At 71.3% G+C, this 115,343-nt stretch carries 96 protein-coding genes and 8 pseudogenes (2 of these 104 cut by a window edge); 67 read left to right on the top strand and 37 right to left on the bottom strand.

Translation table 11 applies throughout. The annotated features are described in order from the left end of the window. The 3 genes from OG247_RS37865 to OG247_RS37855 all read left to right on the top strand — a co-directional run. A protein-coding gene (locus OG247_RS37865) for an ABC transporter substrate-binding protein (protein ID WP_327256487.1) crosses the window boundary here: on the top strand, window position 1 shows a 1-nt sliver of it. Its footprint begins 1,109 nt before the window's first position; only 1 of the gene's 1,110 nt is visible here; the start codon falls outside the window, past its left edge; only part of the stop codon is in view: it crosses the left edge, with 1 base visible at window position 1. Window positions 2-144: 143 nt separating this feature from the next. Then, entirely contained in the window at window positions 145-774 is a 630-nt protein-coding gene (locus OG247_RS37860; RefSeq protein ID WP_327256486.1) for a TetR/AcrR family transcriptional regulator, read from the top strand. A gap of 45 nt (window positions 775-819) precedes the next feature. Continuing rightward, the gene (locus OG247_RS37855) at window positions 820-1,263 is read left to right on the top strand and encodes a PaaI family thioesterase (protein ID WP_327256485.1); all 444 of its coding nucleotides are present in this window, start codon (window positions 820-822) and stop codon (window positions 1,261-1,263) included. A gap of 61 nt (window positions 1,264-1,324) precedes the next feature. Here the strand turns inward: OG247_RS37855 and OG247_RS37850 are convergent, their stop codons facing one another. Further along, window positions 1,325-2,101: a MerR family transcriptional regulator gene (locus OG247_RS37850; protein ID WP_327256484.1), complete on the bottom strand. Its 777-nt coding sequence runs from the start codon at window positions 2,099-2,101 to the stop codon at window positions 1,325-1,327. A 266-nt stretch (window positions 2,102-2,367) separates the two neighbouring features. Between OG247_RS37850 and OG247_RS37845 the strand changes: the two genes are divergently transcribed. From OG247_RS37845 to OG247_RS37800, 10 genes are all read left to right on the top strand, one after another. Further along, window positions 2,368-3,597 (top strand): serine hydrolase domain-containing protein, encoded by a 1,230-nt coding sequence (locus tag OG247_RS37845; protein ID WP_327256483.1) that lies wholly within the window; start codon window positions 2,368-2,370, stop codon window positions 3,595-3,597. Window positions 3,598-3,958: 361 nt separating this feature from the next. Then, the gene (locus OG247_RS37840; RefSeq protein ID WP_327256482.1) at window positions 3,959-4,906 is read left to right on the top strand and encodes a S8 family serine peptidase; all 948 of its coding nucleotides are present in this window, start codon (window positions 3,959-3,961) and stop codon (window positions 4,904-4,906) included. Further along, entirely contained in the window at window positions 4,887-5,519 is a 633-nt protein-coding gene (locus OG247_RS37835) for a GAF domain-containing protein (protein ID WP_327256481.1), read from the top strand. The genes OG247_RS37840 and OG247_RS37835 overlap by 20 nt, the downstream gene beginning before the upstream one ends. Before the next feature lie 4 nt (window positions 5,520-5,523). Next, window positions 5,524-6,627, top strand: coding sequence for a radical SAM/SPASM domain-containing protein (locus OG247_RS37830; protein WP_327256480.1), 1,104 nt, complete (start codon window positions 5,524-5,526; stop codon window positions 6,625-6,627). Then, on the top strand, window positions 6,602-7,636 hold the full coding sequence (locus OG247_RS37825; protein WP_327256479.1) for a radical SAM protein: 1,035 nt from the start codon (window positions 6,602-6,604) through the stop codon (window positions 7,634-7,636). The genes OG247_RS37830 and OG247_RS37825 overlap by 26 nt, the downstream gene beginning before the upstream one ends. Before the next feature lie 2 nt (window positions 7,637-7,638). Continuing rightward, window positions 7,639-8,337: an iron-containing redox enzyme family protein gene (locus OG247_RS37820; protein WP_327256478.1), complete on the top strand. Its 699-nt coding sequence runs from the start codon at window positions 7,639-7,641 to the stop codon at window positions 8,335-8,337. After that, complete coding sequence (locus OG247_RS37815; protein ID WP_327256477.1) at window positions 8,334-9,914, top strand: MFS transporter; 1,581 nt, start codon at window positions 8,334-8,336, stop codon at window positions 9,912-9,914. Before OG247_RS37820 ends, OG247_RS37815 begins: the two co-directional genes overlap by 4 nt. A gap of 127 nt (window positions 9,915-10,041) precedes the next feature. Further along, on the top strand, window positions 10,042-13,161 hold the full coding sequence (locus tag OG247_RS37810; RefSeq protein ID WP_327256476.1) for an AAA family ATPase: 3,120 nt from the start codon (window positions 10,042-10,044) through the stop codon (window positions 13,159-13,161). Between the two features lie 64 nt (window positions 13,162-13,225). After that, complete coding sequence (locus OG247_RS37805) at window positions 13,226-14,899, top strand: B12-binding domain-containing radical SAM protein (RefSeq protein ID WP_327256475.1); 1,674 nt, start codon at window positions 13,226-13,228, stop codon at window positions 14,897-14,899. A gap of 82 nt (window positions 14,900-14,981) precedes the next feature. After that, the gene (locus tag OG247_RS37800) at window positions 14,982-15,668 is read left to right on the top strand and encodes a 2OG-Fe(II) oxygenase family protein (protein ID WP_327256474.1); all 687 of its coding nucleotides are present in this window, start codon (window positions 14,982-14,984) and stop codon (window positions 15,666-15,668) included. A gap of 63 nt (window positions 15,669-15,731) precedes the next feature. Here OG247_RS37800 and OG247_RS37795 read toward each other — a convergent pair whose 3' ends face one another. Further along, window positions 15,732-16,208: a helix-turn-helix domain-containing protein gene (locus OG247_RS37795; RefSeq protein ID WP_327256473.1), complete on the bottom strand. Its 477-nt coding sequence runs from the start codon at window positions 16,206-16,208 to the stop codon at window positions 15,732-15,734. 206 nt (window positions 16,209-16,414) lie between these two features. Between OG247_RS37795 and OG247_RS37790 the strand changes: the two genes are divergently transcribed. Next, window positions 16,415-18,829 (top strand): LuxR C-terminal-related transcriptional regulator, encoded by a 2,415-nt coding sequence (locus OG247_RS37790; protein WP_327256472.1) that lies wholly within the window; start codon window positions 16,415-16,417, stop codon window positions 18,827-18,829. Here the strand turns inward: OG247_RS37790 and OG247_RS37785 are convergent. After that, window positions 18,826-20,067 (bottom strand): MAB_1171c family putative transporter, encoded by a 1,242-nt coding sequence (locus OG247_RS37785; protein ID WP_327256471.1) that lies wholly within the window; start codon window positions 20,065-20,067, stop codon window positions 18,826-18,828. The two genes, OG247_RS37790 and OG247_RS37785, sit on opposite strands and share 4 nt — an antisense overlap. Next, window positions 20,060-20,590: a ParH-like protein gene (locus OG247_RS37780; protein ID WP_327256470.1), complete on the bottom strand. Its 531-nt coding sequence runs from the start codon at window positions 20,588-20,590 to the stop codon at window positions 20,060-20,062. Before OG247_RS37780 ends, OG247_RS37785 begins: the two co-directional genes overlap by 8 nt. Before the next feature lie 564 nt (window positions 20,591-21,154). Between OG247_RS37780 and OG247_RS37775 the strand changes: the two genes are divergently transcribed. The 7 genes from OG247_RS37775 to OG247_RS37745 all read left to right on the top strand — a co-directional run bounded on the left by OG247_RS37775 (window position 21,155) and on the right by OG247_RS37745 (window position 30,369). Beyond that, the gene (locus OG247_RS37775) at window positions 21,155-21,961 is read left to right on the top strand and encodes a CoA transferase subunit A (protein WP_327256469.1); all 807 of its coding nucleotides are present in this window, start codon (window positions 21,155-21,157) and stop codon (window positions 21,959-21,961) included. A 1-nt stretch (window position 21,962) separates the two neighbouring features. Then, window positions 21,963-22,616, top strand: a complete 654-nt coding sequence (locus OG247_RS37770) for a CoA transferase subunit B (RefSeq protein ID WP_327256468.1) — start codon at window positions 21,963-21,965, stop codon at window positions 22,614-22,616. A 213-nt stretch (window positions 22,617-22,829) separates the two neighbouring features. After that, window positions 22,830-24,353, top strand: coding sequence for an extracellular catalytic domain type 1 short-chain-length polyhydroxyalkanoate depolymerase (locus OG247_RS37765; RefSeq protein WP_327256467.1), 1,524 nt, complete (start codon window positions 22,830-22,832; stop codon window positions 24,351-24,353). Window positions 24,354-24,525: 172 nt separating this feature from the next. Next, on the top strand, window positions 24,526-25,980 hold the full coding sequence (locus OG247_RS37760) for a 3-hydroxybutyrate oligomer hydrolase family protein (protein ID WP_442813513.1): 1,455 nt from the start codon (window positions 24,526-24,528) through the stop codon (window positions 25,978-25,980). A 96-nt stretch (window positions 25,981-26,076) separates the two neighbouring features. Then, on the top strand, window positions 26,077-26,862 hold the full coding sequence (locus tag OG247_RS37755; RefSeq protein ID WP_327256466.1) for a 3-hydroxybutyrate dehydrogenase: 786 nt from the start codon (window positions 26,077-26,079) through the stop codon (window positions 26,860-26,862). Between the two features lie 64 nt (window positions 26,863-26,926). After that, window positions 26,927-28,303: an MFS transporter gene (locus OG247_RS37750; protein WP_327256465.1), complete on the top strand. Its 1,377-nt coding sequence runs from the start codon at window positions 26,927-26,929 to the stop codon at window positions 28,301-28,303. Between the two features lie 122 nt (window positions 28,304-28,425). Next, window positions 28,426-30,369 (top strand): helix-turn-helix domain-containing protein, encoded by a 1,944-nt coding sequence (locus OG247_RS37745; protein WP_327256464.1) that lies wholly within the window; start codon window positions 28,426-28,428, stop codon window positions 30,367-30,369. A gap of 152 nt (window positions 30,370-30,521) precedes the next feature. On the opposite strand, the pseudogene OG247_RS44980 reads toward OG247_RS37745, so the two are convergent. Beyond that, window positions 30,522-30,704: pseudogene (locus OG247_RS44980) on the bottom strand (hypothetical protein); the annotation flags it as partial. 85 nt (window positions 30,705-30,789) lie between these two features. Here OG247_RS44980 and OG247_RS37740 point away from each other — a divergent pair. Further along, window positions 30,790-32,463 carry a BCCT family transporter gene (locus OG247_RS37740; protein WP_327256463.1) on the top strand — a complete coding sequence of 558 codons (1,674 nt, stop codon included), beginning with the start codon at window positions 30,790-30,792 and terminating at the stop codon, window positions 32,461-32,463. Between the two features lie 208 nt (window positions 32,464-32,671). Here the strand turns inward: OG247_RS37740 and OG247_RS37735 are convergent, their stop codons facing one another. Beyond that, entirely contained in the window at window positions 32,672-33,490 is an 819-nt protein-coding gene (locus OG247_RS37735) for a hypothetical protein (RefSeq protein WP_327256462.1), read from the bottom strand. Between the two features lie 300 nt (window positions 33,491-33,790). Between OG247_RS37735 and OG247_RS37730 the strand changes: the two genes are divergently transcribed. After that, window positions 33,791-35,257: an APC family permease gene (locus OG247_RS37730; protein ID WP_327256461.1), complete on the top strand. Its 1,467-nt coding sequence runs from the start codon at window positions 33,791-33,793 to the stop codon at window positions 35,255-35,257. Here OG247_RS37730 and OG247_RS37725 read toward each other — a convergent pair. From OG247_RS37725 to OG247_RS37715, 3 genes and pseudogenes are all read right to left on the bottom strand, one after another. After that, the gene (locus tag OG247_RS37725) at window positions 35,247-36,110 is read right to left on the bottom strand and encodes an alpha/beta fold hydrolase (RefSeq protein ID WP_327257771.1); all 864 of its coding nucleotides are present in this window, start codon (window positions 36,108-36,110) and stop codon (window positions 35,247-35,249) included. The genes OG247_RS37730 and OG247_RS37725 overlap by 11 nt on opposite strands. Window positions 36,111-36,146: 36 nt before the next feature. Further along, window positions 36,147-36,334 (bottom strand): annotated as a pseudogene (locus OG247_RS44975) (magnesium transporter CorA); the annotation flags it as partial. A gap of 203 nt (window positions 36,335-36,537) precedes the next feature. Then, window positions 36,538-36,834, bottom strand: a complete 297-nt coding sequence (locus tag OG247_RS37715; protein ID WP_327256460.1) for a hypothetical protein — start codon at window positions 36,832-36,834, stop codon at window positions 36,538-36,540. 573 nt (window positions 36,835-37,407) lie between these two features. On the opposite strand from OG247_RS37715, the pseudogene OG247_RS37710 reads away from it, so the two are divergent. After that, window positions 37,408-37,932, top strand: a pseudogene (locus tag OG247_RS37710) (SDR family NAD(P)-dependent oxidoreductase); the annotation flags it as partial. Between the two features lie 289 nt (window positions 37,933-38,221). Here OG247_RS37710 and merB read toward each other — a convergent pair. The 3 genes from merB to OG247_RS37695 all read right to left on the bottom strand — a co-directional run bounded on the left by merB (window position 38,222) and on the right by OG247_RS37695 (window position 40,133). After that, window positions 38,222-38,536: an organomercurial lyase gene (merB, locus tag OG247_RS37705; protein ID WP_327256459.1), complete on the bottom strand. Its 315-nt coding sequence runs from the start codon at window positions 38,534-38,536 to the stop codon at window positions 38,222-38,224. A 29-nt stretch (window positions 38,537-38,565) separates the two neighbouring features. Then, window positions 38,566-38,955, bottom strand: coding sequence for a hypothetical protein (locus tag OG247_RS37700; protein ID WP_327256458.1), 390 nt, complete (start codon window positions 38,953-38,955; stop codon window positions 38,566-38,568). Between the two features lie 206 nt (window positions 38,956-39,161). Further along, window positions 39,162-40,133: an arsenic resistance protein gene (locus OG247_RS37695; RefSeq protein WP_442813686.1), complete on the bottom strand. Its 972-nt coding sequence runs from the start codon at window positions 40,131-40,133 to the stop codon at window positions 39,162-39,164. Window positions 40,134-40,319: 186 nt separating this feature from the next. Between OG247_RS37695 and OG247_RS37690 the strand changes: the two genes are divergently transcribed. From OG247_RS37690 to lysA, 4 genes are all read left to right on the top strand, one after another. Then, on the top strand, window positions 40,320-40,655 hold the full coding sequence (locus tag OG247_RS37690; protein ID WP_327256456.1) for an ArsR/SmtB family transcription factor: 336 nt from the start codon (window positions 40,320-40,322) through the stop codon (window positions 40,653-40,655). A gap of 10 nt (window positions 40,656-40,665) precedes the next feature. Beyond that, entirely contained in the window at window positions 40,666-41,367 is a 702-nt protein-coding gene (locus OG247_RS37685) for a cation transporter (protein ID WP_327257770.1), read from the top strand. Between the two features lie 215 nt (window positions 41,368-41,582). After that, window positions 41,583-41,945 (top strand): SAV_915 family protein, encoded by a 363-nt coding sequence (locus OG247_RS37680; protein ID WP_327256455.1) that lies wholly within the window; start codon window positions 41,583-41,585, stop codon window positions 41,943-41,945. Window positions 41,946-41,958: 13 nt separating this feature from the next. Further along, window positions 41,959-43,293, top strand: coding sequence for a diaminopimelate decarboxylase (gene lysA / locus OG247_RS37675; protein ID WP_327256454.1), 1,335 nt, complete (start codon window positions 41,959-41,961; stop codon window positions 43,291-43,293). Between the two features lie 6 nt (window positions 43,294-43,299). Here the strand turns inward: lysA and OG247_RS37670 are convergent, their stop codons facing one another. From OG247_RS37670 to OG247_RS37655, 4 genes are all read right to left on the bottom strand, one after another. Then, on the bottom strand, window positions 43,300-43,473 hold the full coding sequence (locus OG247_RS37670) for a hypothetical protein (protein WP_327256453.1): 174 nt from the start codon (window positions 43,471-43,473) through the stop codon (window positions 43,300-43,302). Between the two features lie 84 nt (window positions 43,474-43,557). Then, a complete protein-coding gene (locus tag OG247_RS37665) occupies window positions 43,558-45,495 on the bottom strand; it encodes an amino acid transporter (protein ID WP_327256452.1) in 1,938 nt (645 codons plus the stop codon). Window positions 45,496-45,683: 188 nt separating this feature from the next. Further along, a complete protein-coding gene (gene kdpB / locus OG247_RS37660) occupies window positions 45,684-47,837 on the bottom strand; it encodes a potassium-transporting ATPase subunit KdpB (RefSeq protein WP_442813511.1) in 2,154 nt (717 codons plus the stop codon). Between the two features lie 268 nt (window positions 47,838-48,105). After that, window positions 48,106-49,989 (bottom strand): APC family permease, encoded by a 1,884-nt coding sequence (locus OG247_RS37655; protein WP_327256450.1) that lies wholly within the window; start codon window positions 49,987-49,989, stop codon window positions 48,106-48,108. Between the two features lie 277 nt (window positions 49,990-50,266). Here OG247_RS37655 and OG247_RS37650 point away from each other — a divergent pair, with 277 nt between their 5' ends. The 10 genes from OG247_RS37650 to OG247_RS37605 all read left to right on the top strand — a co-directional run bounded on the left by OG247_RS37650 (window position 50,267) and on the right by OG247_RS37605 (window position 61,692). Continuing rightward, the gene (locus tag OG247_RS37650; protein ID WP_327256449.1) at window positions 50,267-51,019 is read left to right on the top strand and encodes a DUF4118 domain-containing protein; all 753 of its coding nucleotides are present in this window, start codon (window positions 50,267-50,269) and stop codon (window positions 51,017-51,019) included. 87 nt (window positions 51,020-51,106) lie between these two features. Then, complete coding sequence (locus OG247_RS37645; protein WP_266875663.1) at window positions 51,107-51,262, top strand: hypothetical protein; 156 nt, start codon at window positions 51,107-51,109, stop codon at window positions 51,260-51,262. Continuing rightward, window positions 51,259-51,348, top strand: coding sequence for a K(+)-transporting ATPase subunit F (kdpF, locus tag OG247_RS37640; protein ID WP_327256448.1), 90 nt, complete (start codon window positions 51,259-51,261; stop codon window positions 51,346-51,348). The genes OG247_RS37645 and kdpF (OG247_RS37640) overlap by 4 nt, the downstream gene beginning before the upstream one ends. 6 nt (window positions 51,349-51,354) lie before the next feature. Further along, window positions 51,355-53,019: a potassium-transporting ATPase subunit KdpA gene (kdpA, locus tag OG247_RS37635; RefSeq protein ID WP_327256447.1), complete on the top strand. Its 1,665-nt coding sequence runs from the start codon at window positions 51,355-51,357 to the stop codon at window positions 53,017-53,019. Beyond that, window positions 53,016-55,121 (top strand): potassium-transporting ATPase subunit KdpB, encoded by a 2,106-nt coding sequence (gene kdpB / locus OG247_RS37630; protein WP_327256446.1) that lies wholly within the window; start codon window positions 53,016-53,018, stop codon window positions 55,119-55,121. The genes kdpA and kdpB (OG247_RS37630) overlap by 4 nt, the downstream gene beginning before the upstream one ends. A gap of 22 nt (window positions 55,122-55,143) precedes the next feature. Beyond that, entirely contained in the window at window positions 55,144-55,860 is a 717-nt protein-coding gene (locus OG247_RS37625) for a potassium-transporting ATPase subunit C (RefSeq protein WP_327256445.1), read from the top strand. Between the two features lie 124 nt (window positions 55,861-55,984). Next, on the top strand, window positions 55,985-56,674 hold the full coding sequence (locus OG247_RS37620) for a response regulator (protein ID WP_327256444.1): 690 nt from the start codon (window positions 55,985-55,987) through the stop codon (window positions 56,672-56,674). A gap of 43 nt (window positions 56,675-56,717) precedes the next feature. Continuing rightward, window positions 56,718-59,261 (top strand): sensor histidine kinase KdpD, encoded by a 2,544-nt coding sequence (locus OG247_RS37615; protein WP_327256443.1) that lies wholly within the window; start codon window positions 56,718-56,720, stop codon window positions 59,259-59,261. Window positions 59,262-60,083: 822 nt separating this feature from the next. After that, window positions 60,084-60,908 carry an SDR family NAD(P)-dependent oxidoreductase gene (locus OG247_RS37610; protein ID WP_327256442.1) on the top strand — a complete coding sequence of 275 codons (825 nt, stop codon included), beginning with the start codon at window positions 60,084-60,086 and terminating at the stop codon, window positions 60,906-60,908. Window positions 60,909-61,068: 160 nt separating this feature from the next. Beyond that, the gene (locus OG247_RS37605; RefSeq protein WP_327256441.1) at window positions 61,069-61,692 is read left to right on the top strand and encodes a GNAT family N-acetyltransferase; all 624 of its coding nucleotides are present in this window, start codon (window positions 61,069-61,071) and stop codon (window positions 61,690-61,692) included. 183 nt (window positions 61,693-61,875) lie between these two features. Here the strand turns inward: OG247_RS37605 and OG247_RS37600 are convergent, their stop codons facing one another. Continuing rightward, entirely contained in the window at window positions 61,876-62,562 is a 687-nt protein-coding gene (locus OG247_RS37600) for a response regulator transcription factor (RefSeq protein WP_327256440.1), read from the bottom strand. A 539-nt stretch (window positions 62,563-63,101) separates the two neighbouring features. Here OG247_RS37600 and OG247_RS37595 point away from each other — a divergent pair. After that, on the top strand, window positions 63,102-63,887 hold the full coding sequence (locus OG247_RS37595; RefSeq protein WP_327256439.1) for a GNAT family N-acetyltransferase: 786 nt from the start codon (window positions 63,102-63,104) through the stop codon (window positions 63,885-63,887). Between the two features lie 21 nt (window positions 63,888-63,908). Here OG247_RS37595 and OG247_RS37590 read toward each other — a convergent pair whose 3' ends face one another. Then, the gene (locus OG247_RS37590) at window positions 63,909-65,471 is read right to left on the bottom strand and encodes a Na+/H+ antiporter (RefSeq protein WP_327256438.1); all 1,563 of its coding nucleotides are present in this window, start codon (window positions 65,469-65,471) and stop codon (window positions 63,909-63,911) included. Window positions 65,472-65,681: 210 nt separating this feature from the next. Between OG247_RS37590 and kdpF (OG247_RS37585) the strand changes: the two genes are divergently transcribed. The 6 genes and pseudogenes from kdpF (OG247_RS37585) to OG247_RS37560 all read left to right on the top strand — a co-directional run bounded on the left by kdpF (OG247_RS37585) (window position 65,682) and on the right by OG247_RS37560 (window position 70,286). Further along, entirely contained in the window at window positions 65,682-65,771 is a 90-nt protein-coding gene (kdpF, locus tag OG247_RS37585; RefSeq protein WP_327256437.1) for a K(+)-transporting ATPase subunit F, read from the top strand. A 2-nt stretch (window positions 65,772-65,773) separates the two neighbouring features. After that, window positions 65,774-67,663 carry an ATP-binding protein gene (locus OG247_RS37580; RefSeq protein ID WP_327256436.1) on the top strand — a complete coding sequence of 630 codons (1,890 nt, stop codon included), beginning with the start codon at window positions 65,774-65,776 and terminating at the stop codon, window positions 67,661-67,663. 4 nt (window positions 67,664-67,667) lie between these two features. Next, window positions 67,668-67,955: pseudogene (locus tag OG247_RS37575) on the top strand (NAD-binding protein); the annotation flags it as partial. A gap of 76 nt (window positions 67,956-68,031) precedes the next feature. Beyond that, window positions 68,032-68,982 carry a hypothetical protein gene (locus tag OG247_RS37570; RefSeq protein WP_327256435.1) on the top strand — a complete coding sequence of 317 codons (951 nt, stop codon included), beginning with the start codon at window positions 68,032-68,034 and terminating at the stop codon, window positions 68,980-68,982. 55 nt (window positions 68,983-69,037) lie between these two features. Further along, a complete protein-coding gene (locus OG247_RS37565) occupies window positions 69,038-69,562 on the top strand; it encodes a hypothetical protein (RefSeq protein ID WP_327256434.1) in 525 nt (174 codons plus the stop codon). Window positions 69,563-69,728: 166 nt separating this feature from the next. Next, window positions 69,729-70,286, top strand: coding sequence for a hypothetical protein (locus OG247_RS37560; RefSeq protein WP_327256433.1), 558 nt, complete (start codon window positions 69,729-69,731; stop codon window positions 70,284-70,286). On the opposite strand, the gene OG247_RS37555 is transcribed toward OG247_RS37560, so the two are convergent. Then, the gene (locus OG247_RS37555; RefSeq protein ID WP_327257769.1) at window positions 70,264-71,358 is read right to left on the bottom strand and encodes a DUF4118 domain-containing protein; all 1,095 of its coding nucleotides are present in this window, start codon (window positions 71,356-71,358) and stop codon (window positions 70,264-70,266) included. The genes OG247_RS37560 and OG247_RS37555 overlap by 23 nt on opposite strands. 64 nt (window positions 71,359-71,422) lie before the next feature. Beyond that, a pseudogene (locus OG247_RS44970) lies at window positions 71,423-71,739 on the bottom strand (histidine kinase); the annotation flags it as partial. A 147-nt stretch (window positions 71,740-71,886) separates the two neighbouring features. Between OG247_RS44970 and OG247_RS37540 the strand changes: the two are divergent. The 4 genes and pseudogenes from OG247_RS37540 to OG247_RS37525 form a co-directional block, all read left to right on the top strand. Continuing rightward, a pseudogene (locus OG247_RS37540) lies at window positions 71,887-72,366 on the top strand (MerR family transcriptional regulator); the annotation flags it as partial. 242 nt (window positions 72,367-72,608) lie between these two features. After that, on the top strand, window positions 72,609-72,950 hold the full coding sequence (locus OG247_RS37535; protein WP_327257833.1) for a MerR family transcriptional regulator: 342 nt from the start codon (window positions 72,609-72,611) through the stop codon (window positions 72,948-72,950). 222 nt (window positions 72,951-73,172) lie between these two features. Next, window positions 73,173-74,729 carry a zinc-dependent metalloprotease family protein gene (locus OG247_RS37530; RefSeq protein WP_327256432.1) on the top strand — a complete coding sequence of 519 codons (1,557 nt, stop codon included), beginning with the start codon at window positions 73,173-73,175 and terminating at the stop codon, window positions 74,727-74,729. A gap of 629 nt (window positions 74,730-75,358) precedes the next feature. Further along, window positions 75,359-75,571 carry a hypothetical protein gene (locus tag OG247_RS37525; protein ID WP_327256431.1) on the top strand — a complete coding sequence of 71 codons (213 nt, stop codon included), beginning with the start codon at window positions 75,359-75,361 and terminating at the stop codon, window positions 75,569-75,571. A gap of 46 nt (window positions 75,572-75,617) precedes the next feature. On the opposite strand, the gene OG247_RS37520 is transcribed toward OG247_RS37525, so the two are convergent. Then, window positions 75,618-77,693, bottom strand: coding sequence for a SpoIIE family protein phosphatase (locus tag OG247_RS37520; protein ID WP_327256430.1), 2,076 nt, complete (start codon window positions 77,691-77,693; stop codon window positions 75,618-75,620). A gap of 506 nt (window positions 77,694-78,199) precedes the next feature. On the opposite strand from OG247_RS37520, the gene OG247_RS37515 reads away from it, so the two are divergent. The 3 genes and pseudogenes from OG247_RS37515 to OG247_RS44965 all read left to right on the top strand — a co-directional run. Continuing rightward, a complete protein-coding gene (locus OG247_RS37515) occupies window positions 78,200-78,784 on the top strand; it encodes a DUF5994 family protein (protein WP_327256429.1) in 585 nt (194 codons plus the stop codon). 153 nt (window positions 78,785-78,937) lie between these two features. After that, a complete protein-coding gene (locus OG247_RS37510; protein ID WP_327256428.1) occupies window positions 78,938-79,210 on the top strand; it encodes a hypothetical protein in 273 nt (90 codons plus the stop codon). Window positions 79,211-79,386: 176 nt separating this feature from the next. After that, a pseudogene (locus OG247_RS44965) lies at window positions 79,387-79,542 on the top strand (class II glutamine amidotransferase); the annotation flags it as partial. 171 nt (window positions 79,543-79,713) lie between these two features. Here OG247_RS44965 and OG247_RS37500 read toward each other — a convergent pair. After that, window positions 79,714-81,336, bottom strand: a complete 1,623-nt coding sequence (locus OG247_RS37500) for an MFS transporter (protein WP_327256427.1) — start codon at window positions 81,334-81,336, stop codon at window positions 79,714-79,716. On the opposite strand from OG247_RS37500, the pseudogene OG247_RS44960 reads away from it, so the two are divergent. Next, window positions 81,233-82,902 (top strand): annotated as a pseudogene (locus OG247_RS44960) (DUF2252 domain-containing protein). The gene OG247_RS37500 and the pseudogene OG247_RS44960 sit on opposite strands and share 104 nt — an antisense overlap. Before the next feature lie 47 nt (window positions 82,903-82,949). On the opposite strand, the gene OG247_RS37485 reads toward OG247_RS44960, so the two are convergent. From OG247_RS37485 to uppS, 3 genes are all read right to left on the bottom strand, one after another. Continuing rightward, window positions 82,950-84,353 (bottom strand): MFS transporter, encoded by a 1,404-nt coding sequence (locus tag OG247_RS37485; RefSeq protein WP_327256426.1) that lies wholly within the window; start codon window positions 84,351-84,353, stop codon window positions 82,950-82,952. Window positions 84,354-84,705: 352 nt separating this feature from the next. Beyond that, on the bottom strand, window positions 84,706-86,169 hold the full coding sequence (locus tag OG247_RS37480) for an oxygenase MpaB family protein (RefSeq protein WP_327256425.1): 1,464 nt from the start codon (window positions 86,167-86,169) through the stop codon (window positions 84,706-84,708). Beyond that, window positions 86,166-86,885 carry a polyprenyl diphosphate synthase gene (uppS, locus tag OG247_RS37475; RefSeq protein WP_327256424.1) on the bottom strand — a complete coding sequence of 240 codons (720 nt, stop codon included), beginning with the start codon at window positions 86,883-86,885 and terminating at the stop codon, window positions 86,166-86,168. Before uppS ends, OG247_RS37480 begins: the two co-directional genes overlap by 4 nt. A 606-nt stretch (window positions 86,886-87,491) precedes the next feature. On the opposite strand from uppS, the gene OG247_RS37470 reads away from it, so the two are divergent. Continuing rightward, window positions 87,492-88,769 carry an Nramp family divalent metal transporter gene (locus OG247_RS37470; RefSeq protein WP_327256423.1) on the top strand — a complete coding sequence of 426 codons (1,278 nt, stop codon included), beginning with the start codon at window positions 87,492-87,494 and terminating at the stop codon, window positions 88,767-88,769. A 3-nt stretch (window positions 88,770-88,772) separates the two neighbouring features. Here the strand turns inward: OG247_RS37470 and OG247_RS37465 are convergent, their stop codons facing one another. Beyond that, the gene (locus OG247_RS37465; RefSeq protein WP_327256422.1) at window positions 88,773-88,985 is read right to left on the bottom strand and encodes a hypothetical protein; all 213 of its coding nucleotides are present in this window, start codon (window positions 88,983-88,985) and stop codon (window positions 88,773-88,775) included. A 153-nt stretch (window positions 88,986-89,138) separates the two neighbouring features. Here OG247_RS37465 and OG247_RS37460 point away from each other — a divergent pair, with 153 nt between their 5' ends. Further along, window positions 89,139-89,981, top strand: a complete 843-nt coding sequence (locus OG247_RS37460) for an alpha/beta hydrolase family protein (RefSeq protein WP_327256421.1) — start codon at window positions 89,139-89,141, stop codon at window positions 89,979-89,981. A gap of 117 nt (window positions 89,982-90,098) precedes the next feature. After that, entirely contained in the window at window positions 90,099-91,499 is a 1,401-nt protein-coding gene (locus tag OG247_RS37455; RefSeq protein WP_327256420.1) for a carboxylesterase/lipase family protein, read from the top strand. A 13-nt stretch (window positions 91,500-91,512) separates the two neighbouring features. On the opposite strand, the gene OG247_RS37450 is transcribed toward OG247_RS37455, so the two are convergent. Then, a complete protein-coding gene (locus OG247_RS37450; protein ID WP_327256419.1) occupies window positions 91,513-92,661 on the bottom strand; it encodes a PucR family transcriptional regulator in 1,149 nt (382 codons plus the stop codon). An 85-nt stretch (window positions 92,662-92,746) separates the two neighbouring features. Continuing rightward, window positions 92,747-94,228, bottom strand: coding sequence for a long-chain-fatty-acid--CoA ligase (locus tag OG247_RS37445; RefSeq protein ID WP_327256418.1), 1,482 nt, complete (start codon window positions 94,226-94,228; stop codon window positions 92,747-92,749). Window positions 94,229-94,380: 152 nt separating this feature from the next. Between OG247_RS37445 and OG247_RS37440 the strand changes: the two genes are divergently transcribed. Continuing rightward, complete coding sequence (locus OG247_RS37440; RefSeq protein ID WP_327256417.1) at window positions 94,381-95,562, top strand: PucR family transcriptional regulator; 1,182 nt, start codon at window positions 94,381-94,383, stop codon at window positions 95,560-95,562. Window positions 95,563-95,757: 195 nt separating this feature from the next. Further along, a complete protein-coding gene (locus OG247_RS37435) occupies window positions 95,758-95,940 on the top strand; it encodes a hypothetical protein (protein WP_327256416.1) in 183 nt (60 codons plus the stop codon). A gap of 81 nt (window positions 95,941-96,021) precedes the next feature. Here OG247_RS37435 and OG247_RS37430 read toward each other — a convergent pair whose 3' ends face one another. The 6 genes from OG247_RS37430 to OG247_RS37405 form a co-directional block, all read right to left on the bottom strand. Further along, entirely contained in the window at window positions 96,022-96,360 is a 339-nt protein-coding gene (locus OG247_RS37430; RefSeq protein WP_327256415.1) for a hypothetical protein, read from the bottom strand. Between the two features lie 194 nt (window positions 96,361-96,554). Continuing rightward, window positions 96,555-97,985, bottom strand: coding sequence for a dihydrolipoyl dehydrogenase family protein (locus tag OG247_RS37425; RefSeq protein ID WP_327256414.1), 1,431 nt, complete (start codon window positions 97,983-97,985; stop codon window positions 96,555-96,557). Window positions 97,986-98,024: 39 nt separating this feature from the next. After that, a complete protein-coding gene (locus OG247_RS37420; protein ID WP_327256413.1) occupies window positions 98,025-98,432 on the bottom strand; it encodes a thioredoxin family protein in 408 nt (135 codons plus the stop codon). Window positions 98,433-98,795: 363 nt separating this feature from the next. Then, a complete protein-coding gene (locus OG247_RS37415; protein WP_327256412.1) occupies window positions 98,796-100,235 on the bottom strand; it encodes an aldehyde dehydrogenase family protein in 1,440 nt (479 codons plus the stop codon). Window positions 100,236-100,389: 154 nt separating this feature from the next. Continuing rightward, window positions 100,390-101,589 (bottom strand): thiolase family protein, encoded by a 1,200-nt coding sequence (locus OG247_RS37410; protein WP_327256411.1) that lies wholly within the window; start codon window positions 101,587-101,589, stop codon window positions 100,390-100,392. A gap of 270 nt (window positions 101,590-101,859) precedes the next feature. Beyond that, complete coding sequence (locus OG247_RS37405; RefSeq protein WP_327256410.1) at window positions 101,860-102,897, bottom strand: LacI family DNA-binding transcriptional regulator; 1,038 nt, start codon at window positions 102,895-102,897, stop codon at window positions 101,860-101,862. A gap of 295 nt (window positions 102,898-103,192) precedes the next feature. Here OG247_RS37405 and OG247_RS37400 point away from each other — a divergent pair, with 295 nt between their 5' ends. Continuing rightward, window positions 103,193-104,437, top strand: a complete 1,245-nt coding sequence (locus OG247_RS37400) for an MFS transporter (RefSeq protein ID WP_327256409.1) — start codon at window positions 103,193-103,195, stop codon at window positions 104,435-104,437. 107 nt (window positions 104,438-104,544) lie between these two features. Further along, the gene (locus tag OG247_RS37395) at window positions 104,545-105,240 is read left to right on the top strand and encodes an alpha/beta fold hydrolase (protein ID WP_327256408.1); all 696 of its coding nucleotides are present in this window, start codon (window positions 104,545-104,547) and stop codon (window positions 105,238-105,240) included. Window positions 105,241-105,362: 122 nt separating this feature from the next. Here the strand turns inward: OG247_RS37395 and OG247_RS37390 are convergent, their stop codons facing one another. Beyond that, window positions 105,363-105,770 (bottom strand): RidA family protein, encoded by a 408-nt coding sequence (locus OG247_RS37390; protein WP_327256407.1) that lies wholly within the window; start codon window positions 105,768-105,770, stop codon window positions 105,363-105,365. A 75-nt stretch (window positions 105,771-105,845) separates the two neighbouring features. Between OG247_RS37390 and OG247_RS37385 the strand changes: the two genes are divergently transcribed. Together OG247_RS37385 and OG247_RS37380 are read left to right on the top strand one after the other, a co-directional pair. After that, the gene (locus OG247_RS37385; RefSeq protein WP_327256406.1) at window positions 105,846-106,478 is read left to right on the top strand and encodes a TetR/AcrR family transcriptional regulator; all 633 of its coding nucleotides are present in this window, start codon (window positions 105,846-105,848) and stop codon (window positions 106,476-106,478) included. 30 nt (window positions 106,479-106,508) lie between these two features. After that, a complete protein-coding gene (locus OG247_RS37380) occupies window positions 106,509-106,970 on the top strand; it encodes a type II toxin-antitoxin system PemK/MazF family toxin (RefSeq protein ID WP_327256405.1) in 462 nt (153 codons plus the stop codon). A gap of 50 nt (window positions 106,971-107,020) precedes the next feature. Here the strand turns inward: OG247_RS37380 and OG247_RS37375 are convergent, their stop codons facing one another. Then, window positions 107,021-108,901, bottom strand: a complete 1,881-nt coding sequence (locus OG247_RS37375) for a hypothetical protein (RefSeq protein WP_327256404.1) — start codon at window positions 108,899-108,901, stop codon at window positions 107,021-107,023. A gap of 187 nt (window positions 108,902-109,088) precedes the next feature. Here OG247_RS37375 and OG247_RS37370 point away from each other — a divergent pair, with 187 nt between their 5' ends. The 3 genes from OG247_RS37370 to OG247_RS37360 all read left to right on the top strand — a co-directional run bounded on the left by OG247_RS37370 (window position 109,089) and on the right by OG247_RS37360 (window position 111,738). Further along, the gene (locus tag OG247_RS37370) at window positions 109,089-109,838 is read left to right on the top strand and encodes an RICIN domain-containing protein (RefSeq protein WP_327256403.1); all 750 of its coding nucleotides are present in this window, start codon (window positions 109,089-109,091) and stop codon (window positions 109,836-109,838) included. 83 nt (window positions 109,839-109,921) lie between these two features. Then, window positions 109,922-110,743, top strand: a complete 822-nt coding sequence (locus OG247_RS37365) for a class I SAM-dependent methyltransferase (RefSeq protein ID WP_327256402.1) — start codon at window positions 109,922-109,924, stop codon at window positions 110,741-110,743. A 167-nt stretch (window positions 110,744-110,910) separates the two neighbouring features. Continuing rightward, the gene (locus OG247_RS37360) at window positions 110,911-111,738 is read left to right on the top strand and encodes a dienelactone hydrolase family protein (protein WP_327256401.1); all 828 of its coding nucleotides are present in this window, start codon (window positions 110,911-110,913) and stop codon (window positions 111,736-111,738) included. 49 nt (window positions 111,739-111,787) lie between these two features. Here the strand turns inward: OG247_RS37360 and OG247_RS37355 are convergent, their stop codons facing one another. Beyond that, window positions 111,788-112,639, bottom strand: coding sequence for a TIGR02452 family protein (locus OG247_RS37355; protein ID WP_327256400.1), 852 nt, complete (start codon window positions 112,637-112,639; stop codon window positions 111,788-111,790). A gap of 71 nt (window positions 112,640-112,710) precedes the next feature. On the opposite strand from OG247_RS37355, the gene egtA reads away from it, so the two are divergent. Beyond that, window positions 112,711-114,102, top strand: a complete 1,392-nt coding sequence (egtA, locus tag OG247_RS37350) for an ergothioneine biosynthesis glutamate--cysteine ligase EgtA (protein WP_442813510.1) — start codon at window positions 112,711-112,713, stop codon at window positions 114,100-114,102. Next, a protein-coding gene (gene egtB, locus OG247_RS37345) for an ergothioneine biosynthesis protein EgtB (RefSeq protein WP_327256398.1) crosses the window boundary here: on the top strand, window positions 114,099-115,343 show its 5' portion. Its footprint extends 84 nt past the window's final position; 1,245 of the gene's 1,329 nt are visible here — the first part of the coding sequence; its start codon is at window positions 114,099-114,101; its stop codon lies off the right edge, out of view. The genes egtA and egtB overlap by 4 nt, the downstream gene beginning before the upstream one ends.

Raw genomic sequence — 115,343 nt, 5'->3', positions numbered from 1 at the left:
GGCCGGCAGCCCGCCCTGGACACACCCGCTTCCGCTCACGGCCCCGGTGGCCGGCGCCTCCTCACCTCACCGTGAGGGACCCTCCTGGCGCCTCTTGCATGTTCTATGCCATACCCCATAGGTTACCGACAGGTAGCCCATTCGGTGGGCCGCATCGTCGTCGCGAAGGTGGTGGAGCGGGTGAGTCCGCGCAGGAGTGACAGCCGCGACCGGATGGTCCTCAGCACGGTTGCCCTTCTGCCCGAGTACGGTGCGAGCGGGACCAGCATCGACCGAGTCCTCGCCCACAGCGGAGCCCCTCGCGGCTCGGTGTATCACCACTTCCCCGGCGGGCGGACGCAGCTCATCGACGAGGCGGTGGCGCTGGCCGGGGACTTCATCTCGGGTCTGATCGACACCATGATGCAGACCGGTGATCCGGTGGATGCCATCGACGCGTTCTTCGTGCTGTGGCGCGACCGGCTCGTGGAGAGCGGCTTCCGGGCCGGCTGCCCGATCGTGGCGGTGGCCGTGGAGGCCAACGACGGGGCCCCTCAGCTTGCCCGCTCCGCCGCTGCCGTCTTCGCCCGCTGGCAGGAGGCCTTCGCGGCCCTGTTCGTGCGGCACGGCCTGACCGAGGAACGCAGCCGGAGGCTGGGGTCCTTCGTCATCGCCGCGGTCGAAGGTGCGGTGATCATGTGCCGGGCCGAACGGAGTGCCGCTCCGATCGAGGCGGCCGCCGCCGAGATCCACGACCTGCTCGTGTACGCCCTGCGCGAGCGCCGTGAGGCCTGACCCTGCTCAGGCCCGGCACAAGCACCTCATCCAAGGAGAACGACCGTGACCACCACCGACCTCACCGCCCTGTCCGGCCTGGAACTGATGCGCTGGGTCCAGACCGAACGCCCGGCCGACATCCCCTCCATCGGCCGACTGCTCGGCATGCGCTTCGACGAGGTCGAGCACGGCCGCATCGTCATCTCCCTCGACACCCGCCCCGACTTCGCCAACCCGCTCGGCACCGTCCACGGAGGCATCGCCGCCACTCTCCTCGACTCCGCCATGGGCTGCGCCGTCCACACCACCCTCCCCGCCGGCACGGGCTACACGACCCTCGAACTCAAGGTCAACTACATCCGGGCCGCCCGCACCGACGGTCAGGTACTCACCGCCGAGGGCAAGGTCATCCACGCCGGACGCCGCACCGCCACCGCCGAGGGCAAGGTGACCGACGACCAGGGCAAACTGATCGCTCACGCCACCACCACGTGCATGATCTTTTGATCATGGCGTTCGGTCCCGGGAGGTCACCGGACAGGGCCGGAGATCCTCCGGTGGGTGGCCGTCACTGACGCGGGATGCTGATGCCGGCCGCGCGCAGGTGCGCCTCGACCAGCGTGTTCAGCCGGGCGATGGACGGCTCCTGGTCTTCCCGGTGGTGGTTGACCACTCCGTACCGGGCTGACGAATCCGAAGGGCGCCGAGGCCCGGCCGGAATCTCCAACAGCGAGCGGTCGGCCAGCAGTTTGGCGGCCAGCGCGGACGCCAGCTCCTCGATCCGCGGGTCGCCCGGATCCCAGGACATCGCGTCCAGGCCACGCTGTGTCAGCGCGACGAACTCGGGGTCCTCAAGCCCGTGTTCAAGCCTGGCGAGGAAGGCGTCGAAGACCTCCGGGACCAATGCCCGGGCCAGCACCAGGGCCTCCCGTTGAGTGGCCACGTAGTCGGGATCGAAGCCGAGAGCAGCGAGTCGGTCCAGGACCGCGCAGGCCCGGTCGGGCAGCAGGGCCCGGTCGCCGTGGGCGAGCCGGTGCAGCGTGTCGCGTCGCGCGAGCAGGTCCTCGACCTGTTCGGTGAGCCGACGATGGACATCGTCCAGGGCGGCGGCGAACCGCTCGGGATCGGCGTCGAGCAGCTCGCCGATCTCGGCCAGTGGCACGCCGGCTCCGGCCAGGGTCCGGACCTGGACCAGTCGCAGCAGATCGGCCGACACGTAACGCCGATAGCCGGAGCCGTCTCGTTCCGGCTCGGCGACCAGGCCGAGCCGGTGATAGTGCCGCACCGTCTTGATCGTGACGCCGACGAATGCCGCCGCCTGACCAATCGTCAGCCCTTCTGTCATCGGCTCTACGCACCTTCGGATCGTGGGCGGCCGCGGTGCACGATCCGCATCGGCGACCGGGACGGGGGCGGGAACGGGGACAGGGACGGGGACAAGTTGCGGATGATCACACGGACGAGGGTAGCGCTCGCCTGATCCCGCCCCTCGCCCTGATCGTCGGGGCCGACACCCGTGGCCGCGATGGAAGTTGACCTTGACCTTGGGTCAGGGTGCACGCTCCTCGCATGACCGGCCCGAAGGGGGTCCGGTGGACGAGGAGGCCCATCATGGACAAGAACAACAACGACTTCTCCGAGGCAGGGCTTCGCCGCCTGCACGAGGTGTTGGCACGGCACGTCGAGTCCAAGAAGATTCCCGGGCTGGTCGCCCTGGTCAGCCGCGGAGACCGGACGCACGTCGAGACGATCGGGACGATGCGTCATGACGGTGGCGGGGCGATGCGCCGGGACACGATCTTCCGGATGGCGTCCGTGTCCAAGCCGGTCACCACGGCGGCGGTGATGGTCCTGCTCGACGAGTGCAGGCTCCGGCTGGACGAGCCGGTGGACCCGTGGCTGCCCGAACTCGCCGACCGTCAGGTGCTGAAGCGGCCCGACGGCCCGCTCGAGGACACCGTGCCGGCCCGGCGTCCGATCACCGTACGGGACCTGCTGACCTCCACCTTCGGGCTCGGGCTCGACTTCGATCTATTGGCCTCCCCGATCAGGGCCGCGACCTTCGAGCGCCTCGACTACAGCGTGGCCTCCGGGCCGGCGCCCGACCCGGACGAGTGGATGCGCCGCCTCGGCGAACTGCCCCTGTCGTACCAGCCCGGTGAACGGTGGCAGTACGACCTCGGCAACGAAGTACTCGGCGTGCTCGTCTCCAGGGTCACGGGCCGGACGCTGGAGACGTTCCTGCGCGAACGCATCCTCGATCCCCTGGGGATGAAGGACACCGCCTTCCACGTACCTGCCGACAAGATCGACCGGCTGCCGCCCCTCTACGGACCCGACCCGCAGACCGGAGAGTTCCTCGTATGGGACGAGGCGGAAGGCGGAAGGAGCAGCCGTCCTCCGGCGTTCCAGGGCGCCGGCGGCGGCCTGGTCTCCACCGCCGACGACTACCACGTCTACTTCCGGATGCTGCTGAACCACGGCATGCACGGCAGCGAACGGATCCTGTCCCGGCCCGCCGTCGAATTGATGACGACCAACCGCCTCGCGCCCGAGCAACGAGCCGCCCGGGACTCCATGTACGGGAACATCGCGCACCTCACTGTCGGCCAAGGGCAGCAGGGCGGCTGGGGCTTCGGGATGGCGGTGCGCACCCGTCGTGGCGACTACGCGCCCATCGGCCAGTTCGGCTGGGACGGCGGTACCGGCACCACCGCCTACGCCGACCCGGACAACCGGCTCACCGGAATCCTGCTCACCCAGGTCGGAATGTCCACCCCGGACTCCGCCCGCCTGATCCACGACTTCTGGACCACGCTCTACCAGGCCATCGACAACTGACATCGAACAGCTACGCCTACGGCCGGCCGTAGCCACGCCGGAACGACGGGAGGCCACGGCGCCCCTCCCCTCCCCCTCCCCCTCCCCCTCCCCTGCGCAAGCCGACCGACAACGCAGAAAACTGTCAGTTTCCGCGCCGCGAGGGGCAGGACGGGCCGGAAAGCACCCCAGACAACTGGGATGTCCGAGGGCCTGGGGCCTCGTACAGAATCGGTCCGCGGGCGCCGCTCGGCTGTTCGACAGCGGGACGGTCCGGCACGTTCGACGGTTCGGTATCGCGCCGTACGGGAGAGCCACGAGTGACCGGAAGGCTCCATTGACCACTACAGCGTTTCGTCGGGCAACCATCCGGTTCGCCCACATGAATGCCGGGGAACTCGTCGACCGGTCATCCGTCGCGGCCTCCGGGGCGGTGGACCGGGAATGGGCCTGGGGTGGGTCGCGCGGTGCGGGAATCCGGGTCTGCGTCATCGACAGCGGAGTCACGCCGGACCATCCCGAGATCGGGCCCCTGGAGGGGTCGTACACGGTGGAACGCACCGAGCAGGACGACGCGGGCGACGGCCGGCCGACCTACCGGATCGTCCCGGACCACGAGGGCGACGCCGCCGGTCACGGCACCGCGTGCGCGGCGATCATCCGGCGGATCGCACCGGACGTGAGCCTGACCAGCGTGCGCGTCCTGGGGCCGCGACTCGCGGGCGACGGCAACATGCTGCTGGCCGCCCTGCGCTGGGCGGTGGCGGAGCGCTTCCAAGTCGTCAACCTCAGCCTCTCCTCGCGCAAGGGCGACTTCAAGGCCTCGCTGCACGACATCGCGGACGAGGCGTACTTCAACCGCGTGGCGATCGTGGCCTCGGCGCACAACAGCCCGGTCCGCAGCTATCCCTGGATCTTTCCCTCGGTGATTTCCGTCGGGTCGCACGAGGTTGCCGACGCGGAGCGCATCGAGGTCAGTCCGCAGCCCCCGGTCGAATTCTTCGCGGCCGGTGTCGGAATCGAGGTCCCCTGGACGGGCGGCGGCCGCTCGTTCCTCTCCGGGAACAGTTTCGCGACCCCACATGTGACCGGATTCGTGGCCCGCATCCTCGGAAAACATCCGCAACTTCCGGTGAGCGAGGTCAAGCACGTTCTCGCCTCGCTCTCGGACAACTTCACCGACGCGTCCGACCCACCCCGCACCCCCAACCCTGCCCATGCCACCGCTTCCGCCGTACCCGTCTCGTCCGCCGTTCCCGTCTCGTCCGCCGCATCCGCCGCATCCACGCCATCCGCCGAAGGAGCAGGCCATGACGAATCCCGCGCATGACGCCCCTCTCAGCGGCCCTCCGCTGTCCCGGCGCGACGAGGTGTTGCGCTCGACCGTACGGCTGGCCCGGCTCGTCTTCGGCGCTCCCGCCTCGTCGGTCTTCCTGCACGACGCGGCGGGCGAGGCACTCGTTCTGGAGGCGATCTCCGACCCCCGGGAGGACAGCCTGGTGGGCTGGACCATCCCCGACTACAGCGGCATAGCCGGGTGGGTCTTCCAGAGCGGGGAGGCGGTGATCGCCGACAACCTCGACAACCACCCGCAGTTCAACCGGGACTTCGCGGCCTCCACCGGCCGGGTACCGAAGGCCATCATCGCCGCGCCGCTGGACACCGACGGGTCCGTCTTCGGCGTTCTGGAGGTGCTCGACCCGGTGCTGGGCACGCGCAGCGCGACCTCAGTCCTGGAGCTGGTCTCGGAGCTGGCGCGCCAGTGCGCGGCGGCCCTGGCGCTGGCGGGTCCGCCGCCCGGCCCCGCCGGACGGCACGCGGCGGCCGCCGAACGGCTGACGACCCTGGTGGCCGACCTGGCCAGGACCGACGACCCGAATGCCGCGCGGACGCTCGCCTCGCTCGAGGAGATCGCCAGCGCCCTGTCATCGAGAAGGGGGTGATCCCGTGCACCTGCTGGAAATCGGCGCCATCCGCAACAAGCCGGCCGCCGGCCTCTATCTGGCCCTGACCCGCCGCTGCCCGCTGTCGTGCGCCCACTGCTCCACCGACTCCTCCAGTACCAGCGAACAGCATCCCGAGACGCCGTTCCGTCGGCTCGTGGAGTCCTTCGACCACGAGACCCGACCGGACCTGCTGCTGATGTCCGGCGGTGAGGCGCTGCTGCGGGCCGCGCTCGTCGCCGACCTCGCGCGCACCGCCCGGTCCGTGGGCTCCCGTTCGTACGTGCTGTCGGGCATGTGGTTCGCCCGGGAGAGCCGGCGGCTGCCCGCCCCGGTGTCCGCGGCGATCCGCGAGGTGGACCACTTCGCGGCCAGCCTCGACGAGTTCCACGAACGCGAGGTGGGCCGGGCCGACGTCTTCCGGGCGATGCACCGCATACGCGAACTGGTGCCGCAGGTGAGCTTCCAGCTCACCGGGCGGGGGGACGACGATCCCTACCTCCAGGGCCTGGTCGACGATGTGCGCCGCGAGTTCGACGACCAAGTGCCCATCCTGGTAGGCACCTTGAGTCCGATCGGCCGTGGCCGCCAGCTCGGCGGGCTGACTCCCACGCCCTCCTCCGGCGTCCCGGTCGCGCCCGTCGACCCGTGCGACCGGATCACCTGGCCGCTGGTCACCTACGACGGCACCGTCTACGCCTGTTGCAACCAGGACCTGGTGGAGCGCCGCATGCCGGAGCACCTGATCCTCGGCCACGCGTCCCACCAGTCGTGGCCCGAGCTGCGCGAGAAGTTCCTGCGCCGCGAGTTGTACCGGGCGCTGCGCGTGCTCGGACCCAGCTTCGTGGCCGCCCGCTTCTCGGACGGACCGTGCGACAAGGGCATGTGCGGCAACTGCCTCACGCTGTCCGGCGACGCCGAGGCCGAGCGGAAGGTGACGGAGTACCTGCGCAGCGACTCCGGTCGGCAGGTGGAGGCCGCCGCCCGCCGCATGGTCGAGCAGGTGGACGGGACCGCCTTCTCGGACCGTCGCTCCGGCCGCTACGGCGGCCTGGTGTCCCTCGGATGGGAGGAGGCGGACCGTGAACAGCCGTCCTACACGAGCTGACAGCGAGGCGGTCCGCAACCGCCCCACGCTGGCGGACACCGAGGCGATGCGCCACCGTCGCGGTGAGTCGGTCCTGCTGTACATCACCGACCAGTGCCCGGTCGGCTGCGCGCACTGCTCGGTGGACGCCCGCGCGGACAGTGACAGGGTCGCCGACTGGGAGGTGTTCCACGACGTCGTCGCCGGCATCGTCGCACTGCCCGGCCTGCGGTCGGTGGCGGTATCCGGCGGCGAGCCCTTCGCCGAGCAGCGGGCGCTGCCGTACGCGATCGGGGCGTTCGCCGACGCCGGGCTGGAAACCATCGTCTTCACCAGCGGGTACTGGGCGCGCGAGAACGGTTCCGCGCCCGGCTGGGTACGGCGGCTGCTGCCGCGGATCTCCACGCTCTTCCTGAGCACGGACGGCTTCCACCAGGGCGGTGTGTCGAACCACCGGTTCGTCGGCGCGCTGCGCGCGGCCCACCGGGCGGGCTGCCGCATCGTCGTCCAGGAACTGGACACGGGCGACGGCGCGCGGGTGGCCGAGGAACTGCTGTCGGAGGCGCTCGGCCCGCGGTGGGCCGACGAGGCGGAGACGAACGTGATCACCCCCCTGCGGTACGGGCGGGGCGCGGGGGTCTTCGCCCTCCAGAGCCGGCACGAGGTGGGGACGTTCTCGGCGTGCACCCTGCTCGGCTCGCCCACTGTTCGCTACGACGGGGTGGTGATCCCCTGCTGCAACGAGGGGCTGATCACCGGTCACGGCCCGTCCGCGCTGCGTGCCCGGACCCGGCGGCCCGAGGGCGTGGCGCAGGCGCTGACCGGGTTCCGGGACGATCCGCTGCTCAAGGTGGTGGGGCGCCTCGGCCCGGGGGCGGCGGCCGACCTGCCCGGCTTCGAGGCCTTGCGCGAGGAACGCTTCGAGAACGTCTGCGGCGGTTGCTGGAAGGCGTACGACATCGCCGGCCGACCGGGGCCGGCCGCGGACTCCGTGACGGCGCTGGGCGTGGCCCTGAGGGAAGGCGGTTGACGGTGGAGGAGCAGACGAGGTCGCAAGCCCTGCGCCACAAGATCGGGCTGCTGATGCCGGCGGTGGACGCCGCGTCCCGGCAGATGTGGACCCATCCGCGGAGCGACCAGGTGTATCTGGAGTGGCTCAAGACGCTGCACGGGACGATCCGGGCCACGGTGCCGCTGATGCTGGCGGCCGTCGAACAGTGCACTGTCCGTCAGGACGACCCGGTGGCCGATCTGGTGGGCCGCTACCTGGCCAAGCACATCCGTGAGGAGTACGGGCACGACCAGTGGGTGGCCGACGACTACGTGGTGGCCGGGGGTGATCCCGAGACGCTGCGCACGGCGCTGCCGGGGGCGGCCATCGCCTCGCTGGTCGGCTCGCAGTACTACTGGCTGCGCCATGCGCATCCGGTGGCGCTCGTGGGGCACATCGCGGTGCTGGAGGGCAACCCGCCCGGTCCCGGGCTGGCCGGTGACCTGGCGGCCCGGACCGGGCTGCCGGAGGCGGCGTTCCGCACCATCGCCCGGCACGCCCAGCTGGACGTGCAGCACCGCGACGACGTGCACCGGCTGATCGACCGGCTGCCGCTCGACCCGGCGCAGGAGGAACTTCTCGGTGTGAGCGCGCTGCACTCCATGAGGGGGCTGATCGAGGTGATGGAGGACGTGCTCGGCCGGGTCCACCGGCGCTCCCCGGTGGCCCTGGCCGGATGAGTCGCGCGCGGGTTCCGGGCCCGCTGGCGGGCCGCGACTTCCGGCTGCTGTACACCAGCACGGTGGTCTCCGGTCTGGGCGACTGGCTGGACCAGGTGGCGCTGCTGGTGCTGGTCACCACGGTCTGGCACGGCGGCGCGGGCGATCTGGCGCTGGTGGTGGCCGCGAGCATGCTGCCGCTGCTGGCGACTCCGTTCCTGGCGGTGCTGGTGGACCGTCGGCCGTCGCGGCGGGTGCTGATCCTCACCGACCTCGTACAGGCAGGGCTCACCCTGGGCCTGGTGGTCGCCCCCGGGGTGTACTGGGCGGCCGGGCTGGTGCTGGTCCGTTCGGCGCTGGGCTCGGTCGGCGGGCTCGCGGGCCAGATCCAGTTGCGGGTCTCGGTACCGCCCGAGGGTGTCCAGGCCGCCACCGTGCTGCTCCAGACGGCGATGCAATCGGTCAAGATCCTCGGGCCCGCGCTCGGTGGCCTGCTGGTCGCCCTCATGTCGCCCCGGGCGGTGTTCGCGGCCAACGCGTGCACGTTTCTCGTCGGGGTGATCACCGCCCGCGCCCTGCGCACCACGTCGTCACCTTCCCGGAGTAAAGATCTGCACTATTTCAAAGAACTGGGGGAAGGATTCCAGCACGTTTTCGGATCACGTCTGCTGCGTTCCCTCCTGTTCGTCATGTGCAGCCTGATGTTCGTCGTCTTCCTTTATGACTCCATGGCCGCTCTGATCGTGCCGGCTCTGGGAATGGGCACGTCCTACATCGGCTACATGGTGTCCGCCGTCGGATTGGGCGGGGTCGCCGGTTCGCTGCTCATGGGCCGTTTCGCGGCACGCCTTCGGCCTTTCCTCACCATGGCGGGGTCGGTCCTGGTGATCGGCTGCATCGTCACCTTCATCGGATTCGCCATTTTCCATGAAATACGCATTGACTCCACCATATGGCTGTGTGTTATTTTCCTTCTGGGAATAGCAAGCGCCGGAATCCTCGTCACTTTTCCCAGCGTCGTACATTCCGAGACGCCGGTCGAACTGACCGGCAGGGTCTGGGCGCTCATGAATTCCGTGCCGGCCGTACTGAACGTACTGGCCCCCGTGCTGGCGGCGGCCCTGGTCGTGTGGATCGGGCTCGGAAGCCTGCTACTGCTGGCGGGTGCCGCCCTTCTGCTCACCGCCGCCGTGGTCGCCGTCCGGCTCGGCCGCGTACCGCCCACCGCTCAGCCGCCCACCGCTCCGAAGTCCGGCGCTCCGAAGTCCGGCGCGGACGACGGTGCCGGCCGGGCCGCGGAGCCGACGCCCCGCCCGGCCCCCCTGAACTCCGGTGCACCGCACCGGGAAACCAGAGCCCCGTCCGTGAAACGCGCGGGCTCGTCAACCGAGGAGATCACCATGGCAGACAAGATCGACAAGCTGGCCGAAGCCGGTTTCTCCATGACCGACGCCAACGACGCCCAGCAGGCGGTGCTCAAGTCCCTCACCGAGGACGAGATCGACGTCCTGCTGAGCGTCAAGTCCCGGGTCGAGGCCGCGGGTTCGGACGTCGAGGGGCACTCGGTCTCCGACCCCAGCGGCGGCTACCTCTGGTAGTGCCGACCCTCGTCAGGGGATCGGCCCCGGACCGGTGACGTCTGGGCCGTAGCACAGACCGGGTGGTTCACGACGGGGCAAACGTCGTGAACCACCCGGTGGTCGCTCAGCGAACGGGGAGGACAGTATGAGCAAGCCCACCGGTCCCATCGTATCCACCGCGAGCCAGTGCGCCGGCTGTGGTGTGGACAACCCGTCGGCGGCCCGCTTCTGCATGGCCTGCGGGATGGAGATCGGCCTACCCGCCACTCCCGCCAGCGGTCTGCGCTTCGTCTCCGTCGTCTTCTGCGACGTGGTCGGCTCCACCGGGCTGGCCACCTCCCTCGAACCCGACCGGTGGGCGGCCGTCCTGGACGGCTACTTCTCCCTGGTCGGCTCGCTGGTGGAGGGTTACGGCGGCAAGGTGGAGAAGTTCATCGGCGACGCGGTCGTCGCCGTGTTCGGCGTCGAGGGGCACGGCGAGTCGGCCGCCGCCTCCGCCGTCTCCGCCGCCACCGCGATCGGGCACCGCACCGGCGAGTACGCACGGGGCCTGGGCGAGCTGCTGCTGGGCGACTTCCCGGTGCGGTCCGCGGTCGCTTCCGGCCATGTCGCGGTCAGCGGCCGGACGTCGAGCTTCGTCATCGGCTCGGTGCTCAACCGGGCCGCCCGGCTCCAGCAGCACGCCCCCGACGACGGGGTGATCGTGGACCTGGCCACCCGGCTCCAACTGCAGGACCACTTCCCGCTGCGGGCGATCGAACCGGTCGCGGCCAAGGGCTTCGCCCGGTCCGTCCCGGCCTGGATCGTCGGTCCGGCCGACACCCAGGCCCCCGGCACGGGCACCGTCGGACGGACCGACCTGGTCGGCGAGCTGGCCGCCCGTATCGGCGCGGCCGCCACTGCCACCGGTCCGACCCTGATCCTGGTCGGGGGCCCCTCCGGGGTGGGCAAGTCCCGGCTGGTCACCGAGGCCCTCGACCGCTGCACCGGCCTGGCCACAGCCGTCCTGCGCTGCCCGCCCGCCGGGACCGGACTCGGCCTGCTGGCCTGCTGTCTGTTCCTGGAGGAGATCGAGAACGCCGCACGTCAGGGCCACGACAGGGTGGACGTGACGGTGCAGTTGACCGGCGCCTCCACGCGCGCCGAGCAGGCCCTGGCCCAGGACCGCGGCGAGCTGGGCCGTGCGCTCACCGCGGCATTGGACCGCCTGCGGGGCGCGCGGCCCCTGCTTCTGGTGGTCGAGCACAGCGAGTGGACCCCCGGGGCACTGGCCGATCTGCTCGACGAACTGACCGCCGCGCCGGGGCGGCCCGTCGTGGTGCTGCTGGTCGGAGTCTCGGCCCCCGAGGCTCTCGCCGGCCGGGAGGCCCACCGGCTCACCGTGCCGCCCCTCGGACGGCCCGACGCGCGGCGCCTCGCCCACCGGCTGCTCACCGCGCAGCACGACCCGGCCGCCGCCGACCGCCCCCGGTCCACCGGCACCGGGGCCCCTGGACACGACCCGGCCCCCGCCGCCGCACTCACCCCCGGCTCCGCCGCGGAGGAGATCGCCTCCCGGGCCGGCGGCATCCCCCGGTACATCGAACAGATGGTCGTCCTGAGCCGCTTCGCCCAGCCCGGCGACGACTGGGCGCCACCCAGCGCGCACGCCGCGCTCGGTGCCCTGCTGGACGAGCTGGACACCGACTCACGGGAACTCCTGGTGCTGCTCGCCGCCGCCGGCCGGGACCTGTCCCTGGAAGACCTGGGCGCCCTGATGGACCCCGACAGGGTCGCCGCGGCCGCGGCCCGCCTCCTCGAAGCCGGGCTGGTGGAGTCCGCCGACGCCCACAAGGGCCGCCTGGCCCCGGCCTTTCCGGTCGTGGCCGAGGTAGCACTGCGGCGGCTGACGCTCTCCGAGACCGCCGACGTGCACGCCAGGCTCGCACGGTCCCTGGAACCGGTGGCCGAACGGCGCCCCGCCGTCGCCGAGTTGCTGGCCCGGCACTGGGAGGCGACGCACACCGCCTTGCGCGGGGTGGAGCCCGGCTCCGACCGGACGGCCCGGGCCGCCGAGTCCGCCGTGACCGCCTTCGGCGTCGCCGCCCGCTTCGCCCTCTCCCGTGGGCGACCCGAACTGGTGCTGACGCTCACCGGACGCGCCCGCGCACTGGCGGAGGCGGACCGCGCACAGGGCCACGACCTGGATGTCCTGGAGGCGTACGCCCTCGGCACCCAGGGAATGCCGCAGGCCGCCCTCGAACGCGTCGAGCGCGTGCTGTCGGCCCAGGGCCGGGCCGCCCCGGCCGCCCGGATCCACGCCCGGCTCAACTCGCTGTACTCCCGCACCTATCTGACCGGCGACGCGCCCGCCGTACCGGACGATCCGCACTACCTCGCCGCGGTCGCCTCCCCGGAGCCCGAGGCCCGGGTCGGGGCCCATCTGTACGCCGGGCTCCAGTCCCTGCGGGCAGGCGACCACCCCGCCGCCGAGCGGGCGCTGCGCTCCGCGCTGCGGTCGGCCGACGGCGCCGGGACCTGCCTGGGCCTGACCGAGGTCTACGCCAACCTGGCGATGGCCCTGGTCAACGGCGACACCCCGGTCCCCGCCGCACTCGCCGACTGCGAGCGGCTGCATCAGGAGGTCGCCGGTTCCCGGCTGCTGAGCTCGGCCACCGGTGTCGCGCTGGCGCTGGTGCGCCACATGTCCGGCGACCGGGCGGCGGCCGACTCCACGATGGACGAGGCCGAGGAGGTGCTGCGCGATCTGGGCCAGGGCACCGGGGCCGCGACCATCGCGGGCTGGCGTGCCGTCCTGGCGGCCCGGTCCGGCGACTGGGGCACCGCGGCCGACTGGTGGACCGCCCAGGGCGATCGCTGCGCCGCACTCGGCATGGTCCGCCAGGCCTCGCTGTCCCGCCTCCAGGCCGAACTGGCCCGGGAGGCGTCCGGTGAGGGACGGTCCGGCGGCGCGCGGGGCGGGCCCGGGCTCGACGAGGTGGCCGTTCCGCCCCCCGAGGCCTGGGCGGAGTACACCGTCGCCCTGCAGGCCCGCGCCGTACGGGCGTTGCGGGCCGGCGACCCGGATCCGGCCGCGACGCACCTGGACGCCGTGGTCCGCCATCTGGGCAAGGTGCGCGGCAGCGGCGCGGTGATCACACCGCTGCTCTTCAGTGCCGTCCTCGCCGGCCGTACCGGCCTCCCGGTGGCCGGGCGTGCGCTGACCGCGCTCCAGCGGGCCATCGAAGCCAAACAGGACCTGGGCGTGCGCGCCCCGCAGGCATAGCCGTACGCACCGCCCCACCGCACGACCCGTCCCCTCCGGGGGAACTCCGAGAAAGCAGCCGCCCGTGCGCGTCCTCCTGCTCTACGCAAACCCCCACCAGGTCCTGCCGGTCGGCCCGTACGGACTGGAGATCCTGCGGGCCGCGATCACCGAAAGCGGACTGCCGGTCGAGGTGTCCGTGTGCAACCCGTTCCTCGAATCGCTCGACCACACCGGCCTGTTGACCGAGGTCCTCGACCGGGCCCGGCCCGACCTCGTCGCACTGTCTATCCGCAACATCGACAACGCCGTGGTCGCCTGCGACACGGCGGCCGGCGCGGACGGGCGCTGGATCGACGTGGTGGACTATCTGGCGCCCATCTCCGAGCTGACCGCCACGCTGCGCGCCTGGGACCCCGGCCTGCCGGTGGTGGCGGGCGGCGCGGCCTTCACCTCCTGCCCGGTGGAGGTGATGGACCGGCTCGGACTGGACTTCGGCCTCACCGGTCCCGGTGAGACCGCGTTCACCGCCCTGCTGGCGCGCGTGGTCGCCGACGGCGGTACACGGGGCGTGCGGCAGGTGGTCGCCGAGACGCTGTCCACGCTCCCCGGCGGGCTGGTGCGCGCCGCCGACGGAGCCCTGGGGCCCGGCCTGCGGCCGCGGCCCGACGTGGTGTCCCGGCCCACCACCGCGCTGCCGCGGATCGCACCGGAGTACGTGCTCTTCGCCAAGGCCCGGGGCATCCCCACCGCGCTGCGCAGCCACGCGGGCTGCCCGCTGCGCTGCTCGTACTGCGTCGATCCGCTGAACGTCGGCAGGGTGGACGCACGCCCCGCCCACGCCGTCGCCGCCGAGGCGGAACACTACGTCGAGCAGTACGGATTGACCCACTTCCATCTGGCCGCCCCCGAGGTCAACCTCCCCTACGAGGGGGCGCTGACCGAGGTGTGCGAGGCCCTGGCCGGAAGCCGCCACGGCGAAGTGATCAGCTGGCACGGCTACTTCAACGTGAGGCCGTTCTCCGAGCGGCTGATGGACGCCTTGATCCGGTCCCGCTGCGTGCGTCCGAGTTTCTCGGTGGACGCCTTCGACGACCGGATGCTGCGCGGGCACCACAAGAACTACCGGATGTCCGACGTCGAGGACACCTTCGGTCTGTTGCTGCGGCGTCGGCCGGAGTGGATGGACGTTCAGATCGGGGTGCTGTTGGGCCAGCCCGGCGAGACGGCCGCCACCCTGGACAACGCGATCCGCCACATCCGCCGACTGGCCGACCGGGGCGTGTCGGTGGGCTATTCCTGCGGGCTCCGGGTCTACCCGCACACCCCGCTGGCCCGCACCCCTCTCGACCCACGGCACCTGTACCGGGCGAACGGGCCGCTCTCCCCGACCGGTGGCGCCGGTCCCCGTACCGTCTCCGCGGCCGACTTGCTGACACCGCTGGTGTACTGCGAGCCGATGCCGCCCCGGGAGCTGGCGGCCCACCTATCCGACCGGCTGTCCGACTGCCCCGGAGTGACCTTCATCGACGAGGGGCCGGTGAAGGAGGCCCGGCAGCCTGACTGGCTGCGCCCCCTCAACGTGGCCACCGTGCACCTCGCGCACGGCCGTTCGGGGCCCGCGGCCGAGATGCTGCGGCTGGTGCTGGGCTCGGCCGACGCGCGGGCGGCGGGCATGACGCAGCGACTGCTCCGGGAGGCGGCCGCACGGCCACCCGTCCCGGTGGGCACCGGGGGACTCCAGACCGCCGGAGCCTGACCGCGCCCGCCCCGCCCGCCCCCTCCCCACCCCTTCCCTCCCCTCCCGTACCGCCCCTTCCCCGTCCACGGAGGACACACCCATGGAACTGACCTGGAGCACGGATGACTTCGCCGTCTTCGACGACTTCCTCGCCCCAGAGGTCGCAGCCGCGCTGTGGGAGCAACTGCGCACCGAGGACTACCACTTCGTCCACGGACGCCGGGACGGGGCGTGGAACAAGGTCTACGGGCTGCTGGACGGCAGTCCCCTCAGCGGGCCCGGCACGTTGAACGACCCGGAAGGCCACTTCACGGGACTCTTCGCCGACCACGCTCCGCACCCGTCCGGCGGGGCGACCGACGCCGTGGTGAAGCAACTGGCCGAGGAGGCACCCCGCATCGAGCCGTGGACCGGGCGGTTCGGAACGGACTGGCACGCCTTCACCTGCCGCCCCTTCCTCTACCCGCAGGGCTCCGGACTGGCCTGGCACGACGACTCCGGCGACCGGGCCGCCTCGTTCGTGCTCTACGTGCACCCCGAGTGGCAGGCCTCCTGGGGCGCCGAACTGCTCGTCTCCAGCGGAACACCCGGGTCGCGGTCCGCCGACCAGAACGCCCACCTCACCTCGCGGGTCGGTCACTACCTCGCCCCGCACCCCAACCGGCTGGTCGTCCTGCGGTCGGGCGTACCGCACATGATCAAGAAGGTGGAGCCGCACGCCGGGGACCGGGTACGGGGCTCCGTGGCGGGCTTCTTCCTGCGCCGACCCGCCGATCGGCCGCAGTGACCGGGGCCGCCCCGGCACCCGCCCACCGCATGAACGGGCCTTCCGCCACAGTGCGGTTGGCCCTCAGGCCCGGTCGTCGCCGGGTTCCCCCGCGGACGGGGCCTCCCCCGCGCCCCGGGCCCGCCGGCGGGCCGCCTCACGGACGGCGATCACGTCGATGAGGTCGCTGACGGTGCCGAGCGCCTCGGAGGAGAGCCCCACCGCACGCAGTGCCACACTGCGCACCCCGGCGTCCCGCAGGGCGCCGAGGAGTTCGATCTCCGCGGCGATCTTCGCACCGTGCTCGTCGTCGAAGAAGTAGGCGACCGGGACCTCGAAGTGGTCGGCCAGGGCCTCCAGATGGCGCTTGGTCGGGTTGTTCCTGCGCCCGGTGCGCAACTGCCACAGGTACGTGGTCGAGAAGGACACCCCGGTGGCCTCCCGGCACGCGGTGGCGACCTCCTCATTGCTGAACGGCAGGCCGTCGGGCCTGCGGGCGAGCCGGAAAAGTCCGTCGATCTTCCGACTCAGTGACGAAGGCGTGGGCTCCGTTTCGGCCACTGCCTGCCCCCTTCTGCCGCGGCCTCCAGTACGCCTACCCGCACAGGCGAATGCAACTACGTTGATTTTCACTGTAGTTGACACCCCCGAAGTCGGCAGCCATGCTGAAGTGGTATACGGATATGAAAACTGCGAAATGGTTGTTCATCTCAGATGAAACCGCCTGGCTGTCCCCGTCCGCCTGGGTCCACCTCCCGGAGCCGTCCTTGACGATCCCCGCGCCCTCATCTGTGAAGAACGCCCGCCCGGCCGCCGCATGCCCACCCGCCGCGTTCCCCGCCGACATGGTCGGACGCGACGCCGAGATCGCCGCGCTGGCGGCGCTGCTGGCGGATCCGTCGACCCCCGGAGTGCTGCTGACCGGTGTCCCGGGCGCGGGCAAGACGCGGCTCGCGGCCGAGGCGGCGGCCGCGTACCGCACGTCGACCGGCGCCACCACCGTGCGCGTGGAGACCGCGGCCGAGCCATCCACGGCCGAGCCCTCCGCAGACGGCACGGACAGCACGCTCGACCTTCTCGCCGGCCTCATCGCCGGCCGGGACCCGGGAGGGCCCCGGCCGCTCCTGCTCGTCGACGACCTCGACCGCTCGGACCACCACCGGCTGCTGCGGGCCTGCGCGGTCGGGTCCGTCGTGGTTCTCGGCACGGCCCGCCAGCCCCCCGCGGCCCACGGCCTCGTCCCCTTCCCGGTGGACCCGCTGCCCGTGCCGCTCGACTGCTCGGCGCTCGATCTCGGCGCACTGGCGCGCGTTCCCTCCGTGCAGGTGTACCTCGCCTGCCTGCGCACGATCAACCCCGCGTTCTCCCTCCAACTGCACAATCAGCAGGTCATCGCCCGGACCTGCGTCGAAGTGGGCGGCAACCCCGGCGCGCTCTGCCGCACCGCGCGGGTCGCCGCACTGGAGAGCCCCGAGGTGGCGTGGGCCTCGCTCGGCGACCGGACCGTCCCGTCCCCGTTCCACGCCGAGGACCGCGACCCCGCCGCGGCGCCGGGTGGCGATCCGCGCGGCGCCCCTCCCCGGGCCGCCGACGGGACGCCGATCCGCCTGCTGGCCCACTGCCAGGTGTTCAGCGGCGGCTTCGGCCCCGAGGCGCTGCGCCAGATCACGGGCGTCGCGCCGGAGGAGTTCTCCTCGGCGCTGGAGACCCTGCTGCGCGGCCATCTGCTCACCGCCTCCACCCTGCCGTCCGGCCGCCTGGACGGCACGGCCCGGTTCCGGCTGCGGCTGCCCCCGGACGGACCCGCGCGCCGGCTCCCGCCGCCCGAGGACTCCGCGGCCCGGCTGGCGCACGCCCGCTACTACGCGGCCCTGGCCCGCGCCGCCGCCGACCGGATCATCTCGGGGCAGCAGCGCTCGGGCCTGATCGCCTTCTGGAGCGAGGAACGCAACCTCCGCACGGCACTGGAGACGCTGCTCCGGCACGGCCTGACCGGCGAGGCGCTCGACCTCGTCGACGGCATCCGCGTCCACTGGCGGGCAACGGGCGGCTGGAGCACCTGGGCCGAAGGGCGCCCCCGCCCCGACCCGTCGTGGACCGCGATCGGCCACCGCGACCGGATCCGCGTCGACCTGCTGCTCGGCGAGGCGGGCATCCTGGCGGGCCAGCCCGAGGCCGCCACGGACCTGTTGGACCGGATCACGGCGGACGCCGCCCAAGCCGCAGGGCTGTCCGCGCGGGTGACGCGGCTGCGGGCCCTGTGCGTCCTGGACGCCGACCCGTACCGCGGCGCCGCCCTGCTCCTCGAGGCGGCCGACCGGCACCGGTCCGACGGCGACCGCCACGAGGCCCGCTACGTGTCGCTGGAGGCCGCACTCGCGGGTTTCCGTCTCGGCGACACGGCGGCCGCGGCGGCCACCGCGCTGGAGGTGCTGGCCGCGGCCCAGCAGGGGCGCGACACGCTCGCCGCCGGTACCGCCCTGCTCCACCTGGCCGTCTTCGCGGCCGCGGAGGGACGCGCGCAGGCCACGGCGCACTACTGCGAGCGGGCCCTGTCGGCCCTGCGCGCCCTGGGGCCGCCGGCCGTCCTGGGCGCCATCGCCACCACGCTGGGCAGTCCCGCCCTGCCCGACGTCGTCGAACGCGCCATCGGCACCGCCCGCGGCTTGGGCGCCTTCCACACCTGGCGCGGCGCCTTCTCGGAGGAGGCGGGCACGCCCGACTTCGCCATGGCCCGGCTGGAGGAGCCGGTGCGCGAGCTGCTGGGCGAGGCCGCCTTCTCCCGTGCCCTGGTCGAGGGTTCCAAAGTGTCGCTCCCGGACCTTCTGGCCTCCCTGGTCCCGGCCCCCGCCCCTCCCGCCACCGCGCCCACGGGCCCCTTACCCCCGGACACCCGAACCCGGATCGAGCCACTGACGCCGCGCCAGACCGAGGTTTCGCGCCTGGTGGCGGCCGGTCTGAGCAACCGGCAGATCGCCCACCGGCTGGCGATCTCGGAGTGGACCGTGGTCAACCACATCCGGGACACGATGAAGAAGCTGGGCTGTTCCTCCCGAGTGGAGATAGCGAGCTGGATGCACCACTCCGGCCTGCGCCCGTCACCGCAACCACCCCTGTTCCTCCGCACGGCCTTTCCTCCGTCCGCCCCCGCCCTGTCCGGACCGACGCTCATCCCGTCCTAGTACTCCGTCGGTGATCGTGGAGCGGTGCGGTCGACTGCCGAGCGCCCCACCCGGTGGCGCATGTGCTCCACGAGCCCGGTCACGGTGAACGCCTCGGCCACCTGGACCAGCCACGCCGCCTCCTCCTCCACCGAACAATCGACCGGGTAGGCGAGCGCGACACCGTGGTCCCCGGAGGCGCCGGGGTCGATCCCGGCGAGCTCCAGTGCGGCGGCGATGACCGCGGCCTCGGCCATCGCCGCGCGGCCCGCGGGGGGCACGGGGAACCGGGCCAGCGCCGCCTCCGACAGTGCGCGGGCGTCGGGGGGAACGAAAGCACGCAGTTCCAGGTAGCCGTCCCGGATTTCGATCACCCGGCGATAGAGGGCGAACTCGGACCTGCGCAGGGAGAACAGACGCGCCGGTGGCCACCCCAGGTCCAGGGCCGTCCCGGGCGAGACGGCCCGTAACGCCGACCACAGCGGCTCCAGGGCACGGTAGGTCCGGTAGGTCCGTACCCACCGCCGGACCTCGGTGGTGACGGAGATCCAGGCCCCGGCGGTGCCCCCCAGGACGCCCAGCACCAGACAGCACAGACCGAGCGTACGGCCCACCGGGTCGAGCCCGGCGCTCTGCCGGTTGTCCACGGCCACGGTGACGATCGACGACACCCCCCACAGGGCCCAGACGAGGCCCACCGTGACGCTGGCCGTGATCAGTCGCAGGCCCGTGCGCAGCGCGCCCGGACCCAGCCCACGGGCGAACCGGTGCACCGGGACCAGGAACACGGCCAGGCACCACAGGCTGTAGCCGGTGAAGACCGTGTCGCTGGAGGCGAGGAGCACCGCTCCGGTCCCCTCCACGAGAAGCGAGCCGTGCCGGGTGCGTACGCCGGAGCAGAGGAACATCACCGCGCACAGCACGACGGCCGAGAGGGTGACGCCGATGTGCAGCCGTACGGTCGGCAGTCGGGGCCGGGGCAGGCCGATTTCGATGACGGTCAGCGGGAGGAAGGCGAGGCCGGCCATCTCCATCTCGCGGCCCAGGAGGTGGGTCAACTGCGGGAGCCACGGCCACAGCCGCTCCAGGTACATCGTCGGTGCGGCCAGCAGGGCCATCGCCGCGGCCATGCAGAATCCGAAGCGGCACAGGTAGCGCACGGCGAAGGGCGAGTCGCTTCCGCCCCGCAGCAGACGCAGTTCGTAGCAGCCCAGCCACAGCGCGGCGACGGCCGGGAGGTACGCGAGCAGGTCAGACACGTGGCCGCTCGGGGCGGCGGGAGGGGGACCCGACGAGGGTTCCGGCCCGTCCGTGGTCCCGTCCCGGCACGGGACCTTCCCTCAGTACGCGGTGCAGGATGAGAGAGGCGAGCAGTTCTGCTTCCTGCTCGGCGGGCTCGGCGTACACGGTGCGGCCCAGGACCCGGCGCACCAGGTCGGGAGAGAGCCCGGGCAGCAGCGCGCGTAAGCCCGGCGTCTCGGGGGTGGGTAACCGATCGTGCCCGCAGAGCAGGTGGGCCGCCTCGTGTACGAGGATGTGCTGCCGGTGCAGTGCGCTGGTCCCCGGGGTGCACAGGATGTAGTCGGCGTGGTCGGTCGTCACCAGCAGACCGCACGGGATCGCCGCGTCCACCGCGACCGGCAGGACCTCGATCGGGCGGCCGCGCCGTTCGGCCAGGAGTGCCAGGAAGGTCTCGGCGTCGAAGGGGTCCGGCAGTTCCAGCCCTTCAGAGAGGGCGCGAACCCTCCGCCACAGGCGTCTGCGCGACCGACCGGTGAGCATCAGGGACCCCTCCCGCCGGAACGGCGCCGCCGCTCCGCGCTGCTGTCGTCGAGCGACCCGACGTCCCTCCCCCGGGCCGCTCAGACATCTGCTCTGAAGGATCTGCCCGAAGCATATTTTTTGATTGTGTGCCCGTCCAGTCGTGCGCCGACGGAGCGCCCGTGCGGGGTACTCGTCCGCGGCGTCGTCCTCGCCGGAACCTGTGCGGACGCTAGTCATGGGGACATGAACGACGAGAATGCACCCCGATGCCCCACCGCCGCCGCCGGGTGTCCGGCCGCCGCCCCTGGACTGGGAGTACCTCCTGGTCACGGCCCGACGGGCCGACCAGGTCATCTCCTTACGCCGCCGGCGGCCGGGCAACGGGGCAATCCGCCATGGGAGTCGACGGGCCCGCACGTGACGCTCAGTGCGGGCACGCCGGGACTTTCCCCCATGGCGCCGTGCCTGGTTGTGGGTGCTGTCACCATCGTGCGGCACACGACGCGTTCCTAGGCTCAGGCGGGTGATGAGCCTCGACTGCCGACCGAGCAGGTGAGGCGTACACCGGCGAAGGGATTGCGGATGGGTGTGCGGACGGGTGTGCGGACGGGTTTGGACAAGGTGGTCGCAGACTCCTTGGAAGCGGTGGCCGATGTGGGCCGGGGAGCGTCCGTCGCGGTCGGCGGCTTCGGACTGTGCGGGATCCCCGGAGTGCTCATCGAGGCGTTGCGAGAACGTGGTGTGGGCGGCCTGCGGGTGGTGTCGAACAACTGCGGTGTCGATGACTGGGGGCTCGGGCTGCTGTTGCGCGAAGGCCTGATTGCCCGCATGACGAGCTCGTACGTCGGTGAGAACAAGGAGTTCGCCCGCCAGTACCTCAGCGGTGAACTGGAGGTGGAACTGGTGCCGCAGGGGACCCTGGCCGAACGGCTGCGGGCCGGCGGGGCGGGCATACCCGGTTTCTACACCCCTGCCGGCGTGGGCACGCAGATCGCCGATGGCGGTCTGCCGTGGCGCTACCGCCAGGACGGGACCGTCGCCGTGGCGTCGCCGCCGAAGGAGACGAAGACCTTCAAGGACCGCGAGTACCTGCTCGAAGAGGGCATCACCACCGACTTCGCCCTGGTCCGGGCAGCCGTCGGTGACCGACACGGCAATCTCGTCTTCCACGCTTCCGCCCGCAACTTCAACCCGCTCGTGGCCATGGCCGGCCGTATCACCGTGGCCGAGGTGGAGGAGCTGGTCGAGCCGGGCGAGATCTCCCCGGACCAGGTCCATCTGCCCGGCATCTTCGTCCAGCGGGTGGTCGGCGTCGCGGCGGACGATCCTGCGGCGGCCAAGCGCATCGAGCGGCGCACGACGCGTCCGCGCCACGAGGAGAGTGCGTGATATGGCCCTGACACGCGAGCAGATGGCGGCCAGAGCCGCCCGGGAACTGACGGACGGCTCGTACGTCAACCTGGGCATCGGGCTGCCCACGCTGATACCCAACCACCTGCCCGACGGCATCGAGGTGGTCCTCCACTCGGAGAACGGCATCCTCGGTGTCGGCCCCTACCCGTACGAGGAGGACGTCCACCCTGATCTGATCAACGCGGGAAAGGAGACGGTGAGCGCCGCTGTGGGCGCCTCCTGCTTCGATTCCGCGCTCTCCTTCGGGATGATCCGCGGCGGCCACATCGATGTCGCCGTGCTGGGGGCCATGCAGGTCTCCGCCTTCGGGGACCTGGCGAACTGGATGATCCCGGGGAAGGTGGTCAAAGGCATGGGGGGAGCCATGGATCTGGTCCACGGGGCCCGGAGGGTGATCGTGCTCATGGAGCACACGGCCCGGGACGGCTCGCACAAGCTGGTCGAGGAGTGCACGCTGCCGCTGACCGGTTGGGGTGTGGTGAACAGGGTCATCACCGACTTGGCGGTGATGGACGTCTCCCCTGCGGGTCTCCTGCTGCGCGAGGTCGCCTCCGGTGTGAGCGTGGACGATGTACGCGCTGCCACCGGAGCGGAACTGGCCATCGCGGGTGACCTCGTGGTCGGCCGGTGACCTGGATCCGCACGGGATAGCAGGGCGACGCCGATCGGACAACGGGGTGCAGTCCACACGGTTTTCAGCCGGTTGTGGGGTGCGGAACCGTTCTGACCCGGCCGTCCCGAACCTTACGGTTACCGGCACCTCAGTATTCGGCCATCTGGACGAGACGGCCGGACTGGGTCGCGTGATCGAGTCGATCGCGTGCCACCCGGACAGGGAGCCGCCATGCCCTCGCGTGAAACACGTCCCACACCGCTGTCGTCCGCTGGTCCGCGCCGCCCTTGGGAGCGGAAGGGACGATGGCGCCGTGCCCTCGGGCGGATGACCGCGGTGGTGGCCCTGGTGGTGGGGGCGGCGCTGCTCCAGCCCGTCCCCGCACCGGCCGCCGAGGCGGCGGTCTCGCTGCAGAAGATCAGCGGCTTCGGCGCGAACCCGGGCGCTCTGAACATGTACGTCTACCGGCCTGCCGGTCTACCCGCCGCCCCGGCCGTGGTCGTCGCTCTGCACGGCTGCACGCAGAGCGCCCAGATCTACGCCGACAACTCCGGCCTGACGAAATTCGCCGACCAGTACGGTTTCCTGCTGGTCTTCGCGGAAACGACCTCCGCGAACAACGGCAACCAGTGCTTCAACTTCTTCGAGCCGGGCGACAACCGGCGCGGTCAGGGCGAAGCAGCCTCCATCCGCCAGATGGTCGCCTACGCCGCCTCCACGTACCACACCGACTCCGGGCGCGTTCACGTCACGGGACTGTCGGCGGGCGGTGCGATGACGTCCGTGATGCTGTCCACCTACCCGGAGGTGTTCCGGGCGGGTGCGGTCATCGCCGGGATCCCCTACGCCTGCGCGAACTCGGTGGTCACCGCCTACTCCTGCATGAGTCCCGGAGTGGACCGCACTCCGTCGGCCTGGGCACAGAGCGTCCGTGACGCCAACCCCGGCTACAGCGGCCCGTGGCCGAGGGTGGCCATCTGGCACGGGGACAGCGACACCAAGGTCGTGCCCAAGAACGCGGATGAGCTGCGGGACCAGTGGACGGCCGTCCACGGCCTGGACCAGAGCGCGGACCGCACCTCCACGATCGGGCCCGACAACACGCGCAGGGAGCAGTACCTGGCCGGTGACGGAAGTGTCGCGGTCGAGGTGGACCGGGTGCCTTCCCTCGCCCACGGGACCCCCGTGGACCCGGGCACCGGAGCCCAGCAGTGCGGCGCCACCGGGACGGGCAACTTCATCCGCTCGATCTGCTCCAGCTACTGGATCACCGGCTTCTTCGGCCTGGACGGCTCCGTCCCGCAGCCCGGCGGGCTGCCCGCCCCGGCAGGCCTGGCCGCGGGCAACGCGACCGACACCGCGATCACCCTGAACTGGAACGGCGTGAGCGGGGCCGCCTCCTACGCCGTGTACCGGGACGGCAGCCGGATCGCCACCCCGACCGGATCCCCCTTCACGGACACGGGCCTGAGCCCGGGCAGCACCCACACCTACGCCGTGGCCGCCCTGGACGGCGCAGGCGTCGAGGGCCTGCGCTCGGCGGGCATCGGCGCCACCACCACCGGCGCGGCACCGAAGTGCTGGACCGCGAACAACTACCAGCAGGTTCAGGCCGGACGCGCCACCACCGACGGCAGCTACGCCTACGCCAAGGGCTCGAACCAGAACATGGGCCTCTACAACACCTTCGCCACCCACACCCTCAAGGAGGCCCCGGCCGGCTACTACGTGATCGCCGACGGAAACTGCCCCTGACCCCTTCGACGAGGATCCGGCCGCGGGGCGGGAGCGGAGGCTCTCCTCCCGCAGGCGTGGCGGACATCCCCACTCTTCCCGCCCGATCTGTGGGGGCCCTGCCCCTGCCCCGGGCGCCGTGATGCGCCATAGCGTCCCGCTTGCCCGCAGAGGCCACTCACCGGAGGTACCCGTGTTTCCCCTGCTCAGATCAGCATCACCGCCGCGCGGTCCGCGTTCACGCGTCGTCAGCCTGCGACGGGCGGTCGCGGCGGCAGCGGCGCTCGTGACCCTGGCCGCGGTCCCCGCAGCCGCCGACGACCGGGAAAAGAGCGGCGAAGGCATCACCGGCCACTGCGCGGCGATGTCCAGGCTGAAGGTGCCGGGTGCCGAACGCCAGCGAAACGTCTGCCTGGGCGAGCTCACCACCGCCGGGACAGTCGCCTCCGGCCACACCGACAAGGCCGACTGGGCAGGCCTGACCCCGGCCGCCCTCGCCGTGCCGAGCGGCGTCCCGGGCATCCAGATCGACGGATACTTCCCCGACACCTCGTCCACCAACACCAACCACGGCTGGAATCACGACGCCCAGTTCGTCATCCGCCTGCCTGACCGCTGGAACGGCGGGCTGGTCGTCGCGGGCTCGCCGGGAGTGCGCGAGCAGTACGCCAACGACCGGGCCATCGGAGACTGGGTGCTGGCCCGCGGTTACGCCTTCGCCGCGACCGACAAGGGCAACACCGGGGCGGGCTTCCACCGTGACGGACACGCCCCGGGCGACGCGATCGCCGAATGGAACACGCGCGTCACCCAACTCACCCGCGCCGCCCGCGCCGTCATCGTGCAACGCTACCTGCGCCCCCCGGCCCGCACACTGGCCACCGGCATGTCCAACGGCGGCTACCTCGTGCGCTGGCAACTGGAGAACCATCCGGAGCTCTACGACGGCGGCGTCGACTGGGAAGGCACCCTTTGGCGTGAGGAGGGTCCGAACCTGCTCACGTTCCTGCCTCCGGCACTCGCCGCGTACCCGATCTACGCGAAGGGCGGCGAGGGCTCCGAGCAGGCCCACCAGCAGATGACGGCCGCCGGCTTCCCGGCCGGATCCGAATTCCTGTGGCCGTTCCACCACCAGTACTACTGGGACCTCACCCAGCGCATCTACCGCGAGGAGCTCGACCCGGACTACGACGGCCCGCAGGAAGCGGGAACCCCGTTCTGTACTCCGGGGACGCCCTCGTGCGACAGCGACTACGAGTACGGCGGCCGGCCCCAGGGCGTCCGCGACGCGGTGTCGAAGATCGCCCTGACCGGCCGGATCGGCAAACCTCTGATCACGGTGCACGGAACCCTCGACGTGCTCCTTCCCATCAGCCGGGACTCCGACGTCTACGCCCGCATGGTGTCCGACGCCGGCCGAGGCCGCCTCTTTCGCTACTACCGGGTCGAAGGAGGCACCCACGTCGACTCACTGTTCGACGTGTTCCCCAACGAGCTCCGCCCGCTCCTCCCGTGCCACCGTGCGGCCTTCACGGCGCTGGAGAACTGGATCGGCCGCGGAGTACAGCCGCCGCCCGGCCACACCGTGCCCCGCCCGGCCGCCGCCACGCCGGAAGACCTGCTGACGAAGTGCCCCCTGACCAGCTGAGGACCTGGTGATGGTGGTACCCACCACATCGCCAGTCACGACTATGGCGGTCAGCCCCATGGGAGTGGCACCCCGATGTCCCGCATGATTCCCGCCATGACAAGCGGAATCACACCCCCGTCCGACGGAACCGCGGGCATCGATCTGGCGGGCCGAACCGCCATGGTGACCGGCGCGGGCAGCGGCATCGGACGGGCCTGCGCTCAGGCACTCGCCTCCGCGGGCGCACAGGTCCACGTGGTCGACCTCGACGCCGAAGCGGCCAAGTCCGTGGCCGAGGAGATCGGTGGTCACCCGCACGTCGTGGACCTGTCCCGCAGCGACCTCATCGAAGGCCTTCCGGCCGACATCGACATCCTCGTCAACAACGCCGGCCTCCAGCACGTGGCCCCCTTGACCGCGTTTCCCCCGGAGCGGTTCGAACTCCTCCAGAAGGTCATGGTCCACGCCCCGTTCCTCCTCCTGCGCCGGGTCCTGCCGCACATGTCCGCACGGAGCTGGGGCCGCATCGTCAACATATCCAGCGTGCACGGCCTGCGCGCCAGCGCCTTCAAGGCCGGATACGTCACCGCCAAACACGCCCTCGAGGGCCTGAGCAAGGTCGCTGCTCTCGAAGGCGCCCCGCACGGCATCACCAGCAACTGCGTCAACCCCGGCTACGTGCGCACCCCGTTGGTCGAGCAGCAGATCGCCGCGCAGGCCGCCGCCCACGGCATCGGCCCCGACCAGGTGATAGGCGAGGTGATGCTCAATCGCTCCGCCATCAAGCGACTGATCGAACCTCAGGAGGTCGCCGCCATCGCCGTATGGCTCTGCGGCCCGCACACCGGATACATCACCGGCGCCTCCCTTCCCGTCGACGGGGGCTGGAGCGCCGCCTGACCGGCGTTCCACCCTTCGCACTGCCCCTCGCAGACCGTCCCCAGCCGAAAAGTGGTACCCGCCCATGGCAACCCAGCAGTCCAGAGCCGGCATCGGCCGCATCATCAGCGCCAGCCTCGTCGGCACCACCATCGAGTGGTACGACTTCTTCCTCTACGGCTCCGCCGCCGCCCTCGTCTTCAACAAGCTGTTCTTCCCCAGCAGCGAACCGCTGGTCGGCACCCTCCTCGCCTTCCTCACCTACGCCATCGGATTCGCCGCCCGGCCGCTGGGCGGCATGGTCTTCGGCCACTACGGCGACAGGATCGGCCGCAAGAAGCTCCTGGTCCTCAGCCTCCTGATGATGGGCGGCGCCACCTTCGCCATGGGCCTGCTGCCCACCCACGCCAGCATCGGCGTAGGAGCGCCCGTCCTGCTCACCGTGCTCCGCCTGATCCAGGGCTTCGCCCTCGGCGGCGAATGGGGCGGCGCGGTCCTGCTCGTCTCCGAACACGGCGACGACAAGAACCGCGGCTTCTGGGCCTCCTGGCCCCAAGCCGGCGCACCCGGCGGCAACCTCCTCGCCACCGGCGTGCTCGCCCTCCTGGCCGCCGTCCAGTCCGATGAAGCCTTCCTCGCCTGGGGCTGGCGGATCCCGTTCCTGCTCTCCGGCCTGCTGGTCGTCATCGGCCTGTGGATCCGGGTGTCCGTCTCGGAGTCCCCCGTCTTCCTCGAAGCCCAGGCCAAGGCCGCCGAGCAGGCCGCCGCAGGCATCAAGGAAGAGCTCCCCGTCGCCGAAGTGTTCCGTACCAACTGGCGCGGAGTCCTCACCGCCATCGGCACCCGCCTCGGCGAGAACATCTCCTACTACATCCTCACCGCGTTCCTCCTCGTCTACGTCACCACCCACCTGGGCCTGTCCAAGAGCAACGGCCTCAACGCCGTCCTGATCGGCTCCGCGGTCCACTTCGTGACGATCCCGGCCTGGGGCGCTCTGTCCGACCGGATCGGCCGCCGTCCGGTCACCCTGATCGGCTCGCTCGGCATGATCGGCTGGGCGTTCGCCTTCTTCGCGATGCTCGACACCAAGTCCTTCCCCGCGATCGCAGGGGCCGTCACCATCGGACTCCTCTTCCACGGAGCGATGTACGGACCTCAGGCCGCCTTCATCTCCGAGATGTTCGACACCAAGGTCCGCTACTCCGGCGCCTCCATGGGCTCCCAGCTGGCCTCCATCATCGGCGGCGCCCTCGCCCCGATCATCGCCGTCGAACTGCTCAAGGACTACGATTCGTCCCTGCCGATTTCCCTGTACCTCGCCACCGCCATGCTGATCACGACCCTGACCGTCCTGGTGGCCAAGGAAACCCGCGGGCGCAGCCTGACCCACAACCACACCCCCGCCACCGGCACGGTTCCCGCCCCCCGCAAGCCCGAGCACGCGGTCAAGGCCGACAGCTGACCCCACCGTCCGCCGCGGCCCGCACACCACAGCGGGACGCGGCGGACGCCAAGTGACCCCGGCCCCACCCGCGGGGCTTCCGGCGCACTTCCACAGCCGCGCGCAGAACCACGGAGACCGTCATGCCCGACCCAGTGAAGAACCCCGGCATCGGGCAGCCCGGGGCCGCCCAAAGGCAGCTGCTGGATCTCCTGGCCGAGGGCGCACCGCTCGAACACTTCACGCAACCCGCGGAGGCGGCGAAGAAGGCGAACGCCCCCGAATCCGAACTCGCGGCGATCACGGAAGCCACCCGGGTGGCACTGCGCATCCGGGACACACTCAGCCAGCACCGCCGCCGTGAGGCCGAACTCGCCGCCCTCTTCGACACCGCCGGAGACCTCGCCGCGCTCAGAGACCTCGACGCCGTCCTGCGAGCGATCACCCGCCGGGCCAAGCTTCTCCTCGGCACCGACGTCACCTACCTCTCCCTCAACGACGAAGAAGCCGGCGACACCTACATGCGGGTCACCGACGGCTGTGTCTCCGCCGCCTTCCAACAGGTACGACTGGGCATGGGAGAGGGCCTGGGCGGCCTGGTCGCCGAATCCGCACGCCCTTACACCACCGGCGACTACCGCGACGACCCGCGCTTCAAGCACACCAACACGATCGACAGCGCCGTCACCGAAGAGGGCCTGTGCGCCATCCTCGGTGTCCCACTGCGCCTGGGCACCCGGGTGATCGGCGTCCTCTACGCCGCCGACCGCTCGGCCCGCACCTTCAGCCCCGACGAAGTCGCACTGCTGTCGTCCCTCGCCGACCACGCCGCGATCGCCATCGACAGCGCCCGCCTCATGGACGAGACCCGCACGGCACTCGTCGACCTCAACCAAGCCTCACAGACCATCGAGGCACACAGCGACGCCATGCGCCGGGCCGAGGAAGCACACGACAGACTCACCGACCTCGTGCTCCGCGGTGGTGACATCACCGACGTCGCCACCGCCATAGGCACCATTCTCAACGGCCGCACGCTCATCCACGACGCGGACGGAGGCGAACTCGCGCGCGTGGGGGCCGACGCCCAACCCCCGCCCGCACAGGCCGTAACAGCCTCCCGGACAGGCGGCCGCGCCGTACCCGTCGACGGAACCTGGGTCTGCGCCGTCCTCGCCGGACACGAACTCCTCGGCAGCATCGCCCTCACCGGCCGCCCCGACCTCGGCGAAGCAGACCGCCGTCTCTTCGAACGCGCCAGCGTCGTCACAGCCCTCCTGCTCCTCCTTCGCCGCTCCGTCGCGGAAACCGAAGACCGCATCCGCGGCGAACTCCTGGGCGATCTCCTCAGCCGGGCCGCCGACCTGGGCACCCTCACCGCCAGGGCCCGCCGCCTCAAGGTGAACCTGAACGACCCCCACACCGTATTCGTCCTCCACGCCCGCAGCGCCACCCGACAACGACTGCTGGCCGCCGCCACCCGCGGCGCACAAACACGCCAGGGGCTGGCCGGACTGCACCACGAGGAAGTCGTCCTGGTCTGCCCCTCCGGCACCCCCTCTTCCTGCGCCTCGGAAATCGCCGACGAGCTGAGCCACGCCGTCGCCTCACCCGTCACCGTCGGGGCCGCAGGGCCCGCGACCGGCCCGGAGCACTTCGCGGACGCCTACCTGGAAGCCCGCCGCTGCCTGGCCGCCCTCCGCGCACTCGGCCACGACGGGACGGGGGCAGCACTGGCCGACCTGGGGTTCGTCGGCGTGCTCCTCGGAGACCAGACGGACCTGCACGGATACGTACGCCACACCCTGGGCCCCATCCTCGAGTACGACGCAAAGCGCGGAACCAACCTCAGACACACCCTCCAGACCTACTTCGCCGCCGGCATGAACCAGACCAGGACCCGCGAGGCCCTCCACGTCCACGTCAACACCGTGGTGCAGCGCCTCGACCGCATCGGACAACTCCTCGGCCGCGACTGGCAACGCCCCGACCGGGCCCTCGAACTCCAACTGGCCCTGCGCATAGCCCAGGTCTCCTCCGTCAGGTCTACCCAGGCGGCGTCCACGGTGTCGGCGAGTGAGGTGTAGACATTGCCGATCAGGGTGGTGACCAGGTCGTCGCGCGCCGCGAAGTAGCCAGGGGCGCCGTGAGCGGCCGAGGGCCGAGACGACACGGGCCTTGTACGTCTCGGGGAAGTCCAGCATCGCGTGGGCCGCGGCGAACCCGCCGCCGGAGTGGCGTCGCCGGACTCGACCGTGGTCTCCTTCGCCGCCTGCACGTCGCGGCCCTTCGCGGCGTCCGCGGGCAGGACCTCGACGGTGGTGTCGGCGCGGTCGGCGGCGATGAACCGGATGCGTCCCGCGGGGGGAGGTGCAGCGGTCAGGGGCTCCAGCCGGCGGCACCGTGGGCGTCCTACGGACATCGCGGTCCGATATGGGCTTAAATAGGATCTATATGACGCTCCATCACGACATGCGGTTCTGTTCCTTTGGTGAAGGGATGCTTCGTTGCCGGCCGATCAACGTTCCCGCACGGACAGGGTGGTCTTCGGGGTCACCGCGGGCCTGACGCTCGCCTTCGTTCTGTGGGGCGCAGTGGCGACGGACTCGCTGGAGAGCGTGTCGAGCAGCCTGCTCGAAGGGCTCATCCACAACGGCGGCTGGGCCTTCATGCTCGCCGCCAGCGCCTTCGTCGTCTTTGCCCTCTGGTTGGCGATCAGCCGCTACGGGCGCATCCCCCTCGGCCGCGAGGACGAGCCGCCGGAGTTCCGTACGGTCTCCTGGGTCGCCATGATGTTCAGCGCCGGCATGGGCATCGGGCTCATGTTCTACGGCGTGAGCGAACCCCTGGCGCACTACGAGAACCCGCCGCCCGGCACTCACCCCGTCGACTCCGCCGAGCGGATGCAGACCTCGATGGCCACCACTCTGTTCCACTGGACGCTCCACCCGTGGGCGATCTACGCGGTCGTCGGTCTCGCCATCGCCTACAGCACGTTCCGTCGCGAACGCCGCCAGACGATCAGTGCGGTGTTCGAGCCGCTGATCGGCGCCCGGCACGCGCACGGCGGCATCGGCCGTGTCATCGACATCGTGGCGATCTTCGCCACCCTCTTCGGCTCCGCGGCCTCGCTGGGCCTCGGAGCCCTCCAGATCGGCAGCGGCTTCCGTGAGCTGGGCTGGATGGATTCGGTCAGCACCGCGCTCCTCGTCGCCGTCATCGCCGTCCTGACCGTCGCCTTCGTCGCCTCGGCGGTCTCGGGCGTGGAACGCGGCATTCAGTGGCTGTCGAACATCAACATGGTGCTCGCCCTCCTGCTCGTCGTGTTCGTGTTCATCGCCGGGCCCACCATCATCGTGCTCGACCTCCTGCCCACCTCCCTCGGCGCCTACCTCGGCGACCTCCCCCAGCTCATCGGTCGCACCGAGGCCACCGGCGCCGGCGAGGTGGCCGAATGGCTGGGGAGCTGGACGGTCTTCTACTGGGCCTGGTGGATCTCCTGGACCCCGTTCGTCGGCATGTTCATCGCCCGGATCAGCCGCGGACGCACCATCCGGCAGTTCATCGGCGGCGTCATCCTCGTCCCGAGCACGGTCAGCCTGCTGTGGTTCTCCGTCTTCGGCGGCACGGCCATGAAGCTCCGGGAGAGCGGCGCCCTCGACAAGGAGAGCACCCCCGAGGGACAGCTCTTCGGGCTGCTCCAGCAGTTCCCCATCGCCACCGCCATGAGCCTGCTGGTCATGATCCTCGTGGCCATCTTCTTCGTCTCCGGCGCCGACGCCGCCTCCATCGTGATGGGCACGCTCTCACAAAAGGGCGTCCTGGAACCGGCCCGGCTGGTGGTCGTCTTCTGGGGCGTGGTCACCGGCGCCGTCGCGGCCGTCATGCTGCTCATCGGCAACGGCAAGGGCGACGCGCTCGCCGGACTGCAGAACCTGACGATCCTCGTGGCGGCGCCGTTCACCCTGGTCATGATCGGGATGTGCGTGGCACTCGTACGGGACCTGCGCCAGGACCCGCTCATCATCCAGGGCGAGCAGGGCGAGGAAGCCGTGGCCGTCGCCGTGGCCGCCGGCCACGAGGAGTACGGCGGCGACTTCGAGATCCGCATCGGCCCGTCAGGCGAACCGGAAGCGGACACCACCCCGCCGTCCGCGGCGCCTCCGCGCCCGGATCGCTAGGCTCCGACGACCCGCGCACGGTGGACGTCGAACCGCCGCGCGCCTCCCTGGCAGCCCGCCACACCAGCCCCGCCGGCACGCGCGACGGCGGACGGCCAACTCGCGGATTCGACACACCGGGGCCAAAGCCGTGCAGGCGGCACTTGCGAGAGGTGTCAATCGTCGTTGTCCGGTGCACCGATGACTCGCGCCCTCTGCGAGGGGGCGGCTATCCCTCACCACTGATCGCAGAGCCCAGCCGCACCTGTGCCCAAGCCGCCGGGATCGGGATGTGGATGCCACCGCCGGTCTGCGTGAGGCGGAAGGACTGGACGCACAGCCAGAGGCTGCACTCTCCGTTCTGGTGGACGACCGTGATCATCTCCCCGGACTGCCCGGTTGCCGGCAGCTTCGGGTAGGAGACACCCTGATCTCCTGTACCGAATTCGACTGCTCGCGGTACCAGGCAGATCTGGCCGTGCTCAGTGGATTCGAACCGGCCGCCAGGGCTCTCCTTGGACTTCGCGGTGATGCCCGGCCCCTTCTTTCCCGTGCACTCTGCGCCAGTGAGCCCTTCGAACTTGCCGCCGGCCGCATGCTGGCTCCAGCCGACGACGCCCTCGTCCTTGTACCCCAACCCGAGGACTCCGTAGCCGAAACCGGCTCCCGGCAGCGAAGCCTCTCCTACGACGCCCGATGCCCTTCTCAGCCGATGGTCCCGGCCGGAGTCCCTGGGAACTTCTCCCTCATTGGCCGTTGTTCCCCAGACACCTGCGGTGACCGGCCGCGCGAAGGCCGCCCCCCTTTGCGGAGGGTCCGCTGCTTCGGAGTAGAAGCCCCAGACCCCGACCTGGCCAAAGGTCCACGCCCCTCCGGTCACGCCATTGCCTGTCGCGCTCTGGCCGAAGACTCCGGCGCCTTTGCCGTTGGTTTCACCCACTACGCCATTGCCATCAGCATCGTTCCCGCCGTAGACCCCGGCTGTTGCGTCGGAGTTGGACTTGCCCACCACGTTCTGCTTGCCGAAAAGCCAGTCGAGGATTCCCATGACGCCTCTCCTGCGAGTGTCCTGGTCACTTCCAGTACGGCACTGATCCACAGGGGTGGCAATCGGAACACTTGAAGCTGCTTCTGACCTGCGGAAACGCACGAGCGGGCTGACCGCCGGCAGCCCCCTTCGCACGTCGGAAACCGCCGGCCGCTTCCCCCGGAGCTTGGCATCCGCACCGCCGCACTCGCGAGTCGAACGGGACATAGACGTCGGAGGTAGTGAAATGGTGCACTGATCAGCCCCTGCCTGCGGTGTGCCTCGGGCCCTGGAGGAGCCCCGGAAGGTGAGGTGGCCGCGGTGGTGGAGTCCTCGTCCGATGCCCAGGGTGATGCGGGCTCCGTCGAGGCCGGTGGTTACCGGCAGGAGCTGAAGCGGACGCTCGGCTCCTTCCAGGTGTTCGCGATCTCGTTCGCGTTCATCTCGGTGGCGGTCGGCATCTTCGCGACATTCGACGAAGTCCTGCTGACCGCCGGGCCGGTCGGGATCTGGTTGTGGATCGTCGCCGCGGTGGGACAGACCCTGGTGGCGTTGGTGGTCGCCCAGTTCGCGGCCCGTATCCCGCTCAGCGGTTCCTCGTACCAATGGGCCTCGCGGCTGGCCAGCCCGAAGATCGGCTGGTGGTTCGGGTGGCTGACCTTCTGCTACCTGGCCATCGGCGTGGTGGCGGTCGACAACGCGCTCGCCAGCCAGGCATTCATGCCGCTCGCCGGCATCGCGCCGGACGAGGGCGCCGCGCGCCTGATCACGCTGGTGGTGCTGCTCGTCCAGACCGTGCTGGCCGTGGCCTCCACGCGCCTCGTCAGTCTGATCAACACGGTCGCGGTGGGGCTCGAACTGGCCCTCGTCGTGGTGGTGGCGATCGCGCTCGTCATCGCCGTGGCCATCACGGGCGACGGCGCGGTCGGCAACCTCACCTCGCGCGGGGTCGTCGAAAACACCCCGGACTATTTCGCGGTCGGCGGCGGGCTGATGCTCGCGATGATCATGGGGCTCGCGACCCTCGTCGGCTTCGACTCGGCGGCGAACCTGGCCGAGGAGGCCAAGGACCCGTTCCGCACCGTTCCGCGCGCGATCGTGGGGTCGGTCGTGGCGGCCGGGGTTCTGGGCATGCTGTTCCTGATCACGCTCACCGTCGCGATCGACGACATCCCCCGCGTCAGCGCCGAGGGCTCACCGGTCGCGGCGATCATGCGCGACCAGTTCGGTCCGACGATGGAGAGGACGCTGCTGGTCGCGATCACCATCGCGTTCTTCGGCGCCGGGATCGTGGTGATGGTCTCGTGCTCGCGGCTCGTCTTCGCGATGTCGCGCGACGCGCGCTTCCCCGCCCACCGGCTCATGCGGCGGGTGAACCCCCGCACGAGGACGCCGATCCCGGCGACCGTGCTGGTCTTCGCCCTGGGCGTCGTCCTGATGGTCGCACTGCCGGGAGCCGCGCTGCTGAAGCTGATCACGGCCTCGACCATCCTCCCCGCGCTCACCTACGGCTCGACCATCGTGCTCTACCTGACGGTGCGCGGACGCCTGAGCCGCAAGAAGGGCGCCTTCGACCTGGGACGCTTCGAACTGCCGGTCGCCATCTGCGCACTGCTGTGGACGCTCATCGCGTTGTTCGTTCTGGTCAGCCCGAAGGAGGCCTTCGTCTCCGTGGTGATCGTGGTGGGCCTCCTCCTGCTCGGCGGCCTGTTCTTCCTCGGCATGCTGAGGTTCGACCGCCAGGCCCTGGAGACCGAGCCGGGCGAGGCGGACTCCTTCACCCGCTGACCAGGATCATCCCCTCCACCCGAAGGGTCTCCCTCACGAGACGCCGAACGTACAGCGAACAGGTCACCGGAGGCGGCACTGTGGAGCAGTCGGGGAACTGCTCCCTCCTGGAGGCAACCGCCGGCGCCTCACTCGACATCAGGCCCTCTCCAGGAACTGCAGGAGGACCTCGGCGGTCGCCCCCGCGTGAGTCAGCACGCCGCCCTGCGCCGCGCCCTCGACGACCGCCGGTTCCCCGCGCGGCAGCAGCCGGACGGCTTCGGCGCCCGTCCAGGGCGGAAGTACAGGTCGTGCTCGAACGCCACCGCCAGCGTGCGGGCTCGGATCCCCGCGAGGACAGCCATGCGGTCCGCATCGCGGAGCCAGACGTGGGAAGCCGCGGCCTGCCCTGCTTCTCCGGCCGCGACGCCCATACCGCTTCCTGCCCACCCAGCAGCTCCCGCCACGCGGCGACCTCCCCGGCGTCGTCGCGCAGCACCAGCGGCGGCAGCGTGCTCGGCAACGTCTGCAGCGTCTGCAACGCAGCGAACGCGGGTGGCAAGTGCCCCAACAGGCCGACCAGCTCCGCCTCCGCGTCGATGACCGCGTCGACCACGCCCGTCAGGGGGCCGGCCCCCGCCATCAGCACCAGTGCACCGACCAGGTCGGGACGGGTACGCGCGCGAAGCTCCGCGGTGAAGCTGCCGAGCGAATAGCCGACCACCGCCGCGCGGCGGATGCCCAAGTGGTCCATCAGTCCTGCCAGATCGCCCGCCAGACCGGCCATCGTGTACGGGGCGGGCGGCGCGTCGGCACAACTTTCGGGAGCTCCCGGCCCTTCGATCATGGACAAGTCATGGTGGCGGCTGCCCACCCCCGCGCCGGCCGGATCGCTAGAGCCATTTGTTGCGGCGCAGCGCGCGGCCACGTCCCGGAAGTACGTGGCGACCTTCGCCGGAATCCCGGGAACCGCGCCTTCGCCGAGTCGGTGCAGGGGCCGGCGAGGGGCATCACGGCTCGCTTGAATTCGAGGAGCTCGCGCTTGAGCTGGTAGATCCGCCCGGCGTCCACCGGGCGGTCCGGGGAGAAGACCTCGGTCCTCCACGGCGAGGGGGTGCAGACCGAAGGCCCCGGCGACCTCCTGGAGCTGCTCCTCGGTGGGCTCGTACAGACCGATCCACGCGAACCGGACCTCCGGCGCCCGTCCTCGTAGAGCGCGCAGTCCACCACCGCCGACGGCATACCCGCACCCTTGAGCGCGGCTGGTGCCGACGGAATGGCAGCCCCCGTTGCGCCGGTTCCTACGGTGTGCCGCTGCCTTCCCTGCCACCACCCGTCAGCTGGCCCACCATCATCACCATGAGGCCGAGGACCAGCATCGCGCCGCCGGTCAGGGGGCCCCAGTGTCGGGTCCCGGCATCGCTGATCACCAACCCGAAGAACACCTGCCAGCACAGCGCCAGGCCCGCCACCAACTGGCCCAGGCCGTAGAGGCGGGGGCTTCGGACGTGGCGCCGGTTCATGGGGAGCACCCAGCCACGGGTGACCGCCGCCACCCCGGAGGACTCACCGCGCCCCGCGTCCATGGGCTCCGCCACGGGCACGTTTGTCGGCCGGTGGCGTCCCTGGATGATCACGCAGACCACATGAGCCGCCGGCCCCGGAATCCCCACTCCGGGGCCGGACGGCTCATGTGTTGTGCGGCGGGTGAGCAGCACGCGGTGCGTCGGCCCGGCCCCCCACGGCCCGGACCTTGCCGTCCTTCGACGGAGTTCAGGTCGCGCCTCCAGCCGCGCGCCACGAACCGTCATCCCGGTCCGTCGCCGCATCAGTCTCACCCGTGGACGCAGCCCGGGCAGCACTCCTTGACGCCTTCCTTCCGCGCAGCGATCGATCTTGACGCACCCCTGATGGCGCGGGCCAAAGAGGCGTCAAGGGCGCGTTCAGAATCCTGTCCCCGCAGGTCGGATGCGCTGGGATGGGTTCATGAACAGCGTTCCGCGCTACGCCGACCGGCCGCGGGTCGTCCGCGTTCCCGCCACCGCCCGCCTGAAGGGCGTGTTCGGGGCACCGTACGCATCCTCACCATCTCCGCATGAGCTGAACCCGTACCCCCGCGTCCCGTCGGGGCGACAGGCAGGTCGGCCATGCCCCGTTTCCAGGAATCCGACATGCCTTCTTCCCTGTCCGGACGTACCGTTCTCGTCACCGGAGCCACCTCCGGCATCGGCTACGAGACCGCCCGCAAGCTCGCCGAGCGTGGCGCCACCGTCCTCCTGCACGGCCGCACCCCCGATGAGGCGCAGGCCGCGGCCGACCGGCTGATCACCACTGCCGGCATCAACGACTCGTCCCTGCGGCCGTTCGCCGCCGATTTCGCCCACCTCGACGAGGTCGAGAGCCTGGCCTACGCGGTCGTACGCGAGCACCCGCGCCTCGACGTACTCGTCAACAACGCGGCCATCTCGGCGCCCGCGCGCCACACCCTTACGGCCGACGGCAACGAGATCGCCTTCCAGGTCAACTTCCTCGCCCACTACCTGCTGACGAACCTGCTCGAGCCCGCGCTCACCACCGACCAGGGCGGCCGCGTCGTCAACGTCTCCTCCTCGCTCCACCGCACCGTCACGATCATGTGGAACGACCCGCAGCGGCTGCGCCGTTACGCCCGCCTCGCCGCCAGTGGAAGGGCACGGCGGCGGCCCTGTGCGGGAAGCCGCCCTGCGGTGAAGGGTCGTTGGGTATCGCGTGGGGGCGTCGGCACGTCCCGCGGTGCGGGGTGATCGCGACGGGCGCCGCCCAAGGGGGTGAGCCGGGAATCAACGGGTGTGGCGCACCGGAAGGTGAACAGGACGCTGCACCGGCGGCACCGGATGCGGTGGCCGGTCGTCGTGGCGCTGACCGATGTTCACGTCGTCCATCCAACTGGGCCTCGTTCGTCGGCTCAAGAGCCCTGATGTCCTTCTGACGGGCCTTTGACGGACTTCACCCTGGGCGGCCGCCTTGGCGGCGGCCGATGAACACGACCGCGTCCTCCGGCTCCCACAGCGTGGCCCCGTCGGCGAAAGTGACGGTCACCGGCTCGCCGTTGACCGGGTCGCAGGAGGAGATCCGTGCGTCCTGGCCATCGAGCATGGCGGAGACGCCCAGGGCGTCGATGGCACACATCGACCACACCCGTACCCCGTTCGCCAGCCGGATCCGGTGCGGGGTCTCGAACGCCGAGAAGGGGTACGCCGCCCGGATCCGCCCCGCTTCGTCGAGGGTCAGGAAGTCCTCGCGGTCCAGTTCGGCGAGCACCTCAGCCGCGGCCCTGCCCGCGAGAGCGGCTACGGGTTCCAGTGCGGCGACCTCGGGAGCCGTGCCATCGGTGGCGAAGGACCGCAGTACCGCCTGGTGAACGGCGCGCAGACCGCGCCCAGTCGGGGCACGTCGGCCACGGCCGGCCCGGCCGATCGGGTCCAGCAGATCCCCCTCGCAGCACTCCGTCCCCCTGCCGCCGAGGCGGGAATCGCACCGGCCAGCGCCTGGCGAAGGGCCTGCACGCTCGGGGCCCCGTCCGCGCGGCCGTCCTCGTCCCGGTAGAGGCGGCAGGACACGCTCGCCGGGGCGCCGGCCACCGCGAACGGGTCGAGGCCGTCGAGCAGGACCGTCGGCGATCCCGTCATGCCCCAGCGGGCGGCCTCGGCTTCCTCCCGGTCAGGTCCAGGAGCATCCACCCAGCCAGGTACGTGGAGGAGCGGCGACCGCGGCGACGCCGCCGGCCAGGACGATGACCGGGCCCCGGGCCCCGGGCGCCGAGCCGGTCGCCGAAGCGCGCCGCGCCGGCCAGGGCGTCGGAGAGGCCTTCGATCACCCCCCAGGGCTGCCCCTGCGGCGCCGAGGGTGGAGGTGAGCAGGGACGGGAGCAGCGCGGTCGCCGTACTCAGCCACCCGCGAACGGTTCCCGGTCGGGGACCAGGCGGGGGACGAGGCGGGGGACGAGGCGTACGAAGACGACCATCCCGATGACCTCGACGAGGGTCTGGGTGACCACGACGACCGCGGCGACGGCGAGCTCGTCGGGCAGGGCCAGAGCGAGGGGCAGGACGACGAGGGAATTGCGGGTGGCGCCGGTGAAGACGACGGCCCGGGAGGCGGGCACGTCGAGCCGGAAGAGGCGCGCCACCAGGCGCCCGGCGAAGGCCATGACGATCAGGAAGGCGGCGTAGAACGGGATGACGGCTGCCACGTCGCCGAGGCTGCCGCCCAGCTTGGGGACCTGGGAGGCGACGACCGTGATCAGGGTGGCCGCCATCAGCGGCACCATCGTGGTGGTCGCGGCGTCGGACACCCTCTGGCCGGCGTGCGCACGGGCCGCCCAGGTCTGGAGCGTCCAGGCCAGTACGAGCGGTACGACGATCAACAGCAGGAAGGCTTCGAGGAAGGGCCCCGCGTCGACGATGTCTCCGAGGCCCGAGCCCATGAACAGGTAGAGGAAACCGGGCAGGAGCGCCATCTGCGCGACGAGCAGGAGCGGGGTGGCGGCCAGCAGGCGCCGGCTGTCGCCGCCCGCCAGGCCGCTGAAGACGATGACGTAGTCCACGCACGGGCACAGCAGCACCAGCAGCACGCCGACCCGGACCGCCTGATCGGCGGGCAGGAACCCGTACAGGGCTGCCACGACGAGCGGGACGACGATGAAGTTCACGGCCATCGCGGCGGACAGGAAGCGGCCATCGCGCAGGGAGCGGAGCAGCTCGGCCGCCGGAACCTGGAGGAAGGTGACGAACAGCAGGGCGCCGAGGACCGGGTTGATGGCGTGTTCCAGCCCGGGGCCGGCGGCGGGCGCCGCCCAGCCCAGAAGGCCGCCGAGAGCCATGGCGCCGAGGTAGATCGCGATCTGGTGGGCTTCCATCCGCTCGACCGGACTTCGAGGTTCCTGCGACACCGTGTCCGACTCCCTGCCCGTTGTGCTGATCGGCGTTCTTCTCGGCCCTGGCGGGCCATGGTCATTGTGGCAAGCCGCGGGAAGCCACGGCGCACGGAACACGGCATCAGTACATGGTTTCCTGAATTCAGGATTCTATGTACTGTGGGTGCGGTGCTGACGATCACCCCCGACATCGAGGTGCTGGCCCGGTTCGGCCGAGCGCTCGCCGATCCCATCCGCTGCCGGCTGCTGCTCGCCCTGCGCGAAGCACCCGCGTATCCCTCCGATCTGGCCGACCGCATCGGCGTCTCGCGGACGCGGCTGTCCAACCACCTCGCCTGCCTTCGGGACTGCGGTCTCGTCGTCGCCCTGCCCGACGGGCGCCGCACCCGCTACGAGCTCGCCGACGCACGGCTCGGCCACGCCCTGGATGATCTGCGGACGGCAGTCATCGCCGTCCACACCGACCGCACCTGCACCAACGCCGCCGAGGAGGGCTGCTGCTGATGGCTTCCCCATCCTCGGGCCGGCCCCGGCCCGCCGCGATCAACTGGCCCGACGCATAAGGCTGCTGGTTGCCGCCACCATCACCTACAACGTGATCGAGGCCGTCATCGCGATCACTGCCGGCACGATCGTCTCCTCCACCGCGCTGGTCGGTTTCGGCCTCGACTCGGTCATCGAGGTCTCCTCCGCGGCCGCCGTCGCCTGGCAGTTCTCCGCCCGGGAGCACGAGGTACGCGAGGCCAGGGAGAGGACGGCACTGCGGAGCATCGCCCTCTCCTTCTTCGCGCTCGCCGTCTACGTCGGAGTCGACTCCGTCCGTGCTCTGACCGGAACGGGCGAGGCCGGGCACTCCCCCACCGGCATCGTCCTGGCCGCCGTGTCCCTCGCCGTCATGCCGTTCCTGTCGGCCGCCCAACGCCGCGCCGGCCGCGAACTGGGCTCCGCCTCCGCCGTCGCGGACTCCAAGCAGACCCTCCTGTGCACCTACCTGTCGGCGGTCCTGCTGGCCGGGCTGCTGGCCAACATGCTCCTCGGGTGGAGCTGGGCCGACCCGATCGCCGCCCTGGTGATCGCCGCCGTGGCCGTCAAGGAGGGCCGTGACGCCTGGCGCGGGGAGTCCTGCTGCGCCCCCGTGCCCGTCAGCAGCGGCGCGATCGAGTCCGGCAAGGCCGAGGACCACTGCGCGTGCCCGCCCGGCTGTGACTGCTGCTGACAGCGCGTCCGGCCGCGGCCGAGCGCGTCGGTCGCATGCCCGGAGCCCGGTTCCGCCGTCAATGATCCGTAAGGAGTCGGCCGGGCGCCGTATGGGACCCGTTACGGGGTGATCACAGGCGGATAGGTGCGGGGATACGTTCGATGACGCGTCCCGGACCGCCTCCCCGCAGCCGGGGCGCCACCTGCCACTCGTGGTTCCTCAGGGAGGGCCCCATGTGTTTGTTCCAGTACGCCGACGACGCCGAGCCTGAAGAACGGATCCCGGCCGGGCCCCTGTACGTGCCCGCCCGGTCGGGAGGAGCACACCAGGTGGTGCGGCTGTTCCGCACCCCGCTGGGAACGCGCACGGCTGTCGGCTTCACCAGCCCTGAACGGCTGGCCGCCACGCTCGGTACGGCCCATTCCTGGATCCGCCTCTCCGAAACCGCGCTCCGCGCGATGGCCGAGCCCCTCGGAGTCCGTCTGCTGACCGTCGACCCGACCCTCACCGCACCCCCGGTGGCTGAGGAAGCCACCGCCGGCCCGGTCGGGGCACCGCTTCCGCAGGCACCCGAGACCACCGCCCGGACCGCGTGAAGGAGAGCGCTCCATGACCATCACCGTTCTCCCCGGCATACCGGCCGGCACCGGCGAACTGTCCATCTGGCCCGCGTCCACGGCCCCGCTCCCGCACGGCGGCCTGGCCGTCGGCGGAGTGTCCCTCGCCGAGATCGCCGAGCGCTTCGAGACCCCGGCCTACGTACTGGACGAGGCCGAGGTCCGTGGACGCTGCCGGACCTACCGGGACGCCTTCCCCGACGCCCATGTGCTGTACGCCGCCAAGGCGTTCCTGTCCCGTGCCATGGTGCGCTGGGTCGACGAGGAGGGGCTCGGGCTCGACGTCTGCTCGGCGGGCGAGTTGGAGCTCGCCGTCACCGCCGGGTTCCCTCCCGAGCGCATCGTGCTGCACGGCAACGCCAAGTCGCCCCGGGACATCGAGGCCGCGATGCGGCTCGGGGTGGGGCGGATCGTCATCGACAGCCCCTCCGAGATCGCCCGGATCGCGGCCGCCGTGGGGCTCGAGGGCCGCCAGAAGGTCATGGTCCGAGTGGTACCGGGCGTCTCGGCCGGCGGCCACGACAAGATCCGCACCGGCACGGACGGCCAGAAGTTCGGTCTCTCCCTCACCGATGGGGGCGCGCAGCACGCGATCACGCGGATCTTGGGCCAGCCACAACTCGAACTGACCGGCCTGCACTGCCACATCGGCTCGCAGATCACCGAGGTGAAGCCCTACCTGGTGGCCCTGCGCCGGATGGTGGGGCTGATGGCCCGCGTCCGCGACATGCACGGCACTGAACTGCCGGAACTGGACATGGGCGGCGGTCACGGCATCGCCTACCGGCCCGGCGAAGCCACCCTCGACCTCACCGCGCTGGCCCGACGGCTGCGTGCGGAGCTCGTCGCGGGCTGCGCCGCCGCCGGGCTGACCGTGCCCCGGCTGCTCATCGAGCCCGGGCGGGCCGTCGTCGGGCCGGCCGGGGTCGCCCTGTACCGGGTGCTCGCCGTGAAGCACACCGGCGAGAAGGTCTTCGTCGCCGTCGACGGAGGCATGAGCGACAACCCGAGGCCCGCCCTGTACGGGGTGCGCTACGCGCCCCGCCTCATCGGCCGCCACTCGACGGCCCACCCGCGTACGACGACGGTCGTCGGCCGGCACTGCGAGGCCGGGGACATCCTCGCGGAGGCCGTGGAACTGCCCGGCGACATCCACCCCGGCGATCTGCTCGCCGTACCGGTGGCCGGCGCCTACCAGCTGTCCATGGCCTCCGGCTACAACCTCGTCGGCCGCCCGGCGGTCGTCTCGGTCCACGAGGGGACGGCCCGCCTCCTCGTCCGCCGCGAGACGCTGGAGGACTTCCGCAGCCGGGACATCGGCGGCTGACGCCCTCTAGGGCCGGTAGACGAGCTCGATCACCATCGCCGCGATGAGCCCCCAGACGCCGATGCCCAGGAGCCACATGACGTCGAGGGCAGCGCCGGTGGTGACGACCACCAGGCCTCCGGCCCCGAGGGCGAGTACGGTCCTGTGGATGCCGCGGTCGGGACGCCAGTCGATGGTCACAGCAGTGAGAATCCCGCCGGATCCTCCTCTCGTCGAGGAGCCGGCGGGATTCCTGTCGGCTTCTTGACGCCCCGTCGCCTGACGTCAGCCGGCGTGGACGTGGGGGCGGCGAGCGCGGTCGGGTTCGGCCTCGCGGATGACCTCGCGGGTGACGGGGGCGACTTCGCCCTGGCCGAAGAGGAAGAACCGCAGGAAGTTGGCCATCGGGTTGCCCTCGGTCCACTCGAAGTAGATGTGGGGGCGCTGGCCGGTCTCGTCTCGTACGTGGAGCAGGAAAGCCGCCAGGGCGTTGGGGATGCTGGAGCTCTCCAGGGTCAGAACCCGGTAGCGGCCGTGGAGCACCTCGCCCCGCACCCTCATCCCGGATTCGAACTCGGACGCGTCCAGGACCGTGACTTCGACGAACATGACGTCGTCGCCGGGCGGGATGTCGTTGTCCGCGCGGATCTGTTCCTTCTTCTGCCGGTACTCGTCGAGGTCACGGTTGTCGGGCTCGTTCGCGATGAAGCGGATCGTGCGGTTGGACGTGTCGCGGATGAAGCGCTGCGCCATGTCGTCGAGCTCCACGTCCGTAACGCGCAGTTCGAAGACGCGCGCGAGCCGGGAGAGGAGGGAGAGGGCCATGATGCCGGCGATGAAGCAGGCGCCGATCTTCACGCCGTCCGGGCGCTCTACGACGTTCACGGCCGTGGTGTAGATGAAGACGGCCGAGATGATCCCGAAGCCGATGGTCCAGCCGCGCTCGCCGGCCCGGCGGGCGGCAATGGTCACGGCGACGGCGGCCGAGGTGATCAGGACGAGGACGCCGGTGGCGTACGCGCCGCCCTGCGCGTCGACGTCGGCGTTGAAGATCCAGGTGACCAGGAACGCGATCAGCGTGAACACGATGACCATCGGGCGCAGGGCGCGGGCCCAGTGCGGGGCCATGCCGTAGCGGGGCAGGTAGCGCGGCATCAGATTGAGCAGGCCCGCCATGGCCGAAGAGCCCGCGAACCACAGGATCATGATCGTGGAGATGTCGTAGACCGTGCCGAAGGCGGAGCCCAGATACTCGTGGGCGAGGTAGGCGAGGGCGCGGCCGTTCGCCTCGCCGCCTGGCTTGAACTGGTCTGCGGGGATCAGGAGCGTGGTGATGAAGCTGGAGCAGATCAGGAAGACGCTCATGATGATGGCCGCGGTCGTGAGCAGCTTCTTGGCACCACGGATCCGGCCGGCCGGGTTGGCCTGGGTGTCCTCGGGGTCGCCCTTGACGTGCGGCATGACCGCAACGCCGGTCTCGAAGCCGGAGAGGCCGAGCGCGAGCTTCGGGAACACGATGAGGGCGATGGCGATCATCATGAACGGGTTGCCGTGCTCGGTGGTCAGCGCGGTCGTCCAGTCGGTGATGACGTGCGGTTCGGTCATCACGTTCCACAGCCCGACGGCCACGACCACGACGTTCAGACCGAGGTAGACGGCCACCAGGACCACGGCGACGCCGATGGCCTCGCTGAACCCCTTGAGGAAGACGGCCCCGAGCAGCGCGATCATGATCAGGGTGATCAGGACCTCGTGCCCGTGGAGGGTGCTGGTGAGGTGCGGATTCTCCACCAGGTGCGCGGTGGCGTCGGCGGCGGAGAGGGTGATGGTGATGAGGAAGTCGGTCGCCGCGAACCCGAGCAGGGTCAGGACGAACAGCTTCCCCTTCCAGAACGTCAGGAGCCGCTCCAGCATGGCGATCGAGCCCTCGCCGTGCGGGCTCTCCTCCGCGACCCGCCGGTAGACCGGCAGCGCGCCGAAGAGGGTGAGGAGCACGAGCACGATGGTCGCCAGCGGCGACAGCAGTCCGGCCGCCAGCGCCGCGATGCCGGGCTGGTAGCCGAGGGTGGAGAAGTAGTCGAGACCCGTCAGGCACATGACCCGCCACCAGGGACGGCCGTGCGGCTGGGCCGCCGCCTCCTTGGCGGCGGGCGAACTGTTCTCGGCGGTCAAGCCTTCCAGCATCCACGCCCGCAGGCGCGACGTGCGGGCAGGGGTGGCCATCGTGGTGGGCTCCTGTCGTACGGCAAAGAATCAGCCATCGACATCGACAGCGGAGCCAGCGTACGCAGACTGATCACTTATGCACGCAGCTGAGACAATCCTGACGTGTCCTTAACACGGACAGACCCACCGGCGGCGTAGCGGGTCTGTGGTCTGTGGTCTGTGCTGAAGGAAGCCCTTGGCGGGCTTCAGCCGAGGCCGGGAATCGTGGACACCAGCAGGTCGATGAGCTTGATGCCGACGAAGGGCAGGATCAGACCGCCGAGGCCGTACACACCGAGGTTGCGGCGCAGCAGGTCGTGCGCGGAGGCGGGGCGGTAGCGGACTCCGCGCAAGGCGAGCGGGATGAGGGCGACGATGATCAGGGCGTTGAAGATGATCGCCGAGGTGATCGCGGAGGTGGGGCTGGTCAAGCCCATGATGTTGAGCGCGCCGAGACCCGGGTAGGCCGCGGCGAACATGGCCGGGATGATCGCGAAGTACTTCGCGACGTCGTTCGTGATCGAGAAAGTGGTCAGAGCGCCTCGGGTGATCAGGAGTTGCTTGCCGATCTCCACGATTTCGACGAGCTTGGTGGGGTTGGAGTCCAGGTCCACCATGTTCCCGGCCTCCTTGGCGGCCGAGGTGCCCGTGTTCATCGCCACGCCCACGTCCGCCTGCGCGAGGGCCGGCGCGTCGTTGGTGCCGTCGCCCGTCATCGCGACGAGCTTGCCGCCCTCCTGCTCCCGCTTGATGAGCGCCAACTTGTCCTCGGGGGTGGCCTCCGCGAGGTACTCGTCGACACCTGCCTCGGCCGCGATGGCCCGGGCCGTCAGCTCGTTGTCCCCCGTCACCATGACCGTACGGATCCCCATGGCGCGCAGCTCCGCGAACCGCTCCCGGATGCCCTCCTTGACCACGTCCTTGAGGTGGATGATCCCGAGCACCCGGGGGCCGTCCCAGTCGTGGACCGCCACCAGCAGGGGCGTGCCGCCGGATTCGGACACGGCGGCCGACCACGTGGCGGCTTCCGCGGGTACGGTCCCGCCGCGTGCCACCACCCACTCGCAGACCTGCGTCACGGCGCCCTTGCGGATGGCGCAGCCGGCGCCGTTGGCCCAGCTCAGGTTCAGGCCGCTCATCCGGGTGCGGGCGCTGAACTCGGTGAACCGGGGGTTGCTCAGGTCCTCCACGGCCGCCGGCTCCAGCCCGTACTGCCGGGCGAGGATGACGACCGACCTGCCCTCGGGGGTCTCGTCGGCGAGGGAGGACAGCTGGGCGGCGTCCGCGACCTTGATGTGGTCCACGCCGGGGAGCGGTATGAAGGCCGCGGCCTCGCGGTTGCCGAGGGTGATGGTGCCGGTCTTGTCGAGGAGGAGCGTGTTGATGTCGCCGGCCGCCTCAACCGCGCGGCCGCTCATCGCGATGACGTTGCGCTGGACGAGCCGGTCCATGCCCGCGATGCCGATCGCGGAGAGCAGGGCGCCGATGGTGGTGGGGATGAGGGTGACGAGGAGGGCGACCAGGACGGTCGTGGACTGGGCGGCGCCCGCGTACGCGGCCATCGGCTGGATGGTGACCACGATCAGGATGAAGATGACGGTCAGGGCGGCCAGCAGGATGTTCAGGGCGATCTCGTTCGGGGTCTTCTGCCGGGTGGCGCCCTCGACCAGGGCGATCATGCGGTCGATGAAGCTGTTCCCGGGGCGCGAGGTGACCCGTACGACGATCGCGTCCGACAGGACGGTCGTACCGCCCGTGACACCGGTCCGGTCGCCGCCCGACTCCCTTAGTACGGGAGCCGATTCGCCGGTGACGGCCGACTCGTCCACCATCGCCGCCCCGTCGACGACGTCCCCGTCGGCAGGCACCAGCTCCCCCGCTTCGACGAGGACGAAGTCGAAGGGCTGGAGCTCGGCCGGCGCGACCGCCTCGGTCTCGGCGTGCCGCAGGTTCGCCCCGTACGTCCAGTGGTCCAGCCGCAGCGCGACCGTGTCCGTACGCGCCTTGCGCAGCGACTCGGCCTGAGCCCGTCCGCGGCCTTCGGCGACGGCCTCGGCGAGGTTGGCGAACAGGACTGTCAGCCACAGCCAGACGCTGATCACCCAGGTGAACACGGACGGGTGGACGAGCGCCGAGAGCGTGGTCAGGACCGATCCGACCGCGACGACGAACAGCACCGGCTTCTTCACCAGTTCGCGCGGGTGGAGCTTGGCGAAGGCCTCCCGGGCCGAGGCGGCGAGGAGTTCGGGCTCCAGCATGTTCGCCTGCCCGGCCCGTTTCCGGGACGGCCGGTTGAGCGGAGCCCTGGGAGGGGTTCCGAGACCCGGAGGAACGTGCTGCGCGGAGGCGGCGGGAGCCATGAAAGGACCTTCTGGTGAGTTCGGCTTCGGCAAGACACCCCTGCCCGACAAGCCGGGCAGGGGTGCGTGAGAGAGGGTGTCGCCGCCGGGGACCACTCCATGGACCCCCTCGGCCGTCATGTGAGTGATCGAGGCCCCCGGCGGCGCAACAAGCAGGAAACTACCGCCCGATGTCGAGCTATCCCCCGTGTACGCAGAGGAATTGGCGCCGTCTTGACGGCGGCGCACGAGCTGCGTCAAGCATCCGTCAGGGATGCGTCAACGCAGGTCAGCGCACGTCGTCGGTGATGCGGAAGCGCAGTCGGCAGATGACGGCGTCGGTGTCGCGGCGGACAGCGTGGGCGACGACGGAACCGCGCTGGTTCTGCAGCATCCGCTGCCACAGGTGGGCGGGTTCGGTCTCCGGGATGACCACGGTCACCTGGGTTCCCGGATGTGTCTGCGCCAGCTCTCGGATGTACGCCGATACCGGCCGGCCGAGCGAGCGGGTGTCCGAGGAGAGCTCGATCAGCTCGACACCGGGCTTCCACAACTCCCAGTCCCGGCGCAGAGCTTCGGCTGCCTGCCGGTCCTCGGGAGCCGGGTGGGTCACCGTCACGGCGAGGACCTCGTCGCCGAGCGAGCGTGCGGCGGTCAGGGCCCTGCAGGTCAGTTGGGACAGCCCGGAAACGGGCACGACGACCAGGGAGCGGGAGCGCCGGGGAGCCTGCGGGATACGGCCGAGCTCCAGGCGTTCCCCGATCCGGGCGTAGGCACGGTGGATCTCCTCGAACGCGAGGACGATGAGCGGCAGGGCGAGAACGATCAGCCAGGCACCCTCGGTGAACTTGGTCGCGGTCACGACGATCGCCGAGACCCCGGTGAGCAGCGCCCCGAAGCCGTTGAGGGCCGCCTTGGCCCGCCAGCCCCGGGGGCGTTCGCCGTTCCAGTGCCGGACCATGCCGACCTGACAGATCGTGAAACCGACGAAGACGCCGATGGCGAAGAGCGGGACGAGGGTGTTGGTGTCGCCGCCCGAGAAGACGAGCAGTACGGCGGACACGAGCGCCAGCCAGATCACACCGTGGCGGTGCACTTGGCGGTCGGCCTTGAGGGCGAAGAAGTGCGGAAGGAAGTTGTCGCGGGCCAGCAGGCTCATCAGCACCGGCAGGCCGCCGAAGGAGGTGTTCGCGGCGAGCGCGAGGAGCACCATGGTGGCGAACTGGGCGACGTAGAAGGCCGCGTTGTGACCGAAGGACGCGTCCGCGAGCTGGGCGAGGACCGTGACCCCCTCGACCGGCTGGAGGTGGAAGCGGCCGATCAGGACCGACAGCCCGATCAGCATCACGCCGAGCAGGGCGCCGAGGGCCACCTCGGTGCGCTGTGCACGGCGGGCGGCCGGGGCGCGGAAGGACGGCACCGCGTTGGCGACGGCTTCGACGCCGGTCAGGGCCGAGCAGCCGGCCGCGAAGGCCTTCAGCAGCAGGAGCGCGCCGACCGTGGTGGCTCCTTCGCCCAGCGCGGAGGTGTGCCCGGCGGCCGAGGCGGTGCTGACCGGACCGTCACGGAACAGGCCGACCACGACCATCGCCAGGATCGATCCGACGAACACGGCGGTGGGGACGAGGAAGGCCTTGGCCGAGTCCACGACCCCCCGCAGGTTCACGGCCGTGACCAGGACGAGGATCCCGAGGCAGATCCATACCCGCTCCGGGTACAGCTCCGGGAAGGCCGAGGTCAGCGCGGCCACGCCGGCGGTGACGGAGACGGCCACGTTCAGCACGTAGTCGAGGATCAGCGAGGCCGCGGCCACCAGGCTCGTACGCCGTCCCAGGTGCCGCTTGGCGACGGCGTACGAGCCGCCGCCGTCGGGGAACGCGGCGATCACCTGCCGGTACGAGGCCACCAGCACGGCCAGCAGCGCGGCGATGGCCAGCGTGACGGGGAGCGTGAAGCCCATCCCGTACGCGCCGGCCGCGGCGAGGACCAGCACGATCGATTCGGGCCCGTAGGCGACGGAGGCCATCGCGTCGAGCGACAGTGCGGCCAGGCCCTGGAGGGCGGTCAGCCGGTGCGGGTCCTTGGCCCCTCGCGTCCGCGCGCCGGGATCAGGAGGCTCCTCCGTGCCCGGCGTCTTTCCTGCCGTCGTCGACTTTTCCATGTGTATGGACATCTCGCTTGTTCCTCCGTTGGACAAAGTGAGGACAGCGTCCGGACCGCGCGGCCGGATGACCAGTGCTCTTGGCGCGATCCATACGGCCGCCGCCCCACTCTTCACGCACTCCTTACGCCGGGGCCGGAGATTCGTATGAGGTGCGTCAAGACCTCGCCGGCGAGAGTGACTCCCGCTTCGGCGGGGGCACGCTTGATGTGGGCAGCCGTGTCAGGCCGCCCTGACCGGACCCGAGCGGTTCTGGTCAGGACCTGCGTCTCCGGTCAGGAGGCATCACATGTCCGGGTACCGACTCCACGACCGCGCCGTGCTGCTCGCGGCGCTCGTGGCCCCCTTCCTCGTGGCGCTCGCGCTCGTGCCCTTCCGCACGGAGCTCTCCGCGACCAACGAGGCCCTGATCATGGTCGTCGCCGTGGTCGCGGTCGCCGCACTCGGTACCCGGGCCGCCGGCGCCCTGGCCGCACTCTCGGCGGCCGCCTGGTTCGACTTCTTCCTCACCCGGCCCTACCAGCGGTTCACCATCGCCGACGGCGGCGAGATCCAGACGGCTGTCCTGCTGCTCGTCGTCGGGCTGATCGTCTCGCAGCTGGCCGTGCGCGCACGCCGGCTCCAAGCTGTCGTGGTCACCGACACCGCGCACCTGTCGAGCCTCCAGGGGACCGCCCGTCTGGCCGAGGACGGCGGCTCGCCGGAAGCGGTGGTCGAGTACGTGCGCCGCGAGCTCGTCGGCCTGCTGGGCTTGCGCGGCTGCCGCTTCGAGTACGGGACCCTGATGGGGAACCTGCCCCGGCTCGAGCACGGCGGCGGCCTCTGGCTGCGCGGCGGGAGCCGGATCACGCAGTACGCGGACTGGCCGGACGGAGAGACGGAACTTCGGGTGACCGGCGGCGGCCACTACTACGGCCGTTTCCTCCTCGACCCGCTGCGGGACCGTCCTCTGCCCTCCGAGGAGACACGGTTGGTGGCGGTCGCCCTGGCAGCGCAGGCGGGCGCCGCCCTGGATACGGCCGGCCTCTCCCACCAGGGCTGACGCGCGGATCACGGCCCTTGGCGTAAGTGCGGCGTTAAGAGTTCCCTGACGGGCGTATGGACACCGTCAAGGCGTCTTAACGCCGGGATGAAGACACGGTTATCTCGTCATCGGCCGTCTGGCCGATTCTTTTCTTCCCTCTTCATCCAGGAGCTCACGGTGGCCGATCTGGCCTTCGTCGTCACCACGGTCGCGATCTTCGCGCTGGTGGCCCTTATCGCCCGGGGGGTGACCAAGCTGTGAACGCCGAAAACATCGTCGGCCTCCTCGTGGCCGTCTCCCTGCTCGGATACCTCATCCTCGCCCTCGTGTACCCGGAGAGGTTCTAGCCACCGATGAGTCCCGTTCTCGCTGGTGTGCTCCAGCTCCTCGCACTGATCGCCGCGCTCGCACTGGCCCACCGCCCCCTCGGCGACTACATGGCCAAGGTCTACTCCTCCGAAAAGCACTACAAGCCGGAGAAGTGGATCTACAAGGCCATCGGCGCCAACCCCACCGCGGAAATGCGCTGGCCCGCCTACCTCCGCGGTGTCCTGGCCTTCTCGGCGGTCTCCGTCCTCTTCCTCTACGGCCTCCAGCGGGCCCAGGGCATCCTGCCCGGCTCGCTCGGCTTCTCCGCGATCGACCCGGACCAGGCCTTCAACACGGCCGCGTCCTTCGTCGCGAACACCAACTGGCAGTCGTACTACGGTGAGCAGGCCATGGGCCACGTCGTGCAGACCGGCGGCCTCGCGGTGCAGAACTTCGTCTCGGCGGCGGTCGGCATGGCCGTCGCGGTCGCCCTCGTACGGGGCTTCGCCCGCTCCCGCACCGGTGAACTCGGCAACTTCTGGTCCGACCTGGTCCGCGGCACCGTCCGCATCCTGCTCCCCATCTCCGTCATCGGCGCGATCATCCTCGTCGCCTGCGGCGCCATCCAGAACTTCTCCGGCATCCACGAAGTCGGCCAGTTCACGGGCGGCACCCAGCAGTGGAACGGCGGCGCCGTAGCCTCTCAGGAAGTCATCAAGGAGCTCGGGACGAACGGTGGCGGTTACTTCAACGCCAACTCCGCCCACCCCTTCGAGAACCCCAACCCGTTCTCGAACCTCTTCGAGGTCTTCCTCATCCTGGTCATCCCCTTCTCCCTGACCCGCGCCTTCGGCCGCATGGTCGGGAACCTGCGCCAGGGCTACGCGATCCTCGCGACGATGGCGACCATCTGGATCGGGTTCACCGGCCTGATGATGTGGACCGAGTTCGCGCACCACGGTCCGGCGTTCGATGTCGCCGGCGGCGCGATGGAGGGCAAGGAGACCCGGTACGGCATCGCCGCCTCCGCGATCTTCTCGGTCGCCACCACGCTGACCTCGACCGGCGCGGTCAACTCCTTCCACTCCTCCTACACGGGACTGGGCGGCGGTATCCAGCTGCTGGGTATGCAGCTCGGCGAGATCGCGCCGGGCGGCGTCGGCTCCGGCCTCTACGGCATGCTGGTCATGGCGATCATCGCGGTGTTCATCGCCGGCCTGATGGTCGGCCGCACGCCGGAATACCTCGGCAAGAAGATCGGCACCCGCGAGATCAAGTTCGCGGCGCTCTACATCCTCATCACCCCGGCCCTGGTCCTCTGCTTCACCGCGGCGGCCATGGCCCTGCCCACCCCGGGCAACTCGATGACGAACTCCGGGGCGCACGGCTTCTCCGAGATCCTGTACGCCTACACCTCGGGAGCCAACAACAACGGCTCCGCCTTCGCCGGCCTGAACGCCGACACCCAGTGGTTCAACAGCACCATCGGCATCGCCATGCTGCTCGGCCGCTTCCTGCCCATGGTGTTCGTCCTCGCGCTGGCCGGTTCGCTGGCCGAGCAGAAGCCCGTCCCCGAGACCGCGGGCACCCTGCGCACCGACAAGCCGCTCTACACCGGGCTGCTCGTCGGAACCATCCTCATCGTCACCGGTCTGACCTACTTCCCGGCCCTGGCGCTGGGTCCGCTCGCCGAAGGGCTCGCATCATGAGCACCGCCACACCTACCAGGGCTCCGCACCAGGACGTGCCCACCGGCCACAAGCCGGACTCCGGACGCGTGGGCGGCGGACTCTTCGACCCCAAGCAGCTGCTGAAGTCCTTCCCCGACGCGGTGAGGAAGCTCGACCCGCGCGTCATGATCAAGTCCCCGGTCATGTTCGTCGTCCTGGTCGGCTCGGTCGTCACGACCGTCCTCGCGATCAAGGACCCGACCGACTCGTTCGGCTGGGCCATCACCGTCTGGCTGTGGCTCACCACGATCTTCGCGAACCTCGCGGAGGCCGTCGCGGAGGGCCGCGGCAAGGCCCAAGCCGACACCCTGCGCAAGGCCAAGACCGACTCCATCGCCCGCCGCCTGACCAAGGACGGCAAGGGTGAAGAGCAGGTCCCGGGCACGGACCTGCGCATCGGCGACCTCGTGGTCTGCGAGGCCGGAGACGTCATCCCCGGCGACGGCGACGTGGTCGAAGGCGTGGCCTCGGTCGACGAGTCCGCCATCACCGGCGAATCGGCCCCGGTCATCCGCGAGTCGGGCGGCGACCGCTCCGCCGTCACGGGCGGCACCAAGGTGCTCTCCGACCGGATCGTCATCAAGATCACGACGAAGCCCGGCGAGACCTTCATCGACCGCATGATCAACCTGGTCGAGGGCGCCTCCCGGCAGAAGACGCCGAACGAGATCGCGCTCAACATCCTGCTGGCCTCTCTGACCATCGTCTTCCTGCTGGCCGTCGTCACCCTCCAGCCGTTCGCGATCTACGCGGGCGCCGAGCAGTCGATGATCGTGCTGACCGCGCTGCTGGTCTGCCTCATCCCGACCACCATCGGCGCCCTGCTCTCCGCCATCGGCATCGCCGGCATGGACCGGCTCGTGCAGCGCAACGTCCTCGCGATGAGCGGGCGTGCGGTGGAAGCCGCCGGTGACGTCTCCACGCTGCTGCTCGACAAGACCGGCACCATCACCCTCGGCAACCGCCAGGCCTCCGAGTTCGTCCCCGTCGCCGGCGCCATCGCCGCCGAGCTGGCGGACGCCGCGCAGCTGTCGTCCCTCGCGGACGAGACCCCCGAGGGCCGCTCCATCGTCGTCCTGGCGAAAGAGAAGTACGGTCTGCGCGAACGCCACCAGGGCGAACTGGCCCACGCCGAATGGATCCCCTTCACCGCGCAGACCCGCATGTCCGGTGTCGACGTGGACGGCAAGAAGACCCGTAAGGGCGCGACCGGCTCGGTCGTCGCATGGGTGAAGGAGCAGGGCGGCCAGGTCGCCGAGGACGCGCAAGCGCTCACCGACCGGATCTCCCAGGCGGGTGGAACCCCGCTGCTCGTCGCCGTCAAGGATGACGAGGGCGCCCGTGTCCTGGGTGTCATCCACCTCAAGGACGTGGTCAAGGAGGGCATGCGCGAACGCTTCGACGAGCTGCGGCGCATGGGCATCAAGACCATCATGATCACCGGCGACAACCCGCTGACCGCCAAGGCCATCGCCGAAGAGGCGGGCGTCGACGACTTCCTCGCGGAAGCGACGCCCGAGGACAAGATGGCCCTCATCAAGCGCGAACAGGCCGGCGGAAAGCTCGTCGCGATGACGGGTGACGGCACGAACGACGCCCCGGCGCTGGCGCAGGCGGACGTGGGCGTGGCGATGAACACGGGCACCTCGGCCGCCAAAGAGGCCGGGAACATGGTGGACCTGGACTCCAACCCCACCAAGCTCATCGAAATCGTCGAGATCGGCAAGCAGTTGCTGATCACCCGCGGCGCCCTGACCACCTTCTCCATCGCCAACGACGTCGCCAAGTACTTCGCGATCATCCCCGCGATGTTCGCCGTGGTCTACCCGGGCCTGGACAAGCTCAACATCATGGGCCTGCACTCCCCCGAGTCGGCGATCCTCTCCGCCGTCATCTTCAACGCACTGATCATCATCGCGCTCGTCCCGCTCGCCCTCAAGGGCGTCCAGTACAAGCCGACCAGCGCCGACAAGATGCTCCGCCGCAACATCGGCCTCTACGGACTCGGCGGCCTCATCGCCCCGTTCATCGGCATCAAGCTCATCGACATCCTCATCTCCCTCATCCCCGGCCTCTCCTGATTAGGAACGTGCTGATCCCGCCATGAACAGTTCCGTATCCAGCACCTTCCGCCTGATCGGCGCCGGCCTGCGTGCCCTGCTCGTCCTCACCGTGATCTGCGGGGTCATCTACCCGCTCGCGGTCACGGGGATCGCCCAGGCCGTCTTCAACGACAAGGCCAACGGCTCCGAGATCAAAGACAAGGACGGACAGGTCGTCGGCTCCTCCCTCATCGGGCAGACCTACAACCTCCCGAAGAAGGACCCGAACGACGCTGAGGAGGCCGTGAAGCCGGACCTCAAGTGGTTCCAGCCGCGCCCCTCCAACGGCCTCGGCTCCAACAGCGTCAACACCCGGTACTCGCTGATCCTTTCCGGCGCCACCAACCGCTCCGCCGACAACGGCGCGGTCAACGGCAAGTGCACCGACCAGGCGGAGGAGGGCACCCTCTGCGCCCAGGTCATCGCCGCCAAGGACGCCGTCATCGCCGACAACTCCACCACCGGCCACACGGTCAAGCCGCAGGACGTGCCGGCCGACGCCGTGACCTCGTCCGGCTCCGGCCTGGACCCGGAGATCTCCCCCGAGTACGCCAAGCTCCAGATCCACCGCGTCGCCGAGCAGAACAAGCTCGACGTCCAGCAGGTCGAGAAGCTCGTCGCGGACCACACCACCGGCCGCACCCTCGGCTTCATGGGCGAACCCCGCGTCAACGTCCTCGAACTCAACATCGCCCTGAAGGCGCTGTCCAAGAGCTGATGTTCCACATCGCACGGTAAAGGAAAGCCGGCGGGGCGCGGAAGCTCCCCCAGCTACCGCTGGGAGGGCCCCAGCGCCCCGCCGGCTTCTGCCGTGCCCGCAACGAAGGAAAGGCTGCACACCGATGACCCGGGTGCTGGTGGTGGAGGACGACCCGCAGCTCGTCCGCGCACTGAAGATCAACTTCCAGGCGCGCAAGTTCGAGGTCGAGGAAGCCGCCGACGGCGGCTCGGCCCTGCGGCTCGCCGCCGCCCACAAACCAGACGTCATAGTGCTCGACCTCGGACTCCCCGACATGGACGGCATCGAAGTCATCAAGAGCGTCCGCGGCTGGAGCAAGGTCCCCATCCTGGTCCTCTCCGCACGGCACACCTCCGAAGACAAGATCCGCGCCCTGGACGCCGGCGCGGACGACTACGTCACGAAACCGTTCAGCATGGACGAGCTTCTGGCACGCCTGCGGGCAGCCACTCGCAGACAGGAGGCTCCCGGGGTCTCCCAGTCGGCCGAGGTCTCCGTCGTCACGACCGACGAGTTCAGCATCGATCTGATCGCGAAGAAGGTGCACCGGGGCGAGCGCACCGTACGGCTGACCCCGACCGAATGGCACCTGCTGGAGATCCTCATCACCCACCCCGGCCGGTTGATCACCCAGAGTCGGCTGCTGCTGGAGGTCTGGGGCCCGACGTACGGGGAGAACACCAACTACCTGCGGGTATACATGGCCCAGCTACGGCGCAAACTGGAAGCGGACCCCTCGCACCCGCGGTACCTGATCACCGAACCGGGGATGGGTTACCGCTTCGAACCCTGATCACCAGCCCTCCATCCTCAGCACACAGAAGAAGAGACGGAACATGGGACGCGGCAAGCTCCGCATCTACCTCGGCGCGGCGCCGGGCGTCGGCAAGACGTACGCGATGCTCTCCGAGGCGCACCGCCGGATCGAGCGGGGCACCGACTGCGTCGTCGGCTTCGTCGAGCACCACCACCGCCCGCGCACGGAGGTCATGCTGCACGGCCTCGAACTCATCGAGCGCCGCGAGCTCGAGTACCGCGGCTCCACCTTCACCGAGATGGACGTGGACGCGATCCTCGCGCGGCGCCCCGCCGTCGCTCTGGTGGACGAGCTCGCGCACACCAATGTGCCGGGCTCGCGCAACGCCAAGCGGTGGCAGGACGTGGAGGAACTCCTCCAGGCCGGCATCGACGTGGTCTCCACCGTCAACATCCAGCACCTCGAATCGCTGGGCGACGTGGTCGAGACCATCACCGGGGTCCGCCAGCGGGAGACCGTCCCCGATGAAGTCGCCCGGCGGGCCGACCAGATCGAGCTGGTCGACATGTCCCCGCAGGCGCTGCGCCGGCGCATGGCCCACGGCAACGTCTACAAGTCCGACAAGGTCGACGCTGCCCTGTCCAACTACTTCCGCCCCGGGAACCTCACCGCCCTGCGCGAGCTCGCGCTGCTGTGGGTGGCCGACCGGGTCGACGAGTACCTCCGGGAGTACCGGGGCGAGCACAACATCCGCTCCACCTGGCAGGCCCGCGAACGCATCGTCGTCGGCCTCACCGGCGGCCCGGAAGGCCGTACGCTCATCCGCCGCGCCGCCCGCCTCGCCGAGAAGGGCTCCGGCGGCGAGGTCCTCGCCGTCTACGTCGCCGCCAGCGACGGCCTGACCTCCGCATCCCCCAAGGAACTAGCCGTCCAGCGCACCCTGGTCGAGGACCTCGGCGGCACCTTCCACCACGTCATCGGCGACAACGTCCCCGACGCGCTCCTGGAGTTCGCCCGCGGCTGCAACGCCACCCAGATCGTGCTCGGCGTCAGCCGCCGCCGCTCCTGGCAGTCCGTCTTCCGCCCCGGGGTCAGCGCCACCGTCGCCCGCGAATCCGGACCCGACCTCGACGTCCACATCGTCACCCACGACGAAGCCGCCAAGGGCCGGAGCCTGCCGGTCGCCCGTGGAGGTCGTCTGGGGCGCTCGCGCATCATCTGGGGCTGGATCGCCGGCGTGGCCGGCCCGGCGCTGCTCGCGCTGCTGCTGAACCAGGTCGTCCCCGACCTCGGGCTCGCCAACGACATGCTGCTCTTCCTCACCTTCACCGTGGCGGCAGCCCTGCTCGGCGGCCTGCTCCCCGCACTGGCCTCGGCGGCCTTCGGCTCCCTGCTGCTGAACTACTTCTTCACCCCGCCGCTGCACGAGTTCACCATCTCCGACCCCAAGAACATCGTCGCCATCGCGATCTTCGTCGGTGTGGCCGTGTCGGTGGCCTCCGTGGTCGACCTGGCCGCCCGCCGTACCCACCAAGCCGCCCGGCTGCGGGCCGAGTCCGAGATCCTCTCCTTCCTCGCGGGCAGCGTCCTGCGCGGCGAGAACTCCCTCGACGCCCTCCTGGAACGGCTGCGCGAAACCTTCGCCATGCAGTCGGTCGTCCTCCTGGAACGCACCAGCGAAGTCGACCCCTGGACCACCGCCGCGTCCGTCGGCACCGGCGCCGTCAGCCGGCCCGAGGACGCGGACGTCGACCTACCCATAAGCGACAACATGGCCCTCGCCCTGACCGGCCGGGTCCTGCCGGCCGAGGACCGCCGCGTACTCGGGGCCTTCGCCGCCCAGGCAGCCGTCGTACTCGACCGCCAGCGCCTCGTCGACGAGGCCGAGAGGTCCCGCGCACTGGGCGAAGCCAACCGCATCCGCACCGCCCTGCTCGCCGCCGTCAGCCACGACCTGAGGACCCCGCTCGCCGGCATCAAGGCCTCCGTCAGCTCGCTGCGCTCCGACGACGTGGAATGGTCCGAGGAGGACAAGGCCGAGCTCCTGGAGGGCATCGAGGACGGCGCCGACCGCCTCGCAGCACTGATCGGGAACCTCCTCGACATGTCCCGCCTCAACACGGGCACCGTCGTCCCGCTGATCCGCGAGACCGACCTCGACGAGGTCGTCCCCATGGCGCTGGGCGGCGTACCCGAGGACAGCGTCGTCCTGGACATCCCCGAAACCCTGCCGATGATCGCCGTCGACCGCGGCCTGCTGGAACGGGCCGTCGCGAACATCGTCGAGAACGCCGTCAAGTACAGCCCCGCCGGCCAACCGGTCAACGTCTCCGCCAGCGCCCTCGCCAGCCGCGTCGAACTGCGCGTCGTCGACCGGGGTCCCGGAGTCCCCGACGAGGCCAAGGACCGCATCTTCGAACCCTTCCAGCGCCACGGCGACGCCCCGCGCGGCGCCGGAGTCGGCCTGGGCCTCGCCGTCGCCCGCGGCTTCACCGAGGCCATCGGCGGCACCCTCACCGCCGAGGACACCCCCGGCGGCGGCCTCACCATGGTCATTACTCTGCCCATAGCGGGCAGCGCCCCGCCGGTCACCGCGGAACTCCCCACCTCGGCGGTCACCTGACAGCGCGGCAGCCGCCGGCCCGGGTCGGTCCCGACGATCGCCGGTCACCTCGTGTGGCCGGCGATCGCCCCTCGCATCAGTGCAGCGGGCCCGCGATCGCCGTGAGCGCGGCGAGGTGGCGCCGGTAGGTGGCCAGTCCCTCCCGGTGATCTCCACGGCAGCGAGCGCCGCGACGAATGGGTGCACGCGCCGACGGCCGGAACACGTGAGCCGTCCGGTTCCGGTATCCCCCACCGGAAGCCGGACGGCTCTTGTGTTCGCGACGGTTGACCTGCGCGCGGTCGCATTGACCCCGCCCCCCGTGGTTCGGATCATGTGCGTCTGTGGCGGTGTTCAGGTCACCGACCCTCCAGCCGCGCGCCGCCGGGCCGTCACCCGGCTCCGTCGCTCCGCCAGTCTGCTTCCGGCCGAGGGCCGCGACAACACCCCTTGACGGGTTCTTTCCGCACGCCCGGCGTCTTTGACGCGGCCCTGATGACCTGCGCGAAGGCCGGACTCACCCCCTCGCCCGACGGCCATCAGAAGGCCGTCAAAGTCACGTTCAGGATCTTGCCGCCGCATCCTCCGTGCGCTGGGATGGAGTCATGAACAGCGGTCCGCGCTACGACGATCGGCCACCGAATCCGGTGCGGCCGACGGCGCCCGCTGTCCGCTCGGCCGTCTGACATCGGCCGCGCGTCCTCCGCGTATCTGCCGACCGCCCCAAGGGGTGCCGGTCTTGGCCACGTACGCATCCTCACCTTCACCGCATGACCTGAGCCCACGCCCCTGCTTCAAGCCGGGGCGCCGGGGTGTCAGCCATGCCGGCTTCCAGGAATCGACATGCACTCATCCCTGCCCCCTTCCCCGTCGCTGACCGGACGTACCGTCCTCGTCACGGGAGCCACCTCCGGCATCGGATACGAGACCGCCCACCGGCTCGCCGAGCTCGGCGCCACCGTCCTCATCCACGGCCGCACCCCCGAGGAGGCCCGGGCCGCCACCGACCGGCTGATCGCCTCCGCGGGCATCTCCGACGCTCTACTGCGGCCGCTCGCGGCCGACTTCGCCCGCCTGGAGGAGGTCGAGAACCTCGCGCACGCCGTCGTACGGGAGTACCCGCGCCTGGACGTACTCGTCAACAACGCGGCCATCGCGGCGCCGGAGCGCCACACGCTCACGGCCGACGGCAACGAGATCTCCTTCCAGGTCAACTTCCTTGCCCACTACCTCCTCACCAACCTCCTGGAGCCCGCCCTCACCAGCAACCCCGGCGGGCGCGTCGTCAACGTCTCGTCCGCGCTGCACCGTTCGGGCGCCATCCAGTGGAACGACCCGCAGCGGGTGCGGCGTTACTCCCGCCTCGCCGCGTACGCCCAGTCTCAGCTGGCCCTGACCGTCTTCGCCGCCGACCCGCGCGTCACCGCCGTCTCCGTGAACCCCGGCGTGTGCGACACCGGCCTGCTGCCCCTCTACGGACACGAGGGCGCACCGGCCGCCGAGGGCGCCGAGCACGTCGTGCGGCTCTGCGACCCGGCCACCGAGATCGTCAACGGCGCCTACTACGACCGCTCCGAGCGCGTCGCCCCGGCCGCCGCCGCCACCGAGGACCGCACCATCAAGCGCCTCAACAAGCTCGCCGACCTCCTCGTCGGCCACACCGCCTGAAGGGATCCACAGCCATGTCCAAGCGCGCACGCAAGAAGAGGGCCCGCCGCAAGAAGGGCTCCAACCACGGCAGCAAGCCCTGCTGCTAGCCACCAGCCCGTTCCGCGGGGCGGCCCTGCGAACAGAGCCGCCCCGCTGCCATGTCCCGACAAGGAACCTCGTGATCAACCTGCCGTCCCACCGACTCCCGGACCTCGAACGCTGGTACTCCATGGGTGCCCCAGGCTCAGCCGCCCTGATCGAGCACGTCCTGACCACGGAGGCCGGCCGCTGGTGGGTGGACCGTGTCATCCAGCCCCGTGTCATCGCCGCCGAGTGCGGGAACCACGTACTCCTGCGCGGAGACCCGCAGGCTCTGACGGTGAAGGATCTCGCGGTCTTCGCGGAGCGCTCCATCGAGGCTCCGGGCCGCTTCCTTCCCCTCATCGGGGCCGCGTTCGACCGGGTCGTGCCGTGGCAGCGCATGGTGTACGTCAGGCGCTCCCCCGTACCGGCCACCCGGGCACCCAGGGGCGTGATCGTCCGCAGGCTGACCGCCCGGGACGCACGCGTGCTCGCCACCCTGCCGCACGCGATGAGCTGGATCCACCGCACCTGCGGCGGGCCGGAAGCACTCGCCCGCTCGGGCTACGCGTGGGCCGCCTTCCAGAATGACCGCATCGTGGCCCTGGCCTGCACCTATTTCCTCGGCGCCGCCTACGAGGACGTGGCCTGCGTGACCGTGCCCGACCCGCGCCTCCAGTACTTGGCCCGGACTGCGTCAACGCCCTGTGCTCGGACATAGCGGCCCGGCGGCACACCCCCAGCTGGACCTGCTCGGCGAGCAACCGCCCCGGCCGCCTGCTCGCCTGGACCGCCGATTTCCGCCCGGAGGAGGAGTACGCCCACTACGCCGTCGGCGCACCGGTGGCGGCCTCCGACCCGGCTCGCACGCGTCTCACCGAAACCCGGCCGGCCGATGCCGCCCTCATGCCTCGAAGCGGTACCCCATACCGGGGGCGGTGATCAGATGGCGCGGGTGCGACGGGTCCGCTTCCAGCTTCCGCCGGAGGTGGGCCATGTACACCCGCAGGTAGTTGGTCTGCGTTCCGTACGAGGATCCCCACACCTCCTGGAGCAGCCGTCGCTGGCTGACGAGCTTGCCCCGATTTCGGATCAGGACCTCCAGCAGGTGCCATTCCGTCGGCGTGAGCCTGATGTTCACCCCGCCGCGTCTGGCCTTCTTAGCGAGCAGATCGACGGTGAACTCCTCGGTCTCCACGACCGCTTCATTCGCGGTGGCGGCGACGTGTGCCGGCGTGCGGCGTACGACGGCTGCCACCCTGGCCATCAGCTCGTCCATACTGAAGGGCTTGGTGATGTAGTCGTCGGCGCCCGCGTCGAGGGCCTGGATCTTCTCCTCGGAGTCGTGGCGGGCGGACACCACCAGGACGGGCACCTGGGACCATCCGCGCAGATGCTTGAGCACCTCGATCCCGTCCATGTCGGGCAGCCCGAGGTCGAGCAGGACCGCGTCCGGACGGCGGGCCGCCACGGAGTCCAGGGCCGCGCGCCCGTCGTGCGCGCAGTCCACCTCGTAGGTGCGGGCCTTCAGATTGATGACCAGCATCCGCGCGAGCCGCGGTTCGTCGTCCACCACCAGCACCCGGGCCATCGGCGTGCCACCTTCCTGTCGTTACGTCCCCCATGGACATGCGACCACCAGAAAACAGCGGATTCCGTGCGCCACGGCAGGCGTTGACGACGTCCATACGCCGGCGGCCGTGACCTTGACACCCTTCTGACGCGACGCACCGCTGATGCCCAGCGAAGCATGTGTGGCCCGCCAGTCCCGAACCCTGCCGGCCCGCCCGCATCAGAGTCGTGTCAAGGACGGGCCGACCTCCTTGAGTACGGCCTCGCAAGGCAGTTGGATGGGCGACGTGAACAGCGGTCTGCGCCACGACGACCGGCCACCGCATACGGTGCGCCCGGCCTCGCACGCCGCTCACCCGCCGGTGCGCTGACGCACCGCGCCGTCCGCGGCCGCCCTTCCCTCCGCCCGTAAGGCGGGTGGCCGCTTGCGCCCCGTGCCCGCTCCCATACCTGGCGGGCACGGGGCTGCCCCCTTTCACGCGCTCCGGTTCCGGCCGGCCCGTCGGTGGTCGGACGCCGCCCCGCGCCCGCGTTCCCCCGTAGCACTGGAGACAGTTCATGATCGAAATCTCGCAGGAGCAACTGCCCGCCCTGAGCCGCTGGTTCCCGACCGGATCGCCCGGCCCCGGGGCCCTCGCCGAGCACGTACTGACCACGGGTTCCGGCGTCTGGTGGGCCGACCGCCCTGACAGGCCCCGCGTCCTCGCCGTCACCTGTGCGGACCACGTGCTGCTGCGCGGCGACCCGAGCGTGCTCGCCCCGGGTGCCCTGAACCGGTTCGCCAACCAGTACGTCGAGACGCCCGCGCGGTTCTGGCCCGCCCTCGGCGCCGCCTTCGAGCGTGCCGACCCCTGGGAACGGATGGTGTACGTCCACCAGGCGAAGTCGCTCCTCCCCCGGCCCATGCGTGGCGTCACCGTGCGGCGGCTGACGCCCGAGGACGCCCCGGCGCTCTCCGAGCTGCACTCCGAGAACGCCTGGATCCACGCCAGTTGGGGCGGTCCCGCCGGTCTCGCCGCCTCCGGCCACGGCTGGGCCGCGTTCAGAGAGGACCGGGTCCTCTCCGTCGCCTGCACCTACTTCCTCGGCAGCACCCACGAGGACATCGCGGTCGTCACCGTGCCCGACCGCCGCCGCGAGCACCTCGCACTCGCCTGTATCGCCGGCCTGACCGCCGACATCCAGACCCGTGGACACACCGCGAGCTGGTGCTGCTCGCGCGACAACCGGCCCAGCCGGCTCCTGGCCTGGTCGGCCGGTTTCCGGCTGAGCCGCGAGTACGTGCACCACGTCACGGGACGCGCCAGGGTACGTGCGGCCCGCGCCGCTGCGGTGCCGGCGTAGCGCCGTACTCACCCGCGCATCTCAGGTCGCCAGGTCCAGTCGCGCCTCCTCCAGGTCCAGGGTGCGCTGGAGCCGGCGGCGGGTGGTGTCGCTGATGCGGTGTTCGTCGTAGAGGCGTTGCAGTTCGACGGCCTCCACCCGGATCAGGTCGCGGCGCAGCAGCCGGTAGACGTGGTCCGCGGACTCGGCCAGGTCGGCTTCCTCCAGGCGGTCGCGGGCGTGCTCCAGCCGGGCTTGCAGGCTGCGCCGGAGCCGGTCGGCCACGACGTCCGGTACGGCTTCGAGGTCGGACATCTCGTCGAGCCGCCGGATGCCGGCGGCGGCGAGGCTGCACCGGGCGGAGGCCTCCTCGCGCTCCGTGTGGTCGGGTTCGAGGGCGATTCCGGAGCGGCGGACCACGTCGGCCAGGGTGAAGCCCTGGGCGATCAGGGTGACCACCACCACGGACGTGGTCAGTACGAGCACGAGCGGGCGCTGACCGAGCAGACTGCCGTCGTCCGCCACGACGGGAATGGAGAGGGCCGCGGCCAGGGGGACGACCCCCCGCGTGCCCGCCCAGGTCAGTACGGCCGGGATCCGCCAGGAGGGCCGTGCGCCCGCGCTCCGCTGGACGACGGCCGAGAGCGGCAGGACCCACAGCAGGCCTACGGCGATCAGTGTCACGGCGACCACCAGGGCGTACAGGGGCCAGAGCCGGTCGCCGTCGCCGAGCGCGGCGACCTGCCCGGGCAGGGTGAGGCCGATCAGGCTGAAGACGACGCTCTCCAGCAGGAAGACCACGGTGCCGTTGACCGCGTGCAGCTGGATCCGGATGGGGGCATTGGTGAACCGGTCGGCCCGGCCGCCGAGCACCACGCCCGCCACCACGACGGAGGTCACACCGGACGCGTGCACCGCCTCGGCCAGCACGTAGGCGGCGTACGGCGTCACCAGGGCGATGACGGTCTCCAGTACGGGGTCCTCGGTCCTGCGCCGGATCAGCGCCACCACCCCCGCGACCGCTCCCCCGATCAGGACGCCGCCGCCGGCGAGCAGTGCGAACTCGGTCCCCGCCGCCTGCCAGGACACCCCGGCGGAGGCCGCCGCGACGACGACCGCGACCCGGAAGAGCACGAGCGACGTGGCGTCGTTGAAGAGGCTCTCGGCCTGTACGAGGACCTGGACGCGGGGCGGCAGGGCGAGCCGACGGCCGAGTGCGGTGACGGCCACCGGGTCCGTACTCGCGAGGATGGCCCCCAGGACCAGCGCCATCTGCCAGGTCAGCGGAGTGAGCAGTGATGCCACCGCCCCGACCGCGGCGGCCGAGGCCAGGACCAGACCGACCGCGAGCACGCTGACCGGCTTCCACACCAGGCGCAGTTCGCGCCAGGACAGTTCCTCGGCGCTCGCGTACAGCAGGGGCGGGAGAACGACGAGACCGATCAGTTCGGGACTGACCTGGATCTCCGGAGTACCCGGTATCAGGGCGACGACGAGGCCGGCGACAACGAGCAGTGAGGGCGCGGGAATTCGCCAGCGCCGCGCCCCTGTGGCCACGACCGTGGCCAGTACCACGAGGGACAAGACCGTACCGACGCTGCGCATGATGCCCCCACCCAGTGGACGCGGGCCACGCGGCCCGCGATGCCGACCAGGCTTCCCGGCACACCGCCTTCACCCTATCGGCGCATCGGCCGTCAACGCCCCGTAAAAGTCCCGGCCGAGGGCCGTCAGGAGCGCGTCAGGGAGGTTCTGTTCGTGCTGTCCCTGGTGTTCGCTGGTCAGGTTGAGGGCACACAGAGGAGTCGGGTACGCGTGAGCACGGAAACCATCGTAGGCATCGTCGTCGCGGTCAGTCTGTCCGGCTATCTGATCCTGGCCGTGTTCTTCCCGGAGAAGTTCTGACGATGGCGACCACGCACGCCCCCGGCCCGGAAGCGGCGACGGGTACGGGTACGGAGACGGGTACGGAGACGGGTACGGACACGGAGGCGGGACGGCCGCCCGTCGCCCGCCCCGGAAGACTCAAGGTCTTCCTCGGGGCCGCCCCCGGCGTCGGCAAGACCTACCGGATGCTCGACGAGGCCCACCGCCGGGCGGCCCGCGGTTCGGACGTGGTGGCCGGCTTCGTCGAGTGCCACCGGCGCCGGCACACCGAGGCGAAGCTCGACGGACTGGAGAGCATCCCCCGCGCCGGACACGAGTACCGCGGCGGCCTGGAGAACGCCACCCAACTGGTCCTCGGTACGAGCCGTCGCCGTCGGCTGGAACGTTTCCTCACCGGCCGGGGCATCGGCGAGACCGTGGTGGCGCTGTCGGAGGACATCGACGTCCACATGGTCACGCACGAGCGGGCGGGCCACGGCCGGCCGCTGCCCTCCCGCCGCCGTACGCTCCCCACGTCACGGCTCGTCGCCGGACCGGTGGCCGCTCTGCTGCTCCCCGTACTGCTCACTCTCGTCCTCGACCGCATGCGCGGCACCCTGAACCTCACCAGCGAGGCGCTGCTGTTCCTCGTGGCCGTCGTCGGCGTGGCCTGCATCGGCGGGGTGGTCTCGGCCCTGATCGCGGCGCTCACCGCCGCGCTGCTGCTGAACTACTGGTTCATGCCGCCGATCGGCGAGTTCTCCATGAGCGACCCGGACAGCGTGCTGGCGCTGGCGGTCTTCGCCGTCGTCGCCGCCACCGTGGCCGCTGCGGCGGACCGGTCCCTGCGGCTCTCCCGCCGCTCCGCCCTCGCGACGGCCGAGGCGGAGACGATGTCCTCCCTCGCCGGCAGCATCGTCCGCGGCGGCCAGACGATTCCGGCCCTGCTGGAACGTACGCGGGAGACCTTCGGCATGGACACCGTCGAGCTGACCGCCGAAGCCCCTGACACGGGACCGGGAACGGAAGGCGGACGCCCCACCCACGGCGAAGCGGACCCCGCCCTCGTGGTGGCAGCCGGCCCCGAGGCCTTCCTCGTCCTGCGCGGCCGTACGCTGCCGTCATCGGAGCGCCGCGTCCTGGCCGCCTTCGCCGCGCACGTCGGCGCCGCCGTCGAGCGGGCCCGCCTGACCGAGGCCGCGGCCGAGGTCGAGCCCATCAAGGCCGCCGACCGCCTGCGCACGGCCCTGCTCCGGGCCGTCAGCCACGATCTGCGGACCCCCCTGGCAGGGGCACTGGCCTCGGTCAGCTCCCTGCGCAACCCTGACGTGGAATTCTCCGCAGAGGACCGGTCCGAGCTGCTGGACTCCGCCGAGGTGTCCCTGAACCGGCTGAACCGCCTGGTGGAGAACCTGCTCGATCTCAGCCGTCTGCAAGCCGGAGCCCTCACCCTCGATCTGCGGGCCACCACCCTGGAGGAGGTCCTTCCCGTCGCGCTGGACTCGCTGGACCTGAGCCCCGGGCAGGGGCCCGCCATCGACGTACAGAACCTGGAGGCGGTACCGGCGCTGCTGGCCGATCCGCCCCTGCTCGAACGGGTACTGGCCAACCTCGTCGACAACGCCGTCCGCCACGCACCCGCGGACCGACCGGTGCTGGTGACGGCCAGCGCCCTGGCAGGGCGGGTCGAAGTCAGGATCGCCGACCACGGCCCCGGGATCGCCGCAGACGACCGCGAGCGCGCCTTCGAGCCGTTCCAGCGCCTCGGCGACCGCGACAACACGGCCGGGCTCGGCCTCGGCCTCGGCCTGGCCCGGGGACTCACCGAGGCCATGGACGGCACGCTCACGCCCGAGGACACCCCCGGAGGGGGACTGACCATGGTCCTGTCCCTGCCCGTCGCCCCGCAGGTGACAGCGGGGCGGCCCTGACCGCATGACCTCGACCCTCCATCTGCGCGCCGAACCCGGGCAGCGCTCCGAGCACATGATCATTTGCGGTGACGACGGACTCGCGCACCGCCTCGCGCGGGAGCTCGACGCCGTCTGCGGCGAGGCCGTCACGGTCGTACTGCCTTCGCGGCGCGACGGACACGGCGGCGAGATCGCCGCTCTGCACCGCGATCCGCGCTCCCCCGTAGAGCTGCTCGTTTCCGCCCGGCCCGATGAGCAGGCCCTCCGGCAGGCCGGTGTGGAACGTGCCGCCGCGCTCGCGCTGACGTACGGCGACGACCAGGTGAACACGACCGCGGCCCTGCTCGCCCGCAGCATCAACCCGCACGTACGCCTCAGTCATCCGCATGTTCAACCGGGAGCGCGGCCGCCACCTCGAATACGACGACGGCTTCATCGAGGCGTCCACGACGATCCTTTCCGACGCCGACACGGCCGTCCCCGAGCTGGTCGCCGCGGCGGCGGTCGGACACGGGCCCACCCTCCAGGTCGAGGGCAAGGTGTTCCGCGGTGTCGTACGTCCTGCCGGGACCCCGCCCCACGCGACGGACCTGGCCACGCCGGCCGTACTCTCCGGCACCCACATGGACGACCCGCTGGGCGGGGACAGCGCGGAGACCCCCGGTGCGAGCGGCACCCAGCTGCTCCCGGATACCGCGACCGCCTACCACCGCCAGTTCACGCACGGCCGTCTCATGCTCGAAGAGGTCACCCAGCATCACGGACCAGACCCGACCTCCTCCCGGCGGCAGCGGGCCTACCGCAGCTGGCTGCGGGACCGGCTCGGGCACCTGCCCTGGAGGGTCTTCGTCTCCCGCGAAGTGACCGCCGTCTTCGGGGTCCTCGGCGCGGCCGTGGTCCTCCTGGCCGCGGTGACGGCCCTCGTGGAGGACGGCCCTCTGTGGAAGTCGGTGTACCTGCCCCTCCTCGACATCCTCACCATGGGCGACCCGGCGACCGAGGAGTCCACGGCCCGCCAGGTCCTCCAGCTCGTCGCGGGGTTCGTCGGCCTGGCCGTGCTCCCCCTCGTCGTGGCCGCCGCGATGAACGCCACGCTGGCCTTCCGCACCGCGTCGGCCAACCACGTACCGGACACGGCCTTGCGCGACCACATCGCCCTGGTCGGCCCCGGCAAGATCGGCACGCGCGCCCTTGGACAGCTGTGCACGACCGACCACACGGTCGTGGTCATCGAGCGGGACCCACAGGCCCGAGGGGTCGCGCTGGCACGCGAACTCGGCGTGCCTTGCTGCTCGAAGACGCCGCCGTACCCGGGGTCCTCGACCTCGCCCGCATAAGCACCAGCAGATCATTGCTCGTCTCACCCACGACGACGGCGGGAACCTCGACATCGTGATGGCCGCCCGCGAGAGCAACCCCCGCGTGCGTGCGGTGATGCGCCTGTACGACGACGACTTCGCCGCCACCGTCTCCCGCACCCTGCGCGCCGGATACCCGGAGGCACTCACTCGCAGCCGCAGTGTCTCGGCGCTGGCCGCGCCCTCCTTCGCCGCCGCGATGATGGGCCGCCACGTGCTGGGCGTCATGCCGGTGGAACGCGGCTCCCTCCTGTTCACCGTCGTGGACGTGGCGGGCCATCCCGAACTCGAAGGCCGCTCGATACACGCGGCCTTCAAGGAGCACGAGTGGCGCGTACTCGCCGTCGGCCCCACGACCGGCCGGCACTCGGCCTCCTCGACCGACACCCTCGGTGGATTCCGCACGGACCGGCCCTCCTTCAACTGGCGCCCGCCCCACGGACGGATCCTGCGCCATGACGACCGCGTCGTACTGGTGACCACACGACGCGGCCTCGACGTCCTGATGACCGGTGTCCAGCCCCGCCCCGAAAGGCGCCGGCCTCGTCCTGCCCCTTGATCCCGCACCCGGGAACTCCCCCGGCCATCCCCGGCCCACCGGCCAGTGAACCGGCAGGGGACGCCGCGATCCCCCCCCCCCCCCCCCGTCAAAATGCCGTAGCCGGCACATCAGCGGTCCGTCAGGGCCCGCCGCCCAGGCTCGTACCGGCCCTAACGTCACCTTCATGGAACGACGTTTCACGCAGTCCGCGACCGGCGCGCACTCCGCCGCGGAGCCTCCGGGACCTCTCGCACGCGACATCCACTGGGCCGTCGAGAGGCGCGCGGCCCTCGTTGTCGCGTCGCTCCTGTACGCGGCCCTCCTGGCCATGGACGCGAGTGGCGGCAGGCTCGACGCGACCCGCGGCGCCCTCTGGACCGGGCTGGCCGCCCTCGTCTTCGTGATCCTGCTGCCTCCCAGAGTCTCCGTAGGTCCCGGTCTGCTGAGCGCCCGAGGACTGCTGGTGGACCACACCGTCCGTACGGACTCCCTCGTCTCGGTCAGGTGGACCGACGGGGTGGCTCAGCGGATGATCCTCCGCGACACGGAGGGAAACCGGGCCGAGATCGATCCGACCGTCCTGGTCCGCAACCCGGCGATGTGGCACCGCTTCGACACGGACGCCCGCGCGTCGGTCCGGCACGGCACCCTGCGGTACGGGGTGATCGCCCTGTGCGAGTTGACGGAGCGCATCAACCGCGAGACGGCCCTCACCGTCTTCAGGACCTCCGGCCTGCGATGATCGGCTGCCGGGGAGCAGCCGCCGGAAGCGTGAGCGTCACGGCGAAGCCGGGGCCGGCGCCCGTGGTTCCCAGGGTGCCCCCCATGGTCTCCATGAGGTCACGACACATCCGCAGGGTCAGACTGTCCGGCTTGCGGCTCGGATGCGTCCCGCGTTCCGCGACCTGAACCATCTCGTTGGCGCCGTCTTCCACGTGGATCTCCACCTGACCGGCCCGGATCTCGGCCGTCAGCCGCGGGGGCCGGTCCGGCGGGCTGTGCCGCTGGGCCTCCTTCGGATCGGTGCCGCTGCCGAGGCCGCTCAGCGCTTCGTCGGCCGTACTCAGCGGCCCCCGCAGGTCGCGGCTCGCCGTGAGGAGGAGCGAGGCCCGGGTGTGCTCGGCCGTGGCACGCAGACCCGCTTCGGCGTCATGGGCGGCGAGCCGGCCATGGGAGTAGGCCATGCCCAACTGGGCCGCGCACGCCCCCAGTACGCGCTGGTCGTCGCCGCTCGGCGGGCGCCCTGTCGCCGCCAGCGTGAGGTCATCGCCGACGGGGCTTTCCACATCGACGTCGTACGGGCGCTCCGGCGGATGCTCGCCGGTGCTGGCGACGACGTACCAGCGGGGCTCGGCGGCATGCCCCGTATCGCGTGCCAGCAGGCTCACCGCCTCCAGGCCGAAGTCCTCCCGTACCTGTTCGAGCAGGGTCGGAAGGTCCTGCCCGTGCATCATGGCGGTGGCCAGCCGGCTCAGCGCCCGGGCCTCGGAGCTCGCTCGTACGGCCTGGTACGTGCGGCGCGCGGCCGTGCCCGCGGCCATGCCGACGATGACCGCCGTGACGACGTACACCACCAACGCGAGGATGTCGGCGAGGCGCTCGACGCGCAGCGAGTGCACCGGCGGGGTGAAGTAGTGGTCGGCGAGCAGTCCCGCGGCGAGCGCGGCCAGCAGCGCGGGAACGAGGCCTCCGACCAGGGCGATCACGACGACGGCCAGCAGGTAGAGCACCAGGGCGAGGGCGAGGTCCACGTGCTCGCCCAGGAGGACCAGGAGAGCGGTCAGGCCCGGGAGCGTGATCGCGGCGAGCAGCATCGCGATCCAGAACCGGCGAGGGCCGGTGGCACGGCTCGGGTGCGGCAGCCGTAGGGCCGAGGTCGCGCAGCAGCTCGGGCGGCAGGTCCACCAGCTCGATCTGGTCCGCGCTGCGGGACACCTCGTCCGGCAGGGTCTCGCGCTGCGGGACACCGGTGATCTGCCGGACCACGTCGCCCAGGGACTCCAGGTGCTGGACGTTGAGGGTGGTGACGACGTCGATGCCCGCGTCGAGGAGTTCCTCGACGTCCTGCCATCGACGAACCCGACCGCCACGTCGGCGCCGGCCTGGGCCAGGCGCTGCCCTTCTTCGAGCATCGCGTACGTCTTGCCGACCCCGGGGGCCGCCCCAAGGTAGATCCGCAGTCGCCCACGCGCCATGGTCGGGCTCCTGCCCGGTCGTCACGCCTACGCCCCTCCCTCCATGGTGCTCCGCCGCGACCGCCTCCGCCCTCTACCGCCTACCGCCTACCGCCTACCGCGCCGGGCCGACCCCCTTCGACGCGGCCGGTTCGGTCCTCAGGGCCGATGCCCGTCGGTCGGTGCCTTCAGGAGCCGGTCCAGTTCGGTGCCGGCCTCCTCGTACCCGGCGTCGGAGATCCGCTGCAACTCACGCAGGTCGCCGGCCGCGGCCGCGCGCCGAGTGAGCAGAAACCCGGCATGCATGGATCCCTCGTCCAGGAGCTCGCTCAGCTCCTCCAGGTCGCCGGCCGTGTCGGCAAGGTCGGCCAGCCGCTCCAAAGCGGTCTCGTTGCCCTCGTCGGCCAGCGCGCGCAGCGTCTCCCGATCAGTACTCATGTTCGCCATGCCCCCATGCTGCAACCCTGCCCCAGGGGAAAGGTCAAATGGGAGGATCACCGGGTGATCACCATCGGGCAGCTGGCCAGGTACGCCGGAGTGTCGATCAAGACCATCCGCGTCTACCACGACAAGGGACTGCTCCCCGAGCCCGACCGCGACGCGTCCGGCTACCGCCGATACGGCGCGAAGGACGCCATCGACCTGATCAAGATCCGGACGCTCGCCGAAGCCGGAGTCCCCCTGGCCCGCATCCGCGACCTGAGGTCCGCGACCGTCGAGGAGTTCCAGCAGGCGCTGCACGAGATCGAGGACGAGCTCACCGCCCGCATCCGCGGACTGCGGGCAACACGGGGACGCCTGCGCCGGCTCGCGGCCGGGCAGCTGTCACCGCTGCCCGCCGAGGTCGGCACCCATCTGGAGCACCTGGCCCACTGGGGATTCACCCCTCGATGGAGGACCTGCAACGCGACCTGTGGATCCTCGTGTTCGCCACCCACCCGGACCTCGCGGTCACCCTGTTCCACGACCAGGCCGAGACCCTGGCCGACCCGGCGACACGGCAGCTCTTCCTCGACTACGACCACGCGTACGACCTCGCCGCCGACGATCCTCTCATCGACGACCTCGCCCACCGGATCGCCGAAGCGACCCGAGAACGCTACGGCCCCCACGAACTGCCCGGGCAGGACGCGACCTCCGAGATCCCCGCCCTCATCCAGGGCACGGTCAACGCCTCATCCCAGGCATGGCAACGACTCGACACACTCATCCGCGCACAACTGGACGCGTGACGCGACGTGAGCCCACGCAGGGCACGCAGCTCGATGATTCCGGTCCGTCCGCGCCGACCTGGAGCCGTGAACGGAAACGATCACCTGGCTGCGACGACTGGGGTTGGGGGCCATCTCGCTTGTCAGACATAGGGGTGGCCGTGTTGTGGCGGGCGGGTGATCCATCGGAGAGCAAGGCATGTCGCGCGCCTGTACGACATGGGCTCTAGTTTTCTGTGCCGTATGACCTCACTTCGCCGTCCTCGGCGTGCCCGTCTGCTGGCGGTGTGTGTCGCCGCTCTCACCGCCCTGCCGTTGGCCGCGGCCGCCGGTGTCTCCGCCGCCCCCCTGGCCGCCCGTGCCCCCTCCCCGTCCGGCGAGGACAGGGTGGTGGTGCGCGAGCGCACCTTCCCCCTCGACGCGGAACTGTTCCGCACGCTGTGCACCCCGGCTCCGATCGGCGTGCCGCGCGAGCACACCTTCGAGTTCTTCGAGGACGTGCGCGTCACCGCGGTCGAGGACGGGATCGACGACGACCACGGAACGGTCGTCTGGAGCGGCCACGTCAAGGACCGGCCCGACACCAGCGTCGTCGTCGCCCTGCGCGGCCTGTGCAAGACCAAGACCGACCGTACGCCCGAGGCCACCGTCGTCGTGGAGGTCCACGCGGACCTCGGCGAGCGCGTCTACCACGCGCGAACCGTCACGGGCCAGCCCACCCAGCTGCACGTCACCGAGGAGGACCCCTTCCTCAGCCCGCTGAGGGTGCCCGACAAGCCGGGCATCGACCCGGCCGCCGCGTCGGCCATGCGAAGGTCCCTCCAGGGAGGGATCGAGGCCACGGCGGACAAGCCGGTGGTCATCGACGTCATCGCCGGCTACACCCCGAAGGCCGTCACCGCGGCAGGCGGCCAGCAGCAGGTCATCAACAGGATCTACTGGGCCGAGCGGAAGATGAACGAGGCCCTCGCCGACAGCAACGTCCCCGCCAGCGTCGACGTCCTGGGCACGTACAACACGAACTACCAGGGCGACAACAACGCGGAGTTGATGCGCGGGAAGCTGGAGAACCCCCTGGACCCGGATCTCGGATCCAGGGCGCACGAACTGCGCCGCCGCTTCGGGGCTGACCTGGTGACCGTCGTCAACCAGGTCGGGGCGACGGAGTCCACCGGCAACGCCAGCCTGCCCGTGCGGGGGATCTTCAATTCCAAACTGGCCTTCTCCGCCATCGACTTCAACTCTCTGATCAGCTTCTACAACCTCGGTCACGAACTCGGCCACAACCTCGGCCTGTTCCACGACCGCTACATCCTGGATGCCGCCGCGCTGAACGACCTCAACGCGCCCTACGGGACCGGGTGGGTCACGCCGAACAAGCGGCACCGCACCCTCATGGCATACCCCGACTTCTGCCGCCCCCAGCTGTGCACCCTGGTGAATCAGTACTCCAACACCGAGAACACTTTCAACGGCCAGCCCCTGGGCGACGCGAACAACAACAACGCCGCCCTCGCCCGCCTGTCCACTCCGATCGTGGCGGGCTACCGGACCCTGACCGACAGCAAGACCCGCCACGCCCTCCTCGTGTCCTCCACCGCGGGCGGCACCATCCGCCCCGCCGTCTACGGGCCCTACAAGCCGGGCACCGTCGTCGGCGTCGCGGCACGCCCCGAGGCCGGATTCCGGCTCGCGGCCTGGCTCTACGACGGCGTGCAGTACGACGCCGGCCCTCAGTTCAACGTCACCATGGACGGTGCTCACAAGCTGCGCGGCATCTTCCTCCCCATCAACCCCTGACACCTGCAGCGCGCCCGGACGCACCGTCAAGGTGCATCCGGGCGCGCTGCGAGCACGAGGGGTGCCGGTGCACGGAGGACGAGGCAGGCCACTCCGTCCGAACGCCTCACCCGGATGCCCGTGCCGGCTGCGGCCCTCTCGGGCCACGTCGATCCTGAGGGCATGACGTCCAGCGGACCGCAGGTCATCGTGCACGCACCCGACAGCCGGGGGCTGCGTGAGGTCGGCCACGATCTGGCCGAGCACCTTCCAGGAGAAGGGCGCCGGGCTGACGAGGTGGCGGGACGAACTGGGAGACGGCTGGGACACCAACCGCCACGAGGGCTTCAACGCCCCGGCCCGCCTGCTCGCGCAGGACAGGTCACCCCCGCGGGAAGCCGCCTCGACCCCGGTGACGACTTCCCGAAGGAGGCCGTCATCGAAGTGCCGCCGAGAAGCCATAGGCGTCGCCGACCAGCCTGCGCGAGCGGCCTCGGCACTCAGGGGACGGCCCCTCCCCACGTCGCACATCGAGGACGGGCGTCACCCGTAAGCCACACCCTGTAGTCGAGATGATGCAGATCGTCACCACACGTGTCAGCGTGATTCGCGAGGAATCCCCATCCCACGGATCAAGAGGAGTCGCCGTCATGGGCGATGCACAGGACACGCACAAGGAGCCGGGCAAGGGCCGCGAGGCGCAGGAGCATCATCGCTCCGGGGACCCCGCACGTCCCCAGCCGGGCAAGGCTTCCCGCAAGCAGGGACAGAAGCAAGGCCGGGAGGAGGGCCCGAAGGAGACCTCGCGCCGCCGTGAGGACGACCTGCTGCGCGAGGAGGACCTGCACGACGAGACGCTCTGACCGGAGCACCACTCGCCCACACGCCCAGAGCCCGGCCGCGGCAGTGTCAGGGCTGGACCCGGGCGATGAGCAGGGCGACGTCGTCGTGGTCGCCGGGTTGGCGCAGTGCGTGGAGGAGCATGTCGCAGGTCTCTTCCAGGGATCGCGGCGGCTTTGCGAGGAGGGCGAGGAGAGCGTTCAGGCGTGCGTCGATGGCCTGGTCGCGGGTTTCGACCAGGCCATCGGTGTAGAGGACCAGTTGGTCGCCCGGGTGCAGATCGAACGTGGTGGTGTGGAAGGGGACGTCGCCGACGCCGAGGGGGACTGCGGTGGGCAGTTCCAGTAGTTCGGGCGGCCGTCCGCGACGCATCAACACGGGTGGCATGTGCCCCGCGTTGGAGATGAGGCAGCGGGTGTTGGGGGCGTCGTAGACGGCGTAGACGCAGGTCGTGATGGTCTGCCCCATGGGGTCGGTCAGGCGGTCGAGGTGACGCAGTACCTGGGCGGGGTCGAGGTCGAGGTCGGCCAGTGTGCGGGTGGCTGTGCGGAGTTGGCCCATCGTTGCGGCGGCGCTGATCCCGCTGCCCATGACGTCGCCGACTACGAGGGCGGTCTTGTCCCCCGCCAGAGGGATGACGTCGAACCAGTCGCCGCCGACCTCGTCCGCCGCTTGGGCGGGCTGATAGCGGTAGGCGATCTCCAGGCCGGGCGGGTCCGGTGGCTCCTGAGGGAGGAGGCTGCGCTGGAGGGTGAGGGCGGTGTTGCGTGCCTGCTGGTACCAGCGTGCGTTGTCGATGCACACGGCGGCGCGCGCGGCCAGCTCGCCGGCCAGGACCTCGTCGTCGGCGGTGAACGGTTCCGGATTGCGCAGGCGCTTGAGGTCGAGGGCCCCGAGGACTTCGCCGCGGGCGATGAGCGGCACGGCCAGGTAGGAGTGGAGTCCTGCGGCGGCCAGCATGCCGACGGCCTCGGGACTCCGGGCGATGCGGATCAGGTCATCGGCGTCCACGTGGGACACGCGGACCGGGCGGCCCGTGTTCACGCACCGGGTGACCAGCCGGTCGGCGTCGTAGCGTGCCACCTCACCCGGCTGATCGGCCGCACGCACCGCGTCCGTGGGGTACGCGGCAGCCACGGCCAAGGCCCTGAATACCGCTGACCCTTCGTTTGCGGCAACGGCCGCACGGCTGTGCAGGATGCTGTCGAGCACGTCCACCGCGGCCACGTCGGCCAGTTCCGGCACGGAGACCTCGGCGAGTTCGCGGGCGGTCTGGTCGAGGTCGAGCGTGGTCCCGATGCGCAGGGAGGCGTCGGCCACGAGCCCGAGGCGCTGCCGGGCCCGAGCGGCCTCGGCCGTGGCGCGATGCCGCTCAGTGACGTCGACTACGGACGTCGCGACGCCGAGCACCTTCCCGTTGGAAGCCTCCAGCCGGTAGAAGGACACCGACCACACGTGCTCACGGTCCGGGTCGGCCGGGGTGCGCCCCGTGGACTCACGGTCGAGGATCGGGATCCCGTCGGCCAGAACCTCACGCATCGCGGACTCGATGGCCTCGACGTCCAAGAAAGGCAATGCCTCTCGGACGTTCCGGCCGACATGATCAGCGGCCGGCAGGCCGTTGATGCGTTCCAGCGCGGGATTGACGGTCACGTACCGCAGATCGGTGTCTATCACCGCCAGCCCGATCGGGGACTGCGAAATCAGCCGGGTGGACAGCGCCAGATCCCGCTCCACCCGCCGCAACGTCGCCTGGTCGGTGGCCAGGCCCAGCGCATAGACGCCTTTCCGGCCGTCCTCCAACCGCATGTTCCGGAACTCCACCAGCCGCGTGCCGCCGTCCTTGTGCCGTACGGGAAACACGCCCGCCCAGCTCCCTCCGCCCGCCATGACCCGCCGGAACAGGTCGACCACCAGCTCCAGGTGCTGCTCGTGGACCAGCAGCCGGCCTGCGAACCGGCCGAGAGCCTCAGCGGAGGTGTATCCGAAGAGTTCCTCGGCCTGCGGGCTCCACAAGGTGATCCGCCCGTCCGCATCGAGCACCACGGCCGCGACCTTCAGGACATCCAGTAGCCCCCCTGGCTCGGGGGAATCACCCTCCGACGGCTGGCCGGGGTAGGCCGGGAACGGTTCGGTTGCGCGCATCCCGGGACTCCTTCCACCCGCTGCCCGCGCCGTAGGCGTCCCGGGCCGACGTCCTCGCTTTTGCCTCCCGCGACTCCCATCGTCCCTCCCCCACAGCCGACCCCGCACCTCTGCACGACCGGGTCGCGGTCGAGGCGGACGCGCGTGGGGGCGTGGGGGCGTGGGGAGGCTGTCGAAGTCGGCCTTGTGGGTCCGCCCGTCTACGGGGGGCCGTACGTCATCACAGGTTCACCTCCGATGCCGATGCCGATGCCGATGCCGCCGCCGACGCCGATGCCGGTGCCCGGTCGGCGACGTGCACGAGCCCGCCGACGATTCACGGCACGCCCGCCGCTTGCTCCACCGCCCGCCGGGAAATGCCTGGTCACGCCGGTCCGAGTCCACCGAACGGGCGTACAGTGGAAGCACTGGGAGTATTTCGCGCACCGGCTTTCACGCGGGTGCCATTCCTGGCGATTGCCTAAAATCCGGGCTGCCGACGGGCAGTCCGGGGGCAGGTCCGCATCATGACCAAGACCCTCGACCGGACCGCGCCCCGCGACCTCGCCGCAGATCTCCCGGCCCTCCCGGCCCGCTTGTCCCTCACCCCGAAGACCATGCTCGCCGGGCAGCTGGACGGAGCCTGGTGGCCCCACTCCCGCGACCTCGAAGCCGAGCTCCCACCGCTCGCCGCCGCCCTGGAGGAACCCTGGGGGCGCATCACCCGCGTCACCGTGAACCCCAGCCGCTGGCCCGCCGTACCGCACACGGTGCCCGCGGACGGGCGCACGCTGCACGTGGCCTGGTTCACCGAACAGGACCCCGACAAACTGATCCTGCTCTCCTACACCGTCGGCCGCTGGGACCTCCTCGTCATCCCGCCCGCGACCGAGCCCGCCGCCGCGGCCCGCCTGATGGCCGCCGCCGCGATCCCCGGCAGCGACCTCACCGCGAGCGTCCTGATGGCCAACGAAGCCGCCATCGGACGCGGCATCCGCGACGCCCGGAGCCAGGAAGCCGGCTGGGAGAGCGAAGGCGGATCCTGCATGTCCCCCTTCGGGAACCCCATGGACCGACGCACCATGCCACTGCCCGGGAACGGCTGGAGGTGACTTCCCTCACCGTGGACACGGCAACACCCGCCGGCCCCGCCCGCTCCTGGCCGGCCGCCAGCCGGACCCCCGTCGGCGCCGGCACCCACTCCGACGAGACCTGAGAACCCCACGAATCCCGGAGCCCACCCCCACACACGAAAGGACGCGGTCATGGCCACACTGCGCGAACGCAGGACCTACCGCGATGAGGTGCTCCGGGTCCTGTACGAAGCCGTCGAAGGCAACCGTCTCCTCGGCATCACCGGAGCACAGCTACGGCGCGACCTCCACGTACCGGAACAGGACCTGGCCGCCGCCTGCACCTACCTGGCGGGCGAAGGCCTGATCACCGTCGACTGGGAACCGGGCAACACCCCCGCGATGGTCACCCTCACCCACGAAGGAATCCGGCGCATGGAGGCCGAAGAAGAAGAGCACGGCTGAGCTTCCCCCGCACACGTTCCGGCGTCTCACCGCGAGGCAAAGCCAGACGGATGCCCCTCCGTCAAGCCGCGGCTGCATGCCCCATCCGTGCCCTTCGGAGCGGCAAACCGCGTTCACCACTGGGCTACCGGAACGCGTCTTGACCCTCAGCTTCGGCCTGGCCCAGGATCCGCCGACCGCCGACCGCCGTCGCCAGAATGGCGGGAGTGGCGGAGCGCGCCGGCCGCGACCACGGCGTGGAGTTTCCCCTCCAGATGACGCTCGCCATCACCGACGGCGAACGCGTCTGGGCCTTCCGCTACTCCAGCGCGCACGATTCCCGGTCGCTCTTCTAGGTATCGGAGAGCAACCACGGCGTCGTGGAGCCCGGCGCGGACGAGATGCATCCCTTCATGCCGGTACCGGCATGAAGCGGCCGTTGATGCACGCAGGCGTGTCGGCTGCCTGTGGAATGATCCGATTGATCGCCGGTGCCTGCTACGGAGCTTCTGGGGCGGGGCGTGTCATCCGTCGGGTTCTGCCGTCTTCGCGGGGGTCGTGGGGATCCGCTGGGTGAAGAACATGGCGAGGAGGGCAGTGAGGGCAAGGATGGCGAGCGCGGCGCGCAATCCGTCGAGTCTCGCGGCAGCGTTCGCCTCCATCGCGGCCGAGGCCGCCTCCGGGCTCGTTCCCGCCCTTTCGAGAGCGGTCTTGAGCTGGGCGTCCGACAGGAAGGGCACACCGCTTTCGAGTCTGGTGGTCGCCTGACTTTTGACGTCGGCCGCAATGGCCGGATTCTGCTCGACGTTGGCAAGGAAGGAAGTGCTGAGCGCCGCGATCAGGATCGACCCGGCGAGTGCCGTCCCGATCGACGCGCCCAGGTTGGTCACGGCGTTTTGGATGCCGCCGACTTCCGCACTCTGCTTGTCGGGTACCGCGGAGACGGTGACGGCGCCCAGCTGGGAGGCCAGAGCTCCCATGCCGAGTCCGATCAGCAGGAGCGGGATCGTGACGATCTCCGCGCCCGCGTCGGTGTCGAGCGCGGCCAGCAGAGCGACCGCGCCCGCGAGCAGCGCCAGGACGCCCAGCCGCACCACCCGCCGCGGTGAGACGTTCGGGAGGAAGCGCGGGATCAGGATGGCGGCGGCCAGCAGGGTCAGGGAGAGCGGCAGGATGCGTGCTCCGGTCATGAGCGCGGACAGACCGAGCGCGACCGACAGGTAGAGCGGTACGACGAAGAACACGCCCATCTGTACGAGGTACTGGAAGAAGAACATCGTCAGGCCGCCGGTGAGCTGCCGGTTGCGCAGCAGGGCCGGGTCCACCAGTGGCTCCCGGTGCCGCTCCACGAGGCGGGCCTCCCAGCGCAGGAAGAGCCACACCAGGAACAGGCCCACCAGCATCAGCCACACGACCAGGGAGATCCCGAGCCAGGCGGGCGTACCGGGCTTCGGCAGGAACCAGCCCCACTCGCTCGAGCGGAGCACCCCGTAGACGAAGACCCCCAGCCCCAGGGCGGACAACACGGCGCCGACCAGGTCGATGCGCCGCCGCTCGCCGACCGGTGCGTCGGCGGTGCGGCGGGCGAGCACCAGGATGGCGAGCACGATCGCGACCTCACCGGCGAAGACCCAGCGCCAGGAGAAGTGCGTCGTGGCGATACCCCCGATGATCGGCCCGACCGCGATCGCCACGGCTCCGGAGGCGGCCACCAGCCCGTACGCGCCCGGTCGGCGCTCCGCCGTGAAGTTGCCGGCAACCAGCGCGACGATCGCCGGCAGGATGAGTGCGGCTCCGATCCCCTCAAGGAACGACCATCCCAACAGGAGCACGGGCAGGTTCGGGGCCAGAGCGGTGATCAGGGATCCGCAGCCGTAGATCACGCAGCCGATCAGGAACGCCCGCTTGTGGCCGATGAGCGCGCCGACCTTGCCGCCGGGGATCATGAACATCGCCATCACGAGGGTGTATGCCGTGATCGCGCCCTGGATCCCGGTCACGGTCGTACCCACGTCGTCGGCCACCGTCGCGATCGAGACGTTCATGACGGAGCTGTCCAGCGCCATCAAGAACTGGCCGGCAGCGAGGGTCAGCAACACGACCCCCGCCCCTGCCGCCTTCGCGGGTGTGCCTGCCTCGGGTGCCATGACAGCACGCTCCCAGCGGCCCGAGCCCGCCGGACATAGACCCGCCGAAAGGATCAGCTGGTTGGCGGCAGCCGAGCACGGACCGCGCGAGAACGGCTGGGTGGGGGTCCCCGGCCGAGGCCGCGACGCACAGCCCGTCGCTCCAGGTCACGAGCCGAGGAGCTGGTGGACGTGCGCGGGGGCCCCGACGCGCCCAGGCTTGGAAGATGGGATGAAGGAGATGGCCATGACCAGTCCAGCGGAGAAGGCCCTACGGGGCCGGGCCGCCCGCAAGCAGGTGACCCGGGCCTCGCATGGGCAGTGGACCACGGCGGAGGACCGGCCAGACCCGCTCGATGGGCTGGAGCGGCAGGCTGCCGACCGAATCGTCGAGCTGCTGCCGATCCGCTACGGGCGGATGGCCGACTCCCCGTTCGCTTTCCTGCGCGGCGCGGCCGCTGTGATGGCCGCGGACCTGGCGGCCCAGCCCCACACCGGCCTGACCGTCCAGCTCTGCGGCGACGCCCACCTGCTGAACTTCGGCCTCTTCGCCTCACCCGACCGGGCGCTGCTGTTCGACCTCAACGACTTCGACGAAACCCTGCCCGGACCCTTCGAATGGGACGTCAAACGCCTCGCCGCCAGCACGGCCGTGGCCGCCCGGGAAGGCGGCCACGGCGACGACCGGGCGTGGCAATCCGCCCTCGCCACCGCTCGGGCCTACCGGTCGTCCATGCGACGGCTCGCCGAGCTTGGCGAACTCGCCGTCTGGTACCAGCGGTTCGACACGGCCGAGGTGCTCCCGCTGATCCGCGAGACCAAGCTGCGAAGCCGGGTCGAAGCGAGTCTGGCGCGTACCCGACGGCGCACCAGCCTGCACGCACTCGCCAAACTCACCGAGACCCGGGAAGGCCGTCGGCACATCGTCCACGACCCGCCCTACTCGAGCCGCTCACCTCACCCGACAGCCAGGCCGTCGGCGAGATCTTCAGCGAATACCGCAGCACACTCCCCGAAGAGCGACGCCTTCTGCTCGACCGCTACCGGTTCGTCGAAGCAGCACGGAAGGCAGTCGGCATCGGGAGCGTCGGCACCCGCTGCTTCATCGTCCTGCTGATGGGCCGCGATGAGCAGGACCCGCTCTTCCTCCAGATAAAGGAGGCCGGACGCTCGGTGCTGGAAGACCATCTCCCTGCCGACAGTCATGGCCACCACGGTCACCGCGTGGTCGCGGGACAGAAACTGCTCCAGGCAGCCGGAGACATCTTCCTCGGCTGGACGACCGGACCGGCCGGGCGCGACTTCTACGCCCGCCAACTGCGCGACATGAAGGGATCGGCCGTCGTGGAGACCATGACCCCGGACATGCTCCGCCAGTACGCGGAACTGTGCGGCACCGCATTGGCCCGAGCCCACGCCCGCTCCGGCGACCGCATCGCCATCGCCGGGTACCTCGGCAAAGCCGACACCTTCGACCGCGCCATCGCCGACTTCGCACTCCTCTACGCGGACCAGACCGTCCAGGACCACGCTCTGCTCACCGCAGCCATCTCCGGCGGCTCCATCACCGCCACCCACGGCATCTGAGCGGCCCGCTCTGTCGCCGATCAAGCGGGAACCGGGTCTTCATGCCGTCAGCAGCGACGGGTCTGGTACGGCACGGGGACGGGTACCGGTTCGGGCCGTGTCGGGCAGCGGGTCAAGGCGACGAGGAAGGTCAGCCCGATTCCGCCTGCCACAACGAAGAGAGCGGTGCGGATCCCGTCGGCGGTAGCGGTTCGAAGCTGTTCACCGGAGAGGCCATCGAGTCCGGCGGTCGCCACCAGGACGAGGATGGCGAGGCCGACGGCTGCGCCCGCGCCCGAGCCGGTGGAGGCAATGCCGGAGGCGATGCCTTGCTGTCGGTCGGAGATCCCGGTGGCGGCGGCGATGAACATGGCGGTGAAGACCACTCCGTCGCCGATGCCGAGCGCCACCAGGCCGGGGACGAGGTCGATGTATCTGCCGTTCGGCGAGATCGCGAGGCCGAGTGCGACCGCACCGACCGCACCGACCGCGAGGGCGGCGGCCAACGTGCGCCTGAGACCGAACCGCGTCACGAGCTGGCCCGCGGTTGTCGAACCGGCCACCACCACCGCTGTGGGGATGAGGAAGCCGACGCCGGTCTGCAAGGCGTCGTAGCCCAGAACCTCCTGGAAGTAGACGGACAGGAAGTAGAGCACGGAGCCAAAGGTCGCCATGAACATGAAAGCGATGACGACGCCGGTGATCAGGTTGGGGTTGGAGAGCAGCACGGGCGGCATGAGCGGGTCGGAGCTGCGCCGCTCGATGACGGCGAAGGCTCCGATCAGCAGGAGGCCCGCCGCTGCGCTCATCAGGATGACCGGCGAAGACCAGCCCCATCCGGGGCCCTGCACGAGGGCGAACACGATGAGTGTGACTCCGAGAGAGATGCTGAGCGCACCGGGCAGGTCGAACGTGCGGCCCTTCTCGCGCTCGCCGTCCCGGGGGATCACTACGAAGGCGAGCAGCAGCGCGGGGCCGGCCAGTGCGACGTTGACGAAGAAGACGGCTTCCCAGCCGAACGCCTGCGTCAGGAGGCCGCCGAGCAGCACACCGATGACGAGCCCTGCCGCGCCCGACCCTCCCCAGATCCCCAAGGCCCGGTTGCGGGGACGGCCTTCGGCAAAGGTGGTGTTGATGAGTGCCAGGGTGGTGGGGAAGACCAGTGCTCCGCCGAGTCCTTGGAACGCGCGGGAGGCGAGGAGTACTCCGGGGCCGGTCGCGAATCCTCCCGCGAACGCCGCTCCGGCATAGAGGGCGAGGCCGGTGGCCAGGATACGGCGGCGTCCGAGCAGGTCCGCGGCACGCCCGCCGAACAGGAGGAAGCCGGCCGAGGCCACCGCGTACGCGCTGATGACCGACTGGAGCGTTTGCGCGGAGTAGTCGAGGTCGCGTGCAATGTCGGGAAGCGCCACGACCACGATGTACTGGTCGAGTGAAACGATCAGCATCGCGAAGGACAGGAGCGCCAGCACCGCCGTCTCACGGTTCCGGCCAAGGCCGCCAGGCGCAGACGGAGTCTCTACGGGTCCCACGCCAGCACTCCTGGTGATCGGTCAAGTCTCCACGTACGGACTGCCGGGAAAGCCGGTCGGACTCGGGGCAGGCAGGTAAGCCGCGCGCGATGCCGGCCGCGGCCCTGGCGTCATCGGCCCACTGGCTGTTTAGAGGACGCGAACACCGGTGCGAGCGGCTGCGGTCGGTGTGCGGGGGGCCGGAGCGGATCCGCCGCCGTTTGTACTTAGCGGCGGTACCTATCCCCTGTACTCCTCCAGGAGCCGCCGTTAAGGACAAACGTAGCCGATGGGCGGTGTGCAACCGTGCTCGTCAGGCGTCGGTGAGGAGGGGGTCGTACGGCGTGCCCGTGCGACGGCCGGCCATGAAGGAGAGGAAGTCGCCGACGAAGGCGCTTTTGCCGTACGCGCCGTCAGCAGTGGTGAGGTCTAGGTGGAAGGCGGTGCGGAAGAGGGTTCGGTACTCGTCCGCGTCGATGCTCCCATTGCCGTCCTTGTCGGTGGCGTCGAAGAGGACCTCGGCAACGCGGATGAGCGCGGGTCCGGCGAGGGAGGGGACGGCGGTGGCGTACTCTTCGGCGCTGACGCGGCCGTCGCCGTCCGTGTCGAGGGCGGCCTGGAGTTCGCGCCACCAGGCGGCGAAGGCATCGTAGAGCCGGGTCTCCTCGGGTTCGTCCAGGTCGAGTCGGGTGGAGAGCTCGCGGGCCATGGCAGCGAGGTCGGGCCAGTCGAGGTGGCCGTCGCCCGTCTGGTCCAGCACCCGGCGGAAGAACTCCTCCGCCGGGCGTCGGTTCCCGTCCGCTCCCCTCGACGGTGCCGGTTCGAAGTCGGCGTCGCCGGTGAGCGGTGTGAGGAGGCGGAGCAGGGCCGATGCCCGCTTCATGCGGGCGCGCAGGGCGGCTACGGTGCGGGCGCGGGGGTCGTCGCTGTCGGGCGAGAGCGAGAGGGCTTCGATGATGCTCTCGGCGTTGACCCAGCCCGCGGGCAGGAATCGGGTGAGCCCTGCGGCGAGGTAGGCGCCCTGCATGAGGGTCTCGGCGCCCGGCATCTCCGGCAGAGCGGCCCGGCGCCGGTAGGACTCGGGGAGCGAGGCGACGGTGATCGCGCCCAGGAGCGGACCGACCACGGCGCGGCCGGCCGCCCACAGCGTCGGCGCGCCGTCGAGCAGCGCGGGAGCGGGAAGGTGGTCGAAGAGCCGGTAGAGGATGACGCGGGCCGCCTCGGTGTTCTCCAGCTCGTTCTCGACGACGCGGTCGAAGTACCGCCAGAAGTCGTTCAGGTCCTCGGGGAGTTCCGCGGCGTCGCCGTCGAGCGCGGCGAGGTACGCACGGTACTCGGCGTACATCCGCTCCATCGTGTCCTGGTCGAGCGGCTGGCCGCTCAGCCGGCACATGGTGACGGCGCTCTCGAAGAGGGTGGCGACCACCCAGGCGCGGGTCGCGCGGTCCATCGCGTCGTAGGCGCGGCCACGGGAGTCGGATCCGCTCATGCGGGCGTGCAGCCGGTTGAGCCGGGCGGCCTCCCGTTCGCGTTCCGCCGGGTCGGCGGCGAACATGCGGCGCATGCTGAGGAAGGTGTTGCGTAGTCGGCGCCAGGGGTGGGTGACGAAGGTGGAGTTGTCGGCGAGGGCGGCACCGACCTGCGGGTGAGCGGCCTCCAGGACGGTGGCGCGGATGATGGCTAAGGCCCAGCGCGGGTCGTCGAAGAAGGCGCTGAACTGCGAATTCGGCCCGAACAGGGTTGCCTTGTCGGCGGTTCCCGTGGTTTCGGTGGTCATGATGGGTCTCCGTTCGTCCGGGCCGGCACGCCGCCGAAGCGGCGGTCGCGGTGCCGGTAGGTGTGCAGGCAGGCCAGGAAGTCGGGGGCTCGGAAGTCCGGCCACAGCACCTCGGGGAAGACCCACTCGGCGTAGGCGACCTGCCAGAGCATGAAGTTGGAGATGCGCTGCTCACCGGAGGTGCGGACGACCAGATCCACATCGGGGGTGTCGGGGAAGGGCAGGTGGTCCGCGAAGAGCCGCTCGGTCACCTCGTCGGCGGGCGTCCCGCTGAGGATCAGCGACCTCGCGGCCTCGACGATGTCCCGGCGCCCCCCGTGGTCGAAGGCGACGGTCAGCGTCATCCCCCGGTTCTCCGCGGTCAGTACCGCCACGTCCTCGAAGTCCTGGGCCAGTTCACGGGGGATCCTCGGGTCGCTGACCCCGAGGAAACGGCAGCGGATACCGCGCGCGAGCAACAGCGGCGCATGCTTGCGAACGACCCGCCGCACCAGACGCATCAGGAACTCGACCTCGCTGCCGGGGCGGTTCCAGTTCTCCGTGGAGAACGCGTACAGGCTGAGCCACTCCACGCCGGCGGCCCGGGCCGCCTCGATGACGTCGATGACTGCGGCCTCCGCCGCCCGGTGGCCCGCCGTACGGGGAAGCGAACGCCTTTGCGCCCAACGCCCGTTGCCGTCCATCACGCAGGCCACATGCCGCGGCCCCGCACGCAAAGCCCGTTCCTCCCGGCGCTGTCCAGCGGATCCGCTACTGGTCTGTGGCCCGCACGGCGGATCCTCCGTCACCGCACGTGCGCCCGGGACTCCGCGGTCCGTCACGCCCGGCCCTGCCCTGTCCGGAGCGGCATGACCAGCCACACCATGCTCTTTCACGCCCACTCCGCCCTGCCCAAGCCCCACCAGCGCATTCCCTCCCCGGAGTCTGACAGTGCGAAAGGGCCATGATCGGCCGAACGAGTGGCCATCACCTTCGACCCATACGTTCGATTCCACTCACCGGGTGTCGACGGCCCGAACGGCTGCGCAACGATGTCGCCGCTGCCGCGAGGCGGGTGGGTCGCCGTGGTGAGTGGACCGGCGAGAAGGCCACCGATTCGTGCGGCGGAGCCCTGTCAGCTCTCGCTCGCCCCGGGACCACACGCCCCACACCGGCGACGATGCTCGTTCGGCCCAGTGTTCCCGTAGGAGAAGCGCCACGGTGGACGCCGTCAGCAGCGGCGCGTTCGGACGGCACGGGGGCGGAGGGCCTCTTGCGCGACCTCCACCAAACCGTTTTGGTGGCTCCCGTCACCCAGGGGGCGAACGGGAAGGCAGGCACAGATGGCAGACACCACTCGGACGAACACCGTGGGGAGCGAAACCCACGCTCCGCGCAAAGCGAGTTGGCGATCCATCGGCCCCGGAATCGTCGTGGCGGCGACCGGTGTCGGGGCCGGCGACCTCGTTGCCACGCTCCTCGCGGGCAGCAAGTTCGGCTACACACTGCTGTGGGCCGCGGTCATCGGCTGCCTCGTCAAGATCTCGCTCGCCGAGGCGGCCGGTCGCTGGCACCTCGCCACCGGCCGTACCCTCTTCGACGGCTGGCACAGCCTCGGCTCCTGGACCACCGTCTACTTCGCCGGGTACGTCGTCGTCTGGGGCTTCGTCTACGGCGCCGCCGCGATGTCCTCCAGTGCGCTCCCGCTGGCCGCGCTCTTCCCGGGCACCATGGACCTGAAGCTCTGGGCCGTGCTGTGCGGTCTGGCCGGGCTGGCCTTCGTCTGGTTCAACCGGTACGCCGTCTTCGAGAAGGTCATGACCGTCCTGGTCGGCGTCATGTTCCTGGTCACCGTGTATCTCGCGATCCGCGTCACGCCCCGGCTCGACGCGGCCTTCGCCGGCCTCGCGCCCGTACTGCCGGACGGTTCCCTGGTCTACACGCTCGGACTGATCGGCGGCGTGGGCGGCACGATCACCCTTGCCGCGTACGGCTACTGGGTGAACGCGAAGGGCTGGACGAACACGAGTTGGATGAAGGTGATGCGGCTCGACAACCGCATCGCCTACCTCACCACCGGGATCTTCGTGGTGGCCATGCTCATCGTCGGGGCCGAGCTGCTGCACTCGTCCGGCGTGGCCCTGGCCAAGGGGGACAAGGGGCTGCTCGATCTGAGTGCCGTCCTGGAGGAGCACTACGGAAGGGCGACCGCCAAGCTCTTCCTGGTCGGGTTCTTCGCCACGTCCTTCACCTCCCTGATCGGCGTGTGGCACGGAGTGAGCCTGATGTTTGCCGACTTCGCCACGAAGTTCCGGCCTTCCCTCGCCCCGGCCGGGACGAACCCGGCCAAGTCCCTGCCCTTCCGGGTCTATCTGCTCTGGCTCACCTTCCCGCCCATCAGCCTGCTCTTCCTGGACCAGCCCTTCGGTCTCATCGTCGTGTACGGAGTGATCGGCGCACTCTTCATGCCCTTCCTCGCCTTGACGCTGCTGTGGCTGCTCAACTCCTCACGCACACCGGCCCAGTGGCGCAACGGCCTGCTGAGCAACGCGATGCTGGGGGCCGCCGGCCTGTTGTTCGTGGTGCTGTGCGTCCAGCAACTGTGGGAGCTGCTCAGGTAGCACTCAGGTAACGGGCCCAGCCTCGATCCAGCACTGGAGGAAGACGGCGCCCGCGACGGTCGCCGCCACGCCGAGGACCAGGATCTGAACGACGAAGACGAGGTCCCGAACGGAGGTGCGGCGGGAGGCGGCGGGGTCCAGGGTGAACGACTTCGGGTCTTCGGGCGCGTAACGGTAGCCGCAGCGGCGGAACCGAGCATGGCACCCCCTGCACACCGTCGCCTCTCGGCAGGTTGCACGAACTATCGCCGCGCTGCTTGCCGCGATTGCGCAGAGACGGGCTTCGAACCGTGCTTCAGGATGTGCGATCAAACAAGGTGTGAGCCGGATGTGACATCCGGTTCACCGTGCCGACATGGGGAGTCGACCGTGCTCTGGAGAAAACTGCTCGTACCTCTGACCTCGCTCGTGCTCGTGCTGACGGCTTCCGGCGGCGCGGGTGCGGCGGCGGCGCCCACCGGTTCCACTTCCGAAGCGGTCGCGGCCGACTACGGCGCTTCCGGCCCCTACGCCACCGCGGTGGATGTCGGGGTCGTGACCACCCTCTACTACCCGCGCGACATCGCGACCAGCGGCCGCCGCCACCCCGTGATCGTGTGGGGAAACGGCACCTTCGCCTTTCCAGTCGTCTACCGCGACCTGTTGCTGCACTGGGCCAGTCAGGGCTTCATCGTCGCGGCCGCCAACACCCCCCAGTCGAACCTCGGCGTTTCCATGCGCGCCGGCATCGACCTGCTCGCCCGCCGGAACACCGACCCCGGCAGCGCCTTCCACGACCACGTCGATCTGGAGCACATCGGCGCGTCCGGTCACTCGCAGGGTGGAGCCGCCGCCATCGTGGTCGGCGCGGACCCGCGCATCGACACCATCCTGCCCATCCAGCCCGGGCCGCTCGCCAACATCGACGACGTGCGCGTGCCCGCGCTCCTCCTGGCGGGGCAGAAGGACAGCATCGTCTTCCCCTTCCTGGTCAAGGCCTTCTACGACGCCGCAGACCACATCCCGGCCATCTACGGGGAACTGCGCGGCGCCGACCACTTCACGGTCGTGGGCGACCCCGGCCCGTTCGCCGCGCCCACCACCGCCTGGTTCAGGGCGCACCTGATGGGAGATCAGGCCGCGCGTGCCCAGTTCTTCGGGACCGGCTGCGGGATCTGTACCGACAGCGGCACCTGGTCCGACGTCCGTCGCAACGGCCTCGTCGCCCAGTGATCCGTCCCCGAAGACTTCTTCCGCCCTGACCGGTGGCCGACCCGATCCACACGTCTCCGCCCGTCCCCGACGCCGTACGGCCGGGGCGGGCGGCCCTCCTCACACGAAAGGACTGTGATGGACCTCATCGCGACCACCGGGCAGGGCAAGGTCCGGGGCCGTTTCCACAGCGGGATCGCCACCTTCCTCGGCATCCCGTACGCCGCTCCGCCCTTCGGCCCCCACCGCTTCCGCGCTCCCGCCCCGGTCGAGCCCTGGGAAGGGGTGCGAGACGCGCTGGAGTACGGGCCCACCGCCCCCAAGCGCCCCTACCGTCCGCCCCTCGACCGGCTGATACCCGACCCCTGCATCGCCGGGGACGACTGTCTCAACCTCAACGTCTGGACGCCGTCCGTCGGCGAGGGCCGGCTGCCGGTCATGGTCTGGATCCACGGCGGTTCCCTGCGCAACGGCTCGGCGAGCCTGCCGCTCTACGACGGGCGCGCCTTCGCGCGCGACGGGGTGGTCCTCGTCTCCCTCAACTACCGGCTCGGCGTCGAGGGATTCGGGGTCTTCCCCGACGCCCCCGCCAACCGGGGTCTCCTCGACCAGGTCGCGGCCCTGCTCTGGGTCCGGGACAACATCGCCTCCTTCGGCGGGGATCCGGCGAACGTCACCGTGTGCGGGGAGTCCGCCGGGGCGATCAGCGTGGCGGCCCTCATGACCAGCCCGGTCGCGGCCGGGCTGTTCCGCCGGGCGATCCTGCAGAGCGGCCCCCCGCACACGGTGTCGCGCCGCGAGGGCGCGAAGGCGGTGCGGGCGATGGCGAGGAGACTGCGGATCCCGGCCACCGCCGAGGCGTTCGCGGGCGTGGACCGGGACCTGCTGCTGGACGCGCAGGCCGCGGTGGTCGACCGGTCGGACCCCATCGGCGGCGGTCCCGGGTTCCACATCGTGGCCGACGGTGACCTCGTGCCCGCCGACCCGCCGCTTCCCCAGGCCGACCTTCTGCTGGGCTGCAACCGGGAGGAGTACCGGCTGTGGTTCGTACCCGGCGGCACGGTGGACCGCGTCAGCCGGCTCACCCTGCGGCTCGCCCTGCTCAATTTCCGTGTCCCGCAGCGGGTGGCGCGGCTGTACGGAGCCACCCGACCGCACGCCAAACCCGGTGAGCTCCTCGGGGAGATGGCCACCGATCTGCTGCTGCGGGGGCCCCTCAACCGCCTGGCCGACTCCCGGCCCGACCGCACCTTCCTCTACGAATTCGCCTGGCGCTCGCACGTGATGGGGCTCGGCGCGTGCCACGCGCTGGAACTCGGCTTCGTCTTCGACAACCTGCGCGCCGCCGAGGACCTGACCGGGCCGGAGGCCCCCCAGCCATTGGCGGACGCCATGCACCGCGCCTGGGTCGCCTTCGCCGCCACGGGGCACCCGGGCTGGCCGGGCTGGAACGCGGACCGGCCCGTCATGGTCTTCGACCACCCCGACTCCGGCCCGGTCCTCGCGCCCCGGCACGAGGAACTCCGCGCCTGGCTGTGACCGCTGACGGGTGTCATCCGGCGATGCCACGATGATCTGCGGGCCCGGCCAGGTCCCTGGCGACGAGCGCTGCCTGGATCAGCCGGGCCTGTGCGGGAACCGCGAGGTCGAGGCCGGTCAGCGTGCTCACTCGCTGCAGCCGGTAGTCAAGGGTGTTGCGGTGCACGCACAGATCCGACGCCGTCCGGCGGCGGTTGAGCCCGCGCTCCACGAACACGCGCAGCGTCTCTAGCAGGAAGGGATGCTCCTCCAAGGGGTCGAGCTTGGCCGCCAGCCGTACGAGGCCGTCCCCGGGGCGCGCGATCTGGTGCTCCAGCAGCACGTCGTCGAGGCGGTAGCACCCGGGCGGGCGTCCCAGGCGCCGTACGAGGTCCAGTACGCGGCCGGCCTCCTGCGCCGCCGCCGGGACGGCGGCCGGGACGGAGGAGCGAGCGGCGGCGGCACGCACGCTCTGCCCCACGTCCTTCTCCAGCCGGGCCACCAGGCCGGGCACGTCGGCGCTGCCCGGCAGCAGGGCGATCCAGGACACGTGGTCCATCAGCACGGGGATCCCGGTGAAGGCGTCGAGCGAGGACTGCACCAGTCTCGTCGGCGGGTCGGACTCGAACGCGAAGGCGACCACCTCGTGCTCGCCCGCCACCGACACCCGTGCCACGTCGGCCAGCTCCTCGTACGGCCGTCCCGCCAGCAGGGCGCCGAGCAGGGCCCGGCGTACCCGCTTGTCCTCGCTGTGGAGGTCCTCCTGGGCGTTCTGGTGGGCGAGGACGACCGCGGGCAGCGCGGCGTGCAGGCAGGCGAGGAGCCTGCCGCCCGCTCCGGCCAGCTCGCCGGGCTCCGCGACCTCGGTCAGCGTCTGCCACCACACCTCGGCGCCGATCAGGTACGCGGTGATCACCGCGTCGAGGGGGACGCGCTCCTCGGCCCGGCGCGCCGACCACTCGATGAGCCGGGTCAGGTCGCCCGGACTCATCGGACCCCCGCCGCCGTCACGCAGTGCCCTGAGCAGCAGCGCGTGCACCGCCGCGATGGACCGCGCGACCTCGCCCTGGAGGGTGGCGCGGGGCAGCGCCCCGTAGAACGGCGCCTCCGCCGCGCAGCGCGCGACCACGACGGCGGTGAGGTCACCGACGCGTGCGGCCATCCGGGTGTGCAGGTCCGACATCGGCGCATCGTCACACCACCCCGGCCGTGCCGTCAATCGCTGCTCCCTCATGCCCGGGGCCTTGCCCACGCGGCGGCGCCCGCACTCATGCGCGGGCTTCTCGCAGCTCGCGCTTGAGCACCTTGCCGCTGGGGCCCAGGGGCAGCTCGGGGAGGAAGCGTACGATCCGCGGGTACTTGTGCCGGCCCAGGCGCTCCCGGCTCCAGGCCACGAGCTCGTCCTCGGTGACTTCGTGGCGCAGCACCACCACGGCGCAGATCTCCTCGCCCCGGGCCGGATCGGGCAGTCCGATGACGGCGACCTCGGCGACGGCGGGGTGGCGGGCGAGCACCTCCTCGACCTCGCGGGGGTACACGTTGTAGCCGCCCCGGATGATGAGGTCCTTCTTGCGGTCGACGATGGTGAGGAAGCCGTCCTCGTCACGCACGCCCAGGTCGCCGGTGCGGAACCAGCCGTCGATCAGGACCGCGGCGCTCGCCTCGGGGTCGTCGAGGTAGCCGGCGAAGACGTTGTGCCCGCGGATGACCACCTCGCCGACCTCACCGTCCGGCAGAAGCGCTATGTGCTGCTCCCGCTCGGGGTCGGTGATCGCGGCCTCGACGCCCCACACGGGGTGGCCGACGGTCCCGGGACGGCGGCCGGTGGTGTGCTGGTTGAAGGTGGCGGCCGGGGAGGTCTCGGTCAGCCCGTAGCCCTCCAGGATCTCGCTGCCGAAGGCCGCCTCGAAGCGCTCCAGCAGGGCGACCGGGAGCGCCGCGCCGCCGGAGACGCACACCCGCAGCGCCGCGGGGCGGCGGCCGTCGTCGTCCGCAGCCGCCTCGGTGAGAGCGTGGTACATCGTCGGGACGCCCATGAACACGGTGACCCGCTCCTGGACCATGGCGTCCAGGGCGGCCGGGCCGCTGAAGCGGGGCAGCAGGACGAGGGTGGCGCCGGCGCGCAGCGTGGCGTTCATCGCGCAGCTCTGTCCGTAGCTGTGGAACAGCGGCAGGCAGCCCAGCACCGTGTCCTCGGGCGTGAGTCCGAGCAGGTCGCCCGCGCAGACGGTGGCGTTCATGACCAGGTTGAGGTGGGTGAGCCGGGCCCCCTTGGGCCGGCCCGTGGTGCCACTGGTGTAGAGGATGGCCGCGGTCTCCGTCGCCACCCGCTCGGCCGCGTAGGGCAGCCGCTCCTCTCCGACACCGACCTCAAGCACCTCGATGCCCGCCGCGACGGCGGCCGACTGCGCCACCGGCCGCAGGGCCCCTCCGCTGACGAGCGCTCTGGCGCCGCTGTGCCGCAGTACGTACGTCACCTCGTCGGCCACCATCAGTGCGTGCACCGGCACCACGGTCGCGCCTGTCGCGAGGACCGCGTAGTAGGCACGGGGGAAGTCCGCGGTGTTCGCCAGCAGCACCGCCACCCGGTCTCCGCGGCCGATCCCGCGGGCCCGCAGGACGGCGGCGAAGCCCAGGACCTCGTCCCACAGTCGCGCGTAGGTGAGGCGCAGCTCCCCCTCGACGACGGCGATGCGGTCGGGGTGGCGGCGGGCCGAGTCGGCGAGCAGGGTGGAGACGCTGAGCTGCACGGTGGCTCCTTCATGCGGGTGGTGACGGCACCGTCAGAATCGGGGACGGGTCCACTGCGCGGCCATGTGCGTCCGCACACCGTTCGTACCGTCCGTCTGGGCGGAGGCACCCGGGCTTCCGCGCGGACGGTGCATATGCCTAACCTGCTGCCGTGAACGACGAGGAGCGGACGCTGCGTCGGCAGCTTGCGACAGCTCTGCTCGCGGACATCGGCCGCCTCACCGATGCCCTGACCGCCGACATCCGCGCGCACAGCCCCTTCTACGCGTCCGGCCGGACCGTCTCCCATGCGGACCTGCGGGTGACCTGCCGCCGCAACGTGGAACTGGCGCTCAACGATTTCGGCGAACTGCCGTCCAGCGGCAACCACATCGAGGCCGCCGCCACCGAGACCGGACGGCTGCGCGCCGAGCAGGGGGTCCCGCTGGCCACCGTGCTCCAGGCGTTCCGGCGCGGCGGCCGGGTCATCTGGCAGGCGCTGGCGGACCGGATGCGCGACCGGCCACCGGCACAGCAGCGGATGCTCGGCGACATCGCCGGCGCCCTGTGGGAGACCATCGACCGGTTCTCGTCCGCCATGGCCGACGCGTACGGGCTCACCACCGTGGAGCTGCAGCACCGGGAGGACTCCCGGCGCGGATCCCTCTTCGAGGCGTTGCTCGACGGGCGCGGCAGCGACCCGGCCGTGGCCGCCGCGGCGGCCACGGCCCTCGGGGTGCCGTCGCGTGACCTGTATGCCGTGGTCGTCGTCGCCCAGGACCCGGCGTCGCCGGCCGAGCCGTGGCCCGCGCTGGAAGCCGCCGGGCTGTGGTCGTTCTGGCGGCCGCGTACGGAGGTCCTCGCCGGTCTGGTGCGGCTCGGCTCCACCGCGCCCGAGGAGTTGACGCGGATCCTTCGGGGAGCGGTGCGCTGCGCCGCGGGGATTTCGCCGCCGTTCGAGGAGCTGGCCTCGGCCGACCGGGGGCTGCGGCTGGCGGGGCGTGCGCTCGCGACCCTCCCGCCGGGCACCGGACAGGTCGCGGCGCTCGACGACCGGCTGGTGCACGCCGTGCTCTGCGCCGACCCGGAGATCGCTCAACGAACCGTGGGGCGCTATCTCGAGGGTGTGCTGCGCAGCGGTTCCGAGCGGGCGGTTCTGCTGGAGACGCTGCGCGTCTGGCTCGACGAGGGCTGCTCGGCCTCCCGCACCGCCGAGCGGCTCTACTGCCACCGCAATACGGTGCGAGGCCGCATCGGACGCATCGCCGAACTGACCGGCTGGTCGGCGGAATCCGGCGAGGCCCGGCTGGGCTGGGCGCTCGCGCTGCGGGCACTGGGAGGAGTAGCGCCCTGAGCTCGTACGGGGAGGTGCCTTCGTGCCGGCTCTCGACCTCGGCCCTTCGCCGGCGGCACACGCCCCCGCAGGCCCGTCCGCCCCGACCGGATCAGTTCGTCGGCTGAGCCGGCCTCCCGGCCTGAGTACGAGCGATCGGGCAACTGGGTACGAGACCCCGGGCACTTAGGGCACCCTGGGCGGTTCAATGGACCCATGGTCGATACGAACAGCGCGCAACCGCAGGCCTCGTCGGCACGGCGCACGAGGCCGTGCCAGTGGTGCCGGCGCCCCGTACCGCAGAGCTTCCTGCTGATGCCCAAGCTCCACTGCAACAGGAACCACTGGCTGAACGACGTGCGCGACAATTTCTGGCGCAAGCTGTTCGAGCACGGCTGAGCGCCCGCCCGTGGCGCTGCGAGCACCCCACGATCCAGCAGGACTCCTCACACCCCTTCGCTCCTGCGCGTACGAACGCGGTCACATCCCGGGTATGTCGTAGCCGGGATCCGGATGCTGACGGGGGGTCCACCACTCGATGAGACCCCACCCCCCGAGCGCGAGCGCGGCCAGGGCCACGGCTGCCGCAGCCCAGGGCGGCATCCGCCTGATGGCCAGTACCCAGGAGATGAACGGCAGCAGCACGCCGCCGAGCAGGATGAGCGGCAGGTCGACGAAGACCACGCTCAGATCGCGAGCGTGGGCCTCGAATCCCCCGTCGATGCTGAACGCGGCGCGTGGTGCCCAGATGACCAGCCCGGTCACCGCACCGAGGCCGGCGAAGAAGTACCCGGCCTGGCGCTCGGCTTCCGGCTTCATACCGGTCCGCCCTGGAGTGTTGTTCCTCATGCCCTCTGGACGTGGCAGTTCGCCACGCGGTTGCAGGGACGGCCGGCCGGCGCCACACGACGAGGAGCGATAGTTGATCCAGGCCTTGAGCACCAGCGTGGGTGCAGTGATCAGCGTTCCCGCGAGGCCCCACTCAGCACCTCCATTTGTACTTAGCGGCGGTACTACCCCCTGTACTCCTCCAGCAGCCGCAGCCAGATCTCGCTGATCGTCGGGAACGCCGGTACCGCGTGCCACAGCCGCTCGATCGGCACCTCGCCCGCGACCGCGATGGTCGCCGCGTGCAAGAGCTCGGCCGCGCTCGGGCCGACGAAGGTGACGCCGAGCAGGATCTCGCGGTCCAGGTCCACCACCATGCGGGCCCGGCCCCGGTAGCCGTCGGCGTACAGGCCCGCTCCGGAGACCTTGCCGAGGTCGTAGTCCACGGCCCGGACCCGGTGGCCGGCGCGCTCCGCCTCCGCGAGGGTCAGGCCCACCGATGCGGCCTCCGGGTCGGTGAACACGGCCTGCGGGAGGGCCTCGGTATCGGCGGTCGCCGCGTGTGCGCCCCAACGGCCGGTGTCGAGCGACTGGTTGCCCGCCGCCCGGGCGGCGATGACGGCGCCCGCGATACGGGCCTGGTACTTCCCCTGATGGGTGAGCAGTGCCCGGTGGTTCACGTCACCGACCGCGTACAGCCAGTCGATCCCCGGGACCCGGCAGCTGTCGTCGACCGCGATCCACCCGCCCGGGGTGAGCCCGACGGTGTCCAGCCCGATGTCCTCGGTGCGCGGGGAGCGTCCCGTCGCCACCAGCAGTTCGTCGCCCTCCAGCGTCTCGCCGCCTGCGAGCACCACGGTGACGGGCCCGGTCGAGCCGTCCCGTACGACGGACTCGACGGCCACTCCCGTACGGACCGCCGCGCCCGCCTCCCGGAGCGCGTCGGCGACCAGTTCCCCGGCGAAGGGCTCCATGCGGGGCAGCAGCCCGGAGCCCCGTACGAGCAGGGTCACCTCGGAGCCGAGGGCCTGCCAGGCCGTGGCCATCTCCGCGGCCACCACCGACCCGCCGACGATCAGCAGCCGGCCCGGCGCCACCTGCGCCGACGTGGCCTCGCGGCTGGTCCACGGGCGGGCGCCCTCGATGCCCGGCAGGTCCGGGATCACGGCCCGGGTGCCGGTCGCGACGACGACCGCGTGCCGGGCGGAGAGCACGTGGTGCTCCCCCTCCGGGCTGGTGACGGCGACCTTGCGGACTCCGTACAGCCGCCCGTGGCCCCGGTACACGTGCGCGCCGACCGACTCCAGCCAGCCGATCTGGCCGTCGTCCTTCCAGCTGCCGGTCCAGTAGTCCCGGTGCGCGAACACCGCTTGCGCGTCCAGTGGACCGGCCACGGACCCCGCGAGGCCGGGCACCCGGCGGGCGTCGGCCCGGGCCAGCACCGGGCGCAGCAGCGCCTTGCTGGGGATGCAGGCCCAGTACGAGCACTCGCCGCCGACCAGCTCGCTCTCGACCAGCGCCGTGCTCAGCCCGGCGGCGCGGGTCCGGTCCACGACGTTCTCGCCGGCCGGCCCCCCGCCGAGGACCACTACGTCGTACTCCACCGCTTCGCTCATCGGGCCAGTCTCACCGCACGACGCGGGCCCGTCACGTAATCAGGCGCCCGGCGTGCCGGGCTCCTCGGCCGCGGCGCCCGCGGCTCCGCCCTGCTCTGCGGCGATCTTCGTCCGTACCTCGTCCATGTCCAGGGCCCGGGCCTGGGTGATGAGGTCCGTCAGCGCCGCCTCGGGCAGCGCGCCGGGCTGCGAGAAGATCGCGACCTGGTCCCGGACGATCATGAGGGTCGGGATCGAGCTGATCTGGAAGGCGGCCGCGAGCTCCTGCTGCGCCTCGGTGTCCACCTTGGCGAAGAGCAGGTCCGGATTGGCTTCGGAGGCCTTCTCGTAGACCGGTGCGAACTGCAGGCAGGGACGGCACCAGCCCGCCCAGAAGTCGATCAGGACGAACGCGTTCTCGCTCACCGTCCGGTCGAAGTTCTCCTTGGTGAGTTCGACAGTAGCCACGGTATTCCAGACCTCCAGAGTGCTGTACTGCTTGTTTTCCCTGAACGAACGACCGGCTCGAAGCATTCCAGGCCGATCCCGCCGACTCGGTGCGACGACCCGTGCGCGGCCTCCTTACGGAGGTCCGGCCGGGCGAATTCGTCCCGATCCGCACCATCTACCCGATTCTGCCGCGCACAATGGGCCCGTAACCCACACCGTTCCCGCGCGCGGCCTACGAGCAGGCCCTGGCGGCTCCGGTCCGGCTCCCCGGGCGCGGCCGCCTCGGCATGTGCGACGACGGCAGCTCCGGCGACCGCAGCTCGGACGACGACAGCTCGGACGACGCGAACGCCGCGGCCTTCGGGGAGACCCCTCGGCCGTCTAGAACGGATGCCCGCCCGGGGTGGCGCGGAGCGTCGTCCAGCGCAGCTCCGTGAAGGCGTCGAGGTTTGCCTCCCCGCCGAAGCGGGCGCCGGTGCCGGACGCGCCGACACCGCCGAAGGGGGCCACCGCCTCGTCGTTCACCGTCTGGTCGTTGACGTGCGCGATCCCGACCGGGATCCGCCCCGCCAGGTCCAGCCCGCGCGCCGCGTCACCGGTCACGATCCCGAGGGAGAGCCCGTAGGGTCCGGCGGAGGCCAGCTCCACGGCCTCGTCCTCCGTCGCGAAGGACCGTACGGGGGCCACCGGACCGAAGACCTCCTCCGCGTAGGCGGGGCTGTCGTCGCCCGCGCCCGCCAGCACCGTGGGCCGGTAGAAGAGGTCCTGGTGGGCACCGCCCGTGACGAGTTTGGCGCCCTGTGCGGCGCTGGCTTCCACCAGGCCGTGGACCCGGTCCAGCTGGGACCGGTCGATGAGCGGCCCCAGGTGCACCCGCTCGCGGTACGGGTCCCCGACCGCGAGCTGATCCGCGCGCGCGGCGAGCCGCTCCACGTACTCGTCGTAGAGCGAGGCGTGCACGAGGTGCCGGCCGGCCGTCATGCAGATCTGCCCCTGGTGGAAGAAGGAGCCCCAGGAGGCCTGCGCGACGGCCGCCTCCACATCGGCGTCGCGGAGCACGACGAGCGCCGAGTTCCCGCCCAACTCCAGGTGGGCGCGCTTGAGGTGACGGCCCGCCAGTTCGCCGACGATCCGGCCGCTGGCGGTGGATCCGGTGAACGAGACCACCCTGACCAGGGGATCGGTGACCACCGCCGCGCCCGTCTCGGCGCCGCCGGGCAGGACGTGCAGCAGTCCACCCGGCAGGCCGGCCGCCGCGAAGACGGCGGCGAGTGCGAGCCCGCCGCTGACCGCGGTACGGCGGTCCGGCTTGAGGAGCACCGCGTTGCCGAGGGCGAGCGCGGGCGCGACCGAGCGGATCGAGAGGATCAGCGGAGCGTTGAAGGGCGCCACCACCCCCACGACACCGACCGGTTCGCGGCGGGTGAAGGACAGCCGCGGGGCCTCACTCGGCAGCACCTGCCCGGCCGGGCGCGAGGCCAGGGCCGCGGCCTCGTAGCACTCCTGCGCGGCGACGTGCAGCTCGAAGTCGGCCTTGCCGGGGATGGATCCGGACTCCCGGACCAGCCAGTCCCGCAGTTCCTCCGCGTGGGCGGAGAACAGGTCACCGGCCCGGCGCAGCACGGCGGCCCGCTCCAGGTGGGTGGCCCGCGCCCAGTCCCGCTGGGCCGCGTGGGCCCGTACGGCGACCTCCGCGACGTCGGCCGGGGCGGCCAGGTCGATGGTCGCGAGGGTCTGGCCGGTGGCGGGTTCGACGACCGCGGCGGTACCTCCGGTGAGGGTGGGTCCGTCCTGCCAGAGCGTCGGATCGAGGAGCGGCATGGCGCAGGGCCTCCGGGTGCGGGGAGCGTGGCGGGGGGTGGCGGCAGCACGCGCCATCGTGCCACCCCACCGCACCGGAGGCATCAATTCTCTTCAGTCGCAGAGCGGTTGGCGCCCGACTATGACCGGAAACGATCGACCGGCCGGTGTCGGGTCAGCGCTCCAGCACGAGGGCGATGCCCTGCCCCACACCGATGCAGAGGGCCGCGATCCCGGTTCCGGATCCGGCCGCCGCGAGCTGGTGCGCCACCGAACCCGCCAGGCGGGCGCCCGAAGCGCCGAGCGGGTGCCCGATCGCGATGGCCCCGCCACGCGGGTTGACCACGGCCGGATCCAGCTCGGGCCAGGCGGCGAGGCATCCCAACGCCTGGGCGGCGAAAGCCTCGTTGAGTTCGAAGGCGGCCAGGTCGGCGAAGCCGCGGCCCGCCTTGGCGAGCGCGCGCTCGACTGCCTCCACCGGCCCCAGGCCGAAGAGCTGGGGCTCGATCCCGGTGACGGCCGACGCGCTGATCCGGGCCAGCGGCTCCCGCCCGGTGGCGGCGAGGCCCTCCTCGTCCGTCAACAGCAGCGCGGCGGCTCCGTCGTTGAGCGGCGAGGCGTTGCCCGCCGTGACCGTACCGGTGCCGTCGCTCCGGAAGGCGGGCTTCAGGCGCGCGAGCGCCTCCGGGCCGGAACCCTCACGGATGCACTCGTCGCGCGGCAGATCCACACCCGCGTACGGGACCACCTCCGCGTCGTACTGTCCGGCGGCCCAGGCGGCCGCGGCCTTGCGGTGGCTCTCCAGCGCGAAGGCGTCCTGCGCCTCGCGGGTGATGCCGTGCTTGTCGGCGACGAGCTCGGCGCCCTCGCCGAGCGAACCGGCCCACTCCGCGGGCATGCGGGGGTTGGTCATCCGCCAGCCGAGCGTGGTGGACCACATCTGCTGGTGCCCGGCGGGGAAGGAGCGCTCCGGCTTCTGCACCACCCAGGGGGCCCGGCTCATGGACTCGACGCCCCCGGCGATGGCGACGGAGGCGTCGCCGAGCGCGATGGCGCGGGCCGCCTGGACGACGGCTTCGAGTCCGGAACCACAGAGGCGGTTGACGGTGACCCCCGGAACGGTCACGGGGAGCCCGGCGAGCAGCACCGCCATGCGGGCCACATCGCGGTTGTCCTCGCCCGCGCCGTTGGCGTCTCCGAAGACGACGTCGTCGATGCGGGCCGGGTCCAGTGCGGGCGTACGGTCCACGAGCGCGCGCACCACGTGGGCGGCCAGGTCGTCGGGGCGGACACCGGCGAGGGCACCGCCGAACTTCCCGATCGGGGTGCGGACGGCGTCGACGACGTAGACGTCGCGGACGGTACGGATGCTCATGGAGTCCCTCCGAGGCGAGCGGGAGACGGCGCGGCACACCGACACCACTGTCCGGCCCGGCGCACGCTCCGCCCGCGCCCGGTGGGGCGCGCCCGAAGTCTCCGTCCCCCCGACCCCGCTGTCAACGGCCCCCGGCCCTCACCGGGGCCCCGACCTGCGCCTGCCGTACTTCTGACCCGGCGGGCGGCCTGGGCGCAACCCCGGGCCGTCACCCGCGACGAGCCGGCGGCCGGGGTCCGATCCAAAGCCCGCCCGGAGCGGAGCGACAGCTCACGTCGAGTCCCGCGGCACCGCCACCGCAGCCATCAGGTCGTGTCTGCGCACCGCCGCCGAGGGCTCCCGTACCGCCTCGTCGACCAGCGCCGCCAGCCGCTCCCCCGTCGGCATCTCCATCTGCACCGTGCTGAGCCTCGGCCGCAGCAGCCGCCCGATCAGCAGGTCGTCGGCGCCCATGACGGCGACGTCCTCCGGCACCCGCAGCCCCACGTCCTGGAAGGCCCGCATCAGCAGCATCGCGTACTCGTCGTTGTACGCGAACGCCGCGTCCAGCCCCAGCGACGCCCACCGCTCCGCCAGCTCCGCCGCCGACTCCTCGGAGTAGGCCATCCGCAGGGCCACGATCTCCGCGTCCGCCACGGACCGCGCGCCCTCCAGCCGGGGCGTCGAGAACAGCCCCAGCCCCTCCTCCTCCGGCACGACCACGCCGATCCGGCGCCGGCCCCGCCCCACCAGGTGCTCCGCCGCTCGCGCGCCGACCTCCGCCTGGTCCATGACCAGCGCGTGCGCCCCGGGTACGGCCTCCGGCCCCATCGTCAGGACCGCGCGCGCCCCGGCCCGCTTGAGCGTGGCCACGTTGTGCGGGGACAGGGTGATCTCCCCGAGGGAGAGCACCGCGACCGGCCGCAGTTCGGCCCAGGCCCGCGCGGCCTCGTCACCGGTGAGGCCGAGGCTGCCGTACTGGACCACCGTGTAGTCGAGGCTGCGCAGGGCCCACTGCAACTCGTTGAGGAAGGTGCTGTAGAGCGGGCCGATCGGCACGTGCGAGGTGGGCAGCAGCACGATGCGCGTGTGCCCGGCGCGCAGACTGCGGGCGGCCGCGTGGGGGACGTAGCCGAGCTCCTCCGCGGCCTCGCGCACCTTGCGGCGGGTCGGCTCGCTGATGCGTACGGCCTCCGCGTTGTTCAGGACGTACGAGACCGTCGCGCGCGACACTCCGGCGAGACGGGCCACGTCCGCGCTGGTCGGGACGGGCGCCGGCGACGGGGACGGCGGCGTGGGGGGCTTCGGCGGCTTCGATGACTGAGACATTGCCGTGGCATCTTTCCAGACCGTTTGTGCCCAGGGGCTAGCGGATGGCCGGAAACCAATGCTACACAGTGGTTACACGATTCACTGACACGTGTAACCAGGACGTCACCCCGGCTTCACAAGGGTGTCTCCGCACGTGCCGGTGCCGTGTCCAGCCGTGCCGCCGCCCTGCCGCGTTCCGTCGCACCCCCGCCGTCGTGACAGGGCGGCGCGCACTCCTCCCCACACCCCTCAGCGCACCCCTCCGTACCCCTCCGTACCCCTCGCCCCTTACCCAACTGCCCAGGAGGGCACCGTGGCCCTTTCCTCCCCCGGCACCGGCACCGCCACCACCACCACCGACGCCCCCGCCTCCCCGCGAGGCCTGCTCCCCTTGCTGCTCGTCGGCAACGGGGCCATGTACGCCCTCTACATCGGCGTCGCCGGCGTACTCCTCGCCCTCCAGGTCGAGGACATCGACGCGGCGAACAAGGTCGCCAACTTCGGCCTGATCGCAGGGGTCTCGGCGATCTTCGCAACGGTCTTCAACCCGGTCGCGGGCGCCCTGTCCGACCGCAGCGGACGGCGCAACCCCTGGATCCTGGGCGGTGGACTCGCCGCGATACCGGCGATGTTCCTGCTCGGCGCCGCGGACACGATCCTGCTCATCACCATCGCCTGGTGCCTCGGCCAGGCCGTGATGAACGTCTACCAGGCCGCCATCACCTCCGTGGTCCCCGACCGGGTGCCCATGAGCGCCCGCGGCAAGGCCTCCGCCGCCGTCGGCCTCGGCCTGCCGCTGGGCTCCACCATCGGCGCCCTGATCGGCGCGGCCTTCTCGGACGACTACCGCACCGGATACCTGATCTTCGGCGCGATCGTCGCCGGCGCCGCCGTCCTGTTCACCACCTGCACCCGCGAGGAACGGCGCCCCGCCAAGCCCTCCATGCCGGTCAAGGCGCAGCTGGCCGCCTTCGCGAGCGCCCTCAAGGACCACGACTTCCGCTGGGCGTTCATCGGGCGGGCCCTGCTGGTCCTCGGCTACTTCGCGGTGAGCGGCTACCAGCTGTACATCCTCCAGGACCACACCGTGCTGCCCGAGGGCATGAAGCCGGAGGCGGCGGTCGCCATCATGATGCCGCTGACGAGCGTGGCGATGGTCGTCTCCACCGTGCTGGGCGGCTGGCTCTCGGACAAGTACGACCGCCGCAAGCTCTTCGTCGGTGCCTCGGCCCTGCTGTCCGCCGTCGCGCTGGTGATCCCGGCCCTGTCGACCAGCTGGACGGCCATGCTGGCCTTCGCCGTGATCAACGGCCTCGCGTTCGGCTGCTACATGGCCGTGGACACCGCGCTGGTGACGATGGTGCTCCCCAAGGCGGAGGACGCCGCCCGCGACATGGGCGTGCTCAACATCGCCAACGCCGGCCCGCAGATCGTCGCCCCCTTCATCGCCTCGGTGATCGTGTCCCTGAGCGGCGGCTACACGGCCCTGTTCATCGCGGCCGCCGCCCTGGCGGTGGCCGGCGCCCTGGCGGTCAAGCCGATCCGCAGCGTCCGCTAGACGGGGCAGGCGGCCCCGCCTCAACCCCCTCAACCCGAGCACACTCCCGCACCCACCACCCACCACCCACCACCCATCCCCATCCCCTGACGCTGAAAGGCATCACCGTGCAGCTCCACACCCGCACCTGGGGCGAAGGCGACCGCATCGCCCTCCTGATCCACGGGATCATGGCCGACCACCGGACCTGGCGCCGGGTCGGACCCGCCCTCGCCGAGCGCGGCTACCGCGCCATCGCCGTGGACCTGCGCGGCCACGGCGCCAGCGGCCGGGGCGAGTACAGCCCGGAGGCCTTCGCCGACGACGTGGTCGAAACGCTCCCGGCCGGCGCCGAGCTCGCCATCGGCCACTCCCTCGGCGGCCTGACCCTCTCCAAGGCCGTCGACCGCCTGAAGCCGAAGCGCGCCGTGTTCTCGGACCCGGCCTGGCACCTGGCGGAGCTCGGCGAGGGCTTCGGCCCCGAGATGTTCGCCCAGTTCAAGTCCGCTCCCAAGGAACAGATCCAGGCGATGAACCCGCGCTGGGAGGAGGCCGACGTGGACGTCGAACTGGCCACCCTGGCCGTCTGGGACGAGGCCACCGCCCTGAGCCTGACCCCGCTGATGGGAACGGACCTGCTGCCGGCCGCGCCGGTGGTCCCGTCCCTCGTACAGTTGGCGGACCCGAGCTTCCTGATCTCGCCGGAGCGCGCGGAGGTCCTCAAGGAGCGCGGCTTCGAGGTCCGCTCGGTCACCGGCGCCGGCCACACCATCCACCGCGACGACTTCGACGGTTTCATGGCATCGCTGGAGGGCTGGCTCTGAGGACCGCCCCGCCCTCCCGGCAGAACTCCCCGTTCAGCCGGGAGGGCGGGACAGTCGATCGCGGCGGAGCGACCACTGCCCCGGAAATCGACCGTCGCCCGCGAATCGACCGTCACCCCGCGTCAGTCGAGAACGGCCGTGGCTTCCACCTCGACGAGAAGATCGGGCTCCCCCAGCGCCGCGACGCCCAGCAGCGTGATCGGCTTGACGGGGTCGATGCCCAGCTTGGCCGCCGCCCGGCTCACGCCCTCCCCCAGCAGCGGCATCTTCTCGGGGCTCCAGTCGACGACGTAGACGGTCAGCTTCGCCACGTCGTCGAAGGATCCGCCGATCTCGGCCAGGGCGGTGGCGATGTTGAGATAACACTGCTCGACCTGAGCGGCGAAGTCCCCCTCGCCGACACGCCGCCCCTCGGCATCGCGCGCGACCTGACCTGCGAGGAACACCAGCTTCGACCCGGTGGCGATCGACAGCTGACGATATACGTCGGGTTTCGGCAACCCGTTGGGATTGACCAGCGTCACGGCCATGGAAACTCCTTCTCATCAGGGCGCACACTCCGGCGCACCTCTCCAAACCATAGCGCTGCTATGTATTCTGGGACCATGGCGCGAACCAAAGACCCGGCGATCCGCTCCCTCCTGATCGAGCGGGCCGCGATGATGCTGCGCACCCGCGAGCCCGTCACCCTCCGGTCGCTCGTGACCGGAACCGGCGTATCGACGATGGCCGTCTACACCTACTTCGGAGGCATGGACGGCCTGTGGACGGCCATGCGCCAGGAGGGCTTCAAGCGCCTGGCGGCCAGGCTCGACGCCGTGCCGCTGTCCACGGATCCGGTACGGGACCTGGCCGCGCTCGGAGCCGCTTACGTGAGCAACGCCCTGGCCGCCCCCGACCTCTACCGGATCATGTTCGACGCCGGTTTCGAGCTCGAGGACGCCAAGGCCGCGGACGAGACCCTGCACTGCCTGGTCAACGCCGTCGAACGCGCCAAGACGGCCGGCCGCTTCCACGCCGACATCGACCCCCTGACCCTGGCGACGCAGAGCTGGGTGATCGGCCACGGACTCGCGTCCCTGGTCGCGACGGGCCCGCTGCCGCACCCAGTCCTCACCCAGGGCGTGCACATGCTGACCGCACTGTTCACGAGCTCCGGCGACGCTGCCGACAGCTGCCGCCGCTCCGTCGAACTCGGCTGGCAGACATCACCCGTCCCGCCCAAGGACGGCCCGTAGCCGCCGAGCCGAGAAGGTAACCTCGCCCGAATGACGGCACTTTCACACCACAGCAACGGTCACGCCGAGCAGCCCGGCCGCGACGGGCACACCGCGACCGCCGAGGCCGATCCGCATGCCATCGGGCCGGTGCAGACCTCGTACGCCCCCGATCGCGACGGGGATCCCGATCCCGGCGAGATCGTGTGGACCTGGGTTCCCTTCGAGGAGAACGACGGGCGCGGCAAGGACCGACCGGTGCTGGTCGTGGCCCGCGAGGAGAGCGGCACGCTCCTGGCCGTGCAGCTGTCCAGCAAGCGGCACGACCACGACCGGGAGTGGGTCCCCATCGGGACCGGGCCGTGGGACAGCGCGGGCCGGGAGTCCTGGGTGGACGTGGACCGGGTGCTGCGCGTACACGAGGACGGCATGCGACGCGAGGCCTGCGCCCTGGACCGGGGCCGGTTCCAGCTCGTCGTGGACCGGCTGCGCGAGCGGTACGGCTGGCGCTAGCCCTCTGGCCCTCTACCCCCTAGCCCGCCGGGGCGGCCGAAGGCGCGCCCTCATGGTGTGACGGCAGGCAGCGGCAGCCGTTCCGCCAGCAGGGTCAGCCCCCTCCGCAGGCGGCGGAAGTACGTGGCACGGCTGAGGTGCACCTCGCGGGCGGCCTGGGGGTGGGTACGGGGCCGGCCGCTCAGGTAGTAGGCGCGCAGGATGGCCCCCGCCTCGGCGTCGGCGGGGGCGTCGGCCAGCGCCAGTTCCAGTACGGCGTTGTCCAGCCAGTCGCGCAGTGCGTGCGCGGTGGACAGGCCCGGGCGGGCCAGCAGCGGGCTGCGGGCCAGCGCGCGCGGGTCGCGGATGCGGGCCAGCGCCCAGGCAACGGCGTCCGGGGCGTCCGCTTCCGGCCGGCCCGCAGGGCGCCCGCCGGGGGCGAGGGTACGCATCCAGGCGGGGAGCCCGGCGGGAGCGAAGTCGTGGCTGTAGACCTCGGGCCGCCTCCCGCAGCGATAGACGTCGTCGCGGATGCCGCCGTGCGGGCGGAAGCTCAGCGTGCGCAGCAGCGTCTGGTAGTCGGGGCTGGCCGTGGACACCACCAAGTGCCCGGCGAGCACCGCCTGGCCCAGGATGTGCCGCAGGACCTGCGCGTGGGCGACCGGGTCCGCCGCGTACGCGGCTCCGAGGAACAGCCCCCCGCCGGGGTGGTCACTGGAGCCGTCCAGGAGGCCGTCGGCATGCTGCTGGAGGAGGGGTTCGATGCCGGCCTGCGTGCCCTGCGCGACGGGCAGCAGCGCCGCCAGTCCCACGGGCCGGCCGTCCCGGTCCCGGGCCAGCCGGAAGGCGGCGGGGCCAGCCGCGTCCAGCCACCGGCCGGTGATCCGCTCGCAGCGCCGTACGTCGAACCCTCCGCGCACCGCCCACTCGCGCATCAGCCGGCCGATGTCCTCGGTCTCCCCGGCGCCGGCGGGTCCGATCACCGCGGATTCCTCGGCGGGCGGGAACAGCGAGCCGCGCAGGGTCGGGTCGCCGGACAGGAACAGGCCCTGTTCCACCAGCCGGGCCCGCTCCTGCGGGTCGCGGCGTTCGGTCAGCAGGGCCCGCCGGTAGTCGGCGGCGCGGGCGCGGAGCCCTTCGTGCTGCTCCGGGCGCCGCCACTGGTAGGCGAGTTCGAACAGGGTGCGGAAGGGTTCACGGACCGCCAGCCCGAGCCGCTCCCTGCGGACGAGGCTCAGCCCGGCCAGCGCCGAGAACAGTTCCGGGCCGCCGCTCAGCAGCCGCTCGTCCCCCGCCCGTACGGTCGCCAGCAGGCGCAGCGCGTGCCGCCAGCGCCCACTCCCGGTGGCGGCCGCCGGGCGTTCGCGGTCGAGCCGGAGCAGCACCTCCTCGGCCATCGCGTCGGCGACGGCCCCGGGGGCGTCGGCCGGCGTGCCCGCGAGCAGCGTCCGGGCGGCCAGCTGCGCCAGCAGCGGGTTCCCGCCGGCCAGCCGGACCGCCAGCGCCACCGCCTCGGGGTCTTCGAGGCCGCTCGCGCGGATCTGGGTCTCGACGGCCCGCGCCGGTGCGGGTCCGAGGGTCAGCGTGGTCAGGGGCCGGTCCGCCCAGCCGTCCACGGCCCGCAGGGGGCGCCGGCCGGCCAGCAGCACCGGCCTGCGGGGTCCGCCCGTCCCGGCACGGGGTTCTTCGAGGGCGGCGGCGACGGCTTCGGCCTGCCCGGGCCCGTCCACGCTGTCGACCAGCAGCAGTCCCCCGCCGGGCCCGGCCGCCAGCGCGGCGCGGACCCGGGAGGCCGCCTCCCCGGTCCGTAGCCCGGACAGGTCGACGGCGTCCGCGACGGGCAGCCGCCGGGCCAGCCGGGACTTGCCGCTGCCGAGCCCCCCGCCGAGATGGACGGGCGTTCCGGCTTCCAGGGCGGCCCGCAGCGCCGCGAGCTCCTCGGTTCTCTCCACGCTCCCGGGACGATACCGACCCGGCGTCCTGCCTGGTCAGCAGGCAATCAGCCGTTTTCCGAACGGAGTTGAGACCACGGTGAGACTGTCCGGCGGCGCCGCGCGGCTACTGTCGAGCCGACCGCGGGCCCGGCGGCACCTTCCTCTCCGTTCGACCACCGAACCCCTCTTCCGAAGGGAGCCACGCGTGAAGCTGGCTCGATGTCTGTCGGCCGCTGCCGCCGCCCTGTTCACCGTCACGGCGCTGTTCGCCTCCCCGGCGGGCGCCACGTCGGCCGCCGCCCCCGCCACGCCGGCCGCCGCCCCCGCCTCGGCGGCCTTGGCCCCGACCGCCCCCAAGTACTTCACCGGCATGGGCTACGGCCCGTACAACATCGCCGTCGATGGTGCCTGGAGCAGCGCCTACGGCCAGGCCGTGGGCGAGGGCTACGAGACGTTCCGCTGCTCCAAGAGCAACGGTCCGCGGGCGATGCCGATCGGCGACGGCGGGTACTACCAGGTCCTCGTGGAGATCTACTGCAACCCGGCGCCGCCGGCCGGATCCGGCCAGATCGTCGGCGTGCACTCCGGCAAGTGCCTGGACGTCAAGGCCGCGGGGACCAAGGACGGCACGCCGATCCAGATCTACCAGTGCAACGGCTCGGACGCGCAGGCCTGGAAACTGGAGAGCGACGGCACGGTCCGCTCGCTCGGCCGGTGCATGGACGTCCAGTTCGGCAAGACCGAGAACGGCTCGCTGATCGGGCTCAACTCCTGTCACCAGGGCCTGAACCAGAAGTGGGAGGCGATTCCGGGCGGTCTGCTGCGCAGCGTCCACTCGGGCAAGTGCCTCGACGCCCTGGGCTGGGCCACCGGCAACGGCGCCCGGGTCGGGCTGTGGGACTGCACGCCGACGCACGCCAACCAGCAGTGGCGGGGCGGCGCGCTCGGCACCTGATCCAGGCGGGGCCGGGGCCGGGGTCCCGGCTCCGGCTCCGGCTCCGACATGTCACCTTCCCGCCCCCTTGCGACAATCGGTCCATGACCGGCACAGGGCCCCAGGACCCCGGGCGGTACGGCGAGCGGGTCTTCCGCCCCGAGTCCGTCGGCGAGGGCGACCGGATCGACCTCGGCTCCCTCACCTACGACGGGACGACCATGTCCCGGCTGCGGCAGCTGGGCGTGGGCCCGGGCTGGACCTGCCTGGACGTCGGAGCGGGAACCGGGACGGTGGCGCGCCGCCTGTTGGAGGAGGCCGGGGTCGCGGAGGTCCTCGCGGTGGACCGGGACGTACGCTTCCTCGCCGCGCACCCCGTGCCCGGGCTGACCCCGCTGCAGGCGGACATCACCGAGGACGGCTTCTCCCCGGGCCTCTTCCGGCTGGTCCACGCCCGCTTCGTCCTCATGCACCTGCCGGACCGGCCGCGGCTGGCCGCCCGGCTCGTCGAGCTGCTCGCCCCCGGCGGGGTCCTGGTGATCAGCGACGCCGTGGACCTGACGACGGACTCCGCGCCCCTCACCCCGTACACCGGCGCGATGCGGGCCATGTGGCGCGGGCTGCGCGACAGCATCGGGACCGACGTGTCGCAGGTGGTCCACCACCCCGAGCTGCTGGAGGCGGCGGGGCTGGAATCGGTGGCGGCCGAGATCCACGTGCCGCCGCTGCTGCCGGGCAGCGCGATCAGCCGGTTCTGGGCGGACACCTGGGACAGGGCCCGGGCGGACATGCTGGCGACGGGGCTCGTCGACGAGGACCGGATCACCGAGGCCCTGCGGCTGCTGGACTCCCTCGAGTACGCCGGACTGTCGCCCGGCATGCTCACGGCCTGGGGCTGGAAACCCGGAGCACCCGAAGGTTCGTAGACGTCCTTCGCGGTCCGGCACCCGGCTGGTTACTCCGGGGTAGGCGTGCTCCGTCCGGGTGTTGTACGGTCCCTCCCGTCAGCGGAACGTCGGAGGAACGTCAGCGGAGGGTGGTGCCGTGCGTCGTCCCTCGCGTGCGCCACGGTCGATGAGTGAGGCGGTCGTCCATGGCGGACCATGACCTGTCGGGCTTCGAACGCGGCGCGTTCACCCACGGGGGCAGCACGCGCCCCGTCCTGCGCCGCGGCAGCGGGCCCGCGGTGATCGTGATCGCGGAGATTCCCGGGATCACCCCCAAGGTGCTGGAGTTCGCCGAGCGGGTGGCCGCGCTGGGCTGCACCGCCGTGCTCCCGGTGCTGTTCGGCACGCCCGGACGCGACCCCCACCCCACGGCCCACGGCCTGCTGCGGGGTGCTCTCTACACCGCTTCCACCGCCTGGAACGTGTGCGTGAGCCGGGAGTTCACCGTCCTGGCCACCGGCCGGAGTTCGCCCGTCGTGAGCTGGCTGCGCGCGCTGTCCGCGTACGAGCACCAGCGCTGCGGCGGCCCGGGCGTCGGCGCCGTCGGCATGTGCCTGACCGGCGGCTTCGCCCTCGCCATGGCCGTCGACGAGCACCTCCTCGTGCCGGTCCTGTCGCAGCCGTCCCTCCCGCTGGGCATCACCGCCCGCCGGCGGGGCGGCATCGACATCTCGCCCGGGGACCTCGCCACCGTCCGTGGACGCTGCGAGCGCGAGGGCCTGCAGGTGCTGGGGCTGCGCTTCGGGAGCGACCGGCTCAGCCCCGACGCCCGTTTCGCCTTCCTGCGCCGCGAGCTCGGTGACGCCTTCGTCGCCGTCGAGCTGGAGGACGACGACGCCAATCCCGAAGCCGTCCTGCCGCCGCACTCCGTCCTCACCGAGCACCTCGTCGACCAGCCCGGGCAGGCCACCCGCGCGGCACTGGACCAGGTGCTCGACCTCTTGCGGACCCGCCTGCTCCCGGACCCGGCCTAGCCGTCCCGGGCCCTAGCCGTCCCGGGCCCAGGCCGTCCCGGGCCCGTCGTCACCTCCCGGTCTGCCACGCCCCCGCGAGCACCCGCTCGAAGGTCTCCCGCGTCTCCGGCTTCCGGTCGAGGACGCCGAACACCACCCGTTCGAACACGCCGGTGAACCGCCCCGCCAGCAGCCCCCGGAAGGCCTCCGCCACCTGGGCGGGGTCGTTTCGGAAGACCCCGCACCCCCAGGCCCCCAGCACCAGCCCCCGGTAGCCGTGCAGCGCGGCCACCTCCAGCACCAGCTCCGCGCGGCGCGCGAGCGCGGCGGGGAGCTCGGGCTCGCGGTCCGGTTCCTGGCGGCGGATCGTGCCCGCGTTCGGGGCCGGCGAGGTGAGGAATCCGGCCCGGAAGGGCGTGTCCAGCAGGTTGCCCCGGTCGTCGCGGAAGACGGGGACCCCCGGCGAGTGAATCACCCGGTCGGTGTAGAAGGTGCTGACCTCGGCACGGTGGATCTCGTAGTACTCCGGGGCCTCCAGGAGGGTCTCGTACAGCGCCGAGGCGCGGCAGAGGGCCTCCTCCTGGGCCTTGGCCCCGCGGACGTAGCCGCCCCCGGGATTCCGGGCCGAAGCGAAGTTCAGGACGGCCACCGGAACGGTCCGAACCGTCCCCGGGTGCTCCTCGGCGAGCCGACGGGCGGCGACCGTGCTGCTCTCGCCGGTGACCTCGACGACGGTCCGGTGGGTGCCCTTCGCTGCCGGCTCGCCTGGAATGACCCGGTTTGGGCCATATATTCTGGTTCCTGCCTTGGCCTCCGCCACGGCGGCGGCAAGCGACACCTGCCGTCCCGACCGCGTCCGGTATCCCCCGGCCGCCACGATCTCCGCATTCTCCCGCGCGATCTCGCGCAATCTGCCGCTCATGCGGCGATCTTCGGCGCTCCGGCAGGGCGCCGCAATGGATTTGTGCCCCAAGGGACGGGTAGGCACGGGTGATGTCACAATCGACGACAGGAGACGAGGGCCCCGTCATGCCCCAGGACTCGCTCACCCGACTGACCGAAGCCGGCGCCGAGGAGCTGCTCCACGGCATCTGTTTCAAGACCGGCCCGCCCCGCCTGCTCGGTGCGGAGCTCGAATGGCTGGTGTTCGACGCCGAACGACCCGGCCGGCCCGTTTCCCACGAGCGCCTGGCCGCCGCGCACGACGCGGCCCGCGCCCTCCCCCTCGGATCAGGCGTCACCGTCGAGCCCGGCGGCCAGCTGGAGCTCAGCTCGGCCCCCGCCTCCTCCCTGACCGGATGCGTCGACGGCCTCCAGGCCGATCTGACCGCCGTCCGGGACGCCCTGCGCGACCAGGGGCTGGTCCTGCGCGGACTCGGCCAGGACACGCGCCGACCGCTGCGGCGGATGCTGGCCAGCCCGCGGTACGAGGCCATGGAGACCTACTTCGACCGCACCGGCCCGGCCGGGCGCGCCATGATGTGCACCTCGGCCTCCGTCCAGGTGTGCGTGGACGCCGGTCACGAGGAGCCCGGCCCGCTGGGCCACGGCAGGCGCTGGCGCCTCGCCCACCTCCTCGGTGCGGTGCTGGTCGCCGCCTTCGCCAACTCCCCCGCGCACGAAGGCCCGTACGCCGGCTGGCGGTGCGCCCGCCAAGGGGTCTGGAGCGACCTCGACACCCGGCGCTCCCTCGCTCCGCCCCTGGAGGCGGAGCCGCGCGGGGCGTGGACCCGGCAGGCGCTGGACACCGAGGTGATGTGCGTGCGGACGGGTGCGGACGGCGGGGCGCACGAGGGGGGCGCGCCCTGGGCGGTACCGCGCGGGCTGACCTTCCGCGACTGGATGCGCTCCGGAGGCGGCTTCCGCCCGCCGACCGCCGCGGATCTGGACTACCACCTGACCACCCTCTTCCCGCCGGTACGGCCCCGGGGCCATCTGGAGCTGCGGATGATCGACGCCCAGCCCGGCGAGGACGGCTGGCTGGTCCCGGTGGCCGTCGTGCACGCGCTGTTCGACGACCCGGAGGCCGCGGAGACCGCGTACCGGGTGGCGAAGGGACTGGCCGACTCCTACGGCGCCCGGCCCGCGCCGCGCAATCCGCTGTGGCGCTCCGCCGCCCGCAACGCGCTGGCCGATCCGGAGCTGCGGTCCGCCGCCCGCGCCTGCTTCCGGGCCGCGGCCTCGGCGCTGCCCCGGCTGGGAGCCGGCGGCCACATCATCGACACCGTCGGCGAGTTCACCGAGCGCTACGTCTCCCGCGGCCGCTGCCCGGCCGACGACCGCACCGAGCCGCGGCAGACGCGGACCCGAACGCGACCGCAGGCCGAAGCTCACGCTCAGCAGCCCCGGCACCGCCGGCCGGCCGGCGAGGAGGCACGCTCATGACCGCCGAACCCGAGCTCCTGCGCGAGCGGGCCGCCGCCGCCCTGACCGCGGCGCGCGTCCGGACGGCCGGACTCACCGATGCCGTCACCGAAGCGGAACTGACCGCCCAGCATTCCCCCTTGATGTCCCCGCTGGTCTGGGACCTCGCACACATCGGGAACATGGAGGAGCTCTGGCTGCTGCGCAACGTGGCCGGCCGCGAGTCGATGCACCCCGAGATAGACCCGCTCTACGATGCGTTCGAGCATCCCAGGGCGGAGCGCCCGAAGTTGCCGCTGCTGAGCCCGGACGAGGCCCGCCGGTACGCCGCCGAGGTGCGCGGCCGGGTCTTCGACCTGTTGGACCGCACGCCCCTGGAGGGCACGGCCCTGCTGGACGGCGGCTACGCCTTCGGGATGATCGCCCAGCACGAACAGCAGCACGACGAGACGATGCTGATCACCCATCAGCTTCGACAGGGCGCGCCCGTGCTGGCGGCGCCCGACCCGGATCCCCCGCAGGGACCACTGCCGGCGGCCGAAGTGCTCGTACCGGCGGGGCCGTTCACGATGGGAACCTCCGCCGAGCCCTGGTCGCTCGACAACGAGCGGCCCGCGCACGTCCGCGAGGTCGAGGAGTTCTGGATCGACACCGTTCCGGTGACCAACGCCGCCTACCAGGAGTTCATGGCGGACGGCGGCTACCGCGAGGAGCGGTGGTGGGAGGCGGCCGGCTGGGCGGAGATCCGCCGGCACGGGATCGGGGCCCCGCTGTTCTGGCGCCGCGAAGGCGGTACCTGGCTGCGCCGCCGCTTCGGGGTCACCGAGCCGGTGCCCGGGGACGAGCCGGTGCTGCACGTGAGCTGGTACGAGGCCGACGCGTACGCCCGCTGGGCGGGGCGCCGGCTGCCCACCGAGGCGGAGTGGGAGAAGGCCGCGCGCCACGATCCGGCGGCCGGGCGCTCCACCCGCTACCCGTGGGGCGACGCGGACCCCACGCCCGCGCACGCCAATCTCGGCCAGCGCCACCTGCGGCCGGCCCGGGCGGGCGCCTATCCGGACGGGGCCTCCCCGCTCGGGGTGCGCCAGCTCATCGGCGACGTGTGGGAGTGGACGGCTTCGGACTTCCTCCCCTACCCCGGTTTCCGGGCGTTCCCCTACCGCGAGTACTCGGAGGTGTTCTTCGGCCCCGAGCACAAGGTGCTGCGCGGCGGTTCCTTCGCCGTGGACCCCGTGGCCTGCCGGGGCACCTTCCGCAACTGG

The organism is Streptomyces sp. NBC_01244 (assembly GCF_035987325.1).
GTDB lineage: Bacteria > Actinomycetota > Actinomycetes > Streptomycetales > Streptomycetaceae > Streptomyces.
The sequence above is the reverse complement of the archived record's forward strand: the minus strand, read 5'-3'. Positions and strand labels throughout refer to the sequence as shown.

Coding starts and splice junctions, on each gene's coding strand:
- OG247_RS37755 (WP_327256466.1), top strand. CDS start 26,077: ATGACAAGCGGAATCACACCCCCGTCCGACGGAACCGCGGGCATCGAT.
- OG247_RS37665 (WP_327256452.1), bottom strand. CDS start 45,495: ATGGCCACCCCTGCCCGCACGTCGCGCCTGCGGGCGTGGATGCTGGAA.
- OG247_RS37360 (WP_327256401.1), top strand. CDS start 110,911: ATGGCGGACCATGACCTGTCGGGCTTCGAACGCGGCGCGTTCACCCAC.
- OG247_RS37580 (WP_327256436.1), top strand. CDS start 65,774: ATGGCGACCACGCACGCCCCCGGCCCGGAAGCGGCGACGGGTACGGGT.
- lysA (WP_327256454.1), top strand. CDS start 41,959: ATGACCATCACCGTTCTCCCCGGCATACCGGCCGGCACCGGCGAACTG.
- OG247_RS37780 (WP_327256470.1), bottom strand. CDS start 20,590: ATGCTCACCGGTCGGTCGCGCAGACGCCTGTGGCGGAGGGTTCGCGCC.
- OG247_RS37600 (WP_327256440.1), bottom strand. CDS start 62,562: ATGGCCCGGGTGCTGGTGGTGGACGACGAACCGCGGCTCGCGCGGATG.
- kdpA (WP_327256447.1), top strand. CDS start 51,355: ATGAGTCCCGTTCTCGCTGGTGTGCTCCAGCTCCTCGCACTGATCGCC.
- OG247_RS37800 (WP_327256474.1), top strand. CDS start 14,982: ATGGAACTGACCTGGAGCACGGATGACTTCGCCGTCTTCGACGACTTC.
- OG247_RS37510 (WP_327256428.1), top strand. CDS start 78,938: ATGGCCACACTGCGCGAACGCAGGACCTACCGCGATGAGGTGCTCCGG.
- OG247_RS37765 (WP_327256467.1), top strand. CDS start 22,830: ATGCCCTCGCGTGAAACACGTCCCACACCGCTGTCGTCCGCTGGTCCG.
- OG247_RS37735 (WP_327256462.1), bottom strand. CDS start 33,490: ATGGGAATCCTCGACTGGCTTTTCGGCAAGCAGAACGTGGTGGGCAAG.
- OG247_RS37650 (WP_327256449.1), top strand. CDS start 50,267: ATGTCCGGGTACCGACTCCACGACCGCGCCGTGCTGCTCGCGGCGCTC.
- OG247_RS37570 (WP_327256435.1), top strand. CDS start 68,032: ATGTTCAACCGGGAGCGCGGCCGCCACCTCGAATACGACGACGGCTTC.
- OG247_RS37405 (WP_327256410.1), bottom strand. CDS start 102,897: ATGTCTCAGTCATCGAAGCCGCCGAAGCCCCCCACGCCGCCGTCCCCG.
- OG247_RS37620 (WP_327256444.1), top strand. CDS start 55,985: ATGACCCGGGTGCTGGTGGTGGAGGACGACCCGCAGCTCGTCCGCGCA.
- OG247_RS37810 (WP_327256476.1), top strand. CDS start 10,042: ATGAGCAAGCCCACCGGTCCCATCGTATCCACCGCGAGCCAGTGCGCC.
- OG247_RS37850 (WP_327256484.1), bottom strand. CDS start 2,101: ATGACAGAAGGGCTGACGATTGGTCAGGCGGCGGCATTCGTCGGCGTC.
- egtA (WP_442813510.1), top strand. CDS start 112,711: ATGTCACAATCGACGACAGGAGACGAGGGCCCCGTCATGCCCCAGGAC.
- OG247_RS37425 (WP_327256414.1), bottom strand. CDS start 97,985: ATGAGCGAAGCGGTGGAGTACGACGTAGTGGTCCTCGGCGGGGGGCCG.
- OG247_RS37415 (WP_327256412.1), bottom strand. CDS start 100,235: ATGCCGCTCCTCGATCCGACGCTCTGGCAGGACGGACCCACCCTCACC.
- OG247_RS37390 (WP_327256407.1), bottom strand. CDS start 105,770: ATGGCCGTGACGCTGGTCAATCCCAACGGGTTGCCGAAACCCGACGTA.
- OG247_RS37520 (WP_327256430.1), bottom strand. CDS start 77,693: ATGCGCGCAACCGAACCGTTCCCGGCCTACCCCGGCCAGCCGTCGGAG.
- OG247_RS37535 (WP_327257833.1), top strand. CDS start 72,609: ATGGAGGACCTGCAACGCGACCTGTGGATCCTCGTGTTCGCCACCCAC.
- OG247_RS37515 (WP_327256429.1), top strand. CDS start 78,200: ATGACCAAGACCCTCGACCGGACCGCGCCCCGCGACCTCGCCGCAGAT.
- OG247_RS37410 (WP_327256411.1), bottom strand. CDS start 101,589: ATGAGCATCCGTACCGTCCGCGACGTCTACGTCGTCGACGCCGTCCGC.
- OG247_RS37680 (WP_327256455.1), top strand. CDS start 41,583: ATGTGTTTGTTCCAGTACGCCGACGACGCCGAGCCTGAAGAACGGATC.
- OG247_RS37745 (WP_327256464.1), top strand. CDS start 28,426: ATGCCCGACCCAGTGAAGAACCCCGGCATCGGGCAGCCCGGGGCCGCC.
- OG247_RS37380 (WP_327256405.1), top strand. CDS start 106,509: ATGACGGCACTTTCACACCACAGCAACGGTCACGCCGAGCAGCCCGGC.
- OG247_RS37430 (WP_327256415.1), bottom strand. CDS start 96,360: ATGAAGCCGGAAGCCGAGCGCCAGGCCGGGTACTTCTTCGCCGGCCTC.
- OG247_RS37500 (WP_327256427.1), bottom strand. CDS start 81,336: ATGGCACCCGAGGCAGGCACACCCGCGAAGGCGGCAGGGGCGGGGGTC.
- OG247_RS37645 (WP_266875663.1), top strand. CDS start 51,107: ATGAAGACACGGTTATCTCGTCATCGGCCGTCTGGCCGATTCTTTTCT.
- OG247_RS37770 (WP_327256468.1), top strand. CDS start 21,963: ATGGCCCTGACACGCGAGCAGATGGCGGCCAGAGCCGCCCGGGAACTG.
- OG247_RS37610 (WP_327256442.1), top strand. CDS start 60,084: ATGCACTCATCCCTGCCCCCTTCCCCGTCGCTGACCGGACGTACCGTC.
- OG247_RS37590 (WP_327256438.1), bottom strand. CDS start 65,471: ATGCGCAGCGTCGGTACGGTCTTGTCCCTCGTGGTACTGGCCACGGTC.
- OG247_RS37530 (WP_327256432.1), top strand. CDS start 73,173: ATGACCTCACTTCGCCGTCCTCGGCGTGCCCGTCTGCTGGCGGTGTGT.
- OG247_RS37655 (WP_327256450.1), bottom strand. CDS start 49,989: ATGTCCATACACATGGAAAAGTCGACGACGGCAGGAAAGACGCCGGGC.
- OG247_RS37365 (WP_327256402.1), top strand. CDS start 109,922: ATGACCGGCACAGGGCCCCAGGACCCCGGGCGGTACGGCGAGCGGGTC.
- OG247_RS37435 (WP_327256416.1), top strand. CDS start 95,758: ATGGTCGATACGAACAGCGCGCAACCGCAGGCCTCGTCGGCACGGCGC.
- OG247_RS37355 (WP_327256400.1), bottom strand. CDS start 112,639: ATGAGCGGCAGATTGCGCGAGATCGCGCGGGAGAATGCGGAGATCGTG.
- OG247_RS37455 (WP_327256420.1), top strand. CDS start 90,099: ATGGACCTCATCGCGACCACCGGGCAGGGCAAGGTCCGGGGCCGTTTC.
- kdpB (WP_442813511.1), bottom strand. CDS start 47,837: ATGGCTCCCGCCGCCTCCGCGCAGCACGTTCCTCCGGGTCTCGGAACC.
- OG247_RS37840 (WP_327256482.1), top strand. CDS start 3,959: ATGAATGCCGGGGAACTCGTCGACCGGTCATCCGTCGCGGCCTCCGGG.
- OG247_RS37480 (WP_327256425.1), bottom strand. CDS start 86,169: ATGACCACCGAAACCACGGGAACCGCCGACAAGGCAACCCTGTTCGGG.
- OG247_RS37625 (WP_327256445.1), top strand. CDS start 55,144: ATGAACAGTTCCGTATCCAGCACCTTCCGCCTGATCGGCGCCGGCCTG.
- OG247_RS37525 (WP_327256431.1), top strand. CDS start 75,359: ATGGGCGATGCACAGGACACGCACAAGGAGCCGGGCAAGGGCCGCGAG.
- OG247_RS37595 (WP_327256439.1), top strand. CDS start 63,102: ATGATCGAAATCTCGCAGGAGCAACTGCCCGCCCTGAGCCGCTGGTTC.
- OG247_RS37845 (WP_327256483.1), top strand. CDS start 2,368: ATGGACAAGAACAACAACGACTTCTCCGAGGCAGGGCTTCGCCGCCTG.
- OG247_RS37835 (WP_327256481.1), top strand. CDS start 4,887: ATGACGAATCCCGCGCATGACGCCCCTCTCAGCGGCCCTCCGCTGTCC.
- OG247_RS37470 (WP_327256423.1), top strand. CDS start 87,492: ATGGCAGACACCACTCGGACGAACACCGTGGGGAGCGAAACCCACGCT.
- OG247_RS37385 (WP_327256406.1), top strand. CDS start 105,846: ATGGCGCGAACCAAAGACCCGGCGATCCGCTCCCTCCTGATCGAGCGG.
- OG247_RS37555 (WP_327257769.1), bottom strand. CDS start 71,358: ATGCTGCTCGCCGCGATCACGCTCCCGGGCCTGACCGCTCTCCTGGTC.
- OG247_RS37560 (WP_327256433.1), top strand. CDS start 69,729: ATGGAACGACGTTTCACGCAGTCCGCGACCGGCGCGCACTCCGCCGCG.
- OG247_RS37615 (WP_327256443.1), top strand. CDS start 56,718: ATGGGACGCGGCAAGCTCCGCATCTACCTCGGCGCGGCGCCGGGCGTC.
- OG247_RS37450 (WP_327256419.1), bottom strand. CDS start 92,661: ATGTCGGACCTGCACACCCGGATGGCCGCACGCGTCGGTGACCTCACC.
- OG247_RS37695 (WP_442813686.1), bottom strand. CDS start 40,133: ATGGAAGCCCACCAGATCGCGATCTACCTCGGCGCCATGGCTCTCGGC.
- kdpB (WP_327256446.1), top strand. CDS start 53,016: ATGAGCACCGCCACACCTACCAGGGCTCCGCACCAGGACGTGCCCACC.
- OG247_RS37775 (WP_327256469.1), top strand. CDS start 21,155: ATGGGTGTGCGGACGGGTGTGCGGACGGGTTTGGACAAGGTGGTCGCA.
- OG247_RS37750 (WP_327256465.1), top strand. CDS start 26,927: ATGGCAACCCAGCAGTCCAGAGCCGGCATCGGCCGCATCATCAGCGCC.
- OG247_RS37815 (WP_327256477.1), top strand. CDS start 8,334: ATGAGTCGCGCGCGGGTTCCGGGCCCGCTGGCGGGCCGCGACTTCCGG.